The sequence below is a fragment of the Mobilitalea sibirica genome, assembly GCF_015999265.1.
Lineage (GTDB): Bacteria > Bacillota > Clostridia > Lachnospirales > Lachnospiraceae > Mobilitalea > Mobilitalea sibirica.
The window spans coordinates 1-115,343 of record NZ_JAEAGR010000009.1 but is presented as its reverse complement, the minus strand read 5'-3'; the positions used below and the strand labels follow the sequence as shown (position 1 = coordinate 115,343).

90 protein-coding genes, 1 riboswitch and 1 other annotated feature (1 of these 92 running past the window's edge) are annotated in these 115,343 nt (G+C 37.7%); of the genes, 21 read left to right on the top strand and 69 right to left on the bottom strand.

Annotated features, from left to right (window positions below; genetic code table 11):
- The 8 genes from I5677_RS09935 to I5677_RS09900 all read right to left on the bottom strand — a co-directional run.
- A protein-coding gene (locus I5677_RS09935; RefSeq protein ID WP_197661435.1) for an aspartate ammonia-lyase crosses the window boundary here: on the bottom strand, positions 1 to 356 show its 5' end (the start). It extends 976 nt beyond the left edge of the window; only the first 356 of its 1,332 coding nucleotides appear in the window; its start codon is at positions 354 to 356; its stop codon lies beyond the left edge, outside the window.
- A gap of 4 nt (positions 357 to 360) precedes the next feature.
- Positions 361 to 1,566: a [FeFe] hydrogenase H-cluster maturation GTPase HydF gene (gene hydF, locus I5677_RS09930; RefSeq protein ID WP_197661434.1), complete on the bottom strand. Its 1,206-nt coding sequence runs from the start codon at positions 1,564 to 1,566 to the stop codon at positions 361 to 363.
- A 57-nt stretch (positions 1,567 to 1,623) separates the two neighbouring features.
- Positions 1,624 to 3,045, bottom strand: coding sequence for a [FeFe] hydrogenase H-cluster radical SAM maturase HydG (gene hydG, locus I5677_RS09925; RefSeq protein WP_334298796.1), 1,422 nt, complete (start codon positions 3,043 to 3,045; stop codon positions 1,624 to 1,626).
- 52 nt (positions 3,046 to 3,097) lie between these two features.
- The gene (hydE, locus tag I5677_RS09920; protein WP_197661432.1) at positions 3,098 to 4,141 is read right to left on the bottom strand and encodes a [FeFe] hydrogenase H-cluster radical SAM maturase HydE; all 1,044 of its coding nucleotides are present in this window, start codon (positions 4,139 to 4,141) and stop codon (positions 3,098 to 3,100) included.
- Positions 4,125 to 4,412 (bottom strand): TM1266 family iron-only hydrogenase system putative regulator, encoded by a 288-nt coding sequence (locus I5677_RS09915; RefSeq protein ID WP_197661431.1) that lies wholly within the window; start codon positions 4,410 to 4,412, stop codon positions 4,125 to 4,127. The genes hydE and I5677_RS09915 overlap by 17 nt, the downstream gene beginning before the upstream one ends.
- Positions 4,413 to 4,742: 330 nt before the next feature.
- The gene (locus I5677_RS09910) at positions 4,743 to 5,612 is read right to left on the bottom strand and encodes a class I SAM-dependent methyltransferase (RefSeq protein ID WP_197661430.1); all 870 of its coding nucleotides are present in this window, start codon (positions 5,610 to 5,612) and stop codon (positions 4,743 to 4,745) included.
- Positions 5,613 to 5,911: 299 nt separating this feature from the next.
- A complete protein-coding gene (locus I5677_RS09905; protein ID WP_197661429.1) occupies positions 5,912 to 9,205 on the bottom strand; it encodes an InlB B-repeat-containing protein in 3,294 nt (1,097 codons plus the stop codon).
- Positions 9,206 to 9,345: 140 nt separating this feature from the next.
- Positions 9,346 to 11,841 (bottom strand): helix-turn-helix transcriptional regulator, encoded by a 2,496-nt coding sequence (locus tag I5677_RS09900; RefSeq protein ID WP_197661428.1) that lies wholly within the window; start codon positions 11,839 to 11,841, stop codon positions 9,346 to 9,348.
- A gap of 377 nt (positions 11,842 to 12,218) precedes the next feature.
- Between I5677_RS09900 and I5677_RS09895 the strand changes: the two genes are divergently transcribed.
- The 5 genes from I5677_RS09895 (at position 12,219) to I5677_RS09875 (ending at position 17,247) form a co-directional block, all read left to right on the top strand.
- Entirely contained in the window at positions 12,219 to 12,893 is a 675-nt protein-coding gene (locus I5677_RS09895; protein ID WP_197661427.1) for a PspA/IM30 family protein, read from the top strand.
- Between the two features lie 212 nt (positions 12,894 to 13,105).
- On the top strand, positions 13,106 to 14,248 hold the full coding sequence (locus I5677_RS09890) for a TFIIB-type zinc ribbon-containing protein (RefSeq protein ID WP_197661426.1): 1,143 nt from the start codon (positions 13,106 to 13,108) through the stop codon (positions 14,246 to 14,248).
- Positions 14,245 to 15,177: a TPM domain-containing protein gene (locus I5677_RS09885; protein ID WP_197661425.1), complete on the top strand. Its 933-nt coding sequence runs from the start codon at positions 14,245 to 14,247 to the stop codon at positions 15,175 to 15,177. The genes I5677_RS09890 and I5677_RS09885 overlap by 4 nt, the downstream gene beginning before the upstream one ends.
- A gap of 200 nt (positions 15,178 to 15,377) precedes the next feature.
- Entirely contained in the window at positions 15,378 to 16,367 is a 990-nt protein-coding gene (locus I5677_RS09880) for an SPFH domain-containing protein (protein WP_197661424.1), read from the top strand.
- 253 nt (positions 16,368 to 16,620) lie between these two features.
- Positions 16,621 to 17,247: a nitroreductase family protein gene (locus I5677_RS09875; protein WP_197661423.1), complete on the top strand. Its 627-nt coding sequence runs from the start codon at positions 16,621 to 16,623 to the stop codon at positions 17,245 to 17,247.
- A gap of 153 nt (positions 17,248 to 17,400) precedes the next feature.
- On the opposite strand, the gene I5677_RS09870 is transcribed toward I5677_RS09875, so the two are convergent.
- Positions 17,401 to 19,116: a phospho-sugar mutase gene (locus I5677_RS09870; protein WP_197661422.1), complete on the bottom strand. Its 1,716-nt coding sequence runs from the start codon at positions 19,114 to 19,116 to the stop codon at positions 17,401 to 17,403.
- A gap of 343 nt (positions 19,117 to 19,459) precedes the next feature.
- Between I5677_RS09870 and I5677_RS09865 the strand changes: the two genes are divergently transcribed.
- A complete protein-coding gene (locus I5677_RS09865; protein WP_197661421.1) occupies positions 19,460 to 19,696 on the top strand; it encodes a hypothetical protein in 237 nt (78 codons plus the stop codon).
- Between the two features lie 32 nt (positions 19,697 to 19,728).
- Complete coding sequence (locus I5677_RS09860; RefSeq protein WP_197661420.1) at positions 19,729 to 20,313, top strand: DUF6434 domain-containing protein; 585 nt, start codon at positions 19,729 to 19,731, stop codon at positions 20,311 to 20,313.
- Between the two features lie 231 nt (positions 20,314 to 20,544).
- On the opposite strand, the gene rpoC is transcribed toward I5677_RS09860, so the two are convergent.
- The 10 genes from rpoC to I5677_RS09810 all read right to left on the bottom strand — a co-directional run bounded on the left by rpoC (position 20,545) and on the right by I5677_RS09810 (position 35,550).
- Positions 20,545 to 24,453, bottom strand: coding sequence for a DNA-directed RNA polymerase subunit beta' (rpoC, locus tag I5677_RS09855; protein ID WP_197661419.1), 3,909 nt, complete (start codon positions 24,451 to 24,453; stop codon positions 20,545 to 20,547).
- Between the two features lie 82 nt (positions 24,454 to 24,535).
- The gene (gene rpoB / locus I5677_RS09850; protein WP_197661418.1) at positions 24,536 to 28,510 is read right to left on the bottom strand and encodes a DNA-directed RNA polymerase subunit beta; all 3,975 of its coding nucleotides are present in this window, start codon (positions 28,508 to 28,510) and stop codon (positions 24,536 to 24,538) included.
- A gap of 607 nt (positions 28,511 to 29,117) precedes the next feature.
- Entirely contained in the window at positions 29,118 to 29,486 is a 369-nt protein-coding gene (gene rplL / locus I5677_RS09845; protein ID WP_197661417.1) for a 50S ribosomal protein L7/L12, read from the bottom strand.
- A 67-nt stretch (positions 29,487 to 29,553) separates the two neighbouring features.
- Positions 29,554 to 30,045, bottom strand: a complete 492-nt coding sequence (gene rplJ / locus I5677_RS09840) for a 50S ribosomal protein L10 (RefSeq protein ID WP_197661416.1) — start codon at positions 30,043 to 30,045, stop codon at positions 29,554 to 29,556.
- Positions 30,046 to 30,069: 24 nt separating this feature from the next.
- Positions 30,070 to 30,212, bottom strand: a sequence feature (ribosomal protein L10 leader region).
- Between the two features lie 174 nt (positions 30,213 to 30,386).
- Positions 30,387 to 31,079 (bottom strand): 50S ribosomal protein L1, encoded by a 693-nt coding sequence (rplA, locus tag I5677_RS09835; RefSeq protein ID WP_197661415.1) that lies wholly within the window; start codon positions 31,077 to 31,079, stop codon positions 30,387 to 30,389.
- A 200-nt stretch (positions 31,080 to 31,279) separates the two neighbouring features.
- A complete protein-coding gene (gene rplK / locus I5677_RS09830; RefSeq protein WP_197661414.1) occupies positions 31,280 to 31,705 on the bottom strand; it encodes a 50S ribosomal protein L11 in 426 nt (141 codons plus the stop codon).
- A 132-nt stretch (positions 31,706 to 31,837) separates the two neighbouring features.
- Complete coding sequence (gene nusG / locus I5677_RS09825; protein ID WP_197661413.1) at positions 31,838 to 32,362, bottom strand: transcription termination/antitermination protein NusG; 525 nt, start codon at positions 32,360 to 32,362, stop codon at positions 31,838 to 31,840.
- Between the two features lie 10 nt (positions 32,363 to 32,372).
- Positions 32,373 to 32,585 carry a preprotein translocase subunit SecE gene (gene secE / locus I5677_RS09820; RefSeq protein ID WP_197661412.1) on the bottom strand — a complete coding sequence of 71 codons (213 nt, stop codon included), beginning with the start codon at positions 32,583 to 32,585 and terminating at the stop codon, positions 32,373 to 32,375.
- Positions 32,586 to 32,610: 25 nt separating this feature from the next.
- The gene (gene rpmG / locus I5677_RS09815; protein ID WP_197661411.1) at positions 32,611 to 32,760 is read right to left on the bottom strand and encodes a 50S ribosomal protein L33; all 150 of its coding nucleotides are present in this window, start codon (positions 32,758 to 32,760) and stop codon (positions 32,611 to 32,613) included.
- A 549-nt stretch (positions 32,761 to 33,309) separates the two neighbouring features.
- Positions 33,310 to 35,550, bottom strand: a complete 2,241-nt coding sequence (locus tag I5677_RS09810; protein ID WP_197661410.1) for a S8 family serine peptidase — start codon at positions 35,548 to 35,550, stop codon at positions 33,310 to 33,312.
- A 232-nt stretch (positions 35,551 to 35,782) separates the two neighbouring features.
- Here I5677_RS09810 and I5677_RS09805 point away from each other — a divergent pair, with 232 nt between their 5' ends.
- Positions 35,783 to 37,054: a helix-turn-helix domain-containing protein gene (locus I5677_RS09805; RefSeq protein WP_197661409.1), complete on the top strand. Its 1,272-nt coding sequence runs from the start codon at positions 35,783 to 35,785 to the stop codon at positions 37,052 to 37,054.
- On the opposite strand, the gene I5677_RS09800 is transcribed toward I5677_RS09805, so the two are convergent.
- The 9 genes from I5677_RS09800 to spoIIID all read right to left on the bottom strand — a co-directional run bounded on the left by I5677_RS09800 (position 37,038) and on the right by spoIIID (position 45,812).
- Positions 37,038 to 38,315, bottom strand: a complete 1,278-nt coding sequence (locus I5677_RS09800; protein ID WP_197661408.1) for a hypothetical protein — start codon at positions 38,313 to 38,315, stop codon at positions 37,038 to 37,040. The genes I5677_RS09805 and I5677_RS09800 overlap by 17 nt on opposite strands.
- Before the next feature lie 99 nt (positions 38,316 to 38,414).
- A complete protein-coding gene (locus I5677_RS09795) occupies positions 38,415 to 39,431 on the bottom strand; it encodes a LacI family DNA-binding transcriptional regulator (RefSeq protein WP_197661407.1) in 1,017 nt (338 codons plus the stop codon).
- 331 nt (positions 39,432 to 39,762) lie between these two features.
- A complete protein-coding gene (locus I5677_RS09790) occupies positions 39,763 to 40,620 on the bottom strand; it encodes an RnfABCDGE type electron transport complex subunit B (RefSeq protein ID WP_197661477.1) in 858 nt (285 codons plus the stop codon).
- 24 nt (positions 40,621 to 40,644) lie between these two features.
- On the bottom strand, positions 40,645 to 41,220 hold the full coding sequence (gene rsxA / locus I5677_RS09785) for an electron transport complex subunit RsxA (protein ID WP_197661406.1): 576 nt from the start codon (positions 41,218 to 41,220) through the stop codon (positions 40,645 to 40,647).
- Between the two features lie 14 nt (positions 41,221 to 41,234).
- Positions 41,235 to 41,996 (bottom strand): electron transport complex subunit RsxE, encoded by a 762-nt coding sequence (gene rsxE, locus I5677_RS09780; RefSeq protein WP_197661405.1) that lies wholly within the window; start codon positions 41,994 to 41,996, stop codon positions 41,235 to 41,237.
- Entirely contained in the window at positions 41,989 to 42,639 is a 651-nt protein-coding gene (locus tag I5677_RS09775; RefSeq protein WP_330617888.1) for an RnfABCDGE type electron transport complex subunit G, read from the bottom strand. The genes rsxE and I5677_RS09775 overlap by 8 nt, the downstream gene beginning before the upstream one ends.
- Entirely contained in the window at positions 42,629 to 43,624 is a 996-nt protein-coding gene (locus I5677_RS09770; RefSeq protein WP_197661404.1) for an RnfABCDGE type electron transport complex subunit D, read from the bottom strand. The genes I5677_RS09775 and I5677_RS09770 overlap by 11 nt, the downstream gene beginning before the upstream one ends.
- A 51-nt stretch (positions 43,625 to 43,675) precedes the next feature.
- On the bottom strand, positions 43,676 to 44,992 hold the full coding sequence (rsxC, locus tag I5677_RS09765) for an electron transport complex subunit RsxC (RefSeq protein ID WP_197661403.1): 1,317 nt from the start codon (positions 44,990 to 44,992) through the stop codon (positions 43,676 to 43,678).
- Positions 44,993 to 45,539: 547 nt separating this feature from the next.
- Positions 45,540 to 45,812, bottom strand: a complete 273-nt coding sequence (spoIIID, locus tag I5677_RS09760) for a sporulation transcriptional regulator SpoIIID (protein ID WP_197661475.1) — start codon at positions 45,810 to 45,812, stop codon at positions 45,540 to 45,542.
- 390 nt (positions 45,813 to 46,202) lie between these two features.
- Between spoIIID and I5677_RS09755 the strand changes: the two genes are divergently transcribed.
- Positions 46,203 to 47,138, top strand: coding sequence for a magnesium transporter CorA family protein (locus I5677_RS09755; RefSeq protein WP_197661402.1), 936 nt, complete (start codon positions 46,203 to 46,205; stop codon positions 47,136 to 47,138).
- A gap of 75 nt (positions 47,139 to 47,213) precedes the next feature.
- Here the strand turns inward: I5677_RS09755 and I5677_RS09750 are convergent, their stop codons facing one another.
- The 5 genes from I5677_RS09750 to I5677_RS09730 form a co-directional block, all read right to left on the bottom strand.
- The gene (locus I5677_RS09750; protein WP_197661401.1) at positions 47,214 to 47,666 is read right to left on the bottom strand and encodes a GNAT family N-acetyltransferase; all 453 of its coding nucleotides are present in this window, start codon (positions 47,664 to 47,666) and stop codon (positions 47,214 to 47,216) included.
- A gap of 105 nt (positions 47,667 to 47,771) precedes the next feature.
- Positions 47,772 to 48,785, bottom strand: a complete 1,014-nt coding sequence (locus tag I5677_RS09745) for a YeiH family protein (RefSeq protein WP_197661400.1) — start codon at positions 48,783 to 48,785, stop codon at positions 47,772 to 47,774.
- Between the two features lie 304 nt (positions 48,786 to 49,089).
- Positions 49,090 to 49,356 (bottom strand): GlsB/YeaQ/YmgE family stress response membrane protein, encoded by a 267-nt coding sequence (locus I5677_RS09740; RefSeq protein WP_197661399.1) that lies wholly within the window; start codon positions 49,354 to 49,356, stop codon positions 49,090 to 49,092.
- Positions 49,357 to 49,413: 57 nt separating this feature from the next.
- A complete protein-coding gene (locus tag I5677_RS09735; protein ID WP_197661398.1) occupies positions 49,414 to 49,617 on the bottom strand; it encodes a hypothetical protein in 204 nt (67 codons plus the stop codon).
- Positions 49,618 to 49,912: 295 nt separating this feature from the next.
- Positions 49,913 to 51,868: an HD domain-containing phosphohydrolase gene (locus I5677_RS09730; protein WP_197661397.1), complete on the bottom strand. Its 1,956-nt coding sequence runs from the start codon at positions 51,866 to 51,868 to the stop codon at positions 49,913 to 49,915.
- Positions 51,869 to 52,201: 333 nt separating this feature from the next.
- On the opposite strand from I5677_RS09730, the gene I5677_RS09725 reads away from it, so the two are divergent.
- Positions 52,202 to 52,945, top strand: a complete 744-nt coding sequence (locus I5677_RS09725) for a nitroreductase family protein (protein WP_197661396.1) — start codon at positions 52,202 to 52,204, stop codon at positions 52,943 to 52,945.
- A 19-nt stretch (positions 52,946 to 52,964) separates the two neighbouring features.
- The gene (locus I5677_RS09720; RefSeq protein ID WP_197661395.1) at positions 52,965 to 53,120 is read left to right on the top strand and encodes a hypothetical protein; all 156 of its coding nucleotides are present in this window, start codon (positions 52,965 to 52,967) and stop codon (positions 53,118 to 53,120) included.
- Positions 53,121 to 53,311: 191 nt separating this feature from the next.
- Here I5677_RS09720 and I5677_RS09715 read toward each other — a convergent pair whose 3' ends face one another.
- From I5677_RS09715 to I5677_RS09670, 10 genes are all read right to left on the bottom strand, one after another.
- Positions 53,312 to 54,910: an MBL fold metallo-hydrolase RNA specificity domain-containing protein gene (locus tag I5677_RS09715; RefSeq protein WP_197661394.1), complete on the bottom strand. Its 1,599-nt coding sequence runs from the start codon at positions 54,908 to 54,910 to the stop codon at positions 53,312 to 53,314.
- A 227-nt stretch (positions 54,911 to 55,137) separates the two neighbouring features.
- Entirely contained in the window at positions 55,138 to 55,839 is a 702-nt protein-coding gene (locus I5677_RS09710) for a DNA alkylation repair protein (RefSeq protein WP_206762691.1), read from the bottom strand.
- A 153-nt stretch (positions 55,840 to 55,992) separates the two neighbouring features.
- Positions 55,993 to 56,673: a Crp/Fnr family transcriptional regulator gene (locus I5677_RS09705; RefSeq protein WP_197661393.1), complete on the bottom strand. Its 681-nt coding sequence runs from the start codon at positions 56,671 to 56,673 to the stop codon at positions 55,993 to 55,995.
- A 176-nt stretch (positions 56,674 to 56,849) separates the two neighbouring features.
- Positions 56,850 to 57,233 (bottom strand): desulfoferrodoxin family protein, encoded by a 384-nt coding sequence (locus tag I5677_RS09700; RefSeq protein WP_197661392.1) that lies wholly within the window; start codon positions 57,231 to 57,233, stop codon positions 56,850 to 56,852.
- 403 nt (positions 57,234 to 57,636) lie between these two features.
- Complete coding sequence (gene trxA / locus I5677_RS09695; protein ID WP_197661391.1) at positions 57,637 to 57,951, bottom strand: thioredoxin; 315 nt, start codon at positions 57,949 to 57,951, stop codon at positions 57,637 to 57,639.
- Between the two features lie 713 nt (positions 57,952 to 58,664).
- Positions 58,665 to 59,615: an ABC transporter permease gene (locus I5677_RS09690; RefSeq protein ID WP_197661390.1), complete on the bottom strand. Its 951-nt coding sequence runs from the start codon at positions 59,613 to 59,615 to the stop codon at positions 58,665 to 58,667.
- A 5-nt stretch (positions 59,616 to 59,620) separates the two neighbouring features.
- Positions 59,621 to 60,709: an ABC transporter permease gene (locus tag I5677_RS09685; protein WP_197661389.1), complete on the bottom strand. Its 1,089-nt coding sequence runs from the start codon at positions 60,707 to 60,709 to the stop codon at positions 59,621 to 59,623.
- The gene (locus tag I5677_RS09680; protein ID WP_197661473.1) at positions 60,706 to 62,217 is read right to left on the bottom strand and encodes an ABC transporter ATP-binding protein; all 1,512 of its coding nucleotides are present in this window, start codon (positions 62,215 to 62,217) and stop codon (positions 60,706 to 60,708) included. The genes I5677_RS09685 and I5677_RS09680 overlap by 4 nt, the downstream gene beginning before the upstream one ends.
- 44 nt (positions 62,218 to 62,261) lie before the next feature.
- A complete protein-coding gene (locus tag I5677_RS09675) occupies positions 62,262 to 63,374 on the bottom strand; it encodes a BMP family ABC transporter substrate-binding protein (protein WP_330617885.1) in 1,113 nt (370 codons plus the stop codon).
- A gap of 161 nt (positions 63,375 to 63,535) precedes the next feature.
- Positions 63,536 to 64,111, bottom strand: a complete 576-nt coding sequence (locus tag I5677_RS09670; protein ID WP_197661388.1) for a xanthine phosphoribosyltransferase — start codon at positions 64,109 to 64,111, stop codon at positions 63,536 to 63,538.
- A 279-nt stretch (positions 64,112 to 64,390) separates the two neighbouring features.
- On the opposite strand from I5677_RS09670, the gene I5677_RS09665 reads away from it, so the two are divergent.
- Positions 64,391 to 66,070 carry a flavin monoamine oxidase family protein gene (locus I5677_RS09665; protein ID WP_197661387.1) on the top strand — a complete coding sequence of 560 codons (1,680 nt, stop codon included), beginning with the start codon at positions 64,391 to 64,393 and terminating at the stop codon, positions 66,068 to 66,070.
- Positions 66,071 to 66,327: 257 nt separating this feature from the next.
- On the opposite strand, the gene I5677_RS09660 is transcribed toward I5677_RS09665, so the two are convergent.
- From I5677_RS09660 to I5677_RS09650, 3 genes are all read right to left on the bottom strand, one after another.
- Positions 66,328 to 66,558 (bottom strand): HPr family phosphocarrier protein, encoded by a 231-nt coding sequence (locus I5677_RS09660; RefSeq protein ID WP_197661386.1) that lies wholly within the window; start codon positions 66,556 to 66,558, stop codon positions 66,328 to 66,330.
- 13 nt (positions 66,559 to 66,571) lie between these two features.
- Positions 66,572 to 66,775, bottom strand: coding sequence for a hypothetical protein (locus I5677_RS09655; RefSeq protein WP_197661385.1), 204 nt, complete (start codon positions 66,773 to 66,775; stop codon positions 66,572 to 66,574).
- A gap of 75 nt (positions 66,776 to 66,850) precedes the next feature.
- Positions 66,851 to 67,618: a GNAT family N-acetyltransferase gene (locus tag I5677_RS09650; protein ID WP_197661384.1), complete on the bottom strand. Its 768-nt coding sequence runs from the start codon at positions 67,616 to 67,618 to the stop codon at positions 66,851 to 66,853.
- 206 nt (positions 67,619 to 67,824) lie between these two features.
- A riboswitch (FMN riboswitch) is annotated at positions 67,825 to 67,938 on the top strand.
- 182 nt (positions 67,939 to 68,120) lie between these two features.
- Here I5677_RS09650 and ribD point away from each other — a divergent pair.
- The 5 genes from ribD to I5677_RS09625 are packed head-to-tail and all read left to right on the top strand — an operon-like array spanning position 68,121 to position 72,249.
- A complete protein-coding gene (gene ribD / locus I5677_RS09645) occupies positions 68,121 to 69,224 on the top strand; it encodes a bifunctional diaminohydroxyphosphoribosylaminopyrimidine deaminase/5-amino-6-(5-phosphoribosylamino)uracil reductase RibD (RefSeq protein ID WP_197661383.1) in 1,104 nt (367 codons plus the stop codon).
- Positions 69,225 to 69,875 (top strand): riboflavin synthase, encoded by a 651-nt coding sequence (locus I5677_RS09640; protein ID WP_197661382.1) that lies wholly within the window; start codon positions 69,225 to 69,227, stop codon positions 69,873 to 69,875.
- A gap of 22 nt (positions 69,876 to 69,897) precedes the next feature.
- Positions 69,898 to 71,109, top strand: a complete 1,212-nt coding sequence (locus I5677_RS09635) for a bifunctional 3,4-dihydroxy-2-butanone-4-phosphate synthase/GTP cyclohydrolase II (RefSeq protein ID WP_197661381.1) — start codon at positions 69,898 to 69,900, stop codon at positions 71,107 to 71,109.
- A gap of 1 nt (position 71,110) precedes the next feature.
- On the top strand, positions 71,111 to 71,587 hold the full coding sequence (gene ribH / locus I5677_RS09630; RefSeq protein WP_197661380.1) for a 6,7-dimethyl-8-ribityllumazine synthase: 477 nt from the start codon (positions 71,111 to 71,113) through the stop codon (positions 71,585 to 71,587).
- A 20-nt stretch (positions 71,588 to 71,607) separates the two neighbouring features.
- Positions 71,608 to 72,249 carry an HAD family hydrolase gene (locus tag I5677_RS09625; protein ID WP_330617890.1) on the top strand — a complete coding sequence of 214 codons (642 nt, stop codon included), beginning with the start codon at positions 71,608 to 71,610 and terminating at the stop codon, positions 72,247 to 72,249.
- A 468-nt stretch (positions 72,250 to 72,717) separates the two neighbouring features.
- On the opposite strand, the gene I5677_RS09620 is transcribed toward I5677_RS09625, so the two are convergent.
- The 3 genes from I5677_RS09620 to I5677_RS09610 form a co-directional block, all read right to left on the bottom strand.
- Positions 72,718 to 73,575 carry a 2-oxoacid:ferredoxin oxidoreductase subunit beta gene (locus tag I5677_RS09620; protein ID WP_197661378.1) on the bottom strand — a complete coding sequence of 286 codons (858 nt, stop codon included), beginning with the start codon at positions 73,573 to 73,575 and terminating at the stop codon, positions 72,718 to 72,720.
- On the bottom strand, positions 73,565 to 75,244 hold the full coding sequence (locus I5677_RS09615) for a 2-oxoacid:acceptor oxidoreductase subunit alpha (protein ID WP_197661377.1): 1,680 nt from the start codon (positions 75,242 to 75,244) through the stop codon (positions 73,565 to 73,567). Before I5677_RS09615 ends, I5677_RS09620 begins: the two co-directional genes overlap by 11 nt.
- 266 nt (positions 75,245 to 75,510) lie before the next feature.
- On the bottom strand, positions 75,511 to 76,497 hold the full coding sequence (locus I5677_RS09610; protein ID WP_197661376.1) for an asparaginase: 987 nt from the start codon (positions 76,495 to 76,497) through the stop codon (positions 75,511 to 75,513).
- 345 nt (positions 76,498 to 76,842) lie between these two features.
- Here I5677_RS09610 and I5677_RS09605 point away from each other — a divergent pair, with 345 nt between their 5' ends.
- Positions 76,843 to 78,963: a thioredoxin domain-containing protein gene (locus tag I5677_RS09605; protein WP_197661375.1), complete on the top strand. Its 2,121-nt coding sequence runs from the start codon at positions 76,843 to 76,845 to the stop codon at positions 78,961 to 78,963.
- A 438-nt stretch (positions 78,964 to 79,401) separates the two neighbouring features.
- Here the strand turns inward: I5677_RS09605 and I5677_RS09600 are convergent, their stop codons facing one another.
- From I5677_RS09600 to I5677_RS09525, 16 genes are all read right to left on the bottom strand, one after another.
- Positions 79,402 to 81,003, bottom strand: coding sequence for a mannitol dehydrogenase family protein (locus I5677_RS09600; protein WP_197661374.1), 1,602 nt, complete (start codon positions 81,001 to 81,003; stop codon positions 79,402 to 79,404).
- 222 nt (positions 81,004 to 81,225) lie between these two features.
- Positions 81,226 to 82,299, bottom strand: a complete 1,074-nt coding sequence (uxuA, locus tag I5677_RS09595) for a mannonate dehydratase (RefSeq protein ID WP_197661373.1) — start codon at positions 82,297 to 82,299, stop codon at positions 81,226 to 81,228.
- Positions 82,300 to 82,526: 227 nt separating this feature from the next.
- A complete protein-coding gene (locus tag I5677_RS09590) occupies positions 82,527 to 86,675 on the bottom strand; it encodes an Ig-like domain-containing protein (protein ID WP_197661372.1) in 4,149 nt (1,382 codons plus the stop codon).
- 36 nt (positions 86,676 to 86,711) lie between these two features.
- Positions 86,712 to 88,346, bottom strand: a complete 1,635-nt coding sequence (locus tag I5677_RS09585) for a carbohydrate binding domain-containing protein (RefSeq protein WP_197661371.1) — start codon at positions 88,344 to 88,346, stop codon at positions 86,712 to 86,714.
- Positions 88,347 to 88,781: 435 nt separating this feature from the next.
- Complete coding sequence (locus I5677_RS09580; RefSeq protein ID WP_197661370.1) at positions 88,782 to 90,833, bottom strand: alpha-glucuronidase family glycosyl hydrolase; 2,052 nt, start codon at positions 90,831 to 90,833, stop codon at positions 88,782 to 88,784.
- Positions 90,834 to 91,188: 355 nt separating this feature from the next.
- Positions 91,189 to 93,348 (bottom strand): glycoside hydrolase family 3 C-terminal domain-containing protein, encoded by a 2,160-nt coding sequence (locus I5677_RS09575; RefSeq protein WP_197661369.1) that lies wholly within the window; start codon positions 93,346 to 93,348, stop codon positions 91,189 to 91,191.
- Positions 93,349 to 93,495: 147 nt separating this feature from the next.
- Positions 93,496 to 94,461, bottom strand: a complete 966-nt coding sequence (locus I5677_RS09570; RefSeq protein WP_197661368.1) for an endo-1,4-beta-xylanase — start codon at positions 94,459 to 94,461, stop codon at positions 93,496 to 93,498.
- A 353-nt stretch (positions 94,462 to 94,814) separates the two neighbouring features.
- Positions 94,815 to 96,251, bottom strand: coding sequence for an ABC transporter substrate-binding protein (locus I5677_RS09565; RefSeq protein WP_197661367.1), 1,437 nt, complete (start codon positions 96,249 to 96,251; stop codon positions 94,815 to 94,817).
- A 320-nt stretch (positions 96,252 to 96,571) separates the two neighbouring features.
- Positions 96,572 to 97,603, bottom strand: coding sequence for a carbohydrate ABC transporter permease (locus I5677_RS09560; RefSeq protein WP_197661366.1), 1,032 nt, complete (start codon positions 97,601 to 97,603; stop codon positions 96,572 to 96,574).
- Entirely contained in the window at positions 97,596 to 98,507 is a 912-nt protein-coding gene (locus tag I5677_RS09555; RefSeq protein WP_197661365.1) for a carbohydrate ABC transporter permease, read from the bottom strand. The genes I5677_RS09560 and I5677_RS09555 overlap by 8 nt, the downstream gene beginning before the upstream one ends.
- Complete coding sequence (locus tag I5677_RS09550) at positions 98,507 to 101,047, bottom strand: DUF5696 domain-containing protein (RefSeq protein ID WP_197661364.1); 2,541 nt, start codon at positions 101,045 to 101,047, stop codon at positions 98,507 to 98,509. The genes I5677_RS09555 and I5677_RS09550 overlap by 1 nt, the downstream gene beginning before the upstream one ends.
- A gap of 32 nt (positions 101,048 to 101,079) precedes the next feature.
- On the bottom strand, positions 101,080 to 101,742 hold the full coding sequence (locus I5677_RS09545) for a YIP1 family protein (RefSeq protein WP_197661363.1): 663 nt from the start codon (positions 101,740 to 101,742) through the stop codon (positions 101,080 to 101,082).
- Positions 101,742 to 103,217: a tetratricopeptide repeat protein gene (locus I5677_RS09540; RefSeq protein ID WP_197661362.1), complete on the bottom strand. Its 1,476-nt coding sequence runs from the start codon at positions 103,215 to 103,217 to the stop codon at positions 101,742 to 101,744. The genes I5677_RS09545 and I5677_RS09540 overlap by 1 nt, the downstream gene beginning before the upstream one ends.
- Before the next feature lie 12 nt (positions 103,218 to 103,229).
- A complete protein-coding gene (locus tag I5677_RS09535) occupies positions 103,230 to 104,090 on the bottom strand; it encodes a carbohydrate ABC transporter permease (RefSeq protein WP_197661361.1) in 861 nt (286 codons plus the stop codon).
- Between the two features lie 45 nt (positions 104,091 to 104,135).
- Positions 104,136 to 105,074, bottom strand: a complete 939-nt coding sequence (locus I5677_RS09530) for a carbohydrate ABC transporter permease (RefSeq protein ID WP_197661360.1) — start codon at positions 105,072 to 105,074, stop codon at positions 104,136 to 104,138.
- Positions 105,075 to 105,104: 30 nt separating this feature from the next.
- A complete protein-coding gene (locus I5677_RS09525) occupies positions 105,105 to 108,071 on the bottom strand; it encodes an extracellular solute-binding protein (RefSeq protein ID WP_197661359.1) in 2,967 nt (988 codons plus the stop codon).
- 456 nt (positions 108,072 to 108,527) lie between these two features.
- Here I5677_RS09525 and I5677_RS09520 point away from each other — a divergent pair, with 456 nt between their 5' ends.
- Both I5677_RS09520 and I5677_RS09515 read left to right on the top strand, forming a co-directional pair.
- Positions 108,528 to 109,484: an AraC family transcriptional regulator gene (locus I5677_RS09520; RefSeq protein WP_197661358.1), complete on the top strand. Its 957-nt coding sequence runs from the start codon at positions 108,528 to 108,530 to the stop codon at positions 109,482 to 109,484.
- A 223-nt stretch (positions 109,485 to 109,707) separates the two neighbouring features.
- Positions 109,708 to 109,887, top strand: a complete 180-nt coding sequence (locus tag I5677_RS09515) for a hypothetical protein (RefSeq protein WP_197661357.1) — start codon at positions 109,708 to 109,710, stop codon at positions 109,885 to 109,887.
- A 295-nt stretch (positions 109,888 to 110,182) separates the two neighbouring features.
- On the opposite strand, the gene I5677_RS09510 is transcribed toward I5677_RS09515, so the two are convergent.
- The 4 genes from I5677_RS09510 to I5677_RS09495 all read right to left on the bottom strand — a co-directional run bounded on the left by I5677_RS09510 (position 110,183) and on the right by I5677_RS09495 (position 114,575).
- Entirely contained in the window at positions 110,183 to 111,754 is a 1,572-nt protein-coding gene (locus I5677_RS09510) for a glycoside hydrolase family 43 protein (protein WP_197661356.1), read from the bottom strand.
- 325 nt (positions 111,755 to 112,079) lie between these two features.
- Positions 112,080 to 112,907: a peptidoglycan-binding domain-containing protein gene (locus tag I5677_RS09505; RefSeq protein ID WP_197661355.1), complete on the bottom strand. Its 828-nt coding sequence runs from the start codon at positions 112,905 to 112,907 to the stop codon at positions 112,080 to 112,082.
- Positions 112,908 to 113,191: 284 nt separating this feature from the next.
- A complete protein-coding gene (locus I5677_RS09500; protein WP_197661354.1) occupies positions 113,192 to 114,034 on the bottom strand; it encodes a DegV family protein in 843 nt (280 codons plus the stop codon).
- Positions 114,035 to 114,149: 115 nt separating this feature from the next.
- Positions 114,150 to 114,575 carry a MarR family winged helix-turn-helix transcriptional regulator gene (locus I5677_RS09495; RefSeq protein WP_197661353.1) on the bottom strand — a complete coding sequence of 142 codons (426 nt, stop codon included), beginning with the start codon at positions 114,573 to 114,575 and terminating at the stop codon, positions 114,150 to 114,152.
- 337 nt (positions 114,576 to 114,912) lie between these two features.
- On the opposite strand from I5677_RS09495, the gene I5677_RS09490 reads away from it, so the two are divergent.
- Positions 114,913 to 115,167 (top strand): hypothetical protein, encoded by a 255-nt coding sequence (locus tag I5677_RS09490; protein WP_197661352.1) that lies wholly within the window; start codon positions 114,913 to 114,915, stop codon positions 115,165 to 115,167.
- Positions 115,168 to 115,343 lie beyond the last annotated feature (176 nt).

The window sequence follows — 115,343 nt, the reverse complement described above, 5'->3', positions numbered from 1 at the left end:
TAATCAAAACCAAGTTTATGAAGTGAAAGATTCGCAATCACTTCATTCACATTCATATTGGTAGATGTCCCTGCTCCACCTTGAAGTGCCTCCGTTACAAAAGCTTCTTCTGCTTTTCCTGATAAAATAATATCGCAGGCTTTAATAACCGCTTCGTAAACACCATCTTTTCCGATACCAAGCTTTTTATAGCTCAAAGCAGCAGCTTTTTTAACTGTTACAATCGCATGAATTAGTTGCCTATTTGTCTTTTTACAATTCAGGGCAAAGTTATCAATTGCCCTAGCTGTCTGAATACCATAAAGTGTTTCCTCTTCCAATTTTATTGTACCGATTTTATCTTTTTCAATACGCATAAGCCTATTCCTCGATTTCTGCAAGAATATGCGGAAACATTGATATGCTTCGTTTTAGAATGCCCTGCATATAAGCAATCAGGATACCGTAATTGGTGATCGGCACCTGCTGATCTTTGGCGCAACTCTGACGGTATTTCATTTCTCTTTCATTCAACATGCACCCGCCGCAATGGACAACAAGCTTGAAACAGGACAGGTCATCGGGAAACTCTGTCCCGGAGGTAAACTCAAAGTTTATCTGTTTTTTAGTATGATTTTTTATCCATCTTGGAAGCTTGACAGTACCAATATCATCGCATTGCCTATGATGTGTACATCCTTCTGAAATGAGGATAGTATCGCCATCCTGTAGGGTCTCCAATACTTTTGCTCCTTTAACTACAGTTTCCAGACTGCCTTTATATCGGGCAAATAAAATAGAAAATGAAGTCAGCCAGATATCCCCCGGTGTATCAGCCGAAACTTTTGAAAATACCTGACTGTCGGTTATGACAAGCTTCGGTTTTTTTCCCAGGTTTTCCAGTGTTTCACGAAGTTCATATTCCTTCACTACTATGGCAGTAGCATCAGCTTCCAAAACATCTCGTATCGTCTGTTGCTGTGGCAAGATCAGACGCCCCTTAGGTGCGGCTTTATCAATGGGTGTAACCAACACAACAAAGTCCGAAGGATTTAATAGGTCACCTACTATTTTAAGCTTAGGTTCCTCCATAACTGCGAAAGTTGCAATCATCTCTTTTAAACTGTTAATATGATAACCGGTTTTAGCACTTACATATATTTCATTACTGTTATCAGCTTGAATATCCCCAATCAGATCAGATTTGTTATAAACTACGATATAATTTATATTTTTATTTATAAATAGCTTAATAAGTTCTTCCTCCTCAATAGTTGTACCATATGCAGCATCAATCACTAATACTGCAATATCCGTTTTATTTAGAACCTGACGGGTTTTTTTCACCCGCAGTTCTCCCAAAGAGCCTTCATCATCAATCCCGGGAGTATCAATAAGCATTACCGGTCCTAATGGGAGCAGCTCCATGGCTTTGAATACAGGATCCGTCGTTGTACCTTTTATATCGGATACAATGGCGAGGTTCTGGCCTGTGACAGCGTTTACAATACTCGATTTACCTGCATTTCTCTTACCGAAGAATGCAATATGTATACGGTTTGCAGATGGTGTATCATTTAATCCCATTTATTCCTCCATTCCTGCATAGCTTTTCTATGCACTTGTAGTTTGTACCAGTGATGTTTAAAATCTAAAATCTCGGCCACCATTGCCGATATCGATGAGATTTTTCTTTGCAATCTCCTTCACCTTTTCATTGGGAATATCCTCTATTTCCCTTTTGATAAGTGCTTGACCAATCTTTTTTGTCTCAGGCGTAGCGTAGTCCTCCAGATATTCCTTCAATGTCATCAGCGCATTGGGGTGACAACAATTTCGTATTTGTCTGCTTTTACATAGATTCATAAACCGGTCACCGGTTCTACCCTCTCTGTAGCAGGCGGTGCAAAAACTAGGAGTATATCCCAATTCCATCAGCCAACGAACTACTTCATCTAGTGTTCTTTTGTCACTTAAGTCAAATTGAGCAGAATTTTCATCTTCCTCTTCTGGTTTGCTGTAACCACCAACACTTGTTTTCGATGCACCACTGATTTGCGAAATGCCTAAATGGAGTGTCCGTTCCCTACATTCCTTACTTTCCCTTGTGGATACGATCATGCCCGTATAGGGTAAAGATATACGGATACAAGCTATTATTTTGGCAAAAATATTATCATTGATGCTGTTATGAAAAGCAGTCGGATCGATATCGTCAGCAGGACGAATTCTCGGTACACTAATAGTATGAGGTCCTACTCCGAATACAGATTCAAGATGTTCTGCATGCATCAGTAATCCAATAAATTCATAACGGAATAACTCCAGTCCGAATAATACGCCCAAACCTACATCATCAATACCACCAAGCATAGCTCTATCCATTGCTTCGGTATGATAGGTATAATCGTGCTTCGGACCCGTAGGATGTAATTTTTCATAACTTTCTTTATGGTAAGTCTCTTGAAACAGAATATAGGTTCCGATTCCTGCGTCCTTTAGTTTTTTATAATTTTCAACTGTTGTTGCAGCAATATTGACATTAACGCGTCTGATTGCACCATTTTTATGCTTAATGCTGTAAATTGTATCAATACATTCCAGAATGTATTCAATCGGATTGTTAATTGGGTCTTCGCCAGCTTCTAATGCAAGTCTTTTGTGTCCCATATCCTGAAGTGCGATAACTTCTTGCCGGATTTCATCCTGTGTCATTTTTTTCCTTGTAATGTGTTTGTTCTTCAAGTGATATGGACAGTATACACAACCATTTACGCAATAATTGGAAAGGTATAACGGTGCAAACATTACGATACGGTTACCATAGAACTCATTTTTAATTTGTTCTGCCAAAGCATAGATTTCTTTGTTTTTCTCTTCAATTTCGCAATCGAGTAAAACTGCTGCTTCTTTGTGAGAAAGCCCCTTTAATTGTTTTGCCTTTTCAAGGATGCTGTCAATCAGTTGAACATTAGTTTTATTAGCATTCGCATATTCTAATGTATTAAGAATCTCCTCATGCGATATAAATTCCTCTGCTTTTGATGATTTTGGATTGTACACGATAAATCTCCTTTCTTTAATGGGTCAGAAGCTTCTTCCCCTTCAGAATACTATTCTAATGGATTGATTTGTGATCTCCACGGGAGACCGATAAATGATAGCCTATACTTTCCATGCGCTTTTGCATGCAAAATCTGCATTCAGCAGCTTCATCTCCTGTACAGATTTTGTTGTCGTAGAGCATATATTTCTTCCTTACATTCGTCGGCGACAGATTGGGCATAACGACATTAGCCCCTGCAAGTATCCCCTGTTCTCTTCCTTTGGGGTGAATTGTCCCAAGGGCAGTAGTCGCTGGGAGCAAAACAGTTGGGAGCATTAAACGGATTAAGCCAAGCATAAATAAGGTTAATTCAAGCGTTCCTGCAGCAAAGTCTGCAAAAGGTGTATCATGATGCGGTATAAATGGACCGATTCCTACCATATGAGGATTAAGCTCCTTCATAAATACCATATCTTCCACCAGACAATCGGTCGTTTGAAACGGAGATCCAACCATGAACCCACAGCCCACTTGATAGCCTATTTCTTTTAATTGATAAAGACACCTTTTTCTATTTTCAAGAGACATCCCTGCGGGATGTAGTCTGCTATAATGTCCTTCGTTTGCCGTTTCATGCCTAAGCAGATAACGGTCGGCACCCGCCTCGTAAAATGCTTTATATGTATCGTAGCTTTTCTCACCCAGAGACAGTGTTATCGCACAATCCGGATAACTACTTTTTATGGTATGTATGATATCAATCATTTTTTCATCCGAATAATATCCATCCTCACCTCCCTGAAAGACAAAGGTACGAAAACCCAATTCATATCCTATAGTGCAGCAATCAAGTATCTGCTCTTTTGACAAACGATACCTTTCCACCTTCAAATTGCTTTTGCGGATTCCGCAGTAATAGCAATCATTTTTACAATAATTTGTAAATTCTATTAACCCTCGCATATAGATATCGTAACCGTAATTTTCAACCCGAACCGCTCTTGCCCTTTCAAACAGATATTTTAAAATCTCCGGACTTCGGTTATCTATTAATTTTTTGAATTCTATCGGTGAAAGTGTTTGTGTTTTATAAAGTTTATCAATAAGCTCTTTCATCGGCTTCCTCCCCTTTACTCTTACCAAACACCTTAGAAAACGCTGTCTTTGTACTGATCCCCGGAAGCTTTCCCAATTTTCCGGAAAGAGCACTTATAATATCCTGAGGCGCATCAACCGCAATGCTTATTATATTAATATTCTTTTCACGGTAGGGCAGTCCCATTCTGCCTATAATGTATTTACTATAATCATGTAAAATGTCATTCATTTTATCAATTGAAAAACTGTTTTCAACTATAATTCCGATAACAGCTACTCTGGTTTCCATTAATATATACCTCCTTTTAAAGAGAACAAACTTGTTTGTTCTTTATTCATCACATTTATCTTCGCAGACAGAACAAAGAATGTGTCCTTGGCTCATCCTACATAACGTTTTTATTGTGTAGAACGTACTTTTGTTGCAATAAAAATGCGCCTGAAAAGGCGCAGAATAATAATTATTAATTATATTAATAACTTTAATTGCTGTACCTTTCACCTCATAACTTGTATTTGGTGTCAGAAATATTTTTGTTAATGCTTTGCCTAAAGAGATTTCTTAAGACTTAGCATATTTAATATATTATACACTCATAGGCTTATCAATATTTACATTTTATATGTTACACTCCCACCGTCCAGAAGCTCCACACGGTAATACAAACCCGTTTTCCGATACCGGTAACCCTATCTCATCAGATACTACAGTCCCCCCGAATTTTTTACCCAACTCCTGTGAAAGCATATAGGATAAAACCCCGGGCTGCAAACCGGTGGTATATGAATTTATTAAAAAGAATAACGGTTCCTTCGTTAAAACTTTGGTACATAACTGTACAAACGGATGGATACTGTCTTCAATTTTCCATATCTCCCCCTTAGGTCCTCTACCATAGGAGGGTGGATCCATTATGACTGCATCATAATGATTTTCCCTGCGGATCTCTCTCTCAACAAATTTCACACAATCATCTACGATATAACGAATTGGCGCATCTGCAAGTCCTGATGCCGCAGCATTTTCCTTCGCCCAGGTTACCATCCCCTTAGAGGCATCGACATGGGTAACGGCTGCCCCTGCCTTAGCCGCTGCCAAGGTGGCTCCTCCGGTATATGCAAATAAATTAAGCACTTTGATCTGTCTGCCTTTTACACTTCTGATTTTTTCCGAAAACCAATCCCAGTTAACCGCTTGTTCCGGAAACAGTCCGGTATGTTTAAAGCTAAAGGGTTGTAGATGAAAGGTTAGTTCTTTATAGGATATATCCCATTGCTTAGGTAAATTAAAAAATTCCCATTCTCCACCACCCTTGGAGCTTCTATGATAATGGGCGTTTCTTGACTTCCAACCCTTATGCTGTCTTGGGGTATCCCAAATCACCTGAGGGTCAGGTCGAACCAGAATATAATCCCCCCATCTCTCTAATTTTTCTCCTTTAGAGGTATCAATTACTTCGTAATCGTTCCAGTCATCTGCTGTCCACATAATATTCTCTCTTTCTAATTACAATTCTTTTAACTAGTTTAACCGGCTATATTAATCTTACTTATTAATCTGTAGTCATTATTCTATAAGTAAGGCTTCAGCGTTATCACATAGCAATGTCTTTTCTATCTATACAAAGGTTTCTTCCTATTATAAACTAGCTTATGGTTATTTACAACTTTTATCCATAAAATTAACTCTTAATCTTATTTGTTAATGGATAATATCTTTCTGTGGACAGTTGTAATAAAATTGGAAATGAAAGAAGATGGAGTTCTTTACACAATATTTTGGGTTACTTATCTAAATTTGATCTGTTTCGTAAGCTGCCATAAATCATATCTTAAATTCCATATTTTCTTATAAGGACCCTTGGAAGTTAGATAATACCAATTACCCTTATCATCCTTCTTCCATCCGGTTTGCATCACTCCGTCGGAATTAAAATAATATAGATTATCATCGATGATACACCATCCAACCAAGGGTTCACCCTCTTCATAACAAAACCATTGACCCTCATCATCCATTACCCATCCCTGCGTTATTGGTATGATCTCTTCCGGTTCAGACACCGGCTGTATAACATCGGAGTTATCGTTACCTCCTCCGGAGGGTCCTTCGTTGCTATTTGCAATCCACTTAGCATAAACGGTTATAGAGGCGTTTACGATTGTTTGGGCGGTAAATGATGTTCCTGTTCCATTTATCCCAGTATACCATCCGTTAAATATATAACCCGTTCTGGTAGGAGGATCCACCCAGTTGGCACTACCTATACACTCTCCTGCCTGCACTGTTCTGGACGTATATATATTGCCGTCATTGAGGAATGTAATCCCATGGCTGTCAACCGTGGACGCTTCAAATATTGCTTTTACGGTTACCGATTGATCCGGCATGATAAAGGTATCCCCTTGAATACTTAAGGTGTTAGGACTGATAACCTGCCATTCTTTAAAGCGATAGCCGATATTTGGAGTAGCACTTAGAGTGATGGCTGCTCCAGAAACCGCAGAAGCAGGAGAAGCACTTCCCGTACCACCCCCATCATCTAAGACAATAACACGTTCTATATTGGGCACTTCACCGGTATTAACCTGTATGATTTGAAAGTCTGCCACATTACCGGAATTATCCGTTGCTCCTATCAATACCCCATAGTTCCCCTCCTGTAGATTTTCTATCGTAAAATCATACTGCGTTTGTAATCTATTTTCTATAGCAGGTTCCAAATTTATTATGTTAGTCATATCGGAGCCGATGGTACAGATAACCTGATCGATTCCCGCTACCATGTCGGTAACAGTTACATCTATTCGTGAGGCAGAGGCATCGTAATTCGTGTAAATAGATGGTTTTGTTTTGTCGACTATCACAGCCTGTGCATTGATGAGTGTGGTAGCTCCATCTGGGTATACAGCTCTTACAAAAACATGTCCCTTAAAGTCCGGGTCAATCTTTAAGGTACTACCTTGATTCCAGGTACCATCCATATTAAACTCATCCTCTAAAGCCACCATCTGATATTCATAGCGACTTATTGTATCATCATAAAATGATAGTGTTACTTCTATGGAATCCTGATAGAATAATTCATAGGTCGTACTACCCTGAACTCTCTTGATCGGACTTTGCTTGATTAAGATATCAACTACAGGTAATTTAATGACTTCGATAGGCACAGCTATATCTGTTATACCTCCTTTACCATCACTGACAGTAACCACCATAAATGTGTTCCCAACATCAATACCGTTAATCGTAACTTGCCCTTTATCAAAGCTTATCTGCGCTATCTTACTATCCGGTAAACTCTTAATATCTATAATTGAAAGTGTATCCTTATCTTCATCTGACGCTATTTCGAAAGCACATAAGGTTTCACTCCTTCCACCAGGTAACAGTTCCAATACCGGCACAGGATTATTAGCAACTGGAGGATGATTGTCTTTGATAACTGTAACCGTGGCGGTTCCTGATTTTGTATTGTTCTCCTTTGATACTGCTTCCACCGTAAGTTCTGTCGCCGTTTCATCCGAGGCTATGGTCAATACACCGAGATCGCTTATTCTAGTGGCACTGCTATGATTACCTGAAACACTCCAATCAACCATCTGTGAAGGATAATTCGTGCCTTCTACCAAAGCAGTGAAAGATTGCATGTTACCTGTCCTTAAAACAGCATAATCGGGAGTGACCGTGACTTCTGTGATAACAGCCGGAACCTTGTATACCATTACTTCGCTTGGTGATCCTCTAAATATGTATGGCGGTATCGGCAAAGATAGCGAAACACTGATATTACCTTGAGTCAAGACAGCATCCAAAGCAATTGACCAATTGGTTCCTTCTCCGATCAACGCTCCTTCGTATACCTCACCCGAAATGCTTGAAATAGTAATGTTATCTTTTGATAAGCCAGCAATTGGTGTGTCAAAAACCAGATCAATACGAGTAGAGGTTACTGTATCCATCGATCCGTCTGCGCTCACAGATAGCAGAGTAACTTCGGTTGGATTCGTATAGCCACTTGAAGAATTTAAAAAAACCATACTTTCCGGGCTGGAAGATAGTACCGGGTAGTTCACTCTATCGCTTCCGGAAAGATATTGTCCCCATATTTGTGATGGCTGATTTTCTTGAAGTAGATATGCAACTTCACCATTATGAAAAGCAGCCTCCGATTTCTCTGAACAATTTAAAAACCTTTCTTCCCCATTAATGGCGATCGGCGTACCCTCAAGACAATACCCAGTTTCAATATACCCCTCATTCGTATTAGCAATTCCTCCGGCCTTATAACTTGATACAATCTTACCTATACTGTAACAATTTGTGATAATTGCATCGCTTAAATTTCTTCCGACAATTCCCCCTGGCCTTCGCCCACTGATATCACCATGATTGTAGCAGTTTTGTACCATACCGGTATTGCCACCGGCAATACCACCAATATCGCTTCCGTTTCCACTTATTTTACCTAAATTATAGCATTCGGTTATGGTTCCGTTACCATTCCATCCGGTAATCCCACCCACATAGGATATCCCGATTTCCAGTGCTGTAATTTCCACCTTATTTATACATCCGGATATGCTTCCATGGTTATCTCCTACAATCCCACCAAGAATTTTTAAACCACTTATATAACCATCTACAGTCACATTCTTTACTGTACCGGAGCGAAGGATACAGCCAAACAAACCCTGGTATGTAATAAGCGGATCATCTGCATATATCCCACTGATTACATGGTGATTACCTTCAAAAGTGCCATTGAACGGTAGTTCATATGCATGACCAATTGATTTCCATGGGCGCCGTATCGAAGATGTAAAATCATTCAGTACAATATCAGCTTCCAAAGTTATGGTTTTATACTTAAAGTCATTACCTTCATTCACAAGCTTGGCAAGACCCGCTAGTTGTTCAGCAGTATAAATAGCAAAAGAAGTATCCGTGTCGTTATACCAGCTGGTATCAGCTGTACCGTCCCAAACGAAAGAGTCAGCCTTTGGCTCAGTTTGTGGCAGCAATCCAAACAACATTACAACCGTCAAAAAACCTGTTATTATTTTCTTCAAATTCATTGATCGTTCTCTCCTTTTGTTTAATTATCCAAGATAACCAACATAAGTACTTTAATCCTTACACGAAAAAAAGTCCCCTACACCCTAAAAGTATAAAGAACTTTTTGTTTAAAAAACAGGTAGCCAAATGTCTACTTTTTTCAAAGTAAACCTCTTTCTTTCGACTTATGAACTGCTGATATTTTATTATCAACTTCTAACTTTCTATATATATTTCCCAAATGCTTCTTAACTGCTGCTATAGAAAGAAAGAGACGATTAGCAATTTCTTTCTGTGTCATACCAAGCGCAAGAAGACTTAGAACCTCTTTTTCCCGAACGGTTATTGTTAACCTTCCGTTTTGCACGTTGTCTATCCCTTTACTGTATTTTTTACCCTTTATAATCAGCCTTTTTAATAACCTAGTATCCAGTCTATCGTCCATTTCCAGCTTTTCAAGCATCGGCAATATGTAATCAGAGTTTTCAATAAAGGGCATTATGATCTTGTCCCTCCAAGCCTCCTCCAGAGCAGGTATTAACACCTTCAAACCTTCTTCCATACCATATAGCTTGTATCTTGCTACACAAAGATAAACTGCATTATGAAGCAATCCCAATTGATTATTCAGATATCCATAACAGTCTAAGAAGCTCTCACACATAGCCTCAAGCTCTATGTACCGCTCTTCCAGTAATGCTGCTTTTCCTGCAAGGATACATGGGAAGGCCATTCCTCGATACATAAATACTCCACCAGAAAGATCACATTCCTTTAACCAATCCGGTATATCCTGAGGTCGTTTGAGACATCCGTATATATAGGCACAAATCAGTTCCAGCATTGTACTAAATACAGCTTTTCTGTTAGCGGTAAGTTCCGGGAATTGTTGATCGAACCATACTTCCATCTGCTCCAATAACCGTATTGCCTGATGCGCATCTCCTTCCAGCAATGTGGCTCTGATTTGAACGTATTTAGCAGCCATAATAATATCCGTTTGCTTCTCAATTCCTGCCTTAATTATTGCTTTGTCAGCAGACAACAATGCTTCAGCCGAATCCCCTGTTTCAAGGAAAAATTCCGCTAAAGCCAACTCCTTAACCCCTGTACCACAGCCTCCGAAAACCTTAGGAGGAAAACCTGCTTGAATTAGATCAACAATCCTTTTTAACTCACCGGCTTTCCTGTAATAAGTATACAAAACATGAGGAATTCCCATCAAGAATTCATTATCTTTGTATATTACCCAGGAAGCACTGCCATCCAACAATTCATTGGCTTTATTGGCATGTTCGATCATTTTTTCAGCATCATTAATGACCGTAAGAATCTTGAGTATCTGTATTTCTCCCAGGATACGGTTATTTAAATAATCCGGCAAAGTACCTTCTCCCGCATAATGACTCTCAAGGACCTCCATTAGTTCCATACCTTTCCCTGCAAGGTCATTATCTCCGCTCAAAAGAAATGTACAGGCAAATTGAAGCATCGGCAATGGGTAGCGTATGATAAGCTCACAAGGTAGTTCTTTGTATATCTGGGCGAAAGTTACCATAGATATATATCCTATGTCAAGTTTTTGCACTCTGTTAATATACTCAAATAACTCCTCAATTTTATCAGCACGATTATAATAAACAAATGCTTCTGCTATGTTGTCCTGTTCTAAAAACCACTGCCCTGCTCGATAACAAACCAACTTTAAATCAATACCATAGAGACTTACCGTATTTCGTAAAAAATTTAATAGTACATTATGAAAGCGGTAAATGCCGGTATGCCGATCATACTCAATGAGAGCATTCTGTTCTACCAAAGTTGTAAGTATCTCCGGTACCTTTGGTCTATCTAATATCCTACTGGCCTGTACTAACGAAAACTGGTCCAACACTGATAATTCCAGTAAAATACCCTTGGCATCTTCCTCTAAAGCTGCAAACAGATTATCTTTTACAAGACAGGTTATATCCGTAATTTCTGTTAGGGGATGTCCCTGTTCAAGCCCTACCAGTAGTAAATATCCGGCCGAAATCCAACCCTTGGTATAATGGTATACCTGAAGCAGCTCTTCAGGCTTCACTTTAAAACCGACCACCCTACAGTATTCCTGTAATTCCGTTAGATTAAAAGCCAATAGGTTGGTTTCCAATTCTATGCACAAGCCCTTAGATAACAACTCAGAACGATTGAAGGGCGGCCGGGAGCGGGATATGATTACAATATGAAGGTCTGGAATTTCTTCTAACGTAAGCAGCTCTATCAATCTATTAACATGGACATTACCTTGAATGAGATGATAATCATCCAGCACCACGATTAGCTCCTTACTCTTAAGAAGCTCCCTTATCCTTTCAATAAATAATGTCCTCTGACGGACATCCGTGGGAAAACCAGTTCTTTCCATTCTTTCCATAGTTATGGGATAAAACTGGTCTATTGCCCGGCAAACCTTATGCCAAAATACTGTTTCATCTCCATCGCTGCCTTGTAAAGATATCCAAACACATTGTTTTCGATTACTCTCCAAGTAAGTACGTACCGCTGTGGTTTTTCCATAGCCCATAGAGGCGGAAAGGATTGTCAAAGGATACTCATTGATTGCTTCCAGAGCTTTGTTAACACGTTCACGTATTAAAATGTTTCTAACCTTCATACTGGTATCACATCCTATATATTAATGCTAAAAACTCTAAGTTTTTTATAATATTTCCCTTTATTAATCTAAGTTCTAATCCAAGCACCCACGGATGAATTGAAATATAAATTATATTATCTATCATACATAATATAACAATCTCTATGGTAATATGTGGATAATATTTATTATACCATACAATTTTACAATTATAGCAATCAAATTATATTTTTCTTCACTAATATAAGCTTTATCATTCTCTCATTATTCTAACCATAATTTAACTTGACGTTGCCCTCAAATCATAATACACTTGTAACTGTAATAACTTAACAGTAACGGTCTGATTAAGCTTAACCAACAGACCCAAAACAATATATGGAGGGATGATTAATATGGGAATTTTAACAAGATTTAGAGACATTATGTCCAGCAACATTAATGCACTACTGGATAAAGCGGAAGATCCTGAAAAGATGATTGACCAATGCCTTAGAAATTTAAATTCTGATCTTGGAAAGGTAAAATCAGAGACTGCCGCTATTATGGCTGAGGAACAAAGAGCGAAAAGAGCTCTTGAAGAATGCGATGAAGAAATTGCAAAGATGCAAAATTATGCTATAAAAGCATTGGAATCAAACAACGAGAACGATGCAAGAAAGTTCTTAGAGCAGAAGGCTTCCCTGACGGCAAAGCAGCCCGGTCTGAAAGAGGCATACGATCTTGCCAGCTCCAATGCGGCACATATGCGCCAGATGCATGATAAATTGGTGAACGACATCAACGAACTTGAATCTCGTAAGGATATGATTAAAGGAAAACTTGCTGTTGCGAAAACCCAGGAGCGTATCAACAAGATGGGTTCTTCCGTCGTAAATGCCAATAATTCTATGGCTAGCTTTGCAAAATACGAAGAGATGGCTGACAGAGCACTGGATAAGGCGAATGCCATGGCAGAACTTAACCGTTCCTCTTCCGATCAGACAATTGAAGATTTATCTAAAAAATATGCATCCGATACATCGGTAGATGATGAGTTAGCCGCTTTAAAAGCAAGCCTGAATAAGTAAAAAACATATTCATATATTATGGTTGAAACGAGTCCACTGTAACGTCCATCCCGGGCAAACCCCATTATCACAAATAAGCGAATTGGCAATCCCTAATTTGTTGTGAGACATGGACAATACAGTGGATTTCTATATGAAACATTATAAATAAATGAATACACTATTATTTTTAATAAATACTATAAAATCAGGCAAGGAGGTCAGCCAAAGAAATGGTAGTACATTATAAATGCCCTAATTGTGGAGCTGACATGGCTTTTGACAGTGAAACCGGCCTGCTCCGCTGCGATAGCTGCGGCAGAACGGATAATATAGAAAAAATGGCAGGGGAAAAACAGCCTCCCTCCGGCGGTACGGTTACCTACGATATGAGTGAGGAAGATAAAAGAGCCGCGGAAGCTGCCTTTGAAAAAGATTACGAGGATGATAAGGATGAAGATACACCGGCACACCATGCTACTTTTACCGGTAATGAAGCTACCGAATATCATTGTAAGAACTGCGGTGCTGTCTTAATAACCGATACACAGACGACCGCAACCACCTGTAACTTCTGTGGCGCCGGAGTTGTATTAAGCGATCGATTGAGTGGTAGCCTGGCACCGGTTAAGGTAATTCCCTTCACCATTAATAAAGCACAGGCACAGGAAGCCTTTATTAAATGGTGTAAGAAAGGGCGCCTTACTCCAAAGGATTTTATGAATGCCGATCGTATCAAAAATATTACAGGACTCTATGTTCCTTTTTGGCTTTATGATCTGAATGGTCGTGGAGAAGCAGAAGCAACCTGTACCCGTGTCCATACTTATACCAGAGGTGACTGGATTTATACAGAGACAAAATATTACTATGTATATCGTAAAGTCGACCTAAACTATCTCCGCATTCCCTGTGATGCATCGAAAAAAATGGACGATTCCATGATGGATAAATTGGAACCGTATCATTACGATAACCTAAAAGACTTTAATATGCCTTATCTGGCTGGATACATTGCTGAGAAATACGATTATGATGATCAGAAGTTGTTACCCAGAATGAAAGAACGGGTTAACTCCTATGTGGAAAATTATATCCGTTCCACCATCTCCGGCTATACAACAGTATCCTTTCATCGTAAGGATATCAACATCCGGCAAAAACGAGCCGATTATACCCTTCTTCCTGTCTGGATGGTATGCTATGATTATAAACAGGCCGAGCATAACTTTGCGATGAACGGACAAACCGGTAAAATTGTTGGTAAGCCACCGCTTAGTGCGAAAAGAATCGCTGCCTGGTTTCTTGGAATCTCAACCGGTACTTTTGCAATCCTTCGAATACTGACTATGCTTTTGGGAGGTGGTTTGTCATGATAAACTTAATAAAAAGCAAATCCTTACTTCTTATACTTTTTGCCTTCGCCTTAATCAATGTAGTCATTATTAACAGTGCTTCTTCTAATACATCCGCTTCCGAAACGGAAAATAATCAACGTATCTATGATAAAGCTGGGCTTTTGTCCACATCCGAATATGAGGACCTGGAACAGCTGTGTATAGAATATGGCGAAGATGCAGGGATTGATATCTATATCTTAACCCATAATGATTCAGATTCAGTTTATCCCGAAGCATATATCGAAAATTTTGAAGATACTTTGCCTGTAGGTGACAGAGTCTATTTTCTCTATGATAAATATAGGGGTGAGATCTTTATCGAAGGATATGGCCTGGCTGAGACTTATATTCACAGCAAAAGAATTGACCTTATATTTGATCAGATGATGACCGACTTAAGGGCAAAGGCTTTCTATGATGCCTTTAAGACCTATATCAGTCTATCGGCTTCCTATATGAAGGATGATTTCGAAATAAACGAAGATCATGATTACAGCTATAGCTCTGAATATCAATCTGAAACAGAAAAATCCAATTATAGTAATGGTAGTGAATCCTATGATTACGATTCTTATTATGATGAACCGCGTACTCCAAAGGAAGAAAGTATCCTTACGAACCTCTGGTTCCAAATCATCGCCTCCCTTGTGATCGGAGCAATCGTAGTCGGAACCATGGCATACAATTCCGGAGGAAAAATGACGGTTCAAGGTAACAACTATATTGATCCCGGCCATTCCGGATTAATCGGGCGAAGAGACCAATATATCCGAACAAGAGTTACCCGGGTCAGAAAGCCGACACAAAATAACAATTCCGGACGAGGCGGCTTTAATGCAGGAGGCTTCCGTGGTGGTGTTTCCTTAGGAGGACGTTCACATAGCTCCGGAGGAAGAAAGCTATAATTTCTATAGCTTCGATAAATTAATAGTTCCATGTAAGATATTCCCACTTTAATCGAAGCGCATATGTCCGAATTAATCATCCACTTCAATATTAATTATGTCTAGAACGTTGGTTTTTTCAATAATTTCGTATATAATAGAAATCAAATAGATAATTATATAACCTTATAATTTTAAATATTAAGTCGGGAGGTAACATAATGGGACTCTTTTCAAAACAATTTGCCAACGTTGTTGAGTGGCAGGAATTTCGTGATGATATGATTTTTTATAAATGGAATAATGATGAGATCAAACGGGGAAGCCGCTTAATCATTCGCCCGGGACAGGATGCAATATTCCTATATAACGGTAAAATAGAAGGTATTTTTAAAGACGAAGGTGATTATGATATAGAATCACAGATCGTCCCTTTCCTATCTACCTTAGCCGGTTTTAAGTTCGGATTTAACAGCGGAATGCGAGCTGAAGTTCTCTTTGTTAATACAAAGGAGTTTATTGCAAAATGGGGGACCAAAAATGCTATTAACATTCCGACTCCCCAGTTACCGGGCGGAATGCCCATCAGGGCTAACGGCACCTTTACCTTTAAGGTGACGGATTATGTAAAATTGATTGATAAAATCGCTGGGATAAAAGACAGTTACATGGTAGAGGATGTAAGACTACGAATCGTGACCGTGTTGGATCAACTTCTTATGAAATGGATTTCAAAGGAAGGCAAAGACATGTTTAATCTTCAAGCCAACTCCTTTGATATCGCAGCGGGAATTCGAACTGATCTGGATATGCAGATATTTGATACCGGCTTATCTGTTACCGGTTTTAACATTATGAGCTTTACTTATCCGGAAGAAATCCAGGCAATGATTAACAAGAATGCTTCCCATAGCATGGTGGGAGATTTAGGCCGTTATCAACAGGTAGCCATGACGGAAGGAATCACCTCCGGTAATGTTAAGGGTGGCGGAATGGCTTCTGATATGGCAGGCATGATGATGGGTATGAATATGGCAAATCAGATGATGCAGAATATGAATCAAATGAATAACACAAATCAATCACAGGGTCAATCTAATAATAACGGTCAGACACCGGCATCCGGCTCTAAGCCGAACTTTTGTCCAAACTGTGGACAAAAAACCGGAGAAGCCAACTTCTGCCCTAATTGTGGGCAAAAATTAGTATAGGTTATAATATTATTATTGTTTATAAACTGATTGAGCGGACTTAAATAGTCTGCTCTTTTTTGTTTATTCCAACTCATAACACACTGTAAACTTATTTATATTATGTAATCAAATTAATTAAATTTTTACTTGATTTGTATTGGTACTATATGGTATTATTTACTAAGCGAATATACGTTCTGTATATTGCTCTATGAAAATATACTGAAGAACGTATTGTACCTTAAATTAAATGAAAGAGGGGAGAATATCAATGGATTTATATACTGCCATTAATCAGCGACGGACGATACGGGATTTTGAGGAGAAAGAAGTACCAATCGAAATAATTAAAAAGCTCATTCAAGCAGGCTTAAAAGCTCCTACGAACGATCATATGAGAAACTGGGAATTTGTCATTATAGGTGATAAGGATGAACGGGCAAAAGTACTGGATAAAATACCCAAAAAAATATCAGGTAAAAAAGTAGAGGGAATACTAGAAAGCTGGAATATGACTGATCCATGTCAAAGAGCTATGTATCTTGATGCTATACCAAAACAATATTCTATGCTTTATCGTTGCGGATGTCTGGTTCTGCCATTCTTTAAACAGGATCATCCTCTGTTAAAGCCGGAAAGTTTAAGTTCTTTAAACAGCTTTGCTTCCATCTGGTGCTGTATTGAGAATATTCTTCTCGCTGCTGCTGCCGAAGGTTTATATGTTGCACTCAGAATTCCTTTCGACAAGGAATCTGTGTATCTTAAAAATGTAATCGGACACCCTGATAATTATATCATGCCCTGTTATCTTGCGATCGGATATCCTTCTGAAAATGCTGCAAAATATGATCAATATGAATATGATGCCGAAGATAAGATTCATATAAACCGTTGGTAAAAAGTCTGAACATAAGAATTATGAAACGATTCACTTGTCATGAATGAAAAGCATGGGATTACCTTGGTCTAAATAGCTTTATTTAAGCCCTTATAGATCGGTGGTCATCCCATGCTTTTTTTCTGTTTTTTTACAATAAAACCCGATAAAATATTAACCTACCTGAAACACCTCATCATTCATCAATTTATGGAGCTTTTCATCAGCATCCACCATGTTGACACCCTTCACTCCAAAGTAAAACTTAATCTTTGGCTCTGTACCGGAAGGACGCACCGCACACCAGGCATTATCATTCAGCTCAAAATACAATACATCAGATTTCGGTAAGCCCGTTGGAGTTATCCTACCTGTTGCCATATCTAGGATTGTATCCTCTTTATAATCTCTAACCTTTATAACGTGATAATCTCCGGCTGACTTAGGAGGATTCTTTCGGTAGCTGTCCATAATTGCTTTTATTTTTTCCATACCCTCATATCCCTTTAGGGTAACCGAGAATAAGTCTTCCTTGAAAAATCCATACTTTTCATAGATTCGATTCATCTGTTCATATAAGGAAATCCCTTGACTTTTATAATAGGCTGCTGCCTCACATATAGCCATAACAGCAACGATTGCATCCTTGTCTCTGGAGTGAGTTCCTACCAGACATCCATAGCTTTCTTCGTATCCGAAGATAAATTCATTGGAACCGGTTTCATCAAAATATTTCATTTGTTCACCAATATACTTAAAGCCGGTTAACACTTCAATTAATTTTGCGTTATAATAATCTGCAATTTGATCGGAAATATTGCCGGTAACGATTGTCTTAATGAGTGCTGCATTATTCGGTAGTATTCCTTGCGCCGCTTTTTGTGAGAATTGATACTCGGCTATTAACGCACCGGTCATATTACCGTTTAAAAGAACAAATTCTCCCTGATCGTTTCTAACTTGTACACCCAATCTGTCTGCATCTGGATCTGTAGCCAGTATAATATCTGCTCCTACTTTATCTGCCAAGCTCTTAGCCAGAGTAAATACTTTGGGATCCTCAGGATTAGGATAACCAACTGTAGTAAATTCTGTATCCGGCATTTCCTGTTCAGGAACAACGAATACATTCTCAAACCCCAACTCTTCTAAAATTTTGCGGGCAGGATAATTACCTGTCCCATTTAGCGGAGTAAATACTATCTTAAGCTTCTTACCCTCTTCGTTTACAGGGTTTAATACCAGTTTCTTTAATTCCGCGATATATTTTTCATCAATTTCTTTTCCTATTATTTTCAGAAGTTCCTTATCGATAGCTTCTTCCCGTTCCATGGTTTTTGCCAAAGAAAAATCAGTAATTGCTTTTACTTCTCCAATAATTTCCACATCTTTCGGAGAGGTAATCTGTGCTCCGTCTTCCCAATATACTTTATACCCGTTATATTCTGCAGGATTGTGACTTGCCGTAATCACAATTCCGGCGATACATCCCAGTTCTCTCACAGCAAAGGAAAGCTCAGGTGTAGGCCTTAGCTCTTCGAATAAATAAGCCTTTATGCCGTTGGCTGCCAGACATAAAGCAGAATCCAGGGCAAACTCCGGTGACATTCTACGTGAATCATATGCGATCGCAACCCCTTTTTTCTCGCCGCCCTGCTTCTTTATATAATTAGCTAACCCCTGTGTCGCCCGGCGTACGGTATATAAATTCATACGATTAACTCCTGCACCGAGAATCCCCCTCAATCCTCCGGTACCAAATTCCAAATCCTTAAAAAATCTCTCCCTTATTTCCTTATCATTTCCTTTTAAAGCAGCCAGTTCAGATCTGGTCGCTTCATCAAAGTATGGGTTGGATAACCACTCCTCATATTTCATATTGTAATCCATACCTTTAACCCTCATCCTTTCAAATACTTTATCATTATTTCTAAAAACGTACAGTATCATGATACATAACTTTTTTTATAAAAGCAATCCCTTTTCCATAGTTTAATTAGAACGATAATGGTTATAAACTTAAATATACTCGAATCCTGTCATATATGTTTCTTTTGTGATATACAAGATAAGGTGTATTTTTAAGAATGTACTATTTTGCTCTTATAGATTACAAATTACAGATTACAGTATTACTGTATTTCGTTTTTAATTTGTAATTAATGGTTAAATATGTTATAGTTTAACATATTTGCAAATCAATTCAGTTACTTCATTTAATAGGAGGAATATCATGAATATATTTACCCGAAGGGAATTACATATCACCTATGATTTAGATAAATTCAATCAACTGCGGAGTACATTATATGCAGCCGGTATTAAAACAAGCTATCGATGTATTAATACCACCGGTTCTAATCGGGGACGGTATGGTACTTTGGGTATCAACCATGATTTTACCTACCAATATTATATCTATGTTCATAAAAAAGATTATGAACGAGCGAAATATATCTTAAATGTGTGATAAAACAGATAATTAAAGGAAGGGATTTAAATATGAGTGAACGACCAATTCTTTCAACAGTATTAAAACATGATTTATTTCTTCAATATTATTATTTAAAGGAAGAACTTATTGCGTTTTGTAAACAAAATGGACTTTCTACAACCGGCAAAAAGCATGATCTAACGAAAAGGATAGAACTATTTTTAAGAACAGGTGAAAAGTTGTTAGAACCAAAAGTTAAAAGAAGACATGTTAAGTTGAATACACAATTGTCTTTAGATAGTATTATTGAAGAAAATTTTATGTGTACAGAAAAGCACAGAACCTTTTTCAAATCGGTAATAGGAAATACCTTTTCGTTTAATGTTACTTTTCAAAAATATCTCAAAAACAGTGCAGGCAAAACGTATTCGGATGCAGTAAACGAATGGTATAAAATTCTTGAATATAAAAAGAAAAATAAAGGTAAATCAGAAATAGAAAGCCAATTTGAGTATAACACATATATTCGTGATTTTTTTATAGATAATAGTGATAAAGAATTAAAGGATGCAATAATATGTTGGAAATATAAAAAAGAATTAGCAGGACATAATAAATATGAGAGACAAGACCTATCTATACTTAAATATTAGTTTAGCAGTATTCCAATAGGTAACCATTAAGGAGCTTTGTCTGTTTTATGTGTATATATCATGCTTTTATTTAACAGAACCAAGTATAAAACGCCTCTTGATCTTCGTTTCACGATCAAGAGGCGTTTTTTAATTATATCATTTCGAATTTAATATAGTGAATTCAAGGATGAACCAAATGAATATAAAACGAATAATTACTTCATTTCAGTTACATCAACTTATTATAGACTATAGTCCATCACCGTAATCATCTTCATCGATACCTTGAAGATTGAATTCTGTCTCTGTAAAGTCACCGTCATTATGGCTGTTTTCGCCATAATTCACATGAGCATCATCCATTCCTGGTATTGCGTCTTCTCTTTGAAGATTATCACCTTTCTTGGCATACTTATCTTCGTTGTATACGACTTCGGCATAACCGTCTTCACCTTCATAGTAGCCTTCTTCGTATTCACCTTCATCATAGCCATTATCCTCATTCGGATTATAGCCTTCTTCATAGTAGCCTTCCTGGTTATAATCCTCCTCAGAATATTCAAAGGTATCAAACTCATCCATATAGCCTTCCCCTTCAAAATCCTCTGAAAGCATGAATTCTTCCTGAATATCGGAGTCAAGCTTAACGGAACGATATCTCTTCATACCGGTACCTGCAGGAATGAGCTTACCGATAATAACGTTTTCCTTCAGACCAATTAACGGGTCTACTTTACCCTTAATCGCTGCCTCTGTCAGAACCTTTGTGGTTTCCTGGAAGGAGGCTGCGGATAAGAAGGAGTTGGTTGCCAGGGATGCTTTTGTAATACCCAACATTACCTGTTTTCCGTCTGCCGGTTCTAAGCCTTCTGCAATCAATCTTTCGTTTTCATCATTGTACTCAAGAATATCCACTAAGGTCCCCGGTAAGAAGTTTGTATCTCCATTGTTCTCTATACGGACTTTCTTCAGCATCTGACGAACGATTACTTCGATATGCTTATCGTTAATTTCAACACCCTGTAGACGGTATACTCTCTGTACCTCTTGGATCATATAATCCTGAACGGCACGAACACCCTTAATCTTTAGGATATCATGAGGATTTACACTACCTTCTGTCAGTTCATCTCCGGCTTCCAATACATCTCCATCCATAACCTTAATTCTGGAGCCATAAGGAATAAGATAAGCCTTTGATTCCATCGTTTCATTATTCGTAATAATTACTTCACGTTTCTTCTTCGTATCTTTGATTGTTACGACGCCGCCGAATTCTGCAATAATCGCAAGTCCCTTCGGTTTTCTGGCCTCGAATAGCTCCTCGACACGGGGAAGACCTTGTGTGATATCGTCACCCGCAACACCACCGGTATGGAAAGTACGCATAGTAAGCTGTGTACCGGGTTCACCGATTGACTGGGCTGCTATGATACCAACTGCCTCGCCAACCTGTACTGCTTCTCCCGTTGCCATGTTTGCACCGTAACATTTAGCGCAGACACCGATGTGGGATTTACAGGACAATACCGTACGAATTTTAACTTTATCTACACCGGTAGCCATAATTCTTGCAGCTCTCTTCGGTGTAATCATATGATTTGCCTTTACAATAACATTACCTTCTGAATCACTGATTGTCTCACAGGAATATCTTCCGGTAATTCTTTCTTCTAAGCTTTCGATCACTTCTTTTCCATCGGTAAATGCTTTAATCCACATACCGGGAATTTCTTTATCGTGCTCTCCACAATCAACTTCGCGGATAATCAGATCCTGTGAAACGTCTACAAGACGACGGGTAAGATAACCGGAGTCTGCTGTACGAAGCGCTGTATCTGAAAGACCTTTTCTTGCACCATGGGCAGAGATGAAGTACTCCAATACATCAAGACCTTCACGAAGATTTGATTTAATCGGTAACTCAATGGTACGACCGGAAGTATCCGCCATCAAACCACGCATACCGGCTAGCTGTTTAATCTGTTTATCAGAACCACGGGCACCGGAATCGGACATCATCTTAATATTATTAAAACGATCCAATCTGCTTAATAGGGTATCTGTAAGTACCCTGTCAGCATCCTTCCAGGTCTCAATAACGGTATTGTATCTTTCATCTTCCGTCATTCTACCACGTCTGTATTCTCTTGCGATATTCTCTATTGTTGCTTCCGCATCTGCTATAATCTGTTTTTTCTCTTCCGGTACTTCCATATCGGAGATAGAAACGGTCATAGCAGCACGGGTTGAATATTTATAACCCAGTGATTTTACAGCATCCAATAATTCAGCGGTATGGGTAGCACCATGGATATTAATACACTTTTCCAAAATCGGTTTCAACTGCTTCTTGCCAACTAAGAAATTAACTTCCAGCTCTAAGAAATTCTCATCCTTGCTGCGATCAACAAAACCTAAATCCTGAGGAAGAATTTCATTAAAGATAAAACGTCCTAAGGTGGACTTTACCATTTTTGTCTGTTCCACGCCTTGGTTGTTAATGCCTGTTTTTCTTACAGCAATCGGTTCATGAAGTGTAATTACACCGTTTTCATATGCAAGAATCGCCTCATTAATATTTTTAAAGGAATGAAGCGTACCGGTTTCATTCTCTTTTTCTATAGTAAGATAATAAATACCCAAAACCATATCCTGAGACGGAACCGTAACCGGTGCGCCATCGGAAGGCTTTAGTAAGTTGTTCGGAGACAAAAGTAGGAAACGGCATTCTGCCTGTGCTTCCACGGATAACGGTAAATGCACCGCCATCTGGTCACCGTCGAAGTCCGCATTGTAAGCAGTACATACAAGCGGATGTAGCTTAATTGCTTTACCTTCTACTAGAATCGGCTCAAATGCCTGAATACCGAGTCTGTGAAGGGTAGGAGCACGGTTAAGCATTACCGGATGTTCCTTAATAACCTCCTCTAATACGTCCCACACTTCAGATTGAAGTCTTTCAACCATCTTTTTCGCTGATTTTATATTATGAGCGGTTCCTCTTGCTACCAGTTCCTTCATAACAAAAGGTTTAAACAACTCAATTGCCATCTCTTTCGGAAGACCACACTGATAGATCTTCAATTCAGGTCCTACTACGATAACCGAACGACCGGAATAGTCAACACGCTTACCCAATAAGTTCTGACGGAAACGACCCTGTTTACCCTTTAACATATCAGAAAGGGATTTTAGTGCACGGTTTCCGGGACCGGTAACCGGTCTACCTCTTCTACCGTTATCAATCAGAGCATCAACCGCTTCCTGAAGCATTCTTTTTTCATTACGCACAATGATATCCGGAGCTCCCAGTTCAAGAAGTCTCTTTAATCGATTGTTACGATTAATAATTCTACGATATAAATCATTCATATCAGAGGTAGCAAAACGACCACCGTCCAATTGTACCATAGGACGTAAATCCGGCGGTATAACCGGAATTACGGATAAAATCATCCAATCGGGATTGTTGCCTGATTCTCTAAACGCTTCTACAACTTCAAGACGTTTAATGATTCTGGCACGTTTTTGCCCAGTTGAATCCCGAAGGCCTCTTTTTAATTCCTTGGATTCTTTCTCCAGATCAATCGCCTGTAAAAGTTCCTGGATTGCTTCCGCACCCATTCCAAGACGGAATGCATTATATCCGTACTTTTCTATCGCTTCCATCTTTTCTTTTTCATTGAGTACTTGCTTATACTGTAACTCTGTATTACCTTTATCAAGTACAATATAGGAAGCAAAATATAACACCTTTTCCAGGGTTCTTGGTGACAGGTCTAGTATCAGACCCATACGGCTGGGTATCCCTTTAAAATACCAGATATGGGATACAGGAGCAGCCAGCTCAATGTGTCCCATCCTCTCACGACGCACGCTGGCTTTCGTAACCTCAACTCCACAACGGTCACATACTACACCCTTGTATCTGATCTTTTTATACTTTCCACAATGACACTCCCAATCCTTACTTGGTCCAAAGATTCTTTCACAGAACAGACCGTCCTTCTCAGGTTTGAGGGTCCTATAATTAATCGTCTCCGGTTTTCTTACTTCTCCCTTTGACCATTCTCTTATTTTTTCAGGTGAAGCTAAACCAATCTTAATCGCATCATAGGATATCTCCTGGATGCTATTATTCATAATTTCAGGCATCTTTTGGCTCTCCCTTCGTTTATACACACGATAGGATTTTACCCTATCGTATGTTGTTTTACTATGAAATCCTAATCATAAACTATCTTATGGTTAAAGACTGCCCGCAAGCCTTACAACGTTTGCTGCCTTCAGCTACCTCGGCACCGCAATTGGGACAAATATCATCTGCAGGTTCATCGTCATCATCACCGTTATATATGACATCACTATCAACATCACTATCATCCTGCATGTCTTCGGATTCATCTTCATAAATATCAAAAATATCTGAGTCTATATCTTCAACATTCGTCTGACTAAAGCCGGCATCTTCATAGCCTTCGTCATACCTGAAATTATTGTCACCTTCAATTAATGGTGTCAGGTCTGAATCGCCGTAATCTATACTTTCTGCCATTCTCACTTCGTCCCCGTTCTCATCCAGAACAGTTACATCAAGCGCTAATGATTGTAATTCTTTCAAGAGTACTTTAAAGGATTCCGGAATGCCTGGCTCACTTATATTTTCACCCTTAATGATCGCTTCATAGGTTTTTACACGTCCTGTTACATCATCGGATTTTACAGTTAAGATTTCCTGTAGGATATAAGCAGCACCATAAGCCTCCAGTGCCCAAACCTCCATCTCACCAAATCTCTGTCCACCGAACTGTGCTTTACCACCCAAAGGCTGTTGCGTAACCAATGAGTAAGGTCCTGTGGAACGCGCGTGGATCTTATCATCAACCAAGTGATGAAGCTTTAAGTAATGCATGAAGCCTACGGTTACAGAACCGTCGAAGAATTCACCGGTTCTACCGTCACGAAGTCTAACCTTACCGTCGCGGTTAATCGGAACACCCTTCCACTCTTCTCTGTATTTCTGATTATTCTTCAAATAATCCATAAAATTAGGATCTAAGGTATCCTTATATTTTGCTTCAAATTCTTCCCATGAGGAGTTTGCAAAAGCATTGGCAATTTCCAAGGTATCCATAATATCATACTCATCTGCGCCATCAAATACCGGGGTAGATATATCGATTCCCAATACTTTAGCTGCTAAGGATAAATGAATCTCCAATACCTGTCCGATGTTCATACGGGACGGTACACCCAGAGGGTTGAGTACGATATCAAGGGGTCTTCCGTTCGGTAAGAAAGGCATATCCTCTACCGGTAACACACGGGAAACAACACCCTTATTACCGTGACGACCTGCCATCTTATCACCCACCTGGATTTTTCTTTTCTGGGCGATATATACGCGAACTGTTTCGTTAACACCCGGTGATAATTCATCTCCATTTTCTCTTGTAAATACTTTTGCATCAACAATGATTCCATACTCACCGTGAGGTACTCGAAGGGAGGTATCTCTTACTTCTCTTGCTTTTTCACCAAAGATTGCGCGAAGAAGTCTTTCTTCTGCTGTCAGTTCAGTTTCCCCTTTTGGAGTTACCTTACCAACTAAAATATCACCCGCACGAACCTCTGCACCAATTCTTATAATACCTCTTTCATCCAGATCCTTTAAGGCATCGTCACCGACACCCGGAACATCTCTGGTAATTTCTTCCGGTCCCAATTTTGTATCTCTGGCTTCTGCTTCATATTCTTCTATATGAACTGAGGTGTAAACATCCTCTTGTACCAAACGTTCACTAAGGAGTACCGCATCCTCGTAGTTATAACCTTCCCAGGTCATAAATCCGATTAGTGGATTTTTACCTAAGGCTAACTCACCCTTCGAGGTGGAAGGACCGTCGGCAATCACCTGGCCTGCTGTAATTTTTTCACCCTTACTTACAATCGGTCTTTGATTAATACAGGTACCCTGATTACTTCTTGCAAACTTAATTAAACGATAAGAAGACTTTGTGTTATCTTCATTTTTTATTACAACTTCCTTAGCAGATACCTTCTCTACCACACCGGATTTTTTCGCAACCACGCATACGCCGGAGTCAATTGCTGCTTTGGCTTCGATACCGGTACCTACTGCCGGTGCTTCCGTTAGTAATAAAGGTACTGCCTGACGCTGCATGTTAGCACCCATGAGGGCACGGTTCGCATCATCATTTTCAAGGAAAGGTATTAATGCTGTAGCTACGGAAAACACCATTTTAGGAGAAACGTCCATCAAGTCAATCTTATTTCTTTCATATTGAGAAGTTTCTTCCATATAACGGCCTGAAATGGAGTTATGCACGAAATAGCCCTTATCATCCAGCTCTTCATTTGCCTGTGCAACTACATATTTATCCTCTTCATCAGCCGTTAAGTAGATAACCTCATCCGTCACCCTTGGATTCATAGGTTCTGTTTTATCAACCTTACGATAAGGAGCTTCGATAAAGCCGTATTCATTAATTCTTGCATAGGTAGCAAGAGAGTTAATCAGACCAATGTTAGGACCTTCAGGGGTCTCTACAGGACACATTCTGCCATAATGGGAATAATGAACGTCACGAACCTCGAAACCAGCTCTATCACGAGATAAACCACCGGGGCCCAAGGCGGATAAACGTCTTTTATGGGTCAACTCACCAAGTGGATTATGTTGATCCATGAACTGTGACAGCTGGGAGCTTCCGAAGAACTCTTTCACTGCTGCCGTTACCGGCTTGATATTAATTAAGGATTGTGGGCTGATACCTTCTAAATCCTGCGTTGTCATTCTTTCCCTAACAACACGTTCCATTCTTGATAAACCAATACGATACTGATTCTGTAACAGCTCACCAACCGCTCTGATTCTTCTGTTACCCAAATGGTCAATATCATCCGGACCGCCAATTCCATATTCCATATGGATGTTATAATTAATGGAAGCAATAATGTCTTCCTTCGTAATGTGCTTTGGAATCAAATCACTGATATTCTTCTTTATCGCATCCTTGATATCCTCTAATGAGGTATGATCCGCTAATATCTTTTTCAATACCGGATAGTATACATCTTCCGAAATACCCAGTTCCTTCTTGTCTATCTCCGGAACGTAATAAGAAAGGTTAACCATCATATTGGAAATAACCTTAACATTTTTTTCATCCGCCTGTACCATAACCGCCGGTACAGCAGCGTTTTGAATTTGAATAGCCAATTCGTTGGTAACCTGTGCTCCTGCTTCGGCTATCACTTCACCGGTAGACTTATCCACAACATCCTCGGATAACACAAAACCAACAATACGGTTGCGAAATGCTAATTTTTTATTGAATTTATAGCGTCCTACCTTAGCTAGGTCATATCTTCTCGGATCAAAAAACATACTGTTTAATAAGGATTCCGCATTTTCAACCGCTAAGGGTTCGCCGGGACGCAGCTTTTTATATAACTCAAGCAAACCATCCTGGTAACTACCGGATGGATCCTTAGCTGTACTGGGATCCTTTGCAAGGCTGGCAAGTATTTTAGGCTCTTCGCCAAACAGCTGCTTTATCTCTTCATTGGTACCATAACCAAGCGCTCGAATGAATGTTGTAATGGGCACTTTTCTGTTACGATCAACACGAACATAAAAAACATCGTTGGAATCTGTTTCATATTCCAACCATGCACCTCTGTTTGGGATTACCGTAGAAGAAAATAATTCCTTACCGATTTTATCATGATCTATTGTAAAATATATTCCGGGGGAACGTACCAACTGGCTTACAATAACTCTCTCAGCTCCGTTGATAACAAAGGTACCTGTTTCTGTCATTAACGGTAGATCTCCCATGAAGATATCATGCTCATTAATCTCATTATTTTCTTTATTATGAAGTCTTACCTTAACCTTCAAAGGAGCTGCATAGGTAGCATCTCTTTCCTTGCATTCTTCAATCGTATATTTGATGTCGTCCTCACATAACGCGAAGTCTACGAATTCCAAACTTAAATGGCCGCCGTAATCAGCTATCGGAGAAATATCATTAAATACTTCCTTTAGCCCTTCGTCTAAAAACCATTGGTAGGAATCTTTCTGAACTTCAATGAGATTAGGCATCTCCAATACTTCTTTTTGTTTGGAGTAACTCATTCTAATGTTATTTCCAACCTTAATTGGATGCATTCTGTTTCTATCCATTGACGTTTTCACCCCTTGAATTTAATAAGTTAGATTTGAATAAAAAACTTCTTTTCATTTTCAAGTATATATGCTATAATATTATTAATTAGGCATATAACACCACAATAGTGCATCTTTCATACTAGCATATTTATTTTTAACTGTCAACGAAAATTTGTTGATTTTTTTTATTTTTATGAAAATTTTCCACAATTCAAATAAGCCTCTTCCTTTCGTCTAATTATTACCTAAAACTACAAATTACCCTTCTATAACAGTTGTTAAAATATGTATATAAATATCGCATTTTCATTTTATACATTCTAATACGATTTCTGGTTACAGAATGTGACTCATTTAATCTGAATTCATGATTATTTGAAACTACTATATCCTATGTTTTTACTTTTTACTAAAAACCCAATCCAAAAGTAGTACTTTTCGCTAAACTATCATTATATTAAATCTATCTTTCGCTTTGATAGACATTACTTAACTTAGGATTCATAAGTAGATCACGATGAATTGTAACTAATCATGAATTTGATAAATAGAACAAAGGACGCGTTGTTTAACTAACGATATCGTTAATTATACAACGCGTCCTTTTAACACATTATGTGTATTATTTTAAAGTAACTTTAGCACCTTCAGCTTCAAGCTTAGCCTTAATGTCATCAGCTTCTGCCTTAGAAGCACCTTCTTTAAGCATCTTAGGAGCTGCATCTACAAGATCCTTAGCTTCTTTTAAACCTAAGCCGGTTGCTTCACGAACAACTTTGATAACCTTAACCTTGTTAGGACCAACTTCGGTTAACTCTACGTTGAACTCAGTCTTCTCTTCTTCTGCTGCCGCACCACCTGCAGGACCTGCTGCCATTACAACACCTGCTGCTGCGGATACACCAAATTCTTCTTCACATGCTTTTACTAAATCATTTAATTCTAAAACGGTAAGGCCCTTAATAGCCTCGATAAATTCTTGAGTTGTCATTTTAATTTCCTCCATATAATATTTAATTGATTGTTATTCGTTAATGTTCTAATAATAAAAGAATATCTTATGCTGCTTCTGTCTTCTCAGCAATCTGCTTAAGCACACGAGCAAAGTTTGTAATCGGTGACTGTAAGCTTCCAAGTAACTTGGAGATAAGCTCTTCTCTTGAAGGGATCGTTGCAATAACTTTAATACCATTGGTATCGTAATAAGTTCCTTCAACAACACCGGACTTAAACTCAAGCTTAGGCATGGTTTTAATAAGATCATTTAAAATTCTTGCAGGAGCGGTTGCATCTTCCATACCGAAAGCAACTGCTGTAGGTCCTTCCAGATCCTTTGATAAAGCTTCAAATTCTGAGCCTTTAAATGCAAAGTTTAACATTGTATTTTTATAAACCTTATATACAACGCCAGCCTCTCTTAATTTCTTACGAAGCTCTGTATCTTCAGCAACTGTTAAGCCACGATAATCTACTAAAACAGCAGCTTTAGCACCTTCAACATAACCTTTAATTTCTTCAACTATAGGTTGTTTCAATTCGATTTTTGCCATCTTGTACACCTCCTTATTGTAATTAAGACTATCAAAAAACCTCTTCCTGCCAAAGCAGAAAGAGGTTCCGTTATCATAAAATGATTTCAAACCAACTTTTCCTCGGTAGGCGGTTTCACCTTACGCCTTACGGCACCTACTGTCTTCGGCAGTTTACGCAAAAAGGATTATAACATAATCTTTTCTGTCGTGTCAATCTTTATTTTAATATTTACCTAAAATATTATACCAATCAATTGTATCCAATCGAATAACGCCGATTACAGAACAGAAAAATTGGTTTTTTTATATTTGATTTTGTCGCTTCACGAAATCCAATCGAATTTCGAATCACGCTTTACTTATCCTAATTTTGCAGTATTTAGCTTTACACCAGGTCCCATAGTGGAAGCCAGAGTTACGCTTCTTAAATACTGTCCCTTTGCAGCTGAAGGTTTTGCCTTAAGAACAGCTCCGATTAATGTCTGGAAGTTGTCATTTAACATCTCCTCAGTAAAGGAAGCTTTACCCAAAGGAACGTGGATAATGTTAGTCTTATCCAATCTGTATTCAATCTTACCTGCTTTGATATCGTTAACTGCTTTTGTTACATCCATGGTAACTGTACCTGCTTTAGGATTTGGCATTAAGCCCTTAGGTCCGAGCACACGACCAAGACGGCCTACCACACCCATCATGTCAGGGGTTGCAACAACAACATCAAACTCAAACCATCCTTCGTTCTGGATCTTAGGAATTAAATCATCCGCACCAACATAATCTGCTCCTGCCGCTTGTGCCTCAGCTGCTTTATCACCTTTGGCAAATACAAGCACACGAACTGTTTTACCGGTTCCGTGAGGTAATACTACCGCACCACGAACCTGTTGGTCAGCGTGACGTCCGTCTACACCCAGTCTGATATGAGCTTCGATTGTCTCATCAAATTTTGCTACAGCCGCTTTCTTAACAAGGCTGATTGCTTCTGCTGCTTCATATTGAACAGATCTGTCAATTAACTTTGCAGAATCTGTATATTTCTTTCCTCTTTTCATTATATAAACCTCCTAGTGGTTTTATCGGAAGAAAACGGAATTTATGATATATCAGCTAGACTATTATGTCATCATGAAAATCTAACATCCGTTGGAAAACCTTTTGGTTTTCCTGCCAAGCAGATACCTGCTAGCATATCCTCCCACATTAATAGATTCTAAATCACATGATATCTTTCAACCATGTTGTTATATTCGTATTAGTCAACTACGGTAACGCCCATGCTTCTAGCGGTTCCAGCGATCATACTCATCGCCGCTTCAACGCTTGCTGCATTTAAATCAGGCATTTTAAGTTCAGCAATTTTCTTAAGCTCAGCTTTTGAAATAGATGCAACCTTTGTTTTATTCGGAACTGCTGATCCGGACTTCAAATTAAGGGCTTTCTTAATTAATACTGCTGCTGGTGGTGTTTTTGTGATGAAGCTGAAGCTTCTGTCTGCATATACAGTGATTACAACCGGAATAATCATTCCGTCTTGATCTGCTGTTCTTGCATTAAATTCTTTCGTGAACTGAACAATGTTCACACCATGCTGACCAAGTGCGGGTCCTACCGGGGGAGCCGGTGTAGCCTTGCCAGCGGGAATTTGTAATTTGATATAACCTGATACTTTCTTTGCCATTATAGCATACCTCCTGATAAATGTGGTGTTTGCGGGAATTTCCCTCCCACGTAACTAACTTAAGTTACTCTCTTTTCCATTGCATACACGGATGTCGAACCTAAAAACACTAAACGAGTTTTTAAGATAAGATTATTTACTGACTTTAACTTCATTAAAACTGATTTCAACCGGGGTTTCACGACCAAACATGTCCACGCTGATAGTAACGATCTGTTTATGAGTATTGATATGCTTGATAACACCGGTAGTATTTTCCCATACACCGGAAATAACCGTAACCGTATCACCTATCTCAAAATCAACAACAACATCTTGATTGCCCTTGATTCCCATGCTTCGCATTTCTGCCTCTGACAACGGGACCGGCTGTTTCGAATCCGGGCCTACAAAGCCTGTTACACCTCTGGTATTACGTACCACATACCATACATCATCATTCATGACCATATGGAGCAATACATAACCGGGAAACATCTTCTTTTGAACACGTTTCTTAACACCGTTTTTTACTTCAATGACATCCTGCATTGGAACAGATACTTCTAAAATCTGATCCTCCAGCTTTCTGTTTTCGATCGTTTTCTCAATGTTCGCTTTTACTTTGTTCTCATACCCTGAGTATGTGTGAACAACGTACCAATTAGCTTCCGACATATTCTCACCCTTATCCTATTATGATGCCAATACCAGCTTCAATTAAGTTATCCAGCAAATAAATAATTACACCTAATAGAACGGTTACAATTACGACAGCGATTGATTGTTTTGTAAGAGTTTCTTTATCCGGCCATACAATTTTCTTGAACTCGGATTTAAGACCCTTGAACCAGCTTCTTTTAGGAGCTTTTTCGGTTGTAGTATTTGTCATCTCTCCCATGTCTTCACTTCCCTTTCAGATATAATTATTTCGTTTCCTTGTGCAATGTGTGTGATCTACAGAACTTGCAATACTTCTTTGTTTCCATTCTGTCCGGATGTAACTTCTTTTCTTTCGTCATGTTGTAATTGCGTTGTTTGCAATCAGTACATGCCAATGTGATTTTTACGCGCACAACTTCCACCTCCGATTTCTCTTGTAGCGCAATATTGCTTATTTCGCCGAGCGAAATTTAAGGCATAAAAAAAAAGCCCTCTTTCTCTGCTTACTTAATATATCATACCCAATAAATTACGTCAACATAAATTTTCACGAAAAGCAGATTAGTCCAACAAATTTACAGAGTTCCACATGCTTGCATGATGGTACTCTGCAAATTTGTTGGATAAGTGCAACTGTGAACAACGTATCCTTCGGATCCGTACAAAATCCAAAGGATTTTGAACTTCTAATCTGCTTTTCGTTCATAGATTAGTCCTTCCACACTATTAACGGTATACATCGGACGATATCTCTTAGACTTAATATTATCATTTTCCAGTAATACTAAGCTTCACTACAAAAATGATAAAACAATTCTAAGGAATCTCCGTCCGATGTATACCTGATATCGATACTTTGAAACTTTTCGTCTGATTTAATATATCTAGCATGTTTATTCTTATTATTAGGTTAATATAGAAATAATAAAATGATTATATAAGTCTTTTTATATTATAATACACTACTTCTTGACCACCGTCAGTTCACAGACAGCTGTTAATCCGCTACTGGTTCTAGCTGTTATAACAGCTTTCCCTTCCTTCAATGCTTTTATTTTTCCTGTGCCTGATACGGTAGCTACTGTTTCATCGTTAATCGAGTAAATAATCTTATCCGTTGTATTTACAGGCTTAACAAATGCTCTTAAGGTATACAACTGCCCTTCTGTCATCGTCTTTTGACTTCTTATAAATTTTATCTCGGTAGATTTAACGGATTTAATATTAACTATCTCTATGGTAGTATTCCCTCTGTTATCAATCGCATATACGGTATACATTCCATCTTTATCAATCTTAAAGCTTCCTTTCCCGCTCTTTAATTCTATCTCCGTTCCGGCTCCTGCCGGTAAAAAGTCGGTTGCTTTTTTTCTACCCTCCATATATTTCACTCTTCTTATATTACTCTGTGCATCCTTAACCCGGACAGTAACTGTCCTGATGTTATAATCATCTGCTACTGTATAGGTTGAAATAATTGTTGGAGGCGTTGTATCCTCTTTCACTTCATGGGTAACTACTGTTTCATTTCCAGAGTAATCACTGGCATAAAAGGTGTATACTCCTGCTTTTAATACTGTAATCCGGTCATTTAACACTTTTGTCCCTGCGATTCCATGCTTAAAATCCGACAGGGCCCTCTCTCCGGTAATCCAATTGATTGTTCTGATTTTGGAACCACCCAAATCTTCTGATAATATATCTATATGGAACTTCTCATTATCATATATCGTTTTAAACTTTAACTTTGGTGGATCAGTATCCCAGATGAGGCTATCAGCAGCTGCTACTGCCTGATATGCATTGGGAATACCGGTATGTATCATAAAGCCGTTTAGTTTGGGAAGTGTTTTTATATTATTCAAAATAATTTCTTTTATATTAGATGGATATAAACCATCATGATATGAGTAAAGTAAAGCTGCTAACCCACTCACATGGGGTGTTGCCATAGAGGACCCACTCATGGATTTATAGGTTCCTACTATCGTACTAAAGATATCAGCTCCGGGAGCGGCCAAGTCTACGGTTGATACCCCATAATTAGATAGTCTTGTTAAAGCTCCGTTTGGGTCTATAAAGGTAACAGATATCAAATTATCCAGTTTTAAATTTGCGGGATAAACGGGACTGCTGTTATTATTCGTACCTGAATTACCGGCAGCCGCTACAAATAACATATCCGAATTTTTGATCACTTCTTTTAAGGCCTCTGCATATTGACTGGTGCCCCAACTGAGATTGCAAATGTCAGCTCCCATCATGGTAGCATATTTTATAGCTTCGATGGCATTGGAGATATTTCCCGTTCCATCCGATCCGCCATTAATTTTCAAAGACATTATTTTTATATCTATATTTGATGCCACCCCGGCTATACCGATATTATTATCTGCCACTGCCCCAATAATACCGGCTATATGTGTTCCATGGTCGTCATTATCTTCTGGTAACGCCACATTCGTTTTTAATTCATTACTGTATTTATAATGGCATACCGTTGCGTCATCATTATAAAAATCCCAACCATAGACATCATCCACATATCCGTTATTATCGTTGTCTATGCCATCATCAGGTATTTCCTCCCGGTTGATCCACATATTATCAGCCAAATCCGGATGCTGATAATCAATACCCGTGTCAATAACAGCAACTACAACTTCACGACGTTCCTTTTCATCTTCCTTCATATAGTTCCAGGCTTCGGCAATATCCATATCTACATCCAGAGTGGACATTTTATGATACATTCCTTTCTCTGTTACATTGGCATAATTACCAGGATTGTAGATTGCCCACTGTGTATCCGAATATGCATCCAGACTAAATCCCATGGAAGAAACCGTATGGTTTGCCTGCACTGATTTTACTAACGGGTTTTCGGATAATTTCTTGATAATATCCTGATATTTTGTATTGTCCTCTACATAGAATAATACATAATCATCAATGTGTTTGAGCACATACACCGGTGTGGAAAAGGATAACACCATGGCATTTAAATCCTCTTCTTCAACCGTTCTCGAAAAGATGGTTACTATCTCACCACCGGCTTCATCATAAATGTTTTTTTTCTCCTCATAGTTATATAATGTTGCATATAATATAAATACGATAGACATCAAGACAACACTACCGGAAATTACAGATATTTTATTATTTCTACATTGCATCATGAAATGTTGCATTCTTTTTTTCATCAAGTCACCTCATCTTAAGTCTAACATTAACTTTATCCACCTTTATCGTATTATCTTATCTTGGCAATTATGTGGCAAAATACAATTATTTAAAAAATAATCCTAAACTTCCATAAATCTACATATTTTTATTTTTACATATTTTGGGCGTGCATTTGATAACAATTTATGGTATAATAAAGCTATAATTCACACATAACATAGGATTTCATCACATTACGAGGAGTGTATTATGAACAATATTAAAGACAACTCTGCTAATACAATAGTTCAAAAAGATTTCTGGGAAAGCCTGCAGCATGATATCCTTTTTTCAAAGCAGACCTTATCCCCTGAGGATACCTTTGCCCTTATCGAGCAAAATTTTATGTTTTCTTTATTCTTTCGGGGTTTCTCTTATATAGAACTGATTAATTTCCAAACGATGTTCGATTTAAATGATATTGGATACTTGATTTTAATGAGTCTGTCTCAGGATGTCCATACCCAGCAAAACAATATCGAGATAAACGAGCTTTCTATCTACCATTTTATTAAAAAGTCCCTACCCAAAAAACTTAAATTTGCAATTGGACCTCTCATTTCAAATCGTATTAGTATCTTAGTTACATCGGATACAGACATATCTTTGGATCGTACGAAAGAGGAAAGTATAGATATATCCAAAGATTTAATTAATCACTTTAAAAAAGAGGCCAATATAGTTGCAACCGCAGGCATTGGCAAACTCAAAAAAATTCAGTCTATTTATTCCTCATATATCGAGGCTCAATCTTGTTTATCCCATTGCAAAACAGGACAAGTATTACACAAACAAGACTTAGAAGATACTTCTTTTGAATTTCATTTTGATTATGAAGAAACAGAAAAATATATGTTGGATGCTATACGTCACAAGAAGGTAGAGGCTTATGATTATTTTAGCTTACTGATGAATCATATTCAGAAATTGAATGATTGTGCCGCGCGCAATAGAATTATAGAAATTCTTGTTCTGGCAGCACATACGGTTCAAAAAGATAGTACGGATGATACTCAATACTTTAACTATTCAAAACACTTGAATGAGCTTGCCAATTTAACCGGCACCCAGTTGATTGAATGGGCTTATAAACGCTTTATTTACATAACCGGATATGTAAAAACACAAAATTCCATTGACTATTCCAATAAAATCGTTCAGGCAACCAAAGAATATCTTGAAGCTCATTATACAGAGGACATAACATTAGAGGATGTAGCGGAGCAAGTTAACATTAGTCCCCAATACTTCTCTAAATTGATAAAAAAGAATACCGGTTTTAATTTCATTGACTGGTTATCCATGTTAAGAGTAAAAAAAGCAAAGGAGTTGTTAACCAACTCCGATTTAACTGTGAAAGAAGTATGTTTTATGGTCGGATATAAAGATCCGAATTATTTCAGCCGCATCTTTAAGAAAAGAATGGGTATTACACCCAGTGACTATATTAAGAACAGTAATTTCCTTAGCAGAAAGAACTAAAGAAAAGACCACTATACATGGAAGTGATATAGGGGTTTGTAAAACCGGCCCTACTGCTGTTTGGATAAATGACAACTGTTTTATCTAGATACTCCATCGGATTGATTGCAATGGAATTGGCTTTATCAAATATCCTTGCAATAAATCCGTTTTCTCTTTTAAAGAGATCCTCCATTCCACCATCCAATGAAGCCTGCACAAAAAGAGATTCCTCTATGGAAATCGTTCCATCTTCCTGTGGCTGTAACCCACATGCGATTAATTCATCTTCATATATTTTTTCTAAATTAGTTAATTCATTGATTAATTTACTTGCTCCAAAATGTTCTGAAGACGTTTCCTTACGGGATTTTGCTAGTAAAAGCATTTGGTTATAGGTGGAAAGAACTGAATTTACCTGTTTATAAATCGGATTACTATCCGGAACAATTCGAACATCAACATCCTGCTCACTTGTACCCTTTAGAGTAATCTGCAGTTTACCTTCCAGATGAAATGTGTTAGAAGCTGTTTGTTTCTCTACATCATTTATATAAAAATGCGAATTACTTCCGGGCATAATTGTTCTGTTTAAGCCAAAAAAGTCAACAACCCCTTCTCGGTAAAGTTCTTCATCTTCAAAATAAAAACTTTTATCTCCAAACTTACCGGTAAAATCTGCTGTAATATGTAAATAACTATATTCTTTTTTTTCACTCTGTTCTACCGATGCCATCAAATCCGGAAGAGATTGATTTAAATATTCTGCCATTCTGGTTAAGGTATCTAAATTATCTGTTTTTTCTTTCTGAATAAAGGTTAAATCATAGGCTTGACCCTTTATAACAGCTCTAAAATCATATACTCCTTTTTCTAAACCTCTTGACGGTTGAAATAAATCCTTTCCCTGATTGACCTGGGACGATGCTAATCTATTCACTTTAAATTGAATGCTTTTCGGTAAATCCGTAACATCCTCTCCCAATAGCTTGGCATTTATTACCCGATCATCACTTACAGCCACCGTTCTTTTATTAAAACTTGAATTATCTTCATCTGAAATACTAAGTAATTTGCTTTTTAGATCTAATGCACTTTCTTTCACACCTAAAGTATATACTTGATTATCCGGGGAAAGGTTAATCTTATAAAATGGTGAGCGTTTATTTAAGTCAACAATATTTCTATATACCTTTTTTAACTCACCTTTTTTATGCGCATGGTTCTTTATCTCTTGCTTTGGCAGATAGCTTTCTACCATATAATTATAAACCTGGAGCATCTAAGATCCCCCTTTCTTTCGTATCATAATTCAACGTAATGCTCTGTCACAAATTTGAACACCTTGAATTTATTTACACTAAAAATATAGTTGTTTCTATTATATATGATGTAATTTCTTTACGGAATTTCCTATTAATAAGGTTTGTTTCATGAATATTTTTTCCGGTGATGTTTCTTGTGGATTTTCTATCATTTCGACCAGTCTTCTGGATGCTTCCTTACCTATATTATCCCTTTCCTGTTTTACGGTTGTAAGTCTTACTCCAATCATTTGTTGGGATTCCAATCCATCATAGCCTGCAACCGAAACATCCTTGACAACCTGAAGCCCTTGTTTTCGAATGGCATTGATTACCCCTACTGCTGACTGGTCATCCGGTGCTATAATACAGGTAGGTCGATTCGGCATTGCAAGCAATTGGGCCGCCAGCTCCTCTGTTAATACCGGATTTCGATACAATCCCTCAATCACATATTCTTTAGGTACCTTTACCTTGTTATCCGCCATAGCACTCAAATAACCCTCAATGCGGTTCTTAGTAACTAATGTCTTAACTCCATGAATATAGGCAATCTTAGTATGACCTTGTTGAATAATATAATTTGTAAGCTGCTTCATACCGCCGTAATTGTCTGATATAATTGAGTTCGTTTTATTGAATGCATAATCTATCGTTACCACGGGGAAGTCACTGGAAGCCAGAGAAACAACCTCTTGATCCTCATAATCGGCACACACGATACATACCCCATCAAAGTGCCGAAATTGACAATGTTCCAGATAAGTCATCTTCCTTCTTCCAATATAATTTTCTATAAAGGTAATATCGTACCCCTTCTTAGCAGACTCTTCCTTGAATGCGGACAGAACATGGGCAAAATAATCATTTCTTAATCCCATGGTTGTATGGGTGGTAAACAAAACACCAATATTGAAGGTTTTTTTAAGCTTTAGTGCCCTGGCATTGGCATTCGGAAAATAACCCATCTCATTCGCTGTTTTGATAACCAGTTCCCTTGTTTTATCGCTAATATCGGAATATCCGTTAAGTGCTTTACTTACGGTTGAAACCGATACCCCGCATTGTTTGGAAAGCTCTTGTATTGTTATCATAATACTTCTCCTATTGTCTATACTTACTCCATTTAATTAATTTCATTTTATAGTAAAACATTATTTTATTCAAGCGAAAATATTTCGTAAATAGTTATGGCATATTCTCTCGATCCACCATCTCGTATGTTGAAGATAATCGGATAAAGATTATAGGAATGTCGGGTATATTACTATTTTTAACTCTCTTTATTACTTTATTGTGATTGATCCGCCGAAACTTTTTCATTATTAATATAATATATAACAGGTACCTCATTTACCTTTCTATAAAAGAAAAGACGGAACATTGTTCCGTCTTTTCTTTTATAGAAATAACAAACTTCTGTACTTAAAAATTATCCTGTTGAACTTCGATTACCTTTACCGGACAGACCGCAGCACATTTACCACAATTGGTACATTTGCTGTAATCAATATAAGCCAGATTGTCCTCCACATGTATGGCATCAAATTCACAGTTCTTAACGCAAAGTTTACACCCGATACAACCGGCTGAACATGCAGCCTTAACATCCTTACCTTTATCCATGGAGCTACAAGCAACCAATGTCTTAGCCTTGGCAGGTACCATCTCAATAATATTGTTCGGACACTCTGCAACACATTTTTCGCAGGAAGCACATTTTTCCTTATCTACTACTGCGATTCCATTCACAATATGTATTGCATCAAATGCACAAACCCTTACACAGGAACCAAAGCCCATACAACCGTAGCTGCATTTCTTATTTCCCTTACCGGGAAGTAAAGCCGCACTTTTACAATCCTTAACGCCATAATACTCATACTTAACTTCTGTTTTATCACAGGTTCCTGCACATTTTACATAAGCAACCATTTTATCTGCCGATGCAGATTCTGTACCCATCACAGCTGCTATTTGATCATATGCCTCCTGATTTGCAACAGGGCAGGCATTCACCGGTGAAGTTCCGGCAGCTATTGCTTTCGCCAAACCATCACAACCGGGATATCCACAAGCACCACAATTGGCCCCGGGAAGCAATTCCCTAACCTGTAATTCTTTCTCGTCCACTTCCACACTTAATTTCTTGCCAGCAATACCCAAAAATACTCCGATTGCCAATCCGGTTGCACCTACAATTGCAGTTGCAACGCCGACACCCTGTAAGTCTACTGCATTGATTGCTCCAACAAATCCCGGAAGGAACGTAGATGTTAACATACTTATCATTTTATTTCCTCCCTTCTATAATAAACCGGAGAAGCCAAAGAAGGCGATTGCCATCAGACCTGCGGTTATCAGTACAATAGGGTAACCTTGCCAGGATTTTGGAACATCATTAAATTCAATCCGTTCTCTAATTCCTGCCATAAGAACAATTGTTAACAAGAATCCGACTGCTGCACCAAAGCCATGTACAACACTGGTTAATATACTATAATCTTTTGTTACATTTATAAGAGCAACACCAAGTACCGCGCAGTTGGTTGTTATAAGAGGAAGATATACACCGAGCGCATTATAAAGCGGAGGGCTGTATTTCTTTAAAACCATCTCTACAAACTGAACCAGCGCCGCAATTACAAGTATAAATACAATGGTATTCATATACTCAAGCTTTGCAGGTACTAATATATAATTATAAATAACACTTGTAATTAAGGACGCTAAGGTCATAACGAAGATAACAGCCGCTCCCATTCCTGTCGCTGTACCTGTTTTTTTGGATACTCCAAGAAACGGACATAAGCCAAGGAACTGACTTAGTACTACGTTATTAACAAGTGCTGCTGCAATTAATACAATTAATAACTCTTTCATCTAAATCACTCCTCCTAGCTATTTTTCTGATCCTGAGCCTCTGTTTTCTTAGCTACTGTTGCTTTACTTGCTGCAATTTCCTTGGAAGCTTCTATCTTTTCACGATTTGTCGTACAGGTATCGCCTCCGCAGCTGCCGCAATTGCCCCCACAGGAGAGCGTACTTTTCGCAGAACCGTTTGTTGCACTTTTAAGCTGCAGCTTATTTTGTAATGCCGTAAGTATTGCCACAACAAAGAAGGCTCCCGGTGCCAGAATAAAGATTAGGGTAGGCTCATAGTTCGCCGGTGTTACTTTAAAGTTAAATATTGTTCCTGCACCTAATATCTCTCGGAAAGCACCAATAGCAGTTAACCCTACGGTAAATCCAAGCCCCATTCCGATACCATCAAAGGCAGATAATACAACGGGATTCTTAGCTGCGTATGATTCCGCTCTTCCTAATATAATACAGTTAACAACGATCAGAGGAATATAAATACCAAGGGATGCATTCAGTGACGGAAGATATGCCTTCAGTAAAAATTCCACTATGGTTACAAAGGTTGCAATAATAACGATATAGGAAGGAATTCTTACTTTATTCGGTATTAATTTTCTTAAAGCCGAAATCAAAAAGTTAGATGCCACCAGTACCGCTGTTGTCGTAAGTCCCATACCGATACCATTGGTTGCGGAAGTTGTAACCGCTAAGGTCGGACACATACCTAACATCTGTATAAAGGTTGGATTATCCTTAACCACACCATTGGATATACGTTCTAATAATTTATTCATTCGTTCCACCTCCTATTTCCGTGGAATTCGCATTAATAAATGCCACACCAGCATTAACCGCATGAACTACTGCATCCGTAGTAATTGTTGCACCACTGATTGCTTCAATCTGATGTTCTTCGGTTGCATCGGTTTTTGTAGTTTCAAACCGTTCCACCGTTTTATTGGAAAATTGGTCTTTAAACTTAGGGGTATCCGCATTCATACCAAGACCTGCTGTCTCACTTATAGATACCATCTCAATGCCTTTTACAGTACCGTCTAAGGAATATCCTACGGCAAGTGAAATCGTACCATTATAACCCTGGTTTGTAGTTACCTTGAAAACATATCCCACCAAGTTATTACTGTCGTCAAATGCTTTATCTACTTCATCAATAATAATGCCGTTAAATGAGGGATCCAGTCCTACCATATCATATTCAGCTGCAACTTTCGTCAGTTCCTCATCCACTGTAAATGTAACCGCATCGGTAAATACGGAATGATATGCTCTGTTTACTGTCTCTATTTGCATTTTTGCAATTGGTTCCTTGGTAACTTCATAAACATAACCTAAAGCCAATCCGGCCACCATAGTTATAAGAAACAAAGAGATGGCATCTTTTATAATCGAAGATTTCTTTTTTGTATTATCTGCCACTTCTTACACGCTCCTTTCCAAAAGCTTTGGGAACTGTGTACTTCTCAATGATTGGCACCAACAGGTTACCGAAGATTATGGCATAAGATACACCCTCTGCGGAGCCCCCAAAGAGACGGAATAATCCCGTAAGAAGACCTAGTAGAATACCATATATGATCTGTCCTTTAGGAGTTCCCGGACTGGTAACATAATCAGTTGCCATAAAGAAAGCACCCAGCATCAGACCACCGCCTAACAACTGACCGAATATGAAATTCGTATCCATACCCTTTCCACCAAATAATACTACGAACATAGCAAAGGATATGATATATGTTAAAGGAATTCTTAAAGAAATTATTCTTCTAAGCACCAGATAACCGGCTCCAACTATAATAGCCACTGCACTGGTTTCACCAATAGTTCCACCGATGGTACCGATAAATAATTTTAATACATCTACCGTTTCACCTGCTTTTATCGCAGCCAGAGGAGTTGCAGAGGACACCCCGTCTAGAGTTACCGCTCCGTTACGAAGGTAATCTGTCATAGTCGGTGATGCAATCTTCTCAACTGCAAACGTCGTCATTCTGACCGGGAAACTGATTAACAAGAAAACACGGGCTGCAAGGGCAGGATTCATAAAGTTCTGTCCTAAACCGCCATAAAGCATCTTCACAACCAAAATGGCAAATACTCCACCCATGACTGCTATCCATAACGGTATGCTTGACGGAAGATTTAACGCTAATAATAAACCGGTAACAATATCACTGTAATCCCCACGATATACAGGTTTTTTCATTAACCTGCAATAGAGGTATTCTGTCATAACACTTGCAGTAATCGTCACCAATATAACTAATAATGCTCTTAAGCCAAAATTATAGATACCGAATATACTCGCAGGCAGTAATGCAATTAATACGTCCCGCATAATATCTCTTGTAGTTATCGAACTCCTGGAATGAGGAGATGCCGATACATGTAACAAATCGCTCAAAGCTTACACCTCTTTCTGTTTCGTACAGATCTGTTATTTAAACAGTCATCTCTATTTCTTTTTCTTTCCTAAAATCATTCTTCTTTCCTGCATAATCTGCTGGGTTAAATTTCTTTTTGCAGGACAAACATAGGTGCAGCTTCCACATCCGCAGCACTCCATACCGTTAAGTTTAATAAATGCATCCTCATCATCTCGAGCTGCTAAGGAAGCTAATTTACTGGCTACCAAGCGGCTTGGACATACCTCCATACATTTACCGCAACGGATGCAAGGTGATTCCTCAGTAGCCGCTTCATCCTTGACAAAACCAAGTAATGCTGAAGTTGATTTAGTAACAGGCACGCTAATTGTATACATCGCCGTACCCATCATTGGTCCACCGGATATAATCTTTTCCGGTTGGTTAACAAAACCTCCTGCTGCTTCCAGAACCTCCTCATAACTGGTTCCAAGAGCCACACTAAAGTTTTGCGGTGTTTTTACGGCATCACCTGATACGGTTACAATCCTTCGTATCAGGGGGGTGCTTTTCGCCACTGCCATATAGATAGAAATAACAGTATCCACATTATCTACAACACATCCTACATCGGAAGGCAGCATGGAAGAATTAATCTTTCTTCCCGTTGAAACATAAATCAATTGACGTTCTGCTCCCTGCGGATATTTTGTTTTCATGGTTTTTATTTCTATATTTTTTTCATTTGCGATTAATTCTCTTAACTTCTTGATTGCTTCCGGTTTATTATCCTCAACAGAAATAATACCTTTGGCATTCTCGAATAGCTGTAATATAATTTTTAATCCACCGACAATTTTCTCCGGCTCTTCTAACATCATTCGATAATCTGAGGTTAGATAAGGTTCACACTCTGCACCATTTACAATAACGTAGTCTATTTTACTATCATCCTTTGGTGTCAGCTTAACATGAGTAGGAAATCCTGCTCCTCCTAAACCTACAATTCCTGCATCTTTGATGAAATCCCTGATTTCATTCTTAGATAATTTTGTATAATCCCGTTCCGTACCAAAGCCTTCTATCTTCTGGTATTCCTGATCATTTTCTATCACAACGGATTCAACCATAACACCTTGTACCGTTAACCGTTTTTCGATTGCTTTTACAGTACCGGATACAGAGCTAATAATATTAGATGATACAAAACCGGTTGCCTCTCCAATCCTCTGTCCTACCAGTACCTTATCCCCTTTTGCAACGATAGGCTTTGCCGGAGCGCCTATGTGCTGGGACATCGGAAATACCATGTCACCCTTTGGTAAAAGAACAGTTGTGGGCTTATCCATAGACAAATCCTTACCGTCATATGTATGGATTCCGCCCAAAAATGTTGACCTACCCATATAACATTTCCTTCTTTCTTTGATTATGTGTTCTCTGTTAAATATAAAACAATGTTACGCTCCCAAAACGCACAAATTATATTATAACACACTCCCGACCATTTTTACATATATTTTTTTAATATTTGGCCAATATACATAAAAAATCTCCAATTTGTGACAAAAAGGATGCCTTGATTAAGAAATCCAGCATCCTTCGTGTGAGTTAATAAAATGTATGATTTTATTATAAAACCCCTATCCCCTACCGTCAATATGGACTTTTTGTCAAAAGAAATATGACGATTTATAAAATGGAAAGTGATAAACTTTTCCTTTCAAACCAAGGAAACAATGAAACCAAAAGTAAAAAAATCAGCTATTTTTGTTGAAATAAAAGTGATAGGGCTTTGTCAAAATTTTAACTTGATGTTCTTATTTTTGTTTTTTATAAATACAGCTACAACTTAAAGACACTTCACATATTCAATATTCTTACATGGAAAAAGGTATCCCTAAGTGATTTTCATCACAAGGAGATACCTTTTATGGTACTTTCGCATGCTCTTTAATATGCTTGGTTATATTTTGCGGTCTTATGAAGATACTTCTCTTTTGTAGCCATACCACCTCTGATATGGCGCTCCGACTTGTTGAGGTCCAAGACAACCCTTGCCCTATTGGCGAGGGAGGGGTTAATTTGTGCAAGACGCTCCGTAACGTCTTTATGTACGGTTGACTTCGAAATGCCGAACTGTTTCGCGGTCTGCCTCACAGTCGCATTATTATCGATAATATAATTAGCGATTTCAACCGCCCGTTCCTCTATATAGCCTTTCATAGTGTCTGCGTTCCAACCCATCGGACGGAACGCATTCCCCCTTATTATCGTTGTTGTTACATTGTATGCAGAGGTAATTGGCAGTAGTACTTTGAATATTTGGTTATGAAAGGATTCCTTTTTTTACATTCCATAAAACTTGTGGTACAGCAATTAAAATACTACCCTATCCTATCTATTATTCCTTATTTCTACTATAATTTATTAATCTTAGCTGCATTCGCTACTTTGATTTTTTAAGCATTATAATTCATCTTTTGCTTGTTCAGTTTTTAAAACACATTAAAAACTATACATTTTATACAATGATTTTATCTAATCGTGATAAATATGTATGTAATGCGTTATACTTTTATACAGAATGTTTTTAGGAAGGTTTGGTATATTCATATGTACTATCAGATACGAGAAGGTTTTCCCAAAATCGATTTTAAATATTTAGATCCGGGCATACTAACTTTGGGCGTTATCCTATTGGAAGAGCTTGAAGCCTGTTACAATCAGTTTGGTTTTTCAGATTCCACCCTCATGGAATGCAGATATAATACACAACATATCCAAGGTAATTTTGATTCTTATCATGATTATGTGTTTGGTATTATCTTTGGATTGAATAAACAACATATATTAAAGGTTCAGGATAAAATTGCAGTCTACATCAAAAAGAATTTATTGCTAATCGTTATCATTGAGGATACGAATAACAGCTTTATCAATAAGACAAAGGAGCTAATGAAACGTATAAAAATAGAGAATATCACATTGGAACGATTGACTTTTGGATTTTTGGAGCGACTAATAAGCGACGAGTATCTGTTACTAGAACAGATCGAAACTGAAATAAGCAATCATGAAGACAGGATTAATGACAGAGATTTGGATAAGAATTTCAATAGTCAAATTACTGAGATAAGAAAAAACCTTCTTTTACTGGATAACTATTATCAGCAATTGATGGATGTAGGTGAAGAGCTTCAAGAGAATGGTGCTGATATATTCACAGAGGATAATCTTAATTTCTTTCGGGTGTTTACAGACAGAGTATTCCGTTTAAGCAATAACACACGGATGCTCCAAGATTATTGTGTTCATGTAAGGGAAGCATATCACGCCAGGCTGGAATACGATCTTAATAAAATAATGAAATTGTTCACCGTAGTGACTACTATTTTTCTTCCGCTTACTCTGATCGTAGGTTGGTACGGCATGAATTTTACCGCCATGCCTGAACTGACATGGAAATTCGGCTACTTATTTGTAATCGTTCTCAGTATCATTGTGGCAATTATATGTATCCTATTTTTCCGCAAAAAACATTTTTTATAGGTTCATAAAATCATATCCCATGATGTTTCATCAAGCTTACTTTTCTTGCATTTTGAGACATAATCTTTGAACTGATTATTTTTCCAAATAAATTATTGTCACCCTCTCTGATAATTGTTCTTTCCGATACGGGCGATATCCTTCCTTTTGATAAAGAGACAGATTTTTTAAACTTTTTTCACTGGTAAACAGCTCGTAACGATATCCAGGGAAATACGCTTCTATTTGCCTTAAAAGCTGTTTACCGATCCCGCGGTTTTGCATCCTTGGATGAACAATCAATCTTCCGATCAACAGGTTATGGTCCTTCGCTTGGCCCCGGACTGCTCCTACAATTTCATTGGTAGAATCCTCTATAGCTTTCAGTATTGTTACACTTTTAAAAGTCTCACTCAGCTGCTCCAATGTTTCTGTTAAGGGGGGAATCGTAAAATCATTATTAAGCATGGCTTCACTTTGGTAAGCTAATTTTTGAAGAGTTAAAACATCCTGCAAATCTTCCACCTGAGCTTTTACTATCTGAATCATATCCAACCAACCTCCTATAATCTCTTCTATTATTTGTATTATTTTACACCTATAAGGCACTAAACTCCATAATACATAAGACTTACGAAGTGATTCATGTACAATCTAAATTTGTCCCAACATGTTCTGAACTAAATATGATACAATTACTACCAGGGTAGATATTAAGAACCCGTGAAGCATTGGCATGATTCCACTTTTATAGACCTTCTTAAAATCTGTCTTTAAGCCAATCGCTCCGAGTGACATTATCATAAGAAACTTACTGAGGTCTGCTAATTCTTTTCCGACCACCTCTTTAATCATACCAGTACTTTTCAATGCTACCATTCCTAAAAACAATAGAATAAACCACGGAAATATCTTTTTTACTTTAACTTTAACTCTCTCTCCATACTTCTTATTATTTATCTTTACCCTAAGATTAACATAAGAAAATATAAGCACAACCGGTACAATGGATAATGTTCTTGTTAATTTTACGATAACAGCATAATTACCGGCTATGTCCGAATAAGCATATCCTGCCGCCACCACGCTAGAAGTATCATTAACTGCTGTGCCTGTCCAAAGTCCAAATCCCAAATCTGACATAGAGAGAAGCTGACCCATGAGAGGGAATAAAATAACCATAATGATATCAAAGATAAAGGTTGCAGATATAGCATAAGCAACATCATTATCGTCAGCTTCAATGGTAGGAGAAATTGCAGCAATGGCAGACCCGCCACAGATACCGGTTCCTGCTGAAATCAGATTCGATAACTTCCAATTCATATGAAATAATTTTCCGAATAAATTCCCGAATCCAAATGCAGTTAAAAGTGTGAATGTCATTACAATTAGCGAATATCTTCCCACCTCATAAACCTGTGTAAAGCTTAAAGATGCTCCCATAAGCACAATAGAAACTTTTAATACTTTCTTTGATACAAAGTTAATTCCTGTTTTAACATCTGTTATCTTCCCAAGAATCGGATGTATCGCCATACCAATCAACATAGCGAAAACACCCGCACTGATTACATGATAAGGTATAAGTTTGCTCAAGAATTTTGCAACAACTGCAAGGATAAAAGCAACCATGATACCCGAAATATAGTTTTTTACCTGACTCATAAGTCCTCCGTTATGTAAGTAATAAGTTAGTTTTATCGTTTTGAATTAGATTTTAGCAGTATGTTCTTATAAAATCAATCTAATTTTATGTTTCTTCTTTTGGAAAAAGCTTTCAATCGCATCCATGGATGTATAAAATCAAAAGAACCTATCTATATGACCCCCTTAATCACTTTGGACATCAAGGGTTTGTTAGGGGATATAACGAAAGTGCACCTGAAGTGCACTTTCGTTATATCCACCGCTGATTTATTCTTTAACAACCCCTACTTACCGTTCTTGATACTGTTAATGCCCCATAGTGTCATGTCTTTCTTTTAAACACACTTATAATTCCTAAAAGTATTACTGCTCCTAGAATAGATATAACAAAACTCCAAAGGTTTAATCCCGTTGCAGGACCTAAACCGAATAACCCTGCTACCCATCCTCCGATGAATGCGCCAAGAATACCTACGACCAAATTCAAACCAAATCCCATTTCTGCATCTTTTCCGGCTATCTTACTCGCAATCCATCCGGATATACCTCCGAGAATTAACCAAACAAGTATATTACTAATCTCCGGCATATAGTACCTCCAAATCTTAATTATTCATACATTCTTCATTTTTATTATTCGTTCCTGTCATTCGTTATTTCCCAATTTATCGATAAACTTATTCGCTTCTCCAAAAACCTCTTCCTTCAATTCATCGACTTTACCTTCCGCATCGGCTTCAATTGAACGTATCTTGCCATTAAATCTCATTTCTTCACTTCCCGCAACTATACCAGTTGTTTCTATCACCTTACCAAGTGTCTTTTTCAGCATTTGATCTATTTTATCCATCTGTTTCGATCCTCCTTGCCATGATATATACTAAGGTTATAAAAATTGTTCCTAAGTATAATATCTGCAAAATAGGATAAACATATTCTATCTAGTTATTAATGTGTTTAGATGTTTATGAGACAATAGAACGATCAAATTGCTTTTGTTAAATCCTGTTTTAACATATATAATAAGAAATAGGTATTAGAATAAAAATATATTCTTGGGAGTCATGCGAAAAACAATACCGCATTTACTAATAAGAGATGCATCTACACTTTTTATGTCCTATCAAATGAAACAGATAATTCACCTATTTATGCTTGGAATGAAACTTTTTATAATAACTTTCAATTCGATCACGGTTGGAAAGAATTACATCTATGATCGCCGGATCAAAATGTTTACCCCGTCCTTCTTCAATAATTTTCATTGCTGTTTCAAAGGAAAAAGCTTCTTTATAAGGCCGCTTGCTGGTTAAGGCATCCAAAACATCTGCTACTGCCACAATCCTGGCACTCAGAGGAATATCATGGCCTTTCTTTCCGTAAGGATAACCGGAACCGTCCCATTTTTCATGATGTCCCTCCGCTATCTCAATACCTATGCCAAATAAACTTTTCCCTTTTTTGACCATGTTTAACTCAGCTGCACGCAACACCTTAGCCCCATATTCCGTATGTAATTTCATTTCATCAAACTCTTTCTTCGTTAGCTTTCCCGGCTTCAGCAAAATACCATCTCTTACCCCAACTTTTCCAATATCATGAAGCGGGCTAAACCGTTCAATTTTTTCAAAATACTCCGGAGTAATTTCTCCCGGGTAAACCTTATTTTCATATAATAACTCGGCAATCACCCGTGAATATACTTTCATCTGATCTAAATGTTCTCCGGTATCCTCATCTCTTGCTTCGGCCAATTTTGCCAAGGCTAGGATACTGCTAAAGATTAAATCGTTGATAAAAATATTTTGATTTAAACTGATCGCTATACTGTTTACTAAGGTTTTTAAAAAGTTTAAATGGTCATTGGTATAAACATTTTTCTGATTGCTAGAGAAAAAAATCATACCTACCGGTGAGCCCGATACCTTAAGAGGCAGTGTAATGGAAGCCTTAATTCCTGCATTCAATATCGTCTGATTATATGGTTTTATTGGTTTACCTGCCGTATATTGCTCAAGGTCATTAATTATTCTGGCCTCTCCGGTCTGTAGCAGTTTCTCCAGACTGGTTTCATTAATTGGCCAGGTTGATCCTAAAATTTTATCCGGTAATCCGTTTATGGTACCATCAGAGACACCATAGGAAGCACGAAATACTTCACCCTCAATCAGTGCAATCCCGATATAATTATATGGAATAAAAGCTGAAAACGTCCGGTTAATGAAATCTAAGCTTTCGTTAAAGGACGAATTGTTATTCATATTCTCAATTAATGAAATCAGATTATTTATTTTCGAAAATATCTCGTTTATCTCATTCACCATAGGTGTTACTTTTTTTTTGGTAGGGAAACTCGGGTTAATCGTGGATTTCGTAAGTCCTATTTGTGATATCCCTTTATATAGCTGAGTAAATGGTAACACAATAAACTTAAGGAGCTGCGATAAGGCAAATATAGCAACAGCACTTAACAATCCAATTAATCCATAGACAGTATATTCTGAATATCTAGCAGATTGTATAGAATCCTTTAGTATAATCTCCTGTATTTGTTCACATAAATTCAGAAGTTGTAGATTATTTTCATTAATATAGATTAGAGCCTTTGCCATATCATAATTTATGTGTGTTGCGCTAACTATAGTATCAATCGCATTTTGAAACTCATTCCATAAATCATCTAATTCTAGCAGATAATCGGATGCCTCCTCAATGGATCTATTAATATCCACTCCGTAAGAATCTATTGAAAGATGTCCTTCTATCATTGCTTTATGAATATTCGTAAACTCTATCTTGGCTTGAATTAAATCGGCTTTTACAGATATAATTTTATTCTGAATTTCTTCTAAAGTTTGATATCTTCTGTCTGCATCGAATGCCTCCAAAAGTACATATAGCCTACTGGCATCTTTACTGATCATTTGCGTATACATCCGTTGTCTACCAAATATATTAATAATTAGTTTATCTTCGTATTCTTTTTTATTTATTTGTTTTTGTAATATGATAAAACAAATGATAATTAAAATAATTGTAATTAGTATCGTTATACCGATCTTTTTTATCGGTCTTAGGGATAATATGTGTTGTGTATCCAATAATGTATCCTACGGTGTTGTCATCTATTTGATGTACTACTACATGTAATTTAATAGTTTAGGTTAAATATGGCTATATGTCAAACCTTTTTTTCCCAAAACACTCCCCCTATTACCGAGGACTTTTTTACGTTGATTTAATCTCCTAATAACTCCTCTATAAAACGAAGCAAATAAATATCAACTTATTCTGACTATATATATAATTATACACTAAGAAATCATCAAATTATATACTAATTTTTATATATAAAGTATAGTGTGTTTAAATGTCTAATGGTAATATTTCCATATAATAAAAATGTAATTTCATATATTTAGGAGGTTAAAAAATTGACTGATTTAGAAGCCATCGAGAAACGGTGTTCCAGAAGAAGTTACCTAAGTACAACAATACCAACGAAAAGCCAGCACCTTCTTAATGAGATAATAGAACAGCTTAACAAACAAAGCGGCCTCTCCATCCAGCTGATTATTGATGGGAGCTCCTCCTTTCAGGGAGTAAGAAAAAGCTACGGTATGTTCAGCGGAGTTCAGAGTTTTATTGCAATGGTCGGAAATTCTACGGACATAAATCTAAGAGAGAAGATAGGATATTATGGGGAGTTGCTCATACTTGAAGCTACGAAACTGGGTCTTGGTACCTGCTGGGTTGGTGGAACCTATGATCGCAAGCATTGTCCCTGTAAAATCAACAAAAACGAAGAACTAGTATGTGTAATCACAGTAGGTCTTGTACAGGAAAAACAAAGCTTTAAAGAAAAGGCTATCTATAAGTTAGCTCACCGAGGTTCAAAGCCGTTGGAAATGCTCTATTACAGTGATACAGAGGAGGTTCCGGAGTGGTTTTTATCCGGTATGAAAGCAGTCCAGAAAGCTCCCTCTGCTGTCAATCGACAACCAGTAAGATTCGTTTATCAAGCCGGTGAGGTTTCTGCATCTGTAAAAGAGGTTACAAAATACGAATTGGTTGATCTGGGAATAGCAAAAGTCCATTTCGAGATAGGTGCCGGAGGTAAATTCAGTTTTGGTAACAAAGCTGTATTTATAAAATATTTGCCATCGGATCTATCGTAGAGAAAAAAGAAATCCATGTATGGCAAAGGCAAATGGTCTCTCCGTTAAACACAGTAAGTATACTAATCTGGATGAATCTGAAATAATCAAAGATAAATTGGTCCAAGCTGAAAAATTTTTCGAAGCTGCTGCTGATTTTAAGCAAAAGGTAAAAGACAACCTTGTTATAGAGTAAGTTTAACGAGTTTATTGGATTCAAAATAAAGGTCTCGCAATGGAATGTGACAAGAAAAATCGGCATAGACGGTAATATATACCAATCTATGCCGATTTTTATCCGGGATTAAAAATCCCTAAGACTCAAACAACTGATAATAAATCAAATGCTCCGTCTGCTTCATCACTTCTATCCCTCAATCCGGTACTTTATCTGTCCCACTTATCACATAAGGAGTTAATCTGGCTTGCAAATTTGGCAAGATCTTTATTAGCTCCGCCTTTGTTTTTTTGAATAACAACCAACAGGCGTTTGCCTGCATTCAACAAGCGTTCAAATACAGAATCAACCTTTACGGTCTCCGTCTTCTTCTCAACCGGAATCATCTTACCTTCAACTACGCAGACATTCCTTCGCAGATCATAGATGGTTCCGCTATATGGCGCTACTGCATTATACCCTAATTCGTCCCGGATATATTCGGTAAAAATATTACATACCTGATCATCCCCATGAACCACAAAAACACTGGAAGGTTTCTTCTCAAAGCTTTGTAGCCACTTAAGTAAACCGTCCCTGTCCGCATGACCACTGACACCGGACAATCTCTTAATGCTAGCACAGACTGTAATCTGCTCTCCAAACAATTTCACCTCTGTTGCTCCATCCAGTAAAATCCTTCCCAAGGTTCCTACTGACTGATGTCCAACAAAAAGAATTGTACTGTCTTCTCTCCATAAATTATGCTTCAGGTGATGGCGAATCCTACCGGCATCACACATACCCGCTGCCGATATAATAACCTTGGGTTCTTCATCAAAATTGATCGCCTTTGACTCGTCTGAAGTAATCGAGGTTTTCAGTCCGGGAAATTTGATTGGATTAATTCCTCTATGAATAAGGTCCATGGACTCCCGGTCAAAATAACCAAACATATTTTTTTCGTAAATTTGAGTGGCTTCTATTGCTAATGGGCTATCTACATAGACTTTAAAATCTCCGTGTCCTTTAACAAGTCTATCTTCTTTAATTTTACGGATAAAGTACAAAAGCACCTGAGTTCTACCGATGGCAAAAGAGGGAATAACGACATTACCACCCCGATCAAAGGTTTCCTGTATAACTCTACTAAGTTCACCTACATAATCCGGGGTCTCCCCATGATTTCGATCCCCATATGTGGATTCCATTATTACATAATCTGCTTCTTTAATATATTGAGGATCTTTAATTAAGGGTTGGTTTACATTACCGATATCCCCTGAAAATACAAGCTTTTTGGTGATACCCTCTTCTGTAACCCATATCTCAATACTGGAAGACCCCAGCAGATGTCCTACATCCGTAAATCGGATCTCTATACCGTCAAAAAGTGTGAATTTCTCGCCATATTCATGGGGTACAAACATCCGAATCGTAGACAATGCATCCTCCATGTCATATAACGGGATAAAAGCCTTATCTCCGGAACGTTTTCCCTTCCTGTTTCTCCACTCAGCCTCAGCCATTTGAATATGAGCACTATCACGAAGCATAATATCACATAGGGCACTGGTAGCAGAAGTGGCATGAATTTTTCCCCGAAATCCCTGACTATAAATCATTGGCAACTTACCGGAATGATCCATATGAGCATGGGTAAGTACTACCGCATCTATCTGCGCTGCCGGGATTGGTATGTCTTGATTCTCGAAAGCATCCCTTCCTTGTTCCATACCACAATCAATTAATATATGTTTATTACAGGCCTCCAGATAAAAGCAGCTCCCTGTTACCTCATGGGTAGCACCTAAAAATGTTAAATGCATATATGTATACCCTCCTTTGTAGGATTCTTTCTAGAGCAGATTAAAGCTTTAATTGCTAACGATTATTTAGATTAATCTGCTACTCATTAATATAATCTCTATTCAGTTTATCACATGCTATTCATAGAGACAACATGTTTCCTCCATGTAACCCATATTTTTCTATTTAAAATATATTTTAACGATAAGTTTTTTTACACTAATGGGAAACAGGTGTGTCAATCTACTTATTTTCGTTTCATTCCCCGTACCCAAGCCTTAGTTTCTTTATCCACTCTTAATGATTCCGTAATCTTTTGAAGCGCTTTGTTATATGTAAAGTCATCCAAATCATTGTTTAGAAGGTACTTTTTTGTCTTCTCAGGAAGTAGAACAAAATAAACAGAAATTGCCCAGGCGATTGCCATCTTTACGTAATAGCCTGAATGTTTTATATGATTAAAATGCATAAAAACCTTATCCGTATATTCCGGTAAAACGTAATAATGAAGAAGCATAACTACGCCAAAGCGTATGTCATATTCCTGATCTGATCTTAGATAAGGCTGCAGAAAATCCCATACCCGCTCCCTATGTTTTTTTGTTATCTTTAGTCCGTTACAAAAGCTATCACACACAGACCAATTGTTAATTTTCGGAATAAAGTCAGCTGCCATATTAAGTACTTCCTCGATACCCGCTTTACAGGATCCGATCACCATACCTTGAAGCATTACTTCTTCAAAAGTTTCATCTTCTGCATACTTAAGATAGAATTTATAATCCTCCTTGGCAATTTTTGCTGCCATTTTTCGAAGCAGGGGTAACCTGACTCCTAGTATATTATTAATCCCGGGGGTTAGAGAAGAACTAAATCTTTGATATTTTTCCTCTGACATCTCCCTTAATTGTTCTCTGATTGTTTTTTCGATATCGATCCCTACTTTCATTCAACCATAGAATTCATATGGATGTAGTATTAATTGTTTTCATAAGTTCAGCGTAACTTCTTCCATATATAATCTATAGAGTACTGTTTTAGCACTCATGATAGCCGACATCTCATGAAGCTAATATGATTAGAATAGTAAGCTTCCACACATTTATAATGTAAGCTGCTCCAATTTTTTACGGTTTAGTATCTCAATGGCTCCTCTGTTTAAAGAGACCATACTTTCATTTTGAAAATATTTTAACATTCGGGTAACGACCTCCCTGGCTGTACCCAGGTGATTCGCAATTTTTTCATGGGTGATTTCTAAACTGTTTGATTCCTCTATATTTGACTGTTCAATTAAAAACAATGCCAGCCTTTTATCAAAACTCATAAACAAAGCCTGCTCCATAATCCATATAACCTCAGTAAAACGTGATGCCATCAATTCATTGGTAAAGGCTTGAACGGATAGGGCTTCTTTCGACAACTTACTAAAGGTTGAGATCGGAATTAAGTAAGCCTGCGTTTCCTTTTCTACTTCAACAAAAATATCAAAGGCAATATTCTTCATCATACAGGAGGCAGAGAAGATACAAACATCCCTCTCGAAAAGTCGGTACAGGGTTATCTCCTTCCCACTTTCTGATACAATATACGCTCTGACCTGACCGCTTTGTAGGAGAAAAAGACCGGAACAGTTATCCGACCCGCTTCGCATGGACTCTCCGGTAACAAAATTCTTTTTAACCATTGACTGTAGCAACATATTCTTTTGAGGCTGTGTCAAATCCTTCCAAAAACTTAAGGTTTCATGAAAGAAAGCTGTGTTTTCTTTTCGATCCAACATACTCCCTCCAATCTTACATTCATTGTATTTTTATTCTAATTATAAAATATTATACGATCGAAATCAAATATAACATAAATTAGTGTTTTAGATACTAAAGATATCCCTTTGCTTATACATAAAAAATGCATGCAAGTTTCCGATTGATACGGCCCTGCATGCATTAATCTTTATAACTACAGCTCTGTCTTCCAAAGTCCATGTATATTACAATATTCATAAACTGCAATGACTCCGTCATTATCTAGAGCAAATACTGCTTTTGGTTCCTCTCCCGGTGCCAGGCACTTTCTTTGAAGACCATTTTTTGTCTGAAGATAAATCCACATAATATAATGTTTGGCTTCCATGGGATGTGGAACGCTTCCGACCTCAACCATAACCATGTTTCCAACAATTGATACCGCGGGAACATGTTTCTCTTTAGAAGCATCCACTGTATTTGCGGTTACTTCCTCCATCTCTTCACCGCAACAAATAATTGGTACATTGCTGTCATGAATCATTTCAACCATATTGCCGCAATGATTACATCTTAAGAACTTTGGTTCCTTACACATTAGACATATCTCCTTTCTTACGTCAGAGTACTGTCTTATTCATCTTTAGCTAAACTATAATGAAACTTTTGTCACCCTGTAAGAAAATTATGTGACTCGAATCGGTGGTCACAAAGAGTGAAGTTAAGTAATAGATAACAAAGCAGTTTTGTTTGGCTAATTATGAACGAAACAATACACTAGAAGTAATATCCCTTATTAACGGAGTATCTATACATTCTCGTTATATTTTCTATCAATAGAATGGTTCTGATATCAAAGCTGATAGGATAATACTCCGTAATTTTGCCGAAAAAACCGTTTTTCCGTCCGAATAGTAATATCATGTCAAACATTCCTATGATAAGTCTATTCTCTGTGTAAAGCTAATCTGCTTTAACGTTCCCATCTTATAATATCAAGCTTATACTTCAAGCATTTTCAAGATATCTTTCTTAGGTCGTACGCCAACTGCTGTAGCAGAAACTTTTCCTTCCTTAACAACCATGAGAGTAGGTATACTCATGACACGGAATTTTGCTGCTAATTCTGATTCCTCATCTACATTTACTTTACCAACCTTTGCACTACCTTGTACTTCGTTGGCGATTTCATCTACCGTCGGAGAAACCATGCGGCAGGGTCCACACCAGGATGCCCAGAAATCTAATAATACAGGTTCTTTTGAGTTTAATACCTCTTCTTCAAAATTATGTTTCGTAATCTTTAATGTTGCCATAATAACTCCTCCTATAAAAAATAATTTAATTTGATAACCGGAATTGCTCTGTGAATTCTTCGGTATAAACGCACGCTACATTATAAGCATGTTTATTATCTAATCTCTTTCTTTTGTACTTATAGCAAAGGCACGTCAATCATTTTTGACAACCTTATGTTTTATGAACCTACTATATCACGATACGTTAAAGTCTTCTGTGATGTTATCACAAATCTTCCTTTTTTTTATTTTTTGGTATTGGTAAATTTATATAATTCCCTATAAATTCATATTATGTGACGATTAACCATAAACATTGGTGAGATTCAACATTTAAGTACCTTTTATAACCTTACACGTGAGAGTGCGTCCTGCCTGGAAGGCTTTCAAAAGCCTTTCTTCAAACTTGTATTCTTTAGTTTGCACATATACTTTCTTTATTCAGAGTGATACAAACATAGTTTAGTGAGCAACTCTTATGAAGTCGTTGGTACTTGACCGCGTATTTTGCGGTTTTATGTACCACTACGTACTTCATCCAAGCGAGAGTGTGTTGCGAATTAACTATGTTTGTATCACGTATTAGATAACTAAAATTGTGCAAAATTATGTATAGTTTTATTTCTGGGCTTTTAAACCCGCATTCTATAAAACAAAAAAAGTCCCCTTCGTAAATCAACTTACAAAAGGGACTGTATCCTAAAATTATCTCTATATATTATTAAGTATATTTACCTTTCTTCTCTAAAGTAGTTAATACCGCAACCGGCAGGCTGTGATCCAGTCTTGGATTTTCGCATGGAAGCGAAAATAAGAACAAATGTCGTAATCAGGAAAGGAAGCATCACATAGAAGGCATTGGGAATATGAATAATATCCTTGGGTGCATAAAATTGTAATACACTGAATGCACCAAAAACCAGAGATCCGAAGATTGCCTTCATAGGACTCCAGCTGGCAAAGATAACAAGTGCTACAGATATCCAGCCCTGGCCGTTTACAACACTACTATTATTCCACACCCCGCCGCCATTAATCAGGGATAGATAAGCACCACCAAGACCACAGATACCTCCACCAAGCATGATATGAAGATACTTAATGCGGGTTACTTTAATTCCTGCCGCATCTGCTGCTGCGGGGTTTTCACCAACAGCACGCATATTAAGACCTGCTCTTGTTTTCATAATATAAATACTACAGATAACAGCCACCAAAACAGACAGGTAAACCAAAGGGTTATGAGAAAAAATCAGTTTACCGATTACTGGTATTTCACCAAGAACCGGAATAGGCTTTTCCGATATTGTTATCATAAATTCTGGTGAAAGCTTTGGTGAGCCCCCTGCTTTTCTAATCATGATCTCACCAAAAAACTTAGCAAAGCCTATGCCGAAGATAGTTAAGGTAAGTCCAGTTACGTTCTGGTTTGCCATCATGGTAACTGTTAAGAAGGCATAAATCAATGCGGCAAAGTTTCCGATTATAAAAGCCGCCAGCAAAGCTAAGGGCAGGCTTCCTGTATGAAATCCTACAAAGAAGCCCATAAACGCTCCCATAAACATCATACCTTCTACACCCAGATTTAAATTACCGGATTTTTCAGTCATGATTTCTCCGGTAGTACCAAACAGCAAAGGAGTACCGGCTTTAATCGCAGCGAACAAAAAGTTTATTATCATACCGTTTACCTCTCCTTTCTAAATACAAACCGGTAGCGGGTAAAAAAGTCAAATCCTAAGATAAAAAACAGGATGATACCCTGTAGGATCCCTGAAACCGCAGAGGATAACCCGAAGGTACTCTGCATTACGGAGCAGCCTTTTTCCAGCATACTGAACAATAATGTTACAACTAAGATAAAAAGAGGATTAAGTTTGGAAAGCCAGGCAACGGTAATCGCCGTAAAGCCAACACCGCCGGCTACACCCTCACCTAGGGTATACGCTGCACCGGTTACCTGGGTCATACCTGCGATACCGCAGATAGCTCCGCTGATAAACATAGTCCTCATGATGATTTTCTTTACATTCATACCGGCATACCTAGCAGTATTCACACTTTCCCCAACAACACTAATCTCATATCCTTGCTTTGTGAATGTAAGATAGATGAAAAGAACCACCACCAGTACAAGTCCGATTAACCATCCGGCATGAACACCAAAGATCTGATCCAGCCTTGCATTTTTTGTAAAGGTGGCTATTTTGGGAAAGCCAGAGGATGCGGGATCACGCCAGGGTCCCTCAATAAAGAATTTGATCATATATAAAGCTATGTAATTTAACATTAACGTAAATAGAGTTTCATTGGTTCCAAACCTAGTCTTAAAATAGGCTGGAATGAGACCCCAGAGTCCGCCTCCCACCATACCTGCCACAAACATAATAACCAATAATAGTCCATGGGGTAGATGATCAAAAAATAAGGCAAAATAAGTGGCAAAGATACCTCCCATTATAATCTGGCCTTCTGCACCGATGTTCCAGAATTTCATCTGGAAGGCCGGAGTGATACCCAGAGCTGCTATAAGCAAAGGAATTGCTATCTTTATAGTTCCTTTGGTAGCCATACTGCTTCGCCATGCACCTTTTACTATCGTTGTATATATTTCAAACGGATTTTGACCTATGGCCAGAATAAATATTCCACCTGCAATAATTGCTGCTAATAAGGCAAGGAGAGAAAGTACTATGGTTTTCCCCACTGATATCTCTGTTTTTTTGATAATTCTAATAAAGGGTTCTTTTTTCGTGCTTAAGCTCTGACTGCTCATGATTTCCCTCCTTTAGCGCCTGCTGCATCGGTCATCATAAGACCCAGCTGTTCCTTGGTGGTTGCTTTTGCCTCAACAATACCTGTAATCTTTCCATGGCAAAGTACCATGATGCGATCACACAGTTCCAACATAACATCAAGATCTTCACCGATAAATAAAACTCCAACGCCCTTTTGCTTCTGCTCATTCAAGGCATCATATATCGTATAAGAGGAATTGATATCAAGTCCGCGAACTGCATAAGCTGTAATTAATACATTGGGTCCTGATTCGATTTCTCTTCCCAAAAGTACCTTCTGTACGTTACCTCCGGATAGTCTTCGTACCGGTGTATCAACCGTCGGTGTTACAATATCCAGTTGTTTCACCAACCGTTTTGCCAGTTCTCTTGCTTCCTTCTTACTGACAAAGGGTCCTTTCCCCTCATTGTATTTCTTTAAAAGCATGTTATCCACCATTCCCATGGAGGCAGCCAATCCCATACCAAGTCGATCTTCAGGGATAAAGCTCATGCTGATACCCATTTTTATAATTTCATTGGGTGTCTTACCAACGATATTCTCGTTCTGATATAAAACTGCACCCTTCTTTACAGGTAGCAGACCGGCAAGAGCTTCGCAAAGTTCCTTCTGCCCGCTGCCGGCAACTCCGGCTACACCAAGAATTTCACCACGGTTTAAATCAAAAGTGATATCCTTAATCATATTGACACCCTCTTCATTTTCCACCGTTAAATGATGAATTTCCAGAAGGTTTTCGTTATAATCATTGGTCGGATGTTCGATTGAAAGCTCAACCGGTCTACCTACCATCAGTTCCGTGAGTTCTTTCGCGCTGGTCTTTGCCGTATCAACTGTTGCTACACTTTCACCCTTACGAAGAATGGTTACCCTATCGCTGATTTCCAGCACTTCATTCAGCTTATGGGTAATGATAATAACCGCACAACCTTCCTTCTTCATTCGACGCAGTATTTCAAATAACCGCTTCGTTTCCTGAGGTGTAAGCACTGCGGTTGGCTCATCCAAAATCAGAATATCTGCCTTGCGGTACAATACTTTAATGATTTCTACGGTCTGTTTTTCACTGACTGACATCTGATAAACCTTCTTCTCAGGATTAATATTAAGTCCGAAACGTTTGCTGATGTCTTTAATTCTTTCCGATCTGGATTTATGTAAGAACAAGCCCTTTTCTTTGGCACCGAGAATGATATTATCCGTAGCGGATAATACCTCCACCAACTTAAAATGTTGATGAATCATACCAACACCAAGTCGTATGGCGTCCTCAGGAGAGTTTATGGTAACTGATTGTCCGTTAATAAAAATAGAACCGCTGTCAGGCTTATAAATACCTGAGAGCATGTTCATTAATGTAGTTTTTCCTGATCCGTTTTCGCCAAGCAGGGCGAGTATCTCGCCCTGCTTAACGGACAGGTCTATTTTGTTGTTTGCAACAACCGACCCAAATGTCTTAGTTATTTGCTTTAGTTCGATTGCCATTGTTTCGTTTTTCTTTTTTTCCACAATGCCACCAGCCTAATTTATTATTTTACTTCTACAGTTTTGTAGTACCAGTTCATAGCACCTGTGATATCTGCATCCGCTAATGCTTCTCCTTCAGCACATACTAAGTTGCCTTGATTATCATAAAGCTCACCTTCGAAAATTTTATATCCGTCAAGAATTCTTTGTCTGGCTGCTTCAATTGCTTCTTCTGTACCTTCTGCTACATTTTTAGAAAGAGGTGATAGATCAATCAGACCGTCATCCATACCACCAAAGTAATTATCATTGGACCAGTTGCCTTCCATAGCTTCTTTCGTTGCTTTGGTATAATATGCACCCCAGTTCCAGATTGGAGCTGTTAAGTGTGCTTCCGGCGCATCTTTCGTCATATCAGAGTTATAGCCAACACCCCATACACCTCTTGCCTGTGCTGCCATCTGAGGAGCTGTGGTATCGCCATGCTGAGTAATTACATCACAGCCCATATCCAGTAACGCTTCTGCGGCTTGACCTTCTAATGTAGGATCAAACCACGTATTTGTAACCTTAACATAAACCTTAGCATCAGGATTAACAGATTCAACCCCCAATGCAAATGCATTAATACCACCGGTAACCTCTGAGTTATCAATAGGCATAGCTGCTACATATCCGATCATGTTGGACTGAGTTTTTAAACCTGCTGCAATACCGGAAAGGTAACGAGCCTGATAAATACGTCCAAAGTAATTATTCATATTAGAACCATTGTTCTTATAACCGGAACAATGGGAAAAGATAACCTCGGAATGTTCAGCGGCCAATTGCTCCATTGTATCCATATAACCCCAGCTGGTACCAAAGATGATATCCGCACCTTCCTCAATACATTCTTCCATTGCTGTTGTAATTGCTACCGCATCTGTATCATTTACATTGTTCTTACGAATAATCTGCTCATCGGAAAGACCCAGTTCCTCCTGCATTTTAACTATACCCAGATCATGGGCATAAGTATAGCCGGCACCGTCTGCCGGATCACCAATATGTATCACCGCTACTTTAAAGTCAGTTGTGTTGCTTGTTTCCTTGCCCTCTTTACTGCATGCACTTAGCGTTAAAGCCATAACCGCCACAAAAATCAGTACCCAGAATTTCTTCATTTTTAACATTGTTAATTCTCCTCCTATTTTTTCGGGATTTCATCTTCCTTCTAAACTAAATACCGTGACTATTAAGTCCTAAAAACAATCCCTTGGTTTGGGAACCAATGTCCCCCTATATCCTAGTTCAAAAGTAAATTTATTTACATGGCTATCGCCCTTTGTAAATCTTAGTTTCGAAATACAAGTCCATCCTCTTCGTTCATGGAATCAATGATTGCCAAGGATTCCACTCTGACTCCATGGGAACGAACCAGTTCTCCGCCCTCCTGAAAACCTTTCTCTATCACAATACCGGCTCCGACTAAAGTAGCACCGGCATCTCGTACTAATTTAGTTAAACCAAGGAGTGCACTACCGTTTGCTAAAAAATCATCTATAATAAGTACTTTATCTTCTTGTTGTAAAAATTCTTTCGCGACAATAATATCGTAAGTTCGGCCATGGGTAAAGGATTCCACCTTACCGGTATATACATCACCTGCAATATTTTTCGTCTGATTCTTTTTTGCAAATACCACAGGAACCTTAAAATACTGTGCAGCTATACAGGCTATCCCAATTCCGGATGCTTCGATTGTAAGAATTTTGGTAACTTCATCCTCTATAAATCTATTCTTGAATTCCTTGCCGATTTCACTAAATAACTCAATATCCATCTGATGATTAAGAAATGAATCCACCTTTAATACGTTTCCAAAACGGATCTTTCCATCCTTAATAATTCTGTCTTTTAATAGCTGCATTTATATCCCTACTTTTCTTAAGTTAGTTAGATTTATAACTTATTTCTACTACAACGTTATCTTATCCAAAAAACTGACATAATTCAATTTATTAATTTTAATAAATAGTATTAACAGAATTAATAATCACCCTTGTCATATACAAAACCCGGACTTGTCATTTTATAGACAAACATTATCTGTTATGTAGATTTATATCCCAAGGCTTATCCTTTTTTGTTATATTCTGGCATCTTAATCAATATATTACTACTGTAACAAATATAAGAGGTACAAAAAATGTATACTCCTTTAAACCAGGTAATCAGTCCTACGAACGAACAAAGACACGAAATGCTAAGAGATTTATTAAGTAACGCAGGAAGACTGGAGGATTATGACTATATCGTAAGTTTATTAAACCCACCTCCGGACATAATGAATTATGCCCCACCCGGTTTACTACGCGGAGCACGAATAGGTATCCTTGGCGGTGGATTAGCCGGTATGACAGCCGCTTTTGAACTTCGTAAATTAGGTGCTGATATCACCATCCTGGAAGCTTTGGAAGATCGAATTGGTGGTAGGGTTTATACCTATTATTTTAACAATGAATCCTATGGAGAGTTCGGGGCAATGCGATTTCCTATTTCCCATGAAACAACCTGGTATTACATAAATCAATTCGGGCTCACAACCCTACCCTTAACATCACCTGTCCGAAATAATTTCCTCTATGTTCATAACACCAGGTTAAGGACCTCCGATTCCGTACAAGAAATGCTTTATCCCTTATACAAATTAACACCTCAGGAGAGAAGTACTCCCTGGCCGGAATTAAATAGCTATGCCCTTGAGCATGCTTATCTTGAGCTTCCTCCAAAAATCAGAGCACAGTTGCTTCAGATATTACCGGAATATGCCCCTGAGTATCTACCATTGATTAATCTAAGTGTCCGTCAAAACTTTGAAGCTCTAGGATTAAGTCAGGGAGCAATCAATCTAATATCAGATGTAGATCCCGGTATTGGCGCTTTGCTAAACTACAGTTATAGCGAAATCGCCTCCGGTGAGTACACCTTTGATTTTCGTAACACTTTTCATATCGAGGGCGGGAATTATAATCTTCCTTACGCATTCTATCAGTCCTTTGCAGATCCCGCTCCATCACAATATGGAAATATACCTAAGAATCTAATAGGGAGTGTAAAATATAAGGCAGGTCATTATGTAAACGGTATATATCAATCTCCTTACAGAAATAAAGTGGTGATAAGGTATACGGATCTATGCGATCATAAGGATAAGGCAGAAATATTTGACTACTGTATCTGTACACTCCCCTTCTCATCCCTACGAGTAGTGGAGGTCAAACCATACTTTAGTAATTTAAAAATGCAGGCTATATTAGAATTAAATTATTGTGACGCCCAGAAAACAAATTTCTTATGTAACAGGCGCTTCTGGGAAAGGCCTACAGATTATGGCAATATGATCGGGGGCATATCCTTTACGGATCTTCCAATCCAATTTATCATCTACCCCAGTGATCATAATCTATGTATTGGAGAACCCGGATGCTCCCCAGAAGAGCCCGGAGTGCTTTTAGCCTCCTATAATTACAGTCAAAATGCAACCAGACTTGGAAATCTTAGCAAGCAGAGACGTTTTGAAGTGATACGGCAGAATGTAGAAGAGGTACATGGTTTACCCAGAGGCTTTCTTAATTCCATCGTAGAACAATCCAAAACCGTTCATTGGAATACAGAGCCCACTTTTTTAGGTGGTTTTGCATTAATGTTGCCTGAGCAGAAGAAAGTATTTGCCTATGAGATGCTACGGCCGGAATATAACAACCGAGTTTTTTTTGCCGGAGAGCATACTTCTAACAAGCACGGATGGATGCAGGGCGCCCTCTATACGGGAAAATTAGCAGCAAATATGCTGGCTGAAAGCGCTAAAAAGCAAATCGATTTCTGATCCTAAAATATCATACGTAAATTCGCACAATTTATTTATTGAATTGGTGATACAAACATAGTTTATTCCGGGCACGCTCTCGCTAGGATGAAATACATATTGGTACATATTTCATCCTAGTTGCTCACTAAACTATGTTTGCATCACTCTGAGTAAAGAATGTGTATGTACAAATTGACGAATCCAAGTTTGACGAAAGGCATAAAAAAATGATACATATCCATGTATCATCGCATTCATAAAACTAGTTTATTCGTTTAAAGTATAAATTCTTCTAATTCTTTCGGATAATCATTTACCGTATCATTATTTGAAAAATTAACTTCAATCGGCTTTGATAAATCAAGACTAAAGATACCCATAATAGACTTACCGTCTACTACATAATTTCCAGATATCAAACTTAAATCATAATCCAGTCTATAAGCCATATTAACAAAGTGCTTTATCTTATCGAAGGTATTCAATTTAATTTTTAGATTGTTCATTCTTTTCACCTCCTTAATCATACCAATATTCACTTTCCATTTCTTCCGTATCCATCAACGAATTTAGAAAATCTATGTCCTCCATATCTTCCATATCATCTGATTCATCCCTACTCTTTCGGTATATCGTGATATCTTCTAAGAAATCAAACAAATCAATGATAAGCTTCTTCTTTCTCAAACTATTTAATAAAGCTGTCATAGGCATCCTCTCCATTTCCTGTCTCCTGTTTTTATGTTCAACTTTATTGTAACAGTTCTATGTAAAATCCAAAACCATCTTTTTGTTAAATCATTGTAATATTTTTGGAGATACTCTGTACCAATAACGGTATTGTTCCATAAATCCCAGCTTTTCATATAGCTTCTCTGCAGGAGTATTTCCTACTACAACTGCCAGATAAGCTAATGTTATCTTTTTTTGTGTTGCATAGCTAAGAATCCCATCCAGAATATCTTTTCCTAAACCCTGGTTTCGGTATTCCTTATCCACTACAATATCATATATTCCCACAACTCCCCGTTGAAAGGCCCCATATCCACATCCAACAATTTTACCCTCCACCATTTTCGATACAAAGATAACATCTCCAAGAATATTTTGATGCAATTTGTGGGAGATTACTTTTTCTTCGTCAGATTTATTTGAGCATTCTAAAAACCCGTCCATCCATCTCTGATCCAATCTTGTCTGATAAATGATGTTTTTAGGTTTTTTGCCCTGATAATTGCTTAAGTCCAATACCCTTACAGAGGTTATATCCTCTATGCTATACCCCCTTTGTATCAGGATATCATCCAATTCCTGCGTATGATAGGAGGGAAAGATTTTGAATATAGCAGGTTGATGAGACATTGTGTATATGTGTTCACAGAATTCTACTTTATCTAACAATTCCATATAACCGTTATAAATTGGGCTTACACTGTTAGATCTTTTTGTATACCCATCAGCCAACCGTATTACCCAACCATCATAAAGATAAGATTGTAGAGCAGGCCAAGCATTTAAGGAAAACTCTTCTATATAATTATACATGTGATTGTTATTATTATTCATTAAAATCCTCCGTAAAGCATTATAAGAATAATTATATGTATATTTATTCATGTTTCCAAATAATAATACACTAGTCCTTTAGAATAAGCAAGAATTTTTAACAAGATTTTTTTTATAAATTTTTATACAATATATTTTTTATACAAAATATTTTTACTCGTTGACATGATAACACATTAATGCTATATTATTATCCATTAACAGAATAAAATCTTCAGGGCAGGGTGTAATTCCCTACCGGCGGTATAGCCCGCGAGCCGTAAGGCAGATTCGGTGAAACTCCGAGGCCGACAGTAAAGTCTGGATGAAAGAAGATAATTTATAATCCGATTCTTTTATATAATTAAGTTATACGAATTGCTTCGATTGTAAAAAAATGAAACCCTGAATTTTTTTCAGGGTTTTTTTATATGGTTTTTTGTAACAATAAAAATGATTAGAGTGCCATAGATAAAAATAGGTTCTTTTAACAATCTAATCATAAATAAGAGGTGTAAGCAGAATGGATCTTGAATATATGAAAAGAGCGCTTACCTTAGCAAAAAAGGGAAGCGGTTTTACAAATCCCAACCCTTTGGTTGGTGCAGTCATAGTTAAAAACAACAAAATTATTGGAGAAGGCTATCACGAGAGATATGGTGGCCCTCATGCAGAGATTAATGCATTTCATAATGCGACTGAGGATGTGACCGGCGCAACCATGTATGTTACGCTTGAGCCTTGCTCCCATTATGGAAAAACTCCTCCATGCGCTGATGCTATTGTAAAAAAAGGTATTAAAAGAGTTGTTGTTGCAACGCAGGATCCCAACCCCCTGGTTGCCGGTAAAGGTATTCAAATTCTTAGAGATCACGGTATTGAGGTTCACACGGGAATTCTGGAAAAGGAAAGTCAAAAGCAAAATGAAATCTTTAATAAATATATCACAACCGGATTACCCTTTTGTTTATTAAAAACTGCCATGACACTGGATGGAAAAATAGCAACAGGCACAGGTGATTCCAAATGGATTACCAATGAAGCTTCCAGAGCCTATGTACATACCTTAAGACACAGGTATTGTGCAATTATGGTTGGTATCGGAACAATACTTACGGATAATCCATATTTAAATACCCGGATATCCGGCAGTATATGTAGTGATCCTATCCGTATCGTAGTAGATACCCGGGCAAGACTGCCTCTTGATGCAAATATTTTGCATATGAATTCCTCAGCCCGGACAATCCTTGCTACTACGAATCTGGCATCCTTGGAAAAGCTTAGTCAATTAGAGGCTATGGGAATAGAAATCATAGTTACGCCGCTAGAGAATGCGCAGGTTGACTTAAGATATCTTATGAAGGAATTAGGGAAAAAGAAAATAGACAGCATACTGCTGGAAGGAGGTAGCGAACTCAACTATTCGGCTTTGTCTTCCGGCATAGTTGACAAGGTAAATGCCTTTATTGCACCAAAAATTATCGGTGGCAGTAATGCTAAAACTCCGGTAGGGGGATTCGGTATTGATAAAATGAACAACGCTATTTTTTTACACAGTATTGAAGTGAAAATTTTTGGTAACGATATTATGATTGAAGGATATATCAAAGGGGAGTGCGAATAAATGTTTACAGGATTAATAGAAGAGATAGGTATAGTAAGGTCTGTAGTAAAGGGAGTAAAATCAGCCAAAATTGTAATCGGAGCTTCTAAGGTATTAGATAATATGAAACTAGGGGACAGTATAAGTACCAATGGAGTTTGTCTTACCGTAACGCAGTATTCCTCGAATACCTTTTGTGTCGATGTAATGGCTGAGACGATGCGCAGGAGTAACCTGCATTTACTTAACCCCGGAGATGAAGTGAATTTAGAAAGAGCACTAAAGGTCGGTGATCGTCTCGGGGGTCATATTGTGAGTGGCCATATTGATGGTACAGGTTCTTTAATTAAATATGAAAAAGAAGATAATGCAGTATGGGTAACCATAAAAGCATCTCCGGAGATACTAAAATATATCGTACAGAAGGGCTCCATCGCCATCGATGGTATCAGCTTAACGGTTGCTTCGGTGGATGATAGCTTTTTTCAAGTTTCTATCATTCCCCACACGAAGGATGTCACTACCTTGCTTCGAAAAAAGGTTGGAGATTCTCTTAATTTAGAATGTGATATGTTAGGCAAATATATTGAAAAGTTATTATTAAACAGAGAACAGGCTCCTACGACACAGGGAATTAATATGAACTTTTTGAGTGAGCATGGATTTGTATAGAGAATAAAAAGGAGGATGAATTATGAATCAATTTAACACTATAGAAGAAGCTGTTGAGGATATTAAGAACGGTAAAATGATTATCGTAGTAGATGATGAAGATCGGGAAAACGAGGGTGATCTTGTGATGGCGGCCCAGATGATTACTCCAGAAGCGATTAATTTTATGGCCAAATTCGGCAGAGGACTTATCTGTATGCCCATTATCTCTGAGCGGCTAAAAGAGCTTAAGATCCATCAGATGGTCGAACAAAACACCGAGTCTCATCTCACTGCCTTTACGGTATCTATTGACGCTCTGGAAACCACAACCGGTATCTCAGCACAGGAAAGGGCTCTTACGATAAAAAAGGTACTTGATCCTAATGCTACTGAGAAAGACTTTAAGAGGCCCGGACATATCTTTCCTTTGGAATCAAAAAAGGGTGGTGTATTAAAGAGGTCCGGTCATACAGAAGCAGCTGTAGATCTGGCTGTTATGGCAGGTTTATACCCTGCCGGTGTCATCTGTGAAATCATGGACGAAGATGGTACAATGGCGCGAATTCCTCAGATCATTGAATATTCCAAAACTCATAATCTTAAATTAATATCAATAGCAGATTTAATTGCCTATCGTAGGAGGCAAGAAATCTATATCAAGAGATCCGCTGAAGCAAAGCTACCTACAAAATACGGTGAATTTACAATGGTTGGCTATGAAAATACTTTAAACGGCGAACATCATGTAGCGCTGGTGAAAGGAGATGTTACAGATGGAAACCCGGTATTAATTCGAGTTCATTCGGAATGCTTAACCGGTGATGCCTTTGGTTCCTTAAGATGTGACTGCGGCGAACAATATGCAGCCGCTATGAAAAAAATCGAAGCAGAGGGCCGAGGCATATTACTCTATATGCGCCAGGAAGGTAGGGGCATCGGACTAATCAATAAAATCAAAGCATATTCCTTGCAGGATCAAGGAATGGATACAGTAGAAGCTAATCTTGCACTGGGCTTTCCCGAGGATTTAAGAGATTATGGAATCGGGGCTCAAATCCTGGCTGACTTGGGCGTAAAGAAGGTCAAGCTTATGACGAATAATCCCAAGAAAATAAAGGGTCTCTCCGGATATGGAATTGAGATTGTAGACCGAGTTCCAATTCAGATGAATCATAACGAAAGAAATGAATATTATTTAAAAACAAAAAAAGCAAAATTAGGTCATATGTTAAATTTTAAGGAGGAACAATAAGATGAGAGCAATTGAAGGAAATTTAATCGGAAGTGGTTTAAAATTTGGTATTGTAGCAGGAAGATTTAATGAATTTATCGGCGGTAAACTAATTTCAGGAGCTATGGATGCTTTAATCAGACATGGTGTATCTGAAAATGATATCGAGCTGACTTGGGTACCGGGAGCATTTGAGATACCCTTAGCTGCTAAAAAATTAGTCAAGACCAAAAGATATGACGGGGTCATATGTCTTGGAGCTGTCATAAAAGGATCAACTCCTCATTTTGATTATGTATCCAGCGAAGTATCTAAGGGTATTGCCCATGTATCCCTTGAGACAGAGGTTCCTGTCATATTCGGAGTACTAACTACCGATACCATTGAACAGGCGATTGAAAGAGCCGGAACCAAAGCCGGTAATAAGGGTTATGATGCTGCAATTACAGCCATTGAGATGGCCAATCTTCTGAAGCAAATCCCATCGGATGGTGAGTAAATTTGATTTCATTGCATAAGGTGAAAACTATATTCTTCGATTATGACGGCACCCTTCATGATAGCATACACATATATGCTCCTGCATTTCGAAAAGCCTATGCTTTTTTAACAGAGAAAGGCCTTGCTGCTCCCAGAAGTTGGACGGATAAGGAGATTAGCTATTGGCTTGGCTTTAACCCTCAGGATATGTGGAAAAACTTTATGCCAAGTCTTGATGAAACTTGGCGTATAAAATGCAGTCAAATCATCAGTGATGAGATGATTTCCTTAATAGAACAAGGAAAACCGATCCTCTATGACGGCGCTTCAGAGATGCTAGAATACCTGAAATCGAAAAACTATATCCTGATATTTATAAGTAATTGTAAGAATTACTACAAGAACTGTCATAATAGATTATTCAAATTGGATCAATATTTTCATAAACTTATAACCTCAGAGGATTATAACTTTATACCTAAATATGATATTATAAAAATGGTGAAACATAATTATCCTGAAGAAATGGTTATCATAGGGGACAGAAAGCAAGATATTGAAGCAGGAACGAAAAACAACATATATACAATCGGATGTAGTTATGGGTTTACCCAAACCGATGAGTTAGAGGATGCAGATATAATGATAGATAATATACTGGACCTAAAGAAATATTTATAGATTCCTATGCTTTACAAAAAGATCTGAAAATATAAGATCATATCTATATTATTAAACAAACTTTTTCCATATATAAGTAAAATTAATTACAATATGAATACTTATTATAAGCGAAATGTCTCTTCTATTCTATCAATAATAAAAAACAAAGGATTCATTTCTTTAATAAGTCGGAAGTATGGCTGCTCTTAAACTTGAAGGACACATTGTTAGTTATATATGCCAAGATTGAACAATATGTTCAATAAAGGTGTACATGATCGACAATGTGTCCTTTTTATTATTAATACTATTTATCCGAAGACCATATTCCTAACTTAAATTATTATAGTTCGTACATCATAATTAAGTAATATCGTATCCCTAAACCTTCACTTTAAAATAGAAGATTTAAAAGATATGTGTTATATGCAGAATGTATAAACTCCGAGGTCATTGCGTTTTTTACAGCCATTGTAACTTCCCTTCTTAAACAAACTCTTTCATGATTTTATTGATCGTATCAATATCGCATGTTCTATCCAGCAAGGGCTCTCCGCTTTGAAGAAGCGGATTCTTCTGGTGGAAAGTTTCTTTTTCCTCCTGATAGAGAACACCAATTGGGATTTTATCATCAACTTCCATTGCCTTTAAAAGGGCAGCTGATTTATCATTTCGGTTGTATGTTTCATCAAGCTCATAGACCCGTTGGTTATAATATGCGAAAGTATTTAGTTTATTAAAGCTGACACAGGGTTGTAGAATATCTACTAATGCATATCCGTCATATTCTATGGCTTGTTTCATAATGGATACCAGATGCTCCTTACGACCGCTGAAAGCTCTGGCCACAAAGCCTGCTCCTGCGGCAATTGCCAGAAGTACCGGATTCAGTGGCTCCGTAAAATTACCGCCAACCTGAACACCGGTTACCATACCCTTTAGGGAAGTCGGAGAGGCTTGCCCCTTCGTCAAACCATAGATCTGATTATCATGAACAAAATGTGTAATATTTACATTTCTACGAATGTTATGTAAAAAATGGTTTCCACCCTCGCCGTATGAATCACCGTCCCCGGTATCTACTATGACAGTCAGTTTATCGTTCGCTATTTTAGCTGCCACTGCCACCGGCAGTGCCCTACCGTGAAGACCACAGAATGCATTAGCTCCAATATACTGAGGTAGTTTAGCCGCTTGACCAATCCCAGCAACCATTATGACTTCATGAGGTTTTTTACCCAGATCCTCCAGAGCGGTTTTTACCGAATCAAGTATATTAAAGTTACCACATCCCGGGCACCATGCTGTTTCAAAAGTACAAAAGCTCTTAGGATTATTGCTCATAAGAACCCTCCTTTCTGATTCTATGGACGATTTCTTCGCCTGAAATTTGTCGCCCATTGTATTTCAAGATACTTTTTGTGCAAGTAATTCCTGTATACTCCCTAATCAAAGCGGCTAATTGACCGGTGGCATTCTGTTCTACATTAATTATTCTCTTCGCCTTCGCTGCTTTTTCTTTTAATTGTTGGTCCGGAAGCGGGTAGATATCTCCAAAAATCAAGGCTGCATATTTACTATCTTCACTATCATTTAATAGCATAATCGCCTCGGCTATGGGTCCATAGGTGGATCCCCATCCAATAATTAAAGTATCAAAATCATCCGGTCCAAGATAATCCGGTTCCTGCAATTCTAATTTAAGTTGATCAAGCTTCTTCATTCTCTTATCCATCATTAGCGTTCGCATTTCACCGGATTCGGTGATATGTCCATACTCGTCATGTTCATCGCTGTCAGCCGTTACAATGTTTTGCGATTTGCCCGGTATGTAACGGGGCGATATTCCATCTTCCGTTAACCGATAACGCAGATAATTTCCATCCTTTTGTTCCGGTTCCTTTAACAATTCTAACTTCTGCATATAATCCAGGTTATAAGGTTTTACCGTGCTCGATGCATCACCTAGATATTGGTCACTTAAGATGATTACCGGTATCTGATATTTATCTGCTAAATAGACTGCCCGGGTTGTCTGATAAAATGCATCTTCATGATTTCGCAGCGCAATAACCATTCTCGGAAATTCACCCTGAGATGCTGATATCACAAATTTAAGATCACTTTGTTCGGTACGGGTTGGTAGTCCGGTAGCAGGGCCGGGTCGCATGACATCGACGGCTACCAGAGGTATTTCAGCCATACCGGACAGCCCCAAGGCTTCCACCATTAACGAAAAACCTCCTCCGGAGGTTCCGGTCATTGCCGGGGCTCCGGCAAATGATGCTCCAATTGCCATATTAATAGCTGCAATCTCATCCTCAGCCTGCTCTACTACAATACCGGTCTCCGTTCCCTTAAAAGCTAGATATTCCAAAATTGAAGTAGAAGGAGACATGGGATAAGCACAGTAAAAGCGGATTCCGGATGCTATAGCACCCAGTGCTAAGGCTTCATTTCCTGATAACAGCATATAATCTCTTGCTTCTCCCTGCAGGTGTGAAAACCGACTCTCCACCAGCTGATATCCTTTATGTACGGCTTCTTTATTAACTTCATAGAATTTATCCTTAATAAATTCCTTTAAGACTTCATCTACATAATTTAAATTTTCTCCAAATAGCTTTAATATCGCTCCAACTGTAATACTTCCAAGTACCCGAGGATTACCCAGCTCCTTTCCCACTGTACTTAGATCTACCTTAATCGCTCTAGTATCTTGTGTGGAATACTTTGCATCACACAAAATAAATCCTGATTCTTTTAGTTGATCGATATGATAATCAACCGTCTCTTCGTTCATGGCAATAATACCGTCTAATTTTTCACTATGGGATAAGATCGGTTCTATTCCAAACCTTACAAGAGTAAAATTATGTCCCCCACGAACTCTCGACATAAAATCACGGACGGTAAATACATAGTATCCCGATTTTTTAAGCAACTTTTGCAGTATGGATACCGTAGTTTCAACACCCTGGCCAGCTGCTCCTCCAATTAATAGATTATACAATGATATCCCTCCTAATTTATATTTTTCTCAAATCAAATATTTCAAATTCATATTTCAATAACAATAACTATTACTATTATATTACAAGAAAATATTTTTTCAAGTACTTTGGAAAAAAATAGGGTGACAAGGGGACGAGGGTGACTGGTGACAAGGGGACGGGGTTGGTGTCACTCGTGTGACGCTAACCCCGTCCCCTTGTCACCACCTTGTCACTCCCGCACTTGTCACTACTCATTGCATGTATATATTCTTATTTAACAACTTCAAGGTTCCCCTATTATTTTAAATATTTCTATTATTCTTTCTCTATCAAAATCACATGTTACTAGTAAACATAACAATATTCTCGCCTTCAAGGAATCCATTATTCCTGCATAGATGCAGCCTGCCTTAATCAATTCTACCTCGGATCCAGGATAACCCCGATAAGTATTTCTTAATACTTCACCATTGCCTGTTCTGGAGGACATAACTACAGGAATTTCATTAATGATATGTGGGAGCTTTAATGCAAATTCATTTGTTACATGTCCTCCACCAAATCCGTCAATTACCATTCCTTTATAGCCTGCCTGAAGTATAAAATCCAAAATGTGTCCTCCATCTCCTAGAGACATGCCAGCCAAAAATACAGGAACCGGCTTCCAATGAAAAAAACCAGAAAATATCGTTTTATCAATATTTATCTGCCTTGGAATCATAGTTAATCTTGGGTGGCCTTCCGAGATATAACCGATAGGGCCAAATTGTGATTCAAATGCACCCGTTCTTTGTGTATGCATTTTTTTCACATACAAAGATGAGTGTATCTCATCATTCAATACAAGGACACATCCAACATTACGAAATACTTCGGATGATGCAACAATTATTGCAGAAAAAAGATTTGCATTTCCCTCCGACCCCCTAAGCCCAGCGTGTCTCAAAGCTCCTGTAAAAACAATTGGAACTTTACTATCAACCAACAATTCCAACATAAATGAAGTTTCCTCCATGGTATCTGTCCCTTGTACGATTACAATACCATCGATTTTTTCATTTATTTTACACATTACAGCTTTGGCTAAGAATGTAACATCATCTATTAATAAATCAGAAGACGCCTTCTGCATCAAGTCTTCATAAGTTATATTAATATGATCAGGCAATTCTCCTATTTCATTAATTAAATCTTCTGCCCGCTTTCTGTTTTTATTATTACTTAGATAGGAAATAGTACCTCCCATAGCAAATATGTGAATTCTCTTCATAGAATACTCCTTAAGTACCTGTATGCTGCTAAACTCTGATTAAATTAATTTCTGTGCTAAGTATTATACCCATGTACTCAATATCTAACCATTCGGAAGATATGCATACTTGTTTAAAGCTTTAACCCTGCTCGTAATCATCACCTTCAATATATTCTAAAATATCACCATGCTGACATTTAATTCTCTGCAAATTACATTTAGAGTAGATAACTTATAAAACACATAATTGAAATTAATCCAAATACTTAACTAATATCCTATCTTATAATTTCCACTACTTATTGGCATAATAATTAAATAAGTATATCCGAATTTTCATGAAAACGATAAGGAGTGTATAAAATGGCAATCACGACAGAACATGTAACGAATAAAGGACAAGGAACAACCCGTATTCCCAATAAATTAGGAGGAGAAAAGTCCCCCTACCTTTTGCAGCATCAATATAATCCTGTGTATTGGTATCCTTGGAGCGATGAGGCATTTGAAAAAGCAAGAAAAGAAAATAAACCTATCTTTTTGAGTATTGGTTATTCCACTTGTCATTGGTGCCATGTAATGGCCCATGAATGCTTTGAGGATGAGGAGGTTGCTCAGATACTTAATGACCACTTTATTAGTATAAAAGTAGATAAAGAAGAACGTCCTGACATTGATACGGTCTATATGACTGTATGCCAGGCCACAACAGGACATGGCGGCTGGCCCCTTACAATTCTCATGACCCCAGATCAAAAACCCTTCTATGCTGCAACCTATATCCCCAAGCATACACGCTATGGTATGATTGGCTTAATGGATTTATTAACTCAGGTTCATAATGACTGGGAGACGAACAGTAAGGACATGCTTCAAACCGGAGATAAGATCGCTAAAGTAATGAAAGAAAGCTTTGAGGGGAAATCAAATAAAGGTACCGTTTCCAAAGACTTGGTAAATGTAGCAGTATCTGAACTGAAGCAAAGCTTCGATCATGATTATGGAGGTTTTGGTAATGAACCAAAGTTTCCTACTCCCCATAATCTTATGTTTCTTCTAGCTTATGCAAGCCTTGAGGCTGATGAGCAATCCCTCTTTATGGTTGAAAACACCTTGAAGCACATGTACCGCGGCGGTATCTATGATCATATCGGTTATGGTTTTTCGAGATATTCCACCGATGCCAGATGGCTGGTACCTCACTTTGAAAAAATGTTATATGATAATGCCCTGCTTACAATTACGTACTTAGAAGCTTATCAGTATACGAAAAACCCCTTGTATAAAACGATAGCAGAACAAATTCTTGATTACATCCGTCGGGAGATGACGGATAAGGAGGGCGGTTTTTACTGTGCTCAGGATGCCGATAGTGAAGGTGTTGAGGGTAAATATTATGTCTTTAAACCGGAAGAAATAACTGCCGTTTTGCAAAATGATGATGCGGGCTTCTTTTGTAATTATTTTGATATCACCAAGGAGGGGAACTGGGAAGGAGCCTCGATCCCAAATCGCATAAAGGCAAACGAACTAAATCCAGAAAACGAGCGGGTTGTTCGACTAAGTAAATATATCTATAATTACCGCTTGGACCGTTCGGCTCTTCACAAGGATGATAAGATTTTAACCTCCTGGAATGCATTAATGATAACTGCGTATGCAAAGGCTGCTGTCATATTACGAGGCACTGAATATGCAGATATTGCAGAAAAAGCAGTAGAGTTTATCAATACAAAACTGATGGATGAGACAGGACGACTTTACGTTAGATACCGTGAAGAGAATGCTGCTTTTTATGGACATTTGGATGATTATTCATTCTATATCATGGCCTTGCTTCAGGTATATGATGCAACCTTTCATGTAGATTATCTAAAACAAGCCATCAAATTAACGGATCAGATGCTGGAATTATTCTGGGATGATATTAATGAGGGATTTTTCCTTAATGCCAGTGATGCGGAGCAGTTAATCTATCGTCCGAAAGAGGTATATGACGGTGCAATCCCCTCCGGTAATTCCGTCGCAGGATTCGTATTGCAAAGACTAGCTCATATAACCGCTAATCCTAAATATCGTGAATATGCGGATAAGCAGTTAAGCTTTCTAGCCGGCCAGGTTAAAGATTATCCGGCAGGGCATTGCTTTTCACAGAAAGCCTTTTTGGAAGCGCTTTATCCTTCCAAGGAAATTGTATGTGTCATAGGTGAAGCAGAAGAAAATGAAAATACTGCTAAGACAAAGAAGAAAGAAGCATTTGTAACCGGTGAGTATGATAAACTCAGAAAATATATGGCAGAAAATTATGAACCGAATACCGTTGTACTGGTAAAGACAGAGAAAAATCAGGAAGAACTGCAAAAGATAGCGGATTATGTCAAGGATTATCATATAATAAATGACAGAACCACATATTATGTATGTGAAAATCACAGTTGCCAGGCTCCTGTTAATGATTTGGTTACAAATACTCAAAATAAATAATAAAATAGATGACGTTTATATGGAACAAGAATCGAATAAAAAAATTACTTTTGTAAATATCTAATTCTAACCTAATTAATCTAGATCCTAAGAAATAACTTCCACGAGGCATATACCTCTTATAACAAAAAGCTGTTATTTCCTATACTTTTATAAATCGTATTGGAAATAACAGCAAATTTAATTAAAAATCGTCATATTTACTGCTCAGATCTCATCCTGCTTATAACTAATATTTGATTACATATAGGATTTACTTATCTATCGTGTCTTTACTCCCGGTAAGTTTTACACTGATTGCGTTGTAATAACCTTAGTAGGGGAGTAATCACATTAGCAGTTAACTAAATTTTTTTATCCACTTTGTTAGGGCTGAATACCTTAATAAGATGCTTAGGATTAATTATTTGATATATCTTAATTTGATCGATCAATGTTCTAACCAAGATACTTCTTTAAGGTTTCTCTAACTGCGCCTTTATCGGCTATCAACTCCTTGAACATTCCTTCAATCTTTTCTCCCAAACCTACCTCATATAAATTTACAGCAAATATTTTGTCATTTGATAAGATTGGTTTCAGTAGATCTTTATCCAAATTGGTATCACCCAATTTGACATTCTTTACAAAACCCTGCAATTCTGAAAGTAATGGGTCCGGACTCGGAGTAAACTCATTCCCGTTATCATCAATACCCATTAGGTATCTGCACCAGCCGGCAATGGTTAGGGGTATTAAAGTAAGGTCATTCACATTTAAGCTATCACTATTATGATATGCCTTAATTGTCTCACCAAAACGGATGGGTATCTTTTGAGAGGTATCAGTTGCAATTCTTTGTGGTGCATCCGGCATGAAAGGATTCGGAAGACGAAGATCTAACACTGCCTTAATAAAATCCTGAGGATCTAGAACACCGGGATTGACTACCACCGGCATGCCTTCCACATATCCAATTTTGTTAACTAATTTATTAAGTTCTGTATCCCTCATCTCTTCCCAGATTGTCTGGTAAGATAACAAGCATCCGAATATCGCAAGAGCTGTATGAAGAGGATTTAAGCAGGTACATACCTTCATCTTCTCTACCTTATCCACTGTTTCCCGGTCGGTAAAAAGAAAGCCTGCTTTCTCAAACGGAGGTCTTCCGTTCGGGAACGTGTCTTCAATTACAAGATACTCTGTCTCTTCCGCATTGACAAATGCAGCTGTATAAGTGTTCTTGCTGGTGATAATTAGATCCGTATCCTCAAAATCATCCTCCAGAAGCATTTGCTTAACCTTATCATCCGGTCTCGGAGTGATTTTGTCAATCATACTCCAAGGAAATGCCACTTTCTTCTCATCCTTGATATATTTTAAAAATCCCTCTTCAACATATCCTTTAAGGACCCAGGTCTTAGCATAGGTTTCAACCGCTGCATAAAGCTTGTCCCCATTATGAGAGCAGTTATCCATACTAACCAAAGCAATCGGAGCAGCTCCGTTCTTGTATCTTTCAACCATTAAAGCTGTGATTTTACCCATGATATGCATAGGTTTATCCATTCCTGCTTCAAAATCATTGACTACTACACCAAGGTAATCACCCTTAGAATCCACTAGACTGTAACCCTTTTCCGTAATTGTAAAGCTGGCCAACTGTAGGGAAGGATTTTTAAAGATCTCTTTTAATCGATCCCATTCAGTTGTATTCGCTGCATCAGCGATAATCGATTCAACCACGCTGCCGATAACCTTCTTTTCAATGCTACCGTTTGATTTCAGTACGACCAAGAGACTAAGATCATCAAAGGGCTTATATGCCTTCTCAATAATCTCATAATCAAAGCCTTCACTTACTATAACACCTTTATCATAGCTTCCTTCATCAAGCATCTTTTGTAAGCCTGCTGCCGGGAAGCCTCTGAAGATATTACCAGCACCAAAATGTATCCAAGTGGGATTTTCCTTAGTAGCCTTTCTTACCTTTTCCCTATCATATTCCGGAAGCTCATAGCCTTTCTGCTTCCAGGAAGAGTCGTAATTAACTAATTTCATTATAAATTACCTTTCCGGGTATGAAAAATTTAGAGTTTATTTAAGGATTTATATGGTGACTTCTTGTTAGTATAATTTTTTACATACCCTGATACAAACTTTTTCTCTTGTCTTCAAGACAGTTAAATTTTTATTAGTATATATATTTGTTAATATTTGTTGATTAATACTTCCTTAGTATTTCTCTTTTTTTATTTATCTTATGTTTATATGCCATGCTAACTATTTCTTATTCTTTCTAATTGCTTCCCAAAGACCGTTCAGATATGCAACTCCAAGAGCCCTGTCATATAATCCGTATCCAGGTCTTGCCTGTTCGCCCCAGATCATTCTTCCATGATCAGGACGTACCACACCATCAAAATTGATATCCTCTAACGCTTTCACAATCTCATACATATCAAAGTTACCATCCGAGGATAAGTGAGAGCTCTCATGGAATACTCCGTCCGTTTCAAATTTCATATTTCTTAAATGAGCAAAATGAATTTTCTTACTGATCTTAGGATTACGAATAATCTCAGGTAGATTATTCTTTAAGTTGCTTCCTAAAGAACCGGAACATAAAGTAAATCCATTATAAATACTTTCATTCAAGGAAGCAATTTCTTCTAAGGCTTTTTCACTGGTAACAATTCTCGGTAAGCCAAACACACTCCATGCAGGATCATCAGGATGAATTGCCATCTTAATCTGATATTTCTCACAAACAGGCATAATGGCATCTAAGAAGTATTTTAAGTTCTGCATTAGCTTTTCTGCGGTAACACCCTTATATTTCTCAAATAAGCCCATAATTTCATCCCTACGGTTAGGTTCCCAACCGGGTAGAACAAAGCCGCCGCTTTCCTTCTCCATGCGCTCGAACATAGTCTCCGGCTTAATGTCTTTAATGATATTTTCATCATAAGCCAATGCCGTGGAACCATCCTCAAGCACCATAGCTAAATCTGTTCTTGTCCAATCGAAGATTGGCATGAAATTATAGCACACCATGTGTACATCTGCCTTGCCAAGATTCTCAAGGGATACCTTATAGTTTTCAATATATTGTTCTCTGGAGGGCAAACCGATCTTAATATCCTCATGGATATTAACGCTCTCGATACCTATTAGCTTTAATCCGCTATCCTCCACCTCTTTTTTCAATTTTAAAATATCTTCAAACTTCCAAGCCTCACCCACAGGGATATCGTGTAATGAGGAAACTACTCCGGTAACACCGGGTATTTGTTTAATCTGATCCAGAGTTACACTGTCGTGCTTACTTCCGAACCAACGTAATGTCATATCCATGTTTATAATTCTTCCTTTCTGTTTCCAGTAAGTATCATCTTTTAAGATAAGTATAGTATATTCGTATTATGTACTGTTTTCAAGATTTATTTATAACATACCATAAAGAAAGTTTACTAATAGCTCTAAACCCTACCTCAAAACCTTATCAGAAACCTGAAATAAAGAAGTTGGATTCTATTTGGAATCCAACTTCTTTTATTTATCTTTAATATAAGTTATTTAGATTACGGTACAGGTACTAAGTTAACACCATCAATATAGTAGGGGGTAGTTTCTCCTGTGCTACAGCCAAGAGCAATTTCAAATGTTCCTACTGTACCTATAGTACTTTTAACAGTTTCATCAATCGTAATATCTACATTATACCATATGCCTCTATGATCTGCCGTACTCCATCCTCTACCGCTTGCAGTAGTTATGTTTGTACCAAAATCTACAGTGAAATCTTTATAGTAAAACCCGTTTGCATCTACTGTATTTCTAGGCATAAATACTTTGAAGGAAACTGCTTCATAATCATTAATAGTTTTACCGTCCGGTAATACTATATCGAGCTTCACTGCCTGATTCCAATCTGTGTTGGTGAGTTTTAGCACCTTGCTAGATGTATTGGTAAGTATTAAACCAGCAATTTCCTCTGGTGTTACTATCGAAGTTGTAACCGTACTCTGCCCCACTTTACCTAATGGAGGAGCTGCACCATCAAAGTTCTCTACTACGAATTCAGTACCATCTGATGTAAGAACTGCTATATCATCCAGAATATAAGTAGCTCCACCAGGTGCACTCATACCTAATCCAATTTCGATAGCTGAACCAGTTACTGCTGACACCATGTCAGATGTGAAGTCAAATGTAACAGTTCTCCATGCTCCTTCTTCGCCAAAGCCATTATTTACACTTGTTATAAAATTACTACTTCCATCAAGTGTATCACCTGAATAATCTAAAACTTCTCCAGCAAGTAGATACGCATTTTTATATCTTGCATTTGTACCAGCAAGGGAATAATATCTCGCTGTGAGTTTAGTATAATCGGCCAATGTTGTACCAGCAGGTAAATTAATAGCAATTTTAGGCACTGTGTTCCAGTTATCATTTACTACTTTTAATCCATTAGAAGTTGCAAATCCCTCCTTAACTTCATCAGCCATCTGTGCTGTTGTGATTACTTCAGCAGTAAGTCCAATGGTGTCAAAAGTAGAAACACCACCTTCAAAATCGTATGATGTAATGGATGGATCTGAAGGTGTTACACTCGGGAATAAAGTTGTATAAGCAGCTTCTGCTTGAGCTTGTGTACCTTGATAAAGTAAAAAGTTATCAATAAAGAAGCTTGATGCTGAATTAGTCTCAAAATATAGATGAACACTAGTTGCATCTTCCGGTATTACAACTTCCTTAACAAACTGTGTCCATACTCCCTGCTCTATAGTATGAGAAACTGCATCATAAGCTCCATCCGGATTAGCAGGATTCTTGATTTGGAAAGTCGCCTTTAACTCCTTAGCCTCCGCATCATCATGTTTCATATACGTTATTAATGTAACTGTTTTTCCTGCATAGGATGATAAACTATAACCTGGATTTCCCCATCCCAAACCGGATGTTCCGGGCACTGTTTTAATGCTCTTGTTGCTGTTATATCCTTCATCAGCAAAAGATATTCCCGTATCTATTGTTCCTGTCAACTCATAGGTACTTCCATCTTCAAAATCTGCTGATAATATAGGTTGACTAACAGGTGTATCTCCTCCGCCTCCGGTTTTAGGAACTAGCACAATATCGTCGAGATAATATGTACCACCACTGCAGCTGATACCAATTGCCAATTCAATCGTTCCAGACAAACTACTCAATGTCCCGTTAAGAGTAATTGTCTCTTCGGCCAATGCTGTTGTAAGGCTACCACCTCTGCTTGTAGTACCGATTAATCTAGCATCTGTCCCTTCATTACCAAACTGGCCTGTCAAGCTGGTACCTGCCTCTGCTCTTACTGTCTTATTATTTACGTCTCCTGATATCCAGGCAGCTTTATAAGTAATCTTCGCGTAGTCACCAAGAGTTGTTCCTTCCGGAATAGTCATTTGAACAACTGCAGCTCCATTATAATTTGATGGCTTAACTTCAAGTAAACGGTTGTTAGAATTATTGGGATCAATAATTACTTTTGCTGTTATAGCAGTTGCACCCCAACCGATTGTTTTTAATGTAGTATTTACTTCCATATCATCAAATATTACAGAGCCTGCAGGTGCAGGAGTGATTACCGGTGCTTCACCTGCGACAGTAACTGAGCAGTATGCTTTAAAGCCGCCATCAGCCGTTGTTGCAGAAATCCTTGTAGTACCGTCACCTACACCCGTTACATTACCATTATTATCAACACTTGCAATAGATGCATTCTCGGACTCCCATGTTACATTTTTATTATCCGCGTTTAATGGATCAAGAATGGCATTAAGTTTCACTGTGTCTCGTTTACGAATTTCTATTTCATTCTGATCTAAACTTACACCTTCAACACGAATAGCTTCTCCAATTGATTCAACTGTAATGCTAACGTTGTCAAGATAATAATTACTTAGGTTGGGTGATTCAAAGTAAAGTATTGCACTTTCAATATCATTACCTAATTCAAAGGTACCATTAAGTGTATACCAAGTACCTGCTTCTGTTAATTCAATCTCACATCCTTCAGGTTGATTGTATCCACTGGAGTTATAATTAACAGTAGCTTTTAACGTTCCATCTTCATCGGCTTTAATATCAGCTTTTATACGAATTGTAACATGTTTTCCAAGGTATTCACCTAGGTTGATACCAGCACCTGCCCAATCAGCACTCTTGCTACTGATTTTGGCTGCCTTACCACCACCATTTCCTCCATCAACAACAGCAATACTTACAGTTCCTTTAACGGAGGTTAAACCATGGGGTCCTTCTTCATAATCATTTACATATATTTCATCACCAACATTTATTTCCATAGGAGGTTCAGGAATAGTAATTCCACCTCCGCCACCGCCGCCTATAGCCGGTGGTTCTGTTGTAGTTGATGAACCTGCTTTTACATCAGATCCTTGTACATTAGTGCCTTTAGCCTCACCAACGGTAACAAGGGTATTGACAGTATCAATTCTACAGTTATCAGCATTTACATATGCCTCAGATACTTCACCGGCACCGTAGAGTAGGGAACTTTCACCTGTAAGATCAATAGTACCAACATAGCCGCCCTTAGCAACATCAATATCAGCTTTTTTACCTTCAGAAACAAAATTATCTACTGTTCCGCCTACTTTGATCTTGCTTTCTGCACCGGCGTTCTTAATAGTTCCAACGCTACCTTTGGTTGTAAGGGATGAACCTTTTGCCTTTTCATCAATCGTAACTTCCTTCGTAGGAACTGCTACTTCGATTTTAGCTGCTCCAGTGAGAGTTAAATTATCGATTTCAGAATCCCCTGCATCGGTTAATACAACATTACCGGCATTCTCGCCACCGCTAACAGAAACATTACCTATTTTACTTCCGGTAGATACAATTTCCATATCACCGAAGGAAGCATCCAAAAGAATATTACCTACATACCCTTCTAAGAATAAGGTGATTTTGCCATCCTTATCTTGAGTAAATGTTAGTCCTTCAATTTCAGAACCGTCTTCCTGCTTAATCATGGCATTAACTTTTGCTTGAAGGTTGGATACTTTTGTATTGCTTCCTACAACAAGCTTAGGTGTCTTTGAATCTTCGTTCTCATCCTCTGTAGTAAAAGATACAATCTCTTCATCTGCCTGAGCTTCGTCGATAACAACCTCATTCATATCAGAATCATATGTATATACAGAATATTCTCCACTTTCTAAGATGAGTTTATTCTTTACATTAACTCCGGCAAGATATATGTCTGCATCTCCAACGGACTCATCAATAGTCACGTTCCCATAAGTCTTATCGATTACAATTACTTCATTCTCCGTATCTACGTTCTTATCTGTAATAAGCAGATCTTCTAATACGGTTATTACAACTTTTTCATACTGGCTACTTCCATCCAATGCTGTTACAGTTATGGTTGCTTTACCGGGTGCAAGTGCTTTTACTAAACCTGTAGTGGTAACATATACTACATCTTTATCAGAAGATTTAAATTTCATCTTCTGTATAGTAGCATTCTCCGGTTCAACATAGGTACTAATTTGCTTTGTTGTATTGGTTGCCATCGTTGCTTTCTGAAAATTAGTGTAAACTCCTTCTACATAAACCTTCTCTGCGGCAGAAGCATTTAAAGAAGCAACACCATTACTCGTTAAGAGCAACGCAGCCGTTAAAACAGCTGAAAACGCCTTTTTAAATAGCCTTTTATTCACTTATTTTCTCCTCCTTCTATCATGAAATAGGGTTTCTTATTTGACAACCTTGAGTTCTATATCGTCCATATAGAAGGTCAGTGCGTCATTATTTTCAGTTTCTATGAATATCATATCTCCTGTAGCACCATCTGCTATATAACAATCAGCCTCAATTTTGGTCCATTCACCCTTTTTAACAGGAATCTGTGAGAGAATGTTATCTGAATTATCTGCCTTCTCTAATTTATTGTTTAACTTAAAGTTTACTTCATCAGGGCCTTCGTCATACATTACATACACACTGGTATGAACTGTCTTACCAAAGTAGCTTGCCTTTATGATGTTATTGGCTAAATTAAATCTTACACCTGCACCATCCCAACCTGCACTACGCTTAACTTCAAGACTAGCCTTACCATTGTGAGCATACTTCGTTGTTATTGTGCGTTCCGAGCTTCCTCTTGGATCGAGTACTTTTTCACCTTCGAAATCATTTTCATAAACGCTATCGCCAACTTTTGCTTTCTCAACTTCAACAACATCTTCTTTAATAAGCTCAGCTTCAATCTGTTCTATAACAACATTATCGACATAGAAATCTATTAAGTTGTTCGCCTCAAAGTAAACATTACTATTTGTTGTACTTGGAGACACTTCCATGATACCGGAGATTTTAGTCCATTTACCTTTTTCTACTTCTACATCTCCACTAACCATCGGATATCCGGTTCCATCCTTATCATCTCTTTGTTGTGAGATCTTTAATACTTCTACATCTTCTCCAGAAGTAAATCTTACCCAACCGGATACTCTATAGGTTGCACCAGGTGTTACAAGATTTGTAACATCTACGGTAGCACCATTCCAGTTTGCAGTACGGTCTGTTACTGATAGATAACCTTTACCACCTTCAGCCGCCATACCGGCAGTCGTCTGAGATACTTTTGCAGCACCTCTTCCAGTGAAACCGCCGCTTGAAGAAGCAAAGTCCTCACTATATACTGTCTTAATGACTTTTACGTCATCTTTCTTATCTTCTGTTATTTCATCATCATCCGGTGTTTCGGTTTCTTCTTCTTCAACATACTCCTCACCGTCTTTTAAAATCTTGATTGTTACACTGGCACTTCTTCCGCTTAAAGCTTTCGCGGTAAAAGTTACTTTTCCGGATTTCTTTGCTACGAATGAGCCATCTTTTTCGATATCCGCGATGTCTTCATCACTGGATGTCCATGTAATGATATCATCGGAACTTTCCGGTGTAAGTTTTGTTTTAAGTCTGTAGTACTCCTTTACATCAAGACTATCTACTGGGTTGGATATCTCAACCTTAACAGCCGGTTTTAATACCGTTACTTTTGCCGTTAACCGATAGGTTGTTCCGGAAACATCGATTTTACAATGAATATTTGCCTGACCTTTTGCTACACCGGTAACAACACCATTTTTCTCATTCACTGTAACAACATCTTCATTGCTGGATGTCCACTCGTATGAGGATCCCTTGATTTTGTTATTGATGTTGAAATTAAATGTCTTACCGATTACAATCGTTTTCTTTGTAGCATTCAATGTCGGAGCTTTTTTTTCTACTGCTGCCAGGGCAGGAACTAACATGGTTGTTACCATTGCTACTGCGAGGGCTAACGTAGTAAGCATTTTACATGCTCTTTTGCATTTCTTACTCATTTTGCTTTTTACCTCCTCTAAATTATCAACGATGTACCTATTGTCTGTCCCGTTATCTGAGTTATACCCCCGTGATATAGTTAACTCTCCCTTAACACCTCAGATAAGCTGCTGCGTACAAAGCTGCATAGTCTTTTGCTTTTGCACTACACCTCCTTTATTTGATTTTTAGTTTACCCCTATATGTAAAAGTAACTAAAAGCAAAACTTATAAAATAAAAAATGTATTTCCAGTAATCAGCAATGCTTATAATCGAGTAATCTGGTATTTGTATAACTAAAATACACTCAGCTCTTAAAAGGTTGCCCCAAAAAATCCGGTAACTGCTTAGATAACAATATCCCATGTTTTATATAGTACGTACCTTCATCGATCTTTACTATAGCATGGGATATTAGTCAAAAGTATTATTTTGTCAGTCTGTTTAGTAATATTTAATAATATATCTTTCTCTTTTTAGCATCATCAACACCTGATTTACGATAAAAGTAAGTGTTTATCCTGTCACGCCACTCCTTAGCACTTTCTAATTGAATCGTAAGGCGTTTTTGAACTCTTTGGAATATATCCTCAGGTATTAACCCTTCCAACCCGTTCCACTCTTCAACCATCTTCTCAACTTCCTGAACACCCTCAAAATGAGTATCATAGATGTGTTGAATTAAGGTAACACCGCTTTTCAACTTATAATCATAGGGAATGTAATGAAAGAATAGTAACAATTCCTCTGGACAGGTCTCCTTTTGCTCATACATGGATGCATTTGGTTCATTATACTGAGAAGCATAGCCTGTACCAGCTTTTGTTCTGTCAACACCCATTCCATTACGGTTAGCTCTGTGGTAGGTGCCCCACCTGTCATACTCATAACCATCCACGTTCGGTCCATAGTGATGATTCGGGTTTACCATCCATCCGATTCCCAGAGGTGAAGTATATTTTTCATAAGTATGCCAAGAGCCCATTAAAATATCCATAATTGCTTTATAAACCTTATCCTTATGTGGAAATATCTGTTTAATCCACTCGGCTGCAATCTGCTCAGAGGAAAGCTCCGTATTCCAGCTTAATCTGCCAAATCCATATAGATTAGCACCGGCCAGATCATGGCCTGTCCAGTTAAAGTCATCTCCAGTGTTAGAGACAGCCGCCATTCCGGTGTGTGTTTGATTGTAAGTTTTACCGGATACTATATCCGCGATAGTTGCATTCGTTTCCTTTGCATACGTATTAAATTCTAATACCTCCTTCCACATAGGGATTAGATAACATACATGCTTTTGCTGTCCGGTATACTCCTGCGCCGCCTGCACCTCAAGGATCATGTTAGTATTTTTTAAACCACCGAATAACGGTGTAACAGGTTCCCTAACCTGAAAATCCATCGGTCCGTTTTTAATCTGTAATATAACATTATCATCAAACTTGCCATCCAAGCCCATAAAATTATCATAAGCGGCTCTTGCACGATCTGTTTTATAATCTCTCCAATCCTGCTGGCAGTTATATACAAAACAACGCCATACCAGAAGACCGCCGAAAGGTTTTAAGGCTCTTGCTAAAACATTGGCTCCATCCGCATGGGTCCTATTGTAGGTAAATGGTCCGGGTCTGCCTTCCGAATCAGCCTTAATTAAAAATCCTCCAAAACCGGGAATAATCTTATATATATTCTGAACACATTCCTTCCACCAGTCAGCCACCCCTTGGTCTAATGGATCTGCAGTCTTATAACCTCCGATTTCCATTGGCGCGGCAAAATTTGCACTAAGATAAAGTTTAATCCCATAGCCTTCAAAAATTTCGGCCATTTCCTTTAATTTATTTAAATAACGGTCTGTTATTAATCCGGTAGCCGCCGATCCACGGACATTAACGTTATTGATAACCACACAATTAATCCCAATTGATGCTACAATTCTAGCATAATCTATAGTTCTCTGATTTACAAGTATTTCCTCTTTTTTCATAAAAAAAGATTCACCGGAATAGCCTCTCTCAATACTTCCGTCCATATTATCCCAATGATTTAACATTCTAAGAGTATTCTTGGGATTCTCTATAACCTTAAGACCTCGGATTCCTTCACCGGTCGCTATTCTTCTCAATAAATCAAATGCTCCGTATAATAATCCTTTTTCTGTCTTTCCGATGATGTAAATACATTGATTCGCCTCTTTCAGCAGATATCCTTCCTCCGTAAGCTGCTCTGTATCTGCAATATCATTTATCACATTCTGTCCCGTTAATCCAAGGACAATTCCTGATTTTATACTGCTTGATGTCTCCTTACCGTCTATAATATTTGCTGATATCTTTATATTTAAAATACTATTAAGACCTTGCGTTAATTCCTTAATAATATTATTCATTATATTACTTAAAGCGTTGTCCTTTTCATAATATATATGAAGGTCTGTCAGTAAATCCTTATCCTTGTAATTATCTATACTGTTATAAACTAGCCAACATTGACTGTAACTCATAATTTCCTCCTTGTTTGCTTTCAAATTATGTCAAATTTATCAAGGATGATTCCCTGTAATCTCTTATGTTATCAATATTATAGTTGTAATTGTTATTAAATTTTATGCTATGTTTTATCAAACATGCCCTAATAAATTGAATTTATCTTTCTAACTTTATAAACTTTTACTAAATATGTGGGCCGTTTATATATATCATGAATCCAGCTATCATGTGCGACATTGTACGCCAATCTATATGTCAATTTCAGCCATTTTCTATTTTGCATATACTTTCTACCTAATGTTAGACAATTATAAACGTTTTGTTATTTAAATTAAGGCGGACACTTCTGCGTCCGCCTTAATTTATGTTTTATAAAATACTAGTTTTATTGGAACGCATTATTTTATTATATGGTTTCGCTCCTGTAAGTTGTACACTTCTTGGATCCGGCTGACTGGTACCGATAAAGATTTCATATTCACATTCATTTATTACCAGCTTTCCGTCATGGTCATAGAGACCAAAAGCTTCATCCTTTAAGGTTAATGTTACTGATTTATGTTCACCCGGATTTAAGTGTACTTTCTTGAGACCCTTTAGCTGCCAGTTCGGTGCTCCCTCTTTTTTAACTTTTACATAAACCTGTATGGTTTCTGCCCCTGACATATCACCTGTATTTTTAATATCTACTGAGCAATTTACGGATTTACCAGGTTCCACTTCTTCCGTATCCACAGATATATTATTGAGTTCAAATGTAGTATATGCCAAACCGTAACCGAAAGGATAAAGGGCTTCGTTTTTCATATAACGATAGGTTCTGTTTTTCATATTATAATCAGTGAAATCCGGAAGTTCTTCTGAGGAACGATAGAAGGTAACCGGGAGCTTACCTTCAGGTGAATATTCACCAAATAATATTTGAGCAATCGCTTTCCCACCTTGAGCTCCAGGATACCATCCAAGTACTATGGCAGGAATATTCTCATCCGCCCAGGGTACACTGAGAGCACTGCCGGTTAATAATACTAATATAACTGGTTTACCGCTATTATATATTTCCTTCAAAACCTCTTCCTGAATACCCGGAAGGTTAAGGTTCGGTTTATCACCGCTGGCAAATTCATTACCCTGGTCACCCTCTTCTCCTTCTAAGCCGGGATCTAATCCAAAACATGCAATTACTACATCTGACATATCACAAACAGCTTTTACCTCTGAAATTCTGTCATTGCGCTCAGGAAGATTTGATGTTTTATCTTTGAATAAATGGCAGCCTTCGGAGTAGTAGACACGAGCCTTATCGCCTACATAATCCTTAATGCCTTCTAAGACAGTGATATATTCGGATGCAGTTCCCTCATAGTTACCAACCAAAGCTTTACGGTTGTTGGCATTGGGACCAATGACACCGATTGTTTTAATGTTTGATAAATCAAGGGGAAGCAGTTTATTTTCATTCTTAAGTAGTACAATGGATTTTCTAGAAGCTTTTAGATTTAATTTTAAATGCTCTTGATTGTCTACCTGATCATATCCGATTTCATTATAAGGTACCTTGTCCTCTGAATCGAATAATCCAAGCTTCATACGGGTGGTAACCAGTCTTGTAACGGCACGATCAATAGTCTCTTCTTCCACCAGACCATCCCTTACTGCTAATAAAAGATTCCCATACATATTGCCACAGTTTAAATCACAACCATTATTCATTGCCATAGCGACGGATTCCACCGGTGTTGAAGTTACCATGTGATGCTGATGGAAATCCTTGATTGCCCAACAGTCTGATGTTACATGTCCTTCAAAGCCCCATTCGTCTCTTAAAATATCCTGTAATAAGGTCTTACTGCCACAGCAGGGCTCCCCATTGGTACGGTTATAGGCACCCATCACCGATTCTACTCCGGCTTCCTTAACGCAGGCCTTAAATGCAGGCAGATATGTCTCATATAAATCTTGTTTTGATACCACTGCATTAAAGCTGTGTCTTACATCCTCAGGACCGGAATGAACTGCAAAATGCTTTGCACAGGCTGCTGCTTTCATATATTTATCATCATGGCCTTGGATACCATTGATAAATCTTACTCCAAGCCGGCCGCTAAGATAAGGGTCTTCACCATACGTTTCATGGCCCCTACCCCATCTGGGATCTCGAAAGATATTCACGTTAGGGGACCAGAAGGTAAGTCCTTTATAAATATCCGTATCATTGTATTTTTGTTGAATATTGAATTTTGCTCTGCCCTCTGTAGAGATAGTATCTGCTACCTCCTCTAAAAGATCTTCATCAAATGTGGCAGCAAGTCCGATTGCCTGTGGGAAAACAGTAGCAACTCCAGCCCGTGCCACACCGTGTAAAGCTTCATTCCACCAATTGTACGCCTTAACTCCCAGTCTTTCAATTGCGGGAGCCGTATAAAGAGTTTGAAACACTTTCTCTTCTAAGGTCATTTGAGATACTAAATCTTTCGCTCTTTCTTCAAAACTTAAACTTTCATCTAAATATGCTTTATAATCCTGCATTGGTAAATCCTCCTATAACCGTATTATATGTCATTTTGTTGTAAAATGTTTAAATTGGTAATCATATAACTTATTTCTGTAAATCACTTCTTATTAGAATTATTTTATAACAGAAGAAAAAGTGACCTTATACCTTAAATTAGTTATCTAAAAATCCATGATACGATAATACGCTTCCTTCGGCTGTTGTTGTTCATCAAATAGTAGGGGCCAGTTTTTACGTTCTTTTACCGGAAAATTATCCAACCAAGTCTCATCATCCGCTACTCCCCATAATGTAACATTATCAATAATATCTTTATACTCGCGAAAGATTGCGAATGCATCACCATAGGCTTTAGCCTGTTGCTCAATCAACTTCTCGGTAGGTTTTTGTATTCCTGTTTTGTCTTCATGGGAGAACATGGAGATATCCATCTCTGTTACCTGTATCTTTAATCCCAGTTTAGCATATTGTTCAATTGCACTTTTAATGTGATCCGCACTGGGGCTATAGATGCTCCAATGGCATTGTAATCCAACTCCATCAACGGGAATTCCTCTGTCTATCATGTCCTTAACCGCTTTATATATCTTATCTCTCTTTGGCTGTTTGACTTCATTATAATCATTATAATAAAGATCTGCTCCAGGAAGGATTTCCTTGGCAAAAAGAAAGGCATAATCCATAAAATCCTCTCCGATAATTTCTGTCCATGGACTTTTCCTCATATAAAGCTCAGTCTTATCTTCAATTGCTTCATTCACAACATCCCAGCAATAGAAATCCTTTTCGTATCTTTGCCCAACAACTCTGATATGTGTCTTTAAGCGATCCAGTAGCTTTTCTTTCGTAGCATTTTCAAATACCCAGCCGGGTGTCTGATTATGCCAAGTAAAAGTATGTCCTCTCATAGCAAGATGATTATCTCTGGCAAATTGAACAATCTTATCTGCCTGTCTAAAATTAAAATTATCTTCCTCCTTCTGAAGACTGATAAACTTTGTTTCATTCTCACAGGTAAGACTATTAAAATGTTCTGTAATTAACTTTGCATGGGTATTAATTGTTCTGGTATTGACCGCCGCTCCGATTTTAAAATAGTCCCTGTACTTATCCTTTAATCCTGCCATTCTTTACGTCCTTCCATTTTAGTTTCGTACCTTAAATATAACATTATGCATGCTGTAGTTATAATCTATTTCATTGAGATCTCATCTATGTTGAATAGGCAGATAAATCTTTCACTACTCTCGTATATAAACATATCCTGTCCATATAAAAGACATTCTATGTTAAATGAAATCGTTTTTGTGAATAGATATACTGTAATTATTATATCATAATCTGCTGCATTTTACCATTGCCTAGTGTCTAAAAAACGGCTATTTCAGAAGAAATAGCCGTTTTAATATAAATCTGCATACTTACCAATTACATTAGTTTATAATTTTGCATCATTGTTTCTATATTCCTCAAAGAAAGCTTAGTCAGCATAGAAATCATTAATGATACCATCATAGATAGCGCTGGCTGCCTCTGCTATCTCGATAGCAGATACATCACCTAAACCACCATTATCTTCGTTGGAACCGTGCTTAAAGCTTAAGCCGGGTACCATGTATACTAAGGAACGGGTTCCCTGTCCCTGTAACATCGGAATAATAGTTTCTTCCACTGCTCTAGGATCTCTCACTTGGCTGTAATAGTAAGTTAAATCCATTTCCTCATCTTCATAGCCAGGTACTGCTGCTACCCATTTGTCATATGCAAATGCAACGTCATCTGCATACTGTGCATCAAGACCAGCAGGCATAACTCTAACGTTACCAACATACATTGTCTGCATCTTTGCGTTAGGTCCCGGTCCAACAGGGAAGAATACAAATCCCCAGTCATCTTCCATCTCCTGGAATTCGGTATGTCTGTACCACTCTGCAGGAAGCATAGCAGCTTGTGATGTCTTAAATGCATCAACAAAGAAGGTATATACTGCATCTTCCGGTTGAGGAAGGATTAAACCTTCGTCGTATAAGGTGACTGCTAATTGGATTGCAGCTAAAACTTCATCGGACTTTTGGTTGTTTTCATATCTTCCGGTTTCTTCGTTAAAGCGTACATAATCAGTACCATTACTAAATACTGCTGCTTTTACAATTTCTCTTTGCCAGCAAGTAATACCATAAGTATCAGTAACACCGTCACTATTGGTATCTCTTGTTAATGTCTTAGCTAACTCATGGAACTTATCCCAAGTCCACTCACCGTTCGCCTGTAAATCATATAATAATTCAGGATCAAGACCTGCTTCTTCGAAAAGTCTCTTGTTCCAGAATACACCTAAGCCCGGTGTGTCATCTTCTTCAGAAAATGCGTAGGTCTTATCATTCATTGTATAAGTATCTTTAATACCTTGGTTCCATTTTTCATCTGTAAAACCGTTAAAACTTGGCAAATCACCTACAGGATACATAAGTCCCTGTTTAATTGGCTCCGGAACCATAGCCTGGTCCATAATGAAGATGTCCGCTGCTGGGTCACCTGACATAGTGGATGTAATAAAGATTTCAGCATATTCACCCCATGCACCTAAATTGGATTGGGTTAATGTGAAGTTATGGTCAGCCTGAAGTTTATCTCTGTAAGCCTTCTGGTCTTCCTGCTTCTGAGTTTCAATTACTTCTTCTCCTGTTGACCACCAGTCACCAACAACAATATCAATACCGTTTAAATCTCTGGGTGCCGGAGTAGGCGTTGGTGTTGCCTCCTCTTCTTCTGGTTCTTCTCCCCCATTGCCACCTGTAGTTTCAGCGGGAGTCGGTGTAGCTTCCGGAGCTTCTTCTTTCTTCCCACAAGCTGCTAGACTTGCAACTATCAAAGCTAGCATTAAAACTACTGTAAATAGTTTTCTAAAATTTTTCATTTCTTTTCCTCCTTTTTTATTATAAAAATGGATAAATTCACTATTAAATTGAATAAAGATAAAGCAATTAATTTCCCCCTCTATATTATAGGTCAAATTACCTATATGGTCAAACAATTATTGGTAAACCTGTTTTACTTTGTCTATCATTCAACAATCACTTCATCTACATTTCTTGTACATTTCATCCTTTATTTACGGTTAAATTCAACCGCCTTATGACGGTTGAATTTAGTTTATACATTCCAAACGCGCACTAGCTTTATGTGTGGAATGTATATTTTTATTAAATAAAACTTAATTATCTATGCGGTTATAATTTACATTTTTATACCTGCTTGGGCCAAACTCTCAACAAAGCCCTTTTGCGCTACAAGATAAATAATTAAAAGCGGTGCAATTACCATGAGCATACCGGTGGATATAATTGCTTGTTGATATGCAATGGAAGGTAATTCTGTTCTGTTACTAATGTTTTGAATATAAGTTGTAAGTCCATCACCTAAACCTGATACTGCATTTGATAATAACCCGAATTTACGCAGGAATAAGGAGGAGTAGAAGGTATCTGTCCACTGCCATACATAGGAGAATAAAAAGATGGAGGTTAACATCGGTCTAGCATCCGGTAACATAATAACAAGGAATGTCTTTAACTTGCCGCAGCCATCTACATAAGCAGCCTCCTCTAATTCCTTCGGTATACCTCTAAAATACTGCCTTAACATAAAGATATATAAACCGTTCTTAAGGCCCATTGCACCGGCACTAACCATAATATATGGCCATATGGAATTTAACAAGTTTACCGGTTTTCCACCAAACAAGCTGATGATGCCAAAGAAATCAAAATATCTAAAGTTAAGATATAGCGCTGTTAAAATTGTCTGGGGAGGAATAACGATTGATAAAATGACCGCCCCAAATAATAAATTCTTACCCGGGAATTTGTACCTTGCAAACCCATAAGCGACCAATGTTGTGGAAGCCACCTGTACCAGAGCAACAACTAAGGATACCCATAGAGTAGAAACAATTGATCTAGGGTAATTCATCAACATGCTGGCCCGTTCGTAGTTACTAGTTGTAAAATTTCTGGGTATATTGATAATAGTAGCATCATATAAATCTCTCTCAAGCATGAAGCTTACGGATATTTTACTAAGCAACGGCTGAAGAATCAGGAAACACAAGCCAAACAGCATAACTCCTCTTGCAAACTTGAAAATACCGTTTCCAATTTTACGTTTCATAAAATAACCGTTGGATAACTTGTTTCTTTCCCGGACATTGTGGAAAGACTCATTTTTTTCTTTTCTTTTTATTTTCGATTTGTTTAATATTTTATTCATAATAGTATACCTTCTTTGATATAATCGCTGATACGACTCCAATAATTACAGCTACTACTGCAAAATATGTCCATGCCATAGCTGAACTGAGGCCGTATTCTACCTTACTTACCATGGTTTGCTTAATCAGATCCATTACCTCATTATCTGTCTTTAAGAAGAAGTCAATAATGGAATATATAACATTTACCAGAATTAAGGAACTTATCATAGGAAAAGTAATTTTCCAGAAGGTTTCCCATGCGGTTGCACCCTCAATTTTTGCTGCTTCAAACATACTTGGTGATATCGTCTGCAGACCGGACAAGAAAATTATGATCTGGATACCGGAAGCTATGGCTATATCATATACCTGATCAACCGCATCAAATACATACATAATCGGTCCAATAGTTACACCCTCCGGTAATATCATTTTCTTAACCGTATCTGTGATACTTGTCAAGTTTGATGTTTCTGCTATAACATCCTTCAGTCCTGCCATCAGGGAGTTGTTTGTTTCTAAACCAACCAATACACCGGAAGAGAGAATAACCGGTAGGAAGAATATCGCACGAACTAAACCTCTTCCCTTAAACTGCTGATTTAGAACGATAGCAATGAAAAAGCTGAAGATAATAATAGAAGGTACGGAGTACGCCATCTGGATTAACTCAGCAATCATATTCGGATAAAAATCAGGGTCTACCGTAAATGCATATTTAAAATTATCAAGTCCAATAAAATCATAAGTAATACCATCTTGAAAAACAACATCACTGAATGCCATTCTTAAAGATTGAAACATCGGTACCAAAAGGAACATGATAAAACCAATGATAAACGGTAATGTAAATAAGTACCCTGTAACTGCATTTCTATATGCCATACTCTTAGGCTTTTTATGTTTCTTTTCTTTCTTCATTACTGCTTACCTCCTTCCACAACATAGTCCTTAGCCGGAACCTCATTGCCGTTATGGCTGTAAGCACTTTCATTGTAATTAACAATTACCTGTGTTCCATCCTCATACTGAGTCATGTAAACACCTTTGGCAAGCTTTTGGTGATCCGTAATATATTGGTTATACAGATGTCCGAAGTCTTTTTTCATCTTCTTATACAACTGGGCTGATTTTTCGGACCATAATGCGTATTCGGAGGAGAAGTACTTGGTATATCTACTATCCTGAAGCTCAAACGCATCAGCTCCCATAAATACAAAGTATAGACCAGCACCGGTCTCTGCAGTCTTAAGCAGATTTTTCTCATAATCTTCTGCAAGGTTCACCGGTTCTCCTGCATAAGATACAAGACCATGTAATGCAATTTCATAGAAAGGCACTTCTTCATCAATGATGTTATAACCTTTCGTTGCAAGATTGACATCGACAATAAAATCTACATAGGGAACAGCATAGATATTACCGGAATTTATCATCATATTATAACCCTTGCCGGAAAGTTCGGAAAGTTTTTGAACCTGCAGATTTAGCGTTTCTTCCCTGCTCACCAGAGATTTTGGATTATAATCAGAACCTAAGTCTTTACCAATATCTCCAAAGGAAATATTCTTTACACCAAGATCAGAAATTTCCTTCGCATAGGCATCCATATTCTTTAGATAGTAGTCAGGCTTTGCCAAATGATAGGTGTACCAGTTATCTCTTTCACCAAACCATATAGGGTTAAACGGCTTTAATTCAGTTATTTTACGATTAACGTATTTCGCTGCATCTCTAATTGCTATAAAATTATCAAAAGTAGAATTATTATATACAAACTGGAAGTTTGAATCCAAGTATAAGTTTACTCCGTTATCATTCGCATAGGTAACCAGATTGTTAAAATCCTTTTTCTTACCTAACTCATCAACGAACTTAACTTTATTCGGTGCACTATGCATTACACCTTCATTAAACCAGCCATTGTACTTAACATTTAAATCTGTAATTCCGATACCAACCAATTCCTTTGTAATCTCTAATGCTTCTTTATAAGAAGTAAGCTCATAGGGTTGTCTTGTCGGTATACCAATAAAATGCTTTGTTCTGTCAATAGCTCCAATGAGTTCTACTGCAACCGGAAGATCGGTCTCTGTTTTCTTAACCAGTTCGGAATTATTCTTCATTAGATAATCGCGATATACGGTTGCCATTTCAGGATAATCGTTACCGTCTATAAAGATATATCTTTGGGATAATACCTCATCCGGCAGTTCTTCCTGGAACATACGAACTGTTTTATCGGATTTTGCAGAGATATCCATTAATGCGCTACGAATCATATAGTAGTTTGCAGCTGCATTATTATAGCTGTTCATTCTACCGCTTACATCTGCTTCTATGAAAGCATAGGAGCTACCCTTCTCTAACACACACAGGAAGGAGGCTTCCTTATTACTGATACCAAACAACGGCATATTCGCTCTGGTTTCATCTATTATAGCATCTCGGTACATACCATAATCCCATCCATAAACATCACTGGCATAATAACTTTGGGATTGCTTCTTATTATTAAAGTTTATAATACCACCGGAACCGTCCGGAACTAAGATAAATCCTTCATCATTTAAACCACCGGCACCAAAGTAAGCCAAAACCCTAAGTTCAACAATTGGATGGGTTTCTTTATAGTCTACTTCATTCAAAGGTACGGATACGACAAGACCATCCTCTTGAAGTTCATAAATTACCGAGATATTAAAGATCGGTTTGTCATGGGAGGAAGTAACATTATAACGGGCGGCATCAATTTCATAATCCTCTTGTGTATAGCCCGCAGCAGCAAAGAATTCTTCGGTTCTCTGCTTCAAATACTCCTGCGTACCCTCACGAAGTACATAAACCGGTTCATTTGCATAATCCGGATATAGTTCTAATAATTCCTCTTTATTATCACTGGGCCTAGGTTTATTGATGTCATAAACCTGATAGCTCATCAACACCTGTGACTGGGTTGATTTATCCATCTTTTCAAAGAATTCGTTAAAGCGGGATTCCGGTACTGCTGCAGGGAATATATAAGACTTTTCAATATCGGCAATTGTATAATTTACTTTAACACCGTTCTCCAGTTTCTCATAGGTAAAGTTACCTTTTTCAATACTGGAAGCATAATTATTCATCTGAGTCGCGCTACCGGATTCTGTATTGTATTTAATGGAGATTGTAGCATTTAAATCTTTCTTAGACATTCCGGTTGCAATTGTATCACTGTCCGCATCTTGAGGATTAGAATACCAGGTGTAACCTGTGCTCTTTTTCACCACGTAAAAATGAGTTGTCTCCGGAATAAAATGAAATTCCAGTTCATCGTTTTCAAACACAATCTCTTCTTCATCCAAAGTATCATAGGAATAAATCTCAATTTCTTCTTCTACTGCTTCCTTACTACATGCAGACACTACAGATAGCAAGAGGCCGATTAACATTAGCAACAGAAGTAACTTTCTATTTTTCATTTCGTTCAATCTCCTCCTTTCTATGTATTTCGTTAATAGAGTCTGAATGTAATCTCTTTATATAGAGATATAAAGTAACCGAAGCTTTGCGTAATCAAACTGAAAAACATAACGATTAGAAAGATAATAATCATCATAGCAACAATTGTTACTAAGCTAGAAAAAATCGCTTTACCAAGGGTATAGTCATGAATCATCATCATTGCACAAAGAATTAAAATTACACACCAGATCATTGAGAAATTCTTAGCTACATAATAATAAGCATTTTCTTCCCAGGTAATCAGATGAGATAATCCAATTAAAGGTATATTGATTAACACGTAAGGTGTCATAGCATAAGCAGTCGCCATATAAATCTGACTGAGCTTACCCTTTCCATCCATCAATGTAGTCAGACTCCAGTTCGCAATACACCAAATTAGGAATAGAACTACAAACGGTAAAACCTGCATAAACAGGTTGAAATATTCCCATTGCGGTGAATAAAACAAAAATCCGGAATAGGTCCATTGCCAAACCTGTGTTAATACTACTAAGGCCAAAATTACATTGGCAGCACCCATGGATCCTCGTTTTTCATGAGTTAAATCCCAGAAGCCGTCAAAAGGCCTGAATATTAAATAAGTGCTGTATCTAAGGGTCTTTCCCAGATGCATTAATTTATCTTTTTGAAATGCTGTCTTTATACTCATTATTTCTGGGCACCCCCTTTTGTAAGTTTTCTAACTCCTTTTACTACCTTAGGTAAAAGAATAATAACGAAAAAACCAGCAATCAGATACTCGATATTCGCCTCTACCCATTGCTTTCTGTACTGCTGAAACGCTTTGGAGTAACTATCCCAATCTCTTTTGCTCTTGAAGTATTTCATCGCTTCATCGTATTCACCCTGACGTAGAAGAGCCCGGCCTATGCCTATATAAGCGAGATCGTAGTTACCGTTGAGCTCCAATACTTTTCTAAAGGACTCAGCAGATTCTTCATATCGTCCTACTTTGTAGTCAGCCAGACCATCATTAATCAGCCTTCCGTATTCCGTTAAGGTAAATCTGGTTACAGATCCTGCTCTGTTATCAAGAACCAGAAGATCTGTTCCCATATGATCTATCGCCACCGGATATTGGAAATATCCCATCTTATTACCAACTCCACCAAAGGCATAAAGCATATTACCCTGGAAGTCATATCCGAAGATTCTACCTCTTACACGGTCAAGGGCAAAATAAGTATCATTATCGAGAGCAGTGATATCCTCCAGTCTGGATGGTCCAACGATATCTCCGCCTGAACCCCACTGCATATCCCCAATCGGATGATAGTAACCGTTTTTAACTAAAACATCATCGCCAAGAGAATTAATCTTACGAATAGGATTTACACGATCAGGATTGTTGGCTAAATCTCCCGGTGTAAAGGTTGTTGTAGTAGCATAAAGGAAGTTTTCTTGATCGATAGCAAGGTTACTGTACTCCGTCGGAACGAACAGTATCATTCTCGCTCTTTGTTCTTTCGTCATTAATCTTTTCTGAATTACTTGGAAGAAGCTGGCTTTTACTTTATTTGCACCTACATAACCTGTAAAACCGCCATCCTTATCGAATTCAAGAAAACCTTTATTTACATTACCCGCTAACAGATATAACCTTCCGGTATTATCAGCCACAGCTTTTAACGGAATAAATGTTTGATCTGCGCTGAAGTTTTCATCATTGGGCTTGGTATAAACTTTGATTACATTTTTGTTCTTATCCGTATGAAGAACTCTGTTGTTGTCGGTATCACAGATATATAAATCACCGTTTTCCGCAACAAAAATATCCTGGGGATTTAAAAAAGTACTTTCTTCACCGTCTAAATTCACGCTTGTAATTTCATCTATCAGATTAAAATTTTTATCTGCTACAACGATCCGATTGTTTCCGGTGTCAACAACATATATGGTTTCCCCCCGGACAAATAAGCCCTTCGGATTTCTGAAATCACCGATTCCTAAATATGTTCCAAGCAAAAGATCTTGCGCAGTGTAGGCATCCGGAGATGGAAGTTCCACATCATATACATCATAATTATAGGTATAAAAGGATGCGTCTGCGGATACACTAACCACTGGAGTTAATGCGGTGATTAACAATAAAAGACCTGCTAAAACTTTACTTTTTCTTTTCATAATATAATCACCTCATTCCTTAATTCCTGAACTTGCCATAGTTTCGATTACGTTACTCTGTGCAAAGATAAAGAACAACAGAGGAAACACCATGATGAACATAGATACCGCTGCACCAACACCTGCTCTTGCAATGGAGCCACCACTGATAATCTGCTGTAAGGCATAGGGCAAGGTCTTAAGTTCTTCTGCATAGATAAAGTTGGATGCTCTTTCATTCCATAGTCTTATAATTGAGAAGATAGCTAATGTCAAGGAAGCCGGTTTCACCAAAGGCATAATAATCTGGAAGTAAATACGTGCCTCCTTAGCTCCGTCTACCTTAGCAGCTTCAATTAAAACATCCGGTATCTGTTCCATAAACTGTTTCATAAGGAACAATCCCATAGGCATAGCGAATGCCGGGACAATGATAGCCAGAACGTTATCGACCCAACCCAGCTTTGTCATAACCAGATAAAGAGGAATGTTCAAAACCTGTGGAGCAAACATTAAGGCAGTTACTACAATTGCAAAGAATGCTCTGCTTCCCGGAAAACGATATTTGGAAAGAACATATGCCGCCATGGAAGCAATCCATATATGGCCCAAAGTGCCCACTACCGTAATAAATACGGTATTAAAGATATATCTGGAAAACGGAACCCAGGTTTTTCCCATTAAAACAAACAGGTCGGCAAAATTATCAAACGTGGGTTTCTGCACCCATAGCCTCGGTGGAAAAAGAAAAATCTCATCTAACGGCTTGAGTGATGCATTAATTGCAAATATCAAGGGCAAAACAAAGAACCATCCAAACAATGCCAGAACGATGTAAACCGCAAAGTCCCCGGCTCTTGACCGATTCGGTTTTCTTTTTTTTAATAATTTCATAATAAATCTTATCTCCCTTACTTATACTTTAACCTGAAAGAAGTATCAAGTTCCTACTTTGTCCAACATGGCATTTACACCTTTCTTAGTGAATATCATCGCTAAGAATAAAATAGTAGCAATTGCTGACGCATAGCCCATATCAAAACGGAAGGAACCGTAATCCATCAAGTGGGTTACTACCGTACTTGCCTTGTAATCCGTACTTGGATTACCACATAGCATATTGGCCACTTCACCGAAGCTAAAGGATTGCATGATTGCCATAACCGCACCGAACAAAAGCATAGGTTTCATATTTGGCAGGGTAATGAACCATAGTTCCTGCCAACGGTTCTTAATACCATCCACATAACCGGCTTCATACTGATCCACACCAACGGTTTGAAGTCCGGCAATAAAGGATAAGAAACCACTACCCAAACTCATCCATAGAGCTACGATGATGATAACCGTCATCATATATTTCGGATCCGTTAACCATAAAATTGGTGCATTGATAAATCCCCAGTCTATTAACAATGCGTTTGCCCATCCATAAGCATCACTACTAAAGAAGGTACCAAAGATCATATACATATTAAATGCAATGGAAGGTGCATAGAAAATTAATACAAGTATTGACCTTAAAAGCTTAGGCGTCTCATGGATTAGCCATGCAAATAAGAATGCCATGATATAACCCAGAGGTCCTGTAATAACTGCCAGTAAGAATGTATTTTGAACCGAGATTAAAAATATATCATCTGCCAGTATTAATTTGGTATAATTCGTTAAGCCGATAAACTTTGCAGGCTCCAATATATTATAATAAGTAAAGCTGAAAAAGATTGAGATAATAACCGGCGCTATATAAAACACGATGAACAAGATTGCGAAGGGCGCTAAAAATGCATACTGTACCCTACTTTTCCACATGCTCTTTAGGGTATATGCGGCTTCTCTTTTCTTTTTTTCTTTCCATTTATCAAAATTTGAACTCATCAAAACCTTCCTCTCTTCCTAAAATGCATGTTACTCGTCCAAGCCCAGTTCCTTACGTTTATATCGTATCTCATCATTGATGGTACGGGTATAGTCAAGCAATGTCTCCCTTGGATCTTCTTTATCATAGGTAACCTTTCTAAACGCATTAATCATGTGTCGGAACGTATAATATCCTCCGGCCACTTCAGGATTACCTTTAATCCATTTCCACTGCTCTCTGATAATATTTGCTTCATCATGACTCCATGCCAGTTCTTCAAAGGTTTCATTATTGGCAGTTGCATATCTGGCCGCTGCACCCATGATACTTTCTAGCTCTCTGGCAAATCGAACCTTAGTTTCCGCTGCGGACCACCATTTTAGGAATTCCCAACATGCTTCTTTGTCTTCTGCTCCTTCAAGCATTACGGAAGCCTGGCCCCAGGTAGCAACGGTCCTATCAATGGTACCATCTTCTTTTACCGTGCCGGGAACGAGAGCGAAGTCCCAAAGTCCTCTGATCTCCGGTGCAAATACACTTAAGGTATTAAACCACATATAATCAGCGACACCAATCGGCATCTCACCGGTACGGAAACGGTTAACGAAGTCAAATTTTTGAGGGATACCATAATGGGTATAGAACATCGTATATAACTCGAATGCTGCAACAGATTTTTCATTATCCAACATAGTTCTGGTTTGGTCATCAGCATACAATTGTCCGCCGTTTTGATAAAGGAAAGCAAGCATTGCAGAATAATCCGGATTCTTCATACCGTTAATTTCTCTTTCCGTAGAAGGTAATGCAAATTGCATGTTGTTCTTTTGCAGCACCGGTAAAAGCTCAATTACATCATCCCAGGTCTGAGGAAGGTCCTCCGGAATATTCATTCCAAGATCATTTTCCAGTATATCCTTACGATAGAACATTACATTAAAGTTAAGTGTCTCAGGGATACCATAGATACCTCCCTGGAATTTATAAGGTACAAATGCCTCAGGATGATACTCAGAAGCAACTTCTTCAAAGTCGTCAAATTGTGTTAAGTCCACGGATGCGTTTCTAAGTGCATAATCTACAGGAATATTGTTATTAACCGTAAGCGCCACGTCCGGGCCGGTTCCTGCCACTACCGCAGGAAGCAGGGTGTTCATATCAATCAGTTTTACATTGACATAGATTCCGGTATTGGGCGTAAAGATTTCATCAATCATGTTTTTAAGTATCGTTGATTGATCACGACCGGAAAGCAACCATACATCGATTATTTTAACTTCCTGATCCTCACCCTCATAAGTACTTCCGATGGTACTGTAATCCTCAAAGAAAGAAGCCGCAAAGGATCTTATTTCATGGGCCGCTTTACCGAAGAAATTCTCTTCCACTTTAGGAAGTTTAGCACCATCTGCGCTAACATATAGATAATCTATATCAAGTTGTGAATTACTTAAGTTTAATACTGTAGTTCCTAAGGAACTGATGTTTTGCTTGAAATTCTCCATGGTTCTGGGAATTACATCAGGGTTATTCACAAATCTTCTTAACTGCTCTGCCAAGTTACCTGCAACCGCCGTCTCAGAACCCTTCTGTCCGGTATATTCTGTCATCTGATCTACAATGTCTTCAAGTATTAAAATTTCTTTTTGCATGGCTTCCATTACATGCGGATATCTTTTATCTATCTGATAATCTCTATAAGGATCGGGTTTTGCTCCTGTCAGTACAAGAATTTGGCGATACATTCCATTCAAACGGTATACACTGTCTTTGATCTGATTTAAAATATTACCCAAATCTCCCAGAGTAACTTCAAGACGGATCGTATGCTTACCTTTGGTTAACGGTATCTGAGCAGGTTTTCCATTTACATCAGAAAGCATGGTAAGTTCCCATCCTGTGCTGTATTTGAACTCCACATCAGAGGCTTCTTCGAACGGTACCTCTCCGTCAATAGTAAGTCTACGGGCAGATACCATACCACGATTGTAGTTCTGTCTTGCTTTAAATGAAATGTTATAAAGTCCGTCTTCAGGCACTTCAAATTCCCATTCAATCCACTGACCGGAGACTCTCCATGCATCGCCACCGATTGCATTTAATTTAATCTTAGCGGCACTGTAAGGTTCTGTATTGGAGGATGCCCTATCAAAGATAGCATAAAGTGTTGGTGAAGAACGAAACTCCGCATCTTCTCCTTGCTTTTTCAGCGTAAACTCTAAATCCGAATTTTGAAATTTGCTTGTATCTATGGATGTTTTATATTCCTCGTAACTTTTAAGCTTTTCCTGTTGACCGATGATCAGCTCACTTATCGCTGCCGGTTCACTGATTGCATTCAGGCGAATTGTATTTTCACCCTTTTCAAAATAGAAAAGATAAGGCTCTACAAAATAGCCCTCATAATCCTTCAGATAGACACCTTCCCATCTGGGAGCTTCTATCTGGGGCGGGCGTATATCATTACCTCGATTATCTTGTTTCTTTTCTACACCGTCATGGAACAGGCCATCTGCCCATATTCTGGAGAAGGTTAGATTATCTGCGCCGGAAAAAGGTATTTTTCCATTAATCAATAGCGCTCTCTCCACATCAATTCCCCTACCCTCCATAGGGTAATATTTAAGGAAGATATTATACAAACCGGTTTCAGGTACATTGACTGTCCACTCTACGTAGCCATCATCCTTTGTTACCAGTACTTGCTCTTCCCCTTCGAATGTATCCAATTTTTCTACATTCTCTCCCGCAGAATAATCAAATAAGTCAATTGCTATTTCATTCTCCGGTCTTATAGCATCTTTGTACTTATCAAGATAGAGAGAATAGGTGTCATCCCTACCGGAATCTTCTGTGGTCTCTGTGGCTTCTGCCGCTTCTACAAATGTTCCTTCTACCTTTGATTCATAACGGTCATTCATAATCTTTACATAAATCGCATAACCTACAACCGCTAATATTAGGATAAGAATTATGTAAAAGCTTTTCTTCTTAAAAATTGATTTTTCTGACATAACAGGTTCCTTCCTTCTTTGTACATATTGCATATATTTTTTTTAAATGTTCCTGATTTTCACGTCATAATATTAGTTTATCTCATTTTTATAATGTTGACTTATCATATATTGCTATAATCCTATCAACTATTGCTGTTCTTAGGTTAAAATTGTTAAAAAAGGATGATATAATACTCATTATTATAGTTTGGGTTTACAAATTGAAACGTCTGTATTAAAATACTAGTATAGTTATTCTAATGATATTTACCAACAAAGACGTCGTTTTGATGTGATATTTTTATAACTTGTGTAGAAAATACAATGAAATTTGTCTGATTAATAAATAGCAATATTTACTAATCTCATTCTATTCTATGACGTTATTTTTGTGATTATGTCTTTTTGTGCAATGTGTATAGATAATTTTATTATTATAATATATTATAGTATAAACTGCCAATAATGTAAACCTTGTTTAATAGGAAAGAAATCGAAGAGAATTTAGAACTTTTTCAACATATTAACATCATGAAAGGTAATGGTACCAATATGAGAATTATGGATGGTTTTTTTGAAAAAGTGGACTACCAGAACAATACGTCCATTCTATTACACACAAACCATGAACCTGAAAATTATACTTCCCATTGGCATACGGCAATCGAGTTAATTATGCCAGTCATTAATAAATATACGATAATAATAGGTAAAACCACTTACGTACTCAATGAAGGAGATATCTTAATTATCCCTCCCGGTGAGCTTCATGAATTAATTGCTCCCAGAACAGGAGAACGACGTATTCTTTTGTTTGATTTCTCATTAATCAGTAATTTAAGAGGGTTTTCTAACATCATAACGGTATTCAACCAACCTAGGTTAATCAAAGAAAGCTCAGCACCTGATATTTATCCTCAACTTCAGGATTTGTTTGATCAGATTACAGAAGAATATAATAGTAAAAACACCTTAAGAGAAGGCGCAATTTATGCACTAATTATTCAAATGTTTGTTTTAATGGGACGAAAATATATGAATACGGAGAATTTATTTCCTGCTGTAAAACAAAACAAGCAAAAAGAATATATCGAAAAGTTTAATATGATATTTGAATATATTAACAACAATTACACTGATGATATTTCATTAGAAAAGATTGCAGGGGTAGCAGGTTTTAGTAAATTCCATTTTTCCAGACTATTTAAACAATTCACGGATATATCTTTTTATGACTATCTAAACCAACGGCGTGTTAAAGAGGCAGAAAAACTTCTCTTAAATCCAAATCTGTCGATTACTGAGGTTGCAATGCGTTCTGGATTTTCGAGTATTTCTACCTTTAATAGGGTATTCAAAAACTTTAAGGAATGTACACCGACTGAATTTAAGAATCTCTATCGTCGGAGGAATCGGTCACATAATGAATAAACTTTTAGCTTAATCATATCAGATAAATTCGTTTTCACAATCAAAAATGTAAAGTTATCTGATTGGGGACGGTAAAATAGGATACTCAACACTTCTTAGTAATATAAATGAACCTATGTTCCAGCAATTGGTTGCATCAGAACAGGGTAAGAAATGGCATGAAAGTTCGAAAAAAACCGGCTGGGACGGAACTCATGAATTTTTTGACGAATAGCAGATCAGTATGTTTCCGTTAGCCAATAATGTATTCCTGTCAGCCGAACATGTTTTCTCCGGTTCTAAGGTTATTGTAAGTTCTGTCAAAGATATATCATTGGCAATTGAAGAAATTGAAGAGCTTGAGATTCAATCCCGTTCCTTTGGAAGCATTGTTAATGTTATTAAAGCTGGAAACTTCCATTAGCAGCTTTAAAATTGACTAGGTTGTTGTGACGTAATAAAAACAATTAAAATGTTACGGGGATGTTGCAAAATAAAACTTATGAGAATATGACTTACCTTACACACAGGTTGAAAGACAGATTATCGATTATGTATGCCTTAATCGAACATATTTGTTCGCTTTATAGACATACATAATCAAAAATCTGTCCGCCAAACAATGCATTACGGTAAGTCATACACTCATAAGCTTATCTATTTTGAAACATCCTTTTCTGATTTGAACTCTTTGAGCTAAAATAGTATTCTTCACTATTTTAAGGGAGATTCCTATACTCCACCCAATCAAAATCTGCATAATTCTCACTTTGTACACCGTTAGAAGAGCAATAGACGCCCATAGTGTTTCCCACAAAGCCTCCTGCCACATCCGTACTTAACAAACGCGCATCAACACCTTCTTTAAGGATGTGATAGTTTTTTCCATCATAACTATAGGTAAAACAAAGCTCTTGCTTATCCGCTTTTATCCTTAGCCACAGCAATTCCTGTTTCCTGCTTAAATCTTCATTATGAACCTGGGTAAGAACATCTTCTTCTCCCTTCAAACACCTTATCAGTTGCAATACCTTAATTCCATCTTTTATAGTACTAACAAAACGGTAATGAAAACGGTTACTTTGTAATAATACAACTCCAGCCTCTTCATCTCTTAACTTTGCTTGAAATTCCATCTTTGCTTCGAAAACAAAACTCATACCAGTCTGACGGATTCCTACATAGCTTGGACTAACCAAATCAGTAATTTTCTCAGGTACCAGCTTCATACGAAGATAACCTTTACGCTTACTTAAACTATAGTTTTCCCAGTTTGGATTACGCAGGTATACAAACCGATACGGAAGATGTTCTCCATCAAAATCTTCTCTAACCGGTATTTCATCTACTGGCGCAGGAGTAAGATCAGGTATTTGTACGGTATCTTCCAACAGACCTATCCCCGGATTAATAACAGGCCATCCCTGCTCCCATATGAGTGGAACCAGGAAGGTTTCTCTTCCTAAATTTCGATAGTACCCTCCATAGATACGGGAGGCAAGCACCACCATGTACCATTCCCCTAACTGCGTTTCTACCATATCACCATGACCAACATTTACAATCGGATAGTTTTGGCCCAGATGTCTATGGGTCAGTATAGGGTTGTATTTACACCCTTGGAACGGCTCGGTTAAACTATCACTAGCAGCGATTGTCACCGCATGTTCGTGACCAGTACCGGCTTCTGCAATAAGTAAATAATATTTGCCATCCTTTTTATATAAATGTGGGCCTTCCGGCCATACAACATCTCTTAACGCTCCATGCCAAAGTGCATATGACTCTCCCACCAAGCTCATGGTAGTAAGATCAAGTTCTTGAAGCCAGATTTCATTATCCCCAAAGTATTTTGCTCCTTCTCGGCGCTCTCTGGTTCCGGTATAATAACATTTCCCATCATCATCAAAAAACAAGGATGGATCAATGCCCTCAGCACCCTTTATAAAATATGGATTAGACCAAGGGCCTGCGGGATCTGTTGCTGTTACTATAAAATTACCCCCATGACTCACATTGGTTGTAATCATATAAAAAGTACCCTTATGGTAACGAATGGTAGGCGCAAAGATTCCACCGGAATGCTCTGCTTTAGTTAGATTTATCTGTTCCTCACGATCTAATATATTCCCAATCTGTTTCCAATGAATTAAGTCCTTGCTGTGGAATATCGGTACTCCGGGAAAATAAGCAAATGTAGAAGTTACCAGATAATAATCGTCTTCCACTCTACAAATGGACGGATCCGGATAAAATCCGGGTAATATCGGGTTTTTAGCCCTCTCTTTCATAATATCATCCTCCTGTCATTATTCTCTAGATATAACATAAATTACAATCGAAATATAACTAACCTTTCAAACCCTATACATTTTCTAACTTCTGATTTTTTATGTATCCAATACAAATTCTAACATACATGATACAAATTCTCCAGCATATACTGATATAACGATTTGAACTGCATTATATTGTTAAGCCTGTGTAATAAATTGCAGAACACTTACTTATTTTTATTTTCTAGATTAACATAAAACAAGAAGCAGTCCTTTTCGTATTTCATTCAGTCAACTGCTTCTTGCTTAAATATTCAATTCATATAACTATATTTCTTCATTAATAATTCTTTTCTATGTATCTGGCTGCTTTTTCAACCATATTTTGCATGGATGCTTGTTTTCGATTGGATCCATGAGTTCTACTGTTTTTAAAGTGAAGATCAATAACACCATCTGCTCCGTTATTCTTAACAGCGTCAAGATTTCTTCCCCATCCATAGCCACCGCTTCGTCTGCTCACATAATTAACAGCCGGCGCTGAATCCACGCCTGCATGGGGCATTGCTGACAATGCTCCTGCCAGGGTATATCCACCAACCTGCACTACTACAGCCCTACGCTCCCAGCTCCAACCATTCCAGATGTCTTTAATTATTCTGGAGTCTTTTTTCGTTAACGGTTCGACATCGGCATGGTTCGTACCAAATGTTCTTTTAATCCAGAACGATTTACCCGTATCAACATCCGTTACATAGGCATTCATTCCTCTGTCAAAAACATATTGAACTTTTGAAAACCAATCCAGTGCACCTTGTTTATCGGCGTTGGAATTTGAGGTACTCATCAGAGTAATTCCTGATTTCATTAAATTATCCTTATTTCCATATAGCGCACCTCTTGTAATCCTTCCTACAATCCCATCTGGAGAAATTTTATTGTCTCTTTGGAAGCGTTTCACTGCAGCCTCTGTAATACTACCGTAATAACCGGTTGCCCTTGGATATGTAAAATAGCCTAACTCTTTTAGAGTCATCTGAATCATTTTTACTTCCGTTCCTCTTGAACCCCTTCTAATTAAAGTCGCTGCTGATGCACTCACCGGAGCAAATGCCATAAATGCTGCGAAACATATGGATGCTATGCGAATTAAGAATTTTCTTTTCATTATGCTGTCTCCTTAAATCATTATGTAAGTTATTAGTTACTAAGATGTCATAGTCATAGTATATTACGTATTTGTTAATATGTCAATGTATTATTTAATATTTATGTAATATATAGTTCATATGTATGTAATATATGGAAGTTACTCATAGTTTTGGAAACAAAGAAAAAAGTATTTTCCTTTGTCTTTGTTTTGTAAAAACAGACATCAGAAAATACTTTTTTCATTATATTATCACCTGTAACTCACAGCTCTTAAATTGGTTCATATCCATGTAACTCAAATTATTGCTTCACATAAGTTAAGACACATGCACCCGGACCTACATGAGTTCCTACCACACAGCCGACCGGATACATAATCATATCTTTAATTCCATATTCATTTGAAAGCTTGTCCCTCAGTAACACAGACTGACTATCCTCCGCCGTATATCCGAGATTGATTGGATATGTCTGATCAATGGCACCAAACTCTTCTATGCACTCTATTATTTTAGCAATCGCCTTATTTGTTCCTCTTTCTTTGCCTACAACTCCAATCACCCCATCCTTAAGTGTTATAATAGGCTTAAACTTTAACAGGGACCCTAAAATTGCAGACGACTTTGATAAACGTCCTCCTTTATGCAGATATTCCAGTGTATCTACCATGGCAAGTAATACTATTTTGTCCTTCATCTTTTCTAACGTATCAACAATTTGTAATGTTGCCATACCTTCATTCCTTAATTTTACTGCTTGCTCAACCAGAATCCGAAGCCCGGTAATTGTCGTATAACTGTCAACTACATAAATATCTTCATAATCCACCATATCCTTAGCAATCAGTGCACTTTGTACTGTACCGCTCAGTTTGCTTGAAATTAATACTACAATTACACTATCACCGGCTTCTTTTGCTTCATTAAAATACTTTAAAAAGTCATCCGGAGACGGTTGAGAGGTTGTTGGAAGTTTCTCTGCCTTAACAAGCTTTTCATAAAAACCGTCGATTGTAATCTCAACACCTTCCCGATACTCCTTATCTCCAAAGATCACCTTTAATGGTACAATGGTAATATCCATCTGCTTTGCCTGTTCTTTACCGATATCTGATGTGGAGTCTGTTATAATTCTAATTGCCATATACTACACCAAGCCTTTCCCAGAGAAGGATCATAAAAATCCTCATCCTAAAAATTAATATTTAAATTTATATTTCGTATTGTTTGTAACTCATAATTCATCTATGTAATCATTTTTATATCATGATTTCATCAACTATTTTTTTTATTAACTTCTCTAAAATTTCAACTTCTTCCTTACTGAATTTTTCTTTGATACCACTCATAAGTCGGGCATTATATTCTGTGTTTGCTCCATACTCTTTTAAAAACTTGTCTGTCACTTCAAGATGATACTCTCTTTTGTCTTTTTCAGACAAATCCTTACGGACATAACCTTTTTTTATTAATTGGTTAATACGATAGGTTGCATTAGGCATAGAGATATGAATATATTCTGCAAATTCATGTACAGACGGATGATCAAGTAAAAAAATAACTTCAAGGCAATAAGATTCTGTTGCACTCAATCCATCTTTTGAACTGTTAACTTTAGCAAATAAATTCTTACAATAATTTGCCCTGAATTTATAATATAATTTTTCAAACTCCTTCTCTAGCATAAGCCATCTCCTTATTTTACAAATTCACGCCTTAATCTTTTTCCTATCATCTAAAAGTTTTACACATTAACTGATTCTGCTTTTATTTCGTGCTTCTCGACATATTTTAATACAAATGATACCTATAATATTTTCGCATATATACTACCTTACCGATATGTACTTAAAATATTTTAATTAAATAAATTTAATTAAAATATTTTAAGTATTTTATAAATATCTTACCATGAATTACATGATATGTCAAATCAAACATATCCAATTATTGATTACCTATAATCAGCAGCCTTTTTAAAGCATAGAATATAATAATAATGTTTCGTTATGAGGTGTAATTATGCAGTATCGATGGATTTATCATACCGGTATCACCCCGTATGAATACGATCTGTTTATACAGGCCGTTGGATCCAATATTCAAAACTATAAACCAATTGCAGTTGCTCACCAAGATGATTTAAGGTATCGTTTTTTTATCTACGTCAATGGAGGTCCGGATATTCCTACATCATTTAATATAATAGAGATTTACAAGCCTATTGCAGGTATACCATATATTACTCGCATTCTTCCGATTAATGTTGATTTATAAATAATGAACAATTCGAAATAAAAAAGAAAGAGCCAAACGACAAATAATAATGGTTCTATAATAAATATTGGGGTGGTACTTCACCCCGATATTTATTTGTAATAAAATACACTTATAAATCGCCTACCACTACTTTCGTACTGCCTCGCTAACACTATGAAAGAAGGTGATTTATA

Bases quoted from the DNA above. Each gene is read 5' to 3' on its own strand.
- uxuA (WP_197661373.1), bottom strand. From the start codon at position 82,299: ATGGATATGACATTACGTTGGTTCGGAAGTAAGCACGACAGTGTAACT.
- I5677_RS09575 (WP_197661369.1), bottom strand. From the start codon at position 93,348: ATGCAGGATTATAAAGCATATTTAGATGAAAGTTTAAGTTTTGAAGAA.
- I5677_RS09895 (WP_197661427.1), top strand. From the start codon at position 12,219: ATGGGAATTTTAACAAGATTTAGAGACATTATGTCCAGCAACATTAAT.
- I5677_RS09880 (WP_197661424.1), top strand. From the start codon at position 15,378: ATGGGACTCTTTTCAAAACAATTTGCCAACGTTGTTGAGTGGCAGGAA.
- rplA (WP_197661415.1), bottom strand. From the start codon at position 31,079: ATGAAAAGAGGAAAGAAATATACAGATTCTGCAAAGTTAATTGACAGA.
- rplL (WP_197661417.1), bottom strand. From the start codon at position 29,486: ATGACAACTCAAGAATTTATCGAGGCTATTAAGGGCCTTACCGTTTTA.
- rpoB (WP_197661418.1), bottom strand. From the start codon at position 28,510: ATGGATAGAAACAGAATGCATCCAATTAAGGTTGGAAATAACATTAGA.
- I5677_RS09640 (WP_197661382.1), top strand. From the start codon at position 69,225: ATGTTTACAGGATTAATAGAAGAGATAGGTATAGTAAGGTCTGTAGTA.
- I5677_RS09860 (WP_197661420.1), top strand. From the start codon at position 19,729: ATGAGTGAACGACCAATTCTTTCAACAGTATTAAAACATGATTTATTT.
- I5677_RS09800 (WP_197661408.1), bottom strand. From the start codon at position 38,315: ATGCTCCAGGTTTATAATTATATGGTAGAAAGCTATCTGCCAAAGCAA.
- I5677_RS09710 (WP_206762691.1), bottom strand. From the start codon at position 55,839: ATGAAAGTAGGGATCGATATCGAAAAAACAATCAGAGAACAATTAAGG.
- I5677_RS09550 (WP_197661364.1), bottom strand. From the start codon at position 101,047: ATGAAAAATAGAAAGTTACTTCTGTTGCTAATGTTAATCGGCCTCTTG.
- I5677_RS09910 (WP_197661430.1), bottom strand. From the start codon at position 5,612: ATGTGGACAGCAGATGACTGGAACGATTACGAAGTAATTGATACCTCT.
- I5677_RS09885 (WP_197661425.1), top strand. From the start codon at position 14,245: ATGATAAACTTAATAAAAAGCAAATCCTTACTTCTTATACTTTTTGCC.
- I5677_RS09745 (WP_197661400.1), bottom strand. From the start codon at position 48,785: ATGAGTCAGGTAAAAAACTATATTTCGGGTATCATGGTTGCTTTTATC.
- I5677_RS09605 (WP_197661375.1), top strand. From the start codon at position 76,843: ATGGCAATCACGACAGAACATGTAACGAATAAAGGACAAGGAACAACC.
- I5677_RS09620 (WP_197661378.1), bottom strand. From the start codon at position 73,575: ATGAGCAATAATCCTAAGAGCTTTTGTACTTTTGAAACAGCATGGTGC.
- nusG (WP_197661413.1), bottom strand. From the start codon at position 32,362: ATGTCGGAAGCTAATTGGTACGTTGTTCACACATACTCAGGGTATGAG.
- I5677_RS09655 (WP_197661385.1), bottom strand. From the start codon at position 66,775: ATGGAGAGGATGCCTATGACAGCTTTATTAAATAGTTTGAGAAAGAAG.
- I5677_RS09915 (WP_197661431.1), bottom strand. From the start codon at position 4,412: ATGGAAACCAGAGTAGCTGTTATCGGAATTATAGTTGAAAACAGTTTT.
- I5677_RS09670 (WP_197661388.1), bottom strand. From the start codon at position 64,111: ATGCAGCTATTAAAAGACAGAATTATTAAGGATGGAAAGATCCGTTTT.
- I5677_RS09865 (WP_197661421.1), top strand. From the start codon at position 19,460: ATGAATATATTTACCCGAAGGGAATTACATATCACCTATGATTTAGAT.
- I5677_RS09555 (WP_197661365.1), bottom strand. From the start codon at position 98,507: ATGAAGAAAGAAAAGAAACATAAAAAGCCTAAGAGTATGGCATATAGA.
- I5677_RS09690 (WP_197661390.1), bottom strand. From the start codon at position 59,615: ATGATAATAAACTTTTTGTTCGCTGCGATTAAAGCCGGTACTCCTTTG.
- I5677_RS09750 (WP_197661401.1), bottom strand. From the start codon at position 47,666: ATGATTCAGATAGTAAAAGCTCAGGTGGAAGATTTGCAGGATGTTTTA.
- I5677_RS09540 (WP_197661362.1), bottom strand. From the start codon at position 103,217: ATGAAAAGAAAAAGTAAAGTTTTAGCAGGTCTTTTATTGTTAATCACC.
- I5677_RS09805 (WP_197661409.1), top strand. From the start codon at position 35,783: ATGAACAATATTAAAGACAACTCTGCTAATACAATAGTTCAAAAAGAT.
- I5677_RS09795 (WP_197661407.1), bottom strand. From the start codon at position 39,431: ATGATAACAATACAAGAGCTTTCCAAACAATGCGGGGTATCGGTTTCA.
- rpoC (WP_197661419.1), bottom strand. From the start codon at position 24,453: ATGCCTGAAATTATGAATAATAGCATCCAGGAGATATCCTATGATGCG.
- ribH (WP_197661380.1), top strand. From the start codon at position 71,111: ATGAGAGCAATTGAAGGAAATTTAATCGGAAGTGGTTTAAAATTTGGT.
- I5677_RS09700 (WP_197661392.1), bottom strand. From the start codon at position 57,233: ATGTGTAAGGAACCAAAGTTCTTAAGATGTAATCATTGCGGCAATATG.
- I5677_RS09810 (WP_197661410.1), bottom strand. From the start codon at position 35,550: ATGAAAAAAAGAATGCAACATTTCATGATGCAATGTAGAAATAATAAA.
- secE (WP_197661412.1), bottom strand. From the start codon at position 32,585: ATGGGAGAGATGACAAATACTACAACCGAAAAAGCTCCTAAAAGAAGC.
- I5677_RS09680 (WP_197661473.1), bottom strand. From the start codon at position 62,217: ATGGCAATCGAACTAAAGCAAATAACTAAGACATTTGGGTCGGTTGTT.
- I5677_RS09560 (WP_197661366.1), bottom strand. From the start codon at position 97,603: ATGAATAAAATATTAAACAAATCGAAAATAAAAAGAAAAGAAAAAAAT.
- I5677_RS09905 (WP_197661429.1), bottom strand. From the start codon at position 9,205: ATGAATTTGAAGAAAATAATAACAGGTTTTTTGACGGTTGTAATGTTG.
- I5677_RS09665 (WP_197661387.1), top strand. From the start codon at position 64,391: ATGTATACTCCTTTAAACCAGGTAATCAGTCCTACGAACGAACAAAGA.
- rsxA (WP_197661406.1), bottom strand. From the start codon at position 41,220: ATGAAAGAGTTATTAATTGTATTAATTGCAGCAGCACTTGTTAATAAC.
- I5677_RS09500 (WP_197661354.1), bottom strand. From the start codon at position 114,034: ATGGCAATTAGAATTATAACAGACTCCACATCAGATATCGGTAAAGAA.
- I5677_RS09610 (WP_197661376.1), bottom strand. From the start codon at position 76,497: ATGAAGAGAATTCACATATTTGCTATGGGAGGTACTATTTCCTATCTA.
- I5677_RS09565 (WP_197661367.1), bottom strand. From the start codon at position 96,251: ATGAAAAATTTTAGAAAACTATTTACAGTAGTTTTAATGCTAGCTTTG.
- I5677_RS09525 (WP_197661359.1), bottom strand. From the start codon at position 108,071: ATGTCAGAAAAATCAATTTTTAAGAAGAAAAGCTTTTACATAATTCTT.
- I5677_RS09545 (WP_197661363.1), bottom strand. From the start codon at position 101,742: ATGAGTATAAAGACAGCATTTCAAAAAGATAAATTAATGCATCTGGGA.
- I5677_RS09580 (WP_197661370.1), bottom strand. From the start codon at position 90,833: ATGAGTTACAGTCAATGTTGGCTAGTTTATAACAGTATAGATAATTAC.
- trxA (WP_197661391.1), bottom strand. From the start codon at position 57,951: ATGGCAACATTAAAGATTACGAAACATAATTTTGAAGAAGAGGTATTA.
- I5677_RS09505 (WP_197661355.1), bottom strand. From the start codon at position 112,907: ATGAAAAGAAAATTCTTAATTCGCATAGCATCCATATGTTTCGCAGCA.
- I5677_RS09515 (WP_197661357.1), top strand. From the start codon at position 109,708: ATGTTTCCGTTAGCCAATAATGTATTCCTGTCAGCCGAACATGTTTTC.
- I5677_RS09570 (WP_197661368.1), bottom strand. From the start codon at position 94,461: ATGGCAGGATTAAAGGATAAGTACAGGGACTATTTTAAAATCGGAGCG.
- I5677_RS09720 (WP_197661395.1), top strand. From the start codon at position 52,965: ATGGCAAAGGCAAATGGTCTCTCCGTTAAACACAGTAAGTATACTAAT.
- I5677_RS09875 (WP_197661423.1), top strand. From the start codon at position 16,621: ATGGATTTATATACTGCCATTAATCAGCGACGGACGATACGGGATTTT.
- I5677_RS09660 (WP_197661386.1), bottom strand. From the start codon at position 66,558: ATGAACAATCTAAAAATTAAATTGAATACCTTCGATAAGATAAAGCAC.
- rsxE (WP_197661405.1), bottom strand. From the start codon at position 41,996: ATGAATAAATTATTAGAACGTATATCCAATGGTGTGGTTAAGGATAAT.
- rplK (WP_197661414.1), bottom strand. From the start codon at position 31,705: ATGGCAAAGAAAGTATCAGGTTATATCAAATTACAAATTCCCGCTGGC.
- I5677_RS09675 (WP_330617885.1), bottom strand. From the start codon at position 63,374: ATGTTAAAAATGAAGAAATTCTGGGTACTGATTTTTGTGGCGGTTATG.
- I5677_RS09740 (WP_197661399.1), bottom strand. From the start codon at position 49,356: ATGCCGGAGATTAGTAATATACTTGTTTGGTTAATTCTCGGAGGTATA.
- I5677_RS09870 (WP_197661422.1), bottom strand. From the start codon at position 19,116: ATGGATTACAATATGAAATATGAGGAGTGGTTATCCAACCCATACTTT.
- ribD (WP_197661383.1), top strand. From the start codon at position 68,121: ATGGATCTTGAATATATGAAAAGAGCGCTTACCTTAGCAAAAAAGGGA.
- I5677_RS09900 (WP_197661428.1), bottom strand. From the start codon at position 11,841: ATGAAGGTTAGAAACATTTTAATACGTGAACGTGTTAACAAAGCTCTG.
- I5677_RS09735 (WP_197661398.1), bottom strand. From the start codon at position 49,617: ATGGATAAAATAGATCAAATGCTGAAAAAGACACTTGGTAAGGTGATA.
- I5677_RS09495 (WP_197661353.1), bottom strand. From the start codon at position 114,575: ATGCTAGAGAAGGAGTTTGAAAAATTATATTATAAATTCAGGGCAAAT.
- I5677_RS09705 (WP_197661393.1), bottom strand. From the start codon at position 56,673: ATGTTGGATCGAAAAGAAAACACAGCTTTCTTTCATGAAACCTTAAGT.
- I5677_RS09490 (WP_197661352.1), top strand. From the start codon at position 114,913: ATGCAGTATCGATGGATTTATCATACCGGTATCACCCCGTATGAATAC.
- I5677_RS09535 (WP_197661361.1), bottom strand. From the start codon at position 104,090: ATGAAATTATTAAAAAAAAGAAAACCGAATCGGTCAAGAGCCGGGGAC.
- I5677_RS09685 (WP_197661389.1), bottom strand. From the start codon at position 60,709: ATGAGCAGTCAGAGCTTAAGCACGAAAAAAGAACCCTTTATTAGAATT.
- I5677_RS09890 (WP_197661426.1), top strand. From the start codon at position 13,106: ATGGTAGTACATTATAAATGCCCTAATTGTGGAGCTGACATGGCTTTT.
- hydF (WP_197661434.1), bottom strand. From the start codon at position 1,566: ATGGGATTAAATGATACACCATCTGCAAACCGTATACATATTGCATTC.
- spoIIID (WP_197661475.1), bottom strand. From the start codon at position 45,812: ATGAAAGGCTATATAGAGGAACGGGCGGTTGAAATCGCTAATTATATT.
- I5677_RS09715 (WP_197661394.1), bottom strand. From the start codon at position 54,910: ATGCATTTAACATTTTTAGGTGCTACCCATGAGGTAACAGGGAGCTGC.
- I5677_RS09510 (WP_197661356.1), bottom strand. From the start codon at position 111,754: ATGAAAGAGAGGGCTAAAAACCCGATATTACCCGGATTTTATCCGGAT.
- I5677_RS09600 (WP_197661374.1), bottom strand. From the start codon at position 81,003: ATGAAATTAGTTAATTACGACTCTTCCTGGAAGCAGAAAGGCTATGAG.
- I5677_RS09635 (WP_197661381.1), top strand. From the start codon at position 69,898: ATGAATCAATTTAACACTATAGAAGAAGCTGTTGAGGATATTAAGAAC.
- I5677_RS09530 (WP_197661360.1), bottom strand. From the start codon at position 105,074: ATGAGTTCAAATTTTGATAAATGGAAAGAAAAAAAGAAAAGAGAAGCC.
- hydE (WP_197661432.1), bottom strand. From the start codon at position 4,141: ATGAAAGAGCTTATTGATAAACTTTATAAAACACAAACACTTTCACCG.
- I5677_RS09585 (WP_197661371.1), bottom strand. From the start codon at position 88,346: ATGAGTAAGAAATGCAAAAGAGCATGTAAAATGCTTACTACGTTAGCC.
- I5677_RS09790 (WP_197661477.1), bottom strand. From the start codon at position 40,620: ATGTTAACATCTACGTTCCTTCCGGGATTTGTTGGAGCAATCAATGCA.
- rplJ (WP_197661416.1), bottom strand. From the start codon at position 30,045: ATGGCAAAAATCGAATTGAAACAACCTATAGTTGAAGAAATTAAAGGT.
- rsxC (WP_197661403.1), bottom strand. From the start codon at position 44,992: ATGGGTAGGTCAACATTTTTGGGCGGAATCCATACATATGACGGTAAG.
- I5677_RS09650 (WP_197661384.1), bottom strand. From the start codon at position 67,618: ATGAATAATAATAACAATCACATGTATAATTATATAGAAGAGTTTTCC.
- I5677_RS09755 (WP_197661402.1), top strand. From the start codon at position 46,203: ATGTACTATCAGATACGAGAAGGTTTTCCCAAAATCGATTTTAAATAT.